The organism is Aquirufa sp. ROCK-SH2, assembly GCF_054558315.1.
Genome location: NZ_JBPXKB010000004.1, coordinates 1 through 115,343 on the forward strand (window position 1 = coordinate 1; position 115,343 = coordinate 115,343).

Genomic DNA, 115,343 nt, shown 5'->3' on the forward strand with positions numbered 1-115,343 from the left:
GGAATGATTTCATCCACTTTTAAGTCGACTACTGATTGGACGACTAAAACCATGAGGTCAGTGTTGGACTTAGTATTGGATAAGATTATTTTAAGTCATGATTCGAAGTCCCTAATTCACCACCTTGATTTACACCTTCGAGTACCACTCGTCTTGACGAGAAATAAAAAAGGTGAGTCGAAAGACTCACCGATAATTTATACTACTAACTCATTGAAGGTTAATGGTGATTTAATTCACTCCCGTTCACTCTATTCCACGGTCACCGACTTAGCTAAATTTCTAGGTTTATCAACATCAAGTCCTCTCAGAACTCCAATATAATAAGAAATTAATTGAGTTGGGATAACACTCACCAAAGGTGCTAGTAATTCATCTGTTTCTGGAACTTCCATGATATGGTCTGCCATAGTTCTGATGATTGTGTCAGATGGATTAATCACGGCAATTACTTTTCCTTTACGCGCTTTAATTTCTTGAATATTACTTACAATTTTTTCATAATAAGCGTCTTTGGTTGCAATGAATAAAACTGGTAAATGTTCATCTACCAAGGCTATTGGGCCATGTTTCATTTCAGCTGCAGGATATCCTTCCGCGTGAATGTAGGAAATCTCTTTTAATTTTAATGCTCCTTCTAAGGCAACAGGGAAATTGTAACCTCTTCCTAGAAATAGGAAATCTCGCGCATCTGAATAATGATCTGCTACTTTTTTGATGGATTCATGCGTCGAAAGCGCTTGTTTAACTTTGTCTGGAATCTGTGCTAATTCCAATAAATAATTTTCGTATTCTTTTTCAGTGATTGTTTTTTTCTCCCAACCAATTTTAATCGCCATCATGGCCAAAACCGTCAATTGTGCAGTGAATGCTTTTGTACTTGCTACCCCAATTTCTGGTCCAGCATGCGTGTAAGCACCTGCATGAGAAATACGAGCAATAGAAGAACCTACGGCATTTACAACTCCAAAAATAAAGGCTCCTTGTTCCTTGGCTTTTTCAATTGCTACTAAAGTATCAGCTGTTTCCCCACTTTGAGAAATGGCAATTATGACATCTCCTGGCCCGATGACAGGATTTCTGTACCTGAACTCAGAAGCATACTCTACTTCCACAGGGATGCGGCAAAGGGTTTCTATCATGTATTCTGCCACCAAGCCAGCATGCCAACTGGTACCGCAAGCCACAATGACGATGCGTTTTGCTTGTGAAAAAGCTGAAAGATGTTGCTCTATTCCTGCTAAAGTCAAGGTTTTGTTTGTGGCATCTAATCTGCCTCTCAAACAATCTTTTAAACTTTCAGGTTGATCAAAAATTTCTTTTAACATAAAGTGGTCAAATCCTCCTTTTTCGATTTGAGCCAATTCTAAATCTAATTGTTGTATATAGGGCGTTATGGGCTCATTTCCAAGATTTTTCAATTGGATTTCATCCTTAGAAATGATGGCTAATTCATAATCATTGACATATATAACTCGTTTGGTATATTCAATAATGGGTGAAGCATCTGATGCCAAAAAATGCTCTCCTTCACCTACGCCAATTACCAATGGACTTCCTTTTCTAGCCGCAATTAATCGATCAGGGAAGCCTTCCTCCATTACGATAATAACATAAGCGCCACTCACCCTTTTTAGAGCAATTCGCATGGCTTCTTCTAGGGTAGAATGATTATTTATTTGGATGTCTTCAATGAAATTTACTAAAACTTCAGTGTCTGTTTGACTTTCAAACTGATAGCCTTTTTGTAATAACTCTTGTTTTAGGGAAGCATAATTTTCGATGATTCCATTATGAACCAAGGTTAGTTTTCCGCTATTCGATTTGTGTGGGTGCGCATTTACATCAGATGGCTCACCGTGTGTTGCCCATCTCGTATGTCCAATTCCTATGGTTGAGGTTTGAACTACATCTTCTTTCCATGTTTCTAATTCGCTTACTCGACCTTTCTTTTTATAGGAAATGATGTTTTTTCCATAAAGTGCAATACCAGAGCTATCGTATCCTCTGTATTCCAATCTTTTTAATCCCTTAAGAATGATTGGGTACGCTGTTTGAGATCCTATATAAGCGACAATTCCACACATATGAAAATATTTTAATTTGAACTTTTTGAATAATGAGAGTTGGAAATTCCTAATCTGTAATTAATGCAAATATCTTTAATTTATGATTTTATACCAAATAAATAGGCAATATATTACTGATATTATACTTGTATTTTATTGTACTTTTTTAATTTATGTTCAATAAGGTAAGAAGAGAAGGATTGATAGAGTTGAAAAGTCAGCGATAACATATTTATAAATTTGTGTAATTTTAATTCAAATCAAAAACTTTATGAAGCAATAATTATTCTTGATTTTCATGAACAAATGATTCGGCCCCCAAGGCATGGACTCTTTAGTTCTTGCCAATCTCGTTTAATTTAAAATGATTGGTCGAGCCCCCTAAAATTATTCGATTTGTTCGATGGCTTTTTCTAAATTTGAAAGTGTTTCCCGGTTAAAATGCATTTTAAGTTGTATAAAAAAATCATTTTTTAAAGCCCCAGTCTAATTTACTGTAAAATTCTAAACTGCTAACATTTTTATTTTTTTCACCTATTGAAGAATAATATTGATGTAATTCATTAAACGTGGTAACTTTTTTGTTGACTAATACTCCAGCTTCCAATATTTGATTCACAACGCGAAAAGATTGATAAGTTCCGTCTTCATAGCCAATCTTGCAAAATAAATATGGTGGTTGAAAGATTAGTCTGGCTAATTTGCCCCAAAAAGAATATTCAATGTGTCCATAAAATCGAATTATTTGCCCTTTAGGTATATTAATTTTGCGATTTAATTGAATTTGAAAATTCATGGTTTGAATGTTTAAATTTTTTATTTCATTTGATTTTTTGAATAAAAGAAAAGAGTCCGATTCTGCAGTAAAATTATCAATCAAATTATATCTTTTCAGGAGTTCTACATTTACTTCGCTATCTGACCAGAATGGGTATTGTTCTCTGAAATTGTCTAAATGATAGAGTACATATGTTGGAGCATTAGTTGATCTGTATTTTTCGCCATTCAAATGAATAAGTTCTGGTGTATAGGCAGAATAGCTTTGAATTATTGGTCTAGGGTTATAATTTAATTTATTAAAATAGATGTAATCTATTCTGCTGTTTAAAATATCTACCGTTTCGTTACCAATTAATTGTTTAACTCGATTTGGTAATGAAAGTTTAGTGTTTTTAAAGTTGTTTTCATAATCATATTCTGATAGCTTTTGAAAGTATTGTTTTGGATTATATTTTATATTTTTTAGAGAATTTAAATAATTTGGGAAGTTGTATTGTGCATCCATCAATCTAAGAAAATGAATGGCAATAGATTGTGTCAGGATGATTATTATGATGTATTTAGATATAGAAGCGCTAAATTCATTAGGTGTGAATAAGTAGATCAATACCGCTAAGAGTGGGATTAATAAAAAGAATCCATATAAATTTAACGATGAAATCGCAGTGTGTGATTGTTTGAAAATGAGAAAGTAGATACTCGCAAAAAATATCCATAATAAAAAAGTTTTTTTTATGGCCTTTCTCGATAAATAAAAGATAATGATGAATAAAATTGCACTAATTATCTCGATGAACAATAATACATTAAATTCATTTTTCTTCAATATAACACAGGCCATATTATCTTGGTATCCATCAATTATGTATAAACTATTTTTAACATACTCCAATAGATTCAAATGAAGGAATTTGCTCAATAATACAATTGAAATTAATATAACAAAATTGTGTGTTGCCATTAATTTCCATGAAATCAACTTTTTGCATAATAGAGTAATTAGGCCAAATTCTATTATCAAAATCCCGACAATCCCTACATTAACTTTAATGAAAAAAGAAATAATACCTATCGCTATACTAATCCATAAACTCCAAACGGATCTGGTATTTTGCGCATGCAGAATCCAGAAAATAGAAAAATATAAATAAGTAAAACTTGTATCTCCAAAAATACCCCAAGGTAAAAAAATATAAAGGCTTAATAGTGCCACCATAATCCAATTATTTCCTGCCTTTTTAAACGCAAATTTGATCAGAAAAATAATGTTAAAAAGGTAAAAGAAATCGATGAAGGTAATCCAATAAATATTGAAATTTTCAGGGAAAAGTCGAGTGTTGATTGAACCTAGCGGGCCATAGGTGAAAATAAAATCTTTGCCTATAGTTAAATGTTGATTTTGAACCATTACTAAAGATTCGATCCAGGATGGGTCTATTCCTATGGAAGCATAGGTATAGGGTGAAAAATAACTAATGGAAAAAATTGAAAGAAGTAAAAGGAATAAATTTTGTTTTTGAGTAGATAAGTTTTTGTCGGTTTTCATTTCGAGATTCTTATTAGGGCCTTACATCATACACTATTAAAATAAAATGTTGTATAAATATCATATGCAAAGTTAAAAACTCCAACGGTTTTTTGTATAACTTCATTCAATCATTGACCATCTCCTTTTAGTTGTGCTTTCCATAAATAGTTGGATTGAATTCTAGTGAATAAATATTCCAGAGTTGAAGCCTAAGCAATGACATATTTATAAATTTGTGTAATTTTAATTCAAATCGAAAAAATTTATGAAGCATTATTTATTCTTGTTCATTTTTATATTCTCCTCCTTCATACCTTCTTTTTCGCAATCATTGCGAGTAGAACCTTTGAATTGGTGGGTAGGAATGAAAAATCCTAAATTACAGATTCTGATTCAAGGCAAAGATTTAAAGGGGTCGGAACTTGTTTCTAGTAATTCTGGATTAAAAATTGTAAAAGTTCATTTTGCAGATAGTCCCAATTATTTATTTGTTGATTGCATCGTCGCTCCTTCTGCAAAAGCAGGGAATTATCCATTGATCATAAAAAAAGGTGGCAATGTCATTCATACAGTGAATTACCGTTTAGAAGCCAGAGAAAATGGATCTGCTCAGCGTGCTAGTTTTAGTCCTAAAGATGTTATTTATTTAATTACTCCCGATCGTTTTGCCAATGGTGATGAAAACAATGATGCCGCACCTAGTTTGCTGGAATCTAAACCCAATCGATCCGAGATGTATGGGCGTCATGGTGGAGATATCAAAGGAATTCAAGATCGTTTGGATTACATTAAAAACATGGGTTTTACGGCAATTTGGAGTATGCCTTTGTTAGAAAACGATGAAAAACGTGAAAGTTATCATGGATATTCCATTACAAACCATTATCAAATTGACCCTCGTTTTGGAACAAATGAACAATTTCGTGCCTTATCTCAACAAGCAAAAGATCGCGGAATAAAAATGATTGTTGATATTGTTTTGAATCATATTGGAGACGGTCATTATTGGATGAAGGATTTGCCATTTAAAGATTGGATTAATTATGGAGGTAAATTCGTTTCTACCACACATCATAGGGAAGTTCAGCAGGATCCACATGCTTCTAAAGCAGATGTGAAATTACAAGTAGAGGGTTGGTTTGTTCCGACAATGCCAGATTTGAACCAAAAAAATCCATTTCTTGCAACTTATTTGATTCAAAATTCCATTTGGTGGGTTGAATATGCGCATTTGGGTGGATTGAGAATAGATACTTATCCATATTCTCTGAAAGAGTTTGCGAATCAATGGTCAACCTCTTTATTAAATGAGTATCCCAATCTAAATATGGTTGGAGAGGAATGGTCAAGTAATCCAATAATAACGTCCTATTGGCAAAAAGGAAAGATCAACGCCAATGGTTTTGTTTCTACTTTGCCTTCTTTGATGGATTTTCCGCTTCAAACCGTTTTGGCGGAATCTTTGAAGGAAAATGACCAAGAATGGGGGAAAGGATTGATGAAATTATACACTGTTTTATCCAATGATTTGGTTTATCCAGATCCTTATAATTTAGTCGTTTTTGGAGATAATCACGATATGAGTCGGTTTTTTACCCAAGTTGGAAATGATATCGATTTATTTAAAATGGGTATGAGCTTTGTATTGACAACACGTGGAATTCCTCAAATTTATTATGGGACAGAATTATTGTTTTCTAATCCCAAAAGTACCGAACATGGAGAAATTCGAGCCGATTTTTATGGAGGCTGGAAAGGGGATGTTAAAGATGCTGTTTCGGGTAAAAATTTGACTTCCGATGAAAAAAATGCCCAAGATTTTATGCGTAAGCTATTGAATTGGCGTAAATCAAATGATGCCATTCATCATGGTAAATTATTGCATTTTGCACCAGAAAATGGGGTTTATACCTATTTTAGGCATTCAGACAAGGCAAAAGTCATGGTTGTGATGAATAAAAATGCTAAAACGGCCTCCATTGATTTAAAACGTTTTGAGGAGATTTTGCCGAAAAGTTCGAAAGTTAAGGATATCCTGAATGATCATACGTTTACCTTGGGAGAAACCTTAGCCATTGGCGCTAAAACAGCATTAATTCTAGAATTAATAAACTAAACCTAATGATATGAGAATGATTAAAATGATTTTGTGTGGGCTTGTTTTAGCTTTACCTACTTTTGCTCAGAAAGCGAATCAAGAAAAATGGGAAACGATTTTTAACGGAAAGAATTTGGAAGGTTGGATACCTAAAATTCGGAATTATCCTGCTGGTGAAAATTTTGGAAATACTTTTCGAGTAAAAGACGGAAAAATTACCGTGGGGTATGAGGCCTATGAATCATTTGATGAGCGTTTTGGTCATTTGTTTTATAAAACTCCATATTCTTATTATAAAATAAGATTGAATTATCGATTTGTTGGGGAGCAAGCTACCAACGGTCCAGGTTGGGCGCTAAGAAATAGTGGCATCATGGTGCATGGCCAATCGCCTGAATCGATGGGATTGAAGCAGGACTTCCCAGTGTCCATTGAAGTGCAATTATTGGGTGGAAATGGTAAGGATAAACGTACAACTTGTAATCTATGTACACCTGGGACAAATGTGGAAATGAATGGTAAATTGTTTACCCCACATTGCATTAATTCGAATTCGGAGACCTATCATGGAGACCAATGGGTACAGGCTGAAGTCGTGGTTTTAGGTGATTCACTGATTCAACATTTTGTGAATGGACAAATGGTTATTTCTTACCAAAAGCCTCAAATCGGTGGCGGTAATGTGAGCGGTCAGGATAAGATTTTTGGTCAATCTGGGGAGTTAATTAAGAAAGGTTATTTTTCTTTGCAAAGTGAAAGTCATCCTGTAGAATTTAAAGATATTCAAGTCTTGAATTTAGAAGGTTGCATGAATCCCAAAGCGAAGAACTATCAATCGTACTACGTATATCCACGAGCGGACCTTTGTAAATTTTAATAGGTATTTTTCCTTTTTTTGATTCCAAAAGTTGTTTTTATCTAGTTGGAAAGATTATTATTTGCACCCTAATTTACATCACTATGTATAAAAAATAAAAAAGCAACCCTTATTGCTGGATTATTATTAGGATCCGCATCCATTTTCGCGTAATCCCCAAGTTTGAAATTTTCTTTAAGAGGATCTTTAGTCATTTCTAATCGGGACTGGTCGCTAGTGCAAAACACAGGGGGAGTCTTGGAATTACAAGCTAATAAATCACTGTCTGATCGCTTTAGTCTTTACGGTTCACTAGGTTATGGTGGCTTTGCTGGAGCAAAGGATATTGGCGTATCTGGATCTTCTATTCTGCCTATATTAGCTGGTTTTAATATTAATTCAAAAATCTTTAATGCTGGTTTAGGATTTGGTTACAAAAGTGCCAATACACCCAATTTTTACATGAATTATGTAGGAATTATACCAACTTATAAATTCTAATTTATTTTGTTTCAATTCGTTGATTGGAAACAATGTTTCCAATTTTACAATTTTCTAGCCTTGTGATACAAGCAAAGGGTAAATTTATATCTTAATTGTGTATTTTTGTTTGAAATTTCAACGCAATGAAGCGCAATTTATTTTTATTATTACATGTTCTATTTTTAATTGCTTGTCAAAAAGAAATCATTCAAAATAGATTAGAACTAGTTTCTAATCCGTTGAATGCGGGAAAATTTACTCCTGAATTAAATCTAATTGAGCAAGGGCAATCCATTGAACTAATTGCAATTCCCAATTCCGATTATCTATTTAAAAACTGGAGTGGTGCATTAAGTGGGACTCAAAACCCTATTAAATTTACCATGGATGGTGATAAAAAAGTAATAGGAAATTTTGAGAAAAAACTATATCCCTTAAATGTAACTATAAATGGTGAAGGGGTAGTCAAAGAGGAGGTTGTCAATATTAGTAGTAATTCCATATATCCATCAGGTACTTTAGTCAAATTGACTGCAAACCCCGCCGAGAATTGGTATTTCTTCAATTGGTCTGGCGATACCATCACAATTGAAAATTCAATTCAATTAATGGTCAGAACCCCCAAACAATTAGTTGCCAATTTTATCCATAGTCCATTTGACCTAAAAGTGAATGTAATAGGGAAAGGCACTTACAAGAAGTCATTATATCGATCTATCCAGGCTAATAAAATACTTTTAGAAGCAGTTCCTGATACTTATTCGGTTTTTGATAGTTGGTCTGGAGATTTGAGTTCCAATGATAAGTCAATTACTGTGCCAATGGATAAGCCTTACACTTTGAATTTAACTTTTTATAAAAAGGTAAAAATTGAAGTGGATACGGCAAAGAGTGTTCCGTTTGTTCAAAGAAACAATTTAGATCTTGGTGTGTTGCCAATTTATTTTAAATCAGATGTTAGTTTTGATGCAGCCAAAATTAAATTCAAACCTTTATTTGGAGGCAAAGAAACTAGTTGGATGTCTTTGTCAAAAACTGATTCGACAAGGTTTGGAGGAAAAGTAACATTGAATGGAGGAGCCTATACCGCGAATTTGGTTCTTGTTCGCGGTAATGCAGTTGTTTTAGACACACTGTTAGTCGATGCATTTAAAGTAGGTGAGATTTTTGGAGTGATTGGAAATTCACTAGCAGAGGGACAAGATCCTTATGATTTGAAAAATTATGATAAAACGAAGAGTACAGTTGTTACTTGGCCTTGGAGTACGAATGTTAGTTTTTGGGGACGATTAGGTGAATTGTTGGCGAGTAAATTAAATGTTCCTGTTCTCATTTATAATACAGGTTTAGGTGGGTCAACCACTGTTCAATGGGGCTTATCCAGTGAAGGATTACCGTTTGAACATGCATTTTATGATTGGAAGAAAAGATATCCATATTCTATTTTTGAGGAAAGTTTCTTTAAATATATTCCTAAAAGTGGTGTTCGAGCTATTTTAGTGATGCATGGTGAAAATGACAGGGATAATACAGAAGATGAGAATGTTTTAAATGCTCAACGATACATCAATTTTACTCGAAAAAAATTGGATTATGCTAAATTACAATTCTCTATTTGTCGCTGTGGCAATGCGAGTGTTTTTTCATGGTATCAAAAGGTATTAAATTCTCAAACTAGAATAGTCAATGAAATTCCCTACACCAGTTGGGGTGGTTTTGTGAACGATTTGCAAGGAGATCAATATCGTTGGGATGGAATTCATTTGAATTATACAGGTTTGGAGGGAGCCGCCAAAAAATGGGATACTGCCCTAGATTTGAATTTTTTCAAAAATTCGACGCCTTTTTTAGTAAATTAAAAATGGGAATTGCCGTGAAGGCAAACGAAAATGAAGTATGAATTTTTCAAATTAGACATACTTCATCATTTCTAAAGTAGCCCCATCAGGAATCGAACCTGAATCTTAGGTACCGGAAACCTACATTCTATCCATTGAACTATGGGGCCAGAAATTAAAATTACGAATATTTTTCCAACTGTTTGACCAAAACATTGAAATCCTTCGGGTAAGGAGCTTCAACGGTGATAGGATTACCATTCATTAAATTAAATGTTAAACTGTGTGCATGTAAAGCCACTCGTTTGATCAATGGTTGTTCTTCTGTGTCTTTTTTGAGATGAAAATTCTTTTTTAAATCGGATAAATATAAATCTTTGGCACCATACATTTCATCTGCGACAATCGGTGCTTTTAAACAACACAAATGTATTCTGATTTGATGCATTCTTCCCGTAATCGGAACGCATTCTACTAGAGTATAATTCTTGTAAACTTGTAAAGTCCTAAACCATGTTTCCGCATGCTTTCCTCCCGCACGATCAATAATTACCTTACCGTCTTTTAGTGGTAGAATGGGTAGATTGACCAAAATGCCATCCCAATCAAACATACCTTCCACTACTGCATGGTATCTTTTGGCCGTTTCTCTATGCTCGAATTGCATGGAAATGTGTCTGTAAGCTTCTGGATTCTTGGCAATTACCAATGCGCCAGTCGTCTCCTTGTCTAGTCGGTGACCTACCTGCGCATCGCTTGAATATTCCTTTGCCATGCGTAAAATACTGCTCGCAAATTCATCTTTTCTTTCATCCAAGGTTGAAATGCCAGAAGGCTTATTGATGACAAAAAAATCGTCATCTTCAAATAGGATATGATCCTGAATTTTCCATTTCATGCCTCAAATTTAATTGGAAAAGCTAATCTTTCCTAAAGTAAGCCATGGAGTATCGCCTAATTTTCTATCCTTTGCAACTGCCTCATCGCTCAATGTCTCATTGGCTAAAATAGCAAATAACAAGGCCTCTTTGGCGGAGGATGGAATTCCTAAAACGTCGCTTTCCATGACTTTAACAGGACTTACTTGTTCAGATAATCTCTGTATAAGGTAAGGGTTTTTGCTTCCTCCACCGCTCACTATGAGTTCGATATTTTCAGATAATTCAATCGGTAAATAGCTTCTTATGGCAGATGCAATGCTTTTGGCAGAAAATTCTGTTAAGGTTCTTATTAAATCAACAGGCGTTAATGAATATTTTTTTTCTTCAATGATAGCTTCAACCATTTCTAAATTAAAATACTCTGGACCTGTACTTTTAGGAAAGGATTCTTCGAAAAATGAAAGAGCTAAAAGATCATTCAGTAATTCTTGATGAAGCACGCCTTGTTTGGCTAAATTTGCGTCTTTGTCAAAATAAAATCCAGAGAAATGCTTTCGTACGGCAGCATCTATCAATGTATTTCCTGGTCCAGTATCCGTTACACGTATTTCATTCGGATTTAAATTTCCTGGCAAATAGGTGTAATTTCCTATACCTCCAATATTCAACAAGATTCGGTCCTGATCTTTTTTTGAGAACAAAAAGTAATCTCCAAAAACCGCCAATGGCGCTCCTTCACCGCCTGCTGCCACATGTTTTTGACGGAAATCTGAAATACACATTATACCTGTTAAATGAGCGATGTGATCCGCATCGCCAATTTGTAGGGTCGAATGAGGTAAAATTCTGTCCCTCATTGGGCAGTGCATCACTGTTTGGCCATGAGAGGCAATGGCATCCACCAACTCAGGCTCTACACCCCAAGATGCTAATGTTTCAAGAATGATTTTTGCATGTAATCTGCCAATCTGTGCATTCAATGTACTCAATGTGGGAAAATGAATGGTCTCTTTGGCAAATATCTCACGAATACTTTCTTTGATCGAGGAAGGGAAATCTACGGTGGTATGTTGTAAAATTTGGTATCGAGTATTCGTGCCATAACCTGAAAACTCACACAAAGCCAAATCTAGGCCATCTAATGAAGTACCCGACATTAATCCAAGAATGATTTTCGATTCTTTTTGGGCAACCTGATACAGCTTTTCTATTTGGGGATTCATACTAGTAAATTAATTTTAAAAAATGGTAATAACAACTCTTCTGTATCGCGTTAATGCTGGTGACCCATTATCAGTACCCTCCAAAATTACATGAAATTTTTCTCCTTTTTTGGCATTCATAGGTAGAGTTACAAGCATATTTTGACCCATCAATTCAACATCAGCTTTCCCATTTCCAGGTTCTGGATAAGCCCAAGCTTTGAACTGAACATCATTTTTGTCGGGGTCTTTTACCGAGCCATGTAAAGTGATTTTTTGCCCAGCTTTGGCTGAAACATACATTCCTTCCAAAACAGTCATTTGAGGGGCATGGTTGGCTTTTTCAAAAGGCTGGATGCACCAATTTGCCCTTGCCGCAAAATCTTTTTGTAAGGCAATTAACCAGCGGGTTTGTGAGTAATTAATGTCCATTTTACCTAATTCAGGATTGAAATCTGCCGAGTTTTGATTGTCTTCAAAACGATAGGGATTTTCTTTGGAAGCGACAAATCGGCCACCCCATCCACCAAATGAAGGGTTGTTTAAGTTGTTTAATCCAACATCTACCAAATGCAAAAATGCAGGAGAATCTCCTTCCGAGATAAAATCATAAGTGGAAAAATCTCCCCATTGGGCATTTTTTAATTTTTGTGGATCTCCATGAATATGCTCTTCGTCCCCTTCTTGCTTTTGACCGTCTCCATAAGAATAGTACATTTTTAATAAAGGTCCATGGCCTAAAATAATATTGTCACCCATGTATTTTCCTTCAAAATAGGCTTGTGCTTCTTTGGGCATGATTCTTTTCCAAGGATATGCAAAACTGGCAAATTGGTTCGCATTGTAAAAAACTTTAATGTTGGGCCAATGGATTCCGATGTAATTTTTATAGGTCGCATCTTGGTCCATGACCGTGTAAATAATGGCCTTTTTTGAGATTTTTTGTTGTATTTCTTCCCAATTAGGTTGCCCAGAATACTTCTCCTCTATGGATTTCAATGCTCTGGCTATGGTATTTGTGCCACCCCATGCTTGTAAATAGATGGGAGTAGGATTATTGTCTAGTAATTTGTTTTTTATCCACTCTGAGCCTTCCGTGACTTTGCTCATTTCTCCTTCAAAATCGATATTTCCTACTTTAACAAGACTTTTTAAATATTCAGGAGTTGGGAAGTTTTTCTGATGTAAAATTAAATTGGGATATACCTGTGTGTAAGCTTGCAATAAATCTTGAATCCAATGGGTGCCAGGCCAACGTAAAGAAGTTTTGGCGCCGTACATTTTTTTGGTCATCTCCATTTCAGAAGTAAACAGAGTTCCTTTATCATCTCCTTTATAATGCCACATGGAACTTGAATAGACTAATCCTTCTACTTTATATTCATTTGAATAAAGCAACATTCGAATGAAGGTGTCCACATCATCTATTTCTCCGTCGGTGGTAACGATGGTCCTCGGAATATGTTCCTCTTTTGCGAATAAATGGGTGCATGAAATACAAATTAGAAATATGAGTAATCGAATTTTCATAAGTAGATAGGATATATTGAATGGATCGTTTTAGGTATTTTTATTTTTACGAATTTCCGAAATTGTTATGACACTTCATAAGAAAAATTTATTATTGTATAAAAATTATACAATAACTAAATATTAAATTTAACAAATGAAAAAATTATTTTTGGTTTGCGCACTCGCCTTTGTTTCGCAAATTTCTCAAGCACAAATAACAACGGGTTCTACTACCGCCGTTGTTTCTACACAATCAGGACAAGTTAGAGGCTATATTCATGGCGGAGTTTATACCTACAAGGGGATTCCCTATGCTGAAGCGGCTCGTTTTGAAGCACCTCATGCACCTAAACCGTGGAAAGATGTCAGAAGTTCTTTGTCATATGGTCCGGTGGCTCATTTGTTGGACCCAATTACACAAGTTCAAGATGAGTCGGAATTTGTCTTCAATCATTCTTGGGGTTATCCCAATGAGGATTGCATGCGCGTAAATGTTTGGACCCCGGGTATCAATGATGGAAAAAAACGCCCTGTTATGTTTTGGATACATGGTGGTGGATTTACTTCTGGTTCTTCTCAAGAATTACCCTCTTATGACGGTGAAAATTTAGCTAAAAAAGGAGATGTAGTAGTTGTTTCTATTAACCATCGTTTGAATATTTTAGGATATTTAGATTTATCCGCTTACGGAGAAAAATTCAAATATTCAGCCAATAATTCTGTCATGGACATGAAAGCTGCACTAGAATGGGTGCAAAAAAATATTGCACAATTTGGCGGTGATCCTTCCAATGTGACCATTTTTGGTCAATCGGGTGGTGGAGCCAAAGTGAATACCTTGATGGCGATGCCTTCTGCCAAAGGGTTATTTCACAAAGCAATTAATCAAAGTGGCGCTTTTAGATCGAATATGTTAGACAAAGCCACTACTCAAAGTATCACAGCTGAAGTAATGAAAGAGTTAAAATTTTCTGCCAATCAGATAGATAGCCTACAAAAAGTGCCTTTTGAAAAATTGGCCGCAGCGGGTAGAAAAGCTTTAGTTACCGTTGCAGCTCAGTTGAAAGAATCTGGTAAACCAGTGATTGGTTTTGGACTTAGTTGGGGTCCGAGCGTAGATGGCGATTTATTGCCTTATCAATTGTTTTCTGATGAAGCATTTCAATTGTCGAAAGAAGTGCCATTAATGATCGGGACTGTGAAAAATGAGTTTATGCCTTCTTTGTTTGGCGGATTGTCTAATGTTACTTCTGAAGAGGTTGAGGCTTATATCAAGAAAAATTACGGTGATAAAGCGGAGGCATTTAAAGCGGCTGTAAGAAAAGCTTATCCGAATGACACCAAACCAAGTGATTTAATAGATGTGGATACTCGTTTTCGCCCAGGAGCAGTGGTTCAGGCTAATTTGAAATCTGCTTTGAACGCAGCACCGGTTTTTATGTACTTGTTTACTTGGCAGTCGCCAGTTATGAATGGAAAATTCAAAGCGGTTCATTGTGTGGAATTACCCTTCTGTTTTAATAATATCGCGCGTTGTGAAGAGATGACAGGTGGCGATAAGGAAGCTTATGTTTTGGCTGATAAAATGAGTCAGGCTTGGATTAATTTCGCTCGATTGGGGAATCCAAATCACAAAGGTTTACCCACTTGGCCAACGTATAATTCTACAAATACAGCAACCATGCATTTAGATAATACTTGTATTGTTAAGCCACAGATGGATAAGGAGTTATTTTCTTTGACGAATTAAGAAAGAGGTAAGAGGAGGTAAGAGGTAAAAGGTAAGAGGTAAAAGGTAAAAGTTCTTCAACCTTGGCTTCCACTCAGCCACTAGTCTCTTACCTCATACCTTTTACCTCATACCTTTTACCTCTTACCTTTTACCTCTTACCTATTACCTCTTACCTCTACATTTTAAAAACTAGGATCGCTCGGAGTACTTGTATTATTATCTCTTTCGTTTTGAGGGTAAGGCAAGAATGATCTAGTTCTTTCAGAACTCGGGCGACCAAATCTACGGCTATCCTCTACTTTTAATCCACTTAAGAATAATTCAATACATCTTTGCTTGTAAATTTCTTGCAAAATTTCGGTCTGAGTTTGTCCACCGGCATATTCTGCCATGTCGGCATTGATATTTAACACATCCGTTTTCTTTGTCAAAATTTTATTGATCTCAGTAACTGCGGCGCTCAAAGAATTTTTTCTTGCCAAAGCTTCCGCTCGAATTAAAGTCATTTCACTAGGGCGATAGATCGGTAATTGAGCTGTATTTGCCGTGAAGAAACTCGCTCTTCCTAAGTTTTGACCCGCTGTTGAATTAAAGAAAAAAGCGATTCTTTTATCACTAGCGTCTGGTTTTAATTCATTCGGTAAACCAAAACTATTGTTGAAGGGTTCCGTTACATTTCGGTTGCTAAATGTGGCATCAAACATCGGATTTCTACTTAAATCATCAAAGATAAAGACCGACTTTTTAGTCAGATTAACTTTGTCAGCTGCTGAAATTGCTTGATCATAATTACCCAACATCAAATTGTATCTTGCAATTAATGCTTGAATCGTATTGGGGTAGTCGATACCTGAAGGGACTTTTGCAACAAAAGCGGCACTAATATTTCCTGCAGAACCCGCTGCCAATTCAAGTTGTTTGATTGCTTCTTTCAATAATTCTTCTCTAGTATTAAAACTTGCATTTGTTCCTACTTGGATGGGTGCTTTTTCCCAATAGGTAGCCAAGTTACCTAAAGCCAATGCTCTAAAGATTGAAGCTGCTGAAATGATTCCAGCTTTAATACCTGGATCCGCCGCTTTATCAATATTTTTTAAAATTAAGTCAGCATTTGCCTTAATTATGTGGTTCTGTGCCCATAATTGAGTCACAACTGTATTCACGCCTTGCACATTTGCTCCGCCTAAACGTAAATATTCCTCATCTGTATTTCCTGCATTCAGTACAGTTAACTCTTTAGACATTAGTCCATTGGCTGTCAAAGAGGTGTAGATTGGTGAAACGCGAGAAATGGTGTACCGATATTGCAAACCGTTGCAAAGGGTGATTAATCCGTTAACATCATTGACTACTTGTTGTTCACTAGCCGCACTAGGATTCAAATACTCTTGTTCACAAGAGCTAAGAGAACAAATCAATGCAAACGAAAAAAGGTATATTAATTTATTTTTCATTTTTTTTGAATTTTAATGGTTGAAATCTAAAATTAGAAGGTAGCTGTTAATTGAATTTGATAACTTCTTGGAATCGGTACGTTACCGAAATCAATTCCTCTGATCAAGTCATTGTTTCCACCTGAGTTGGTTTCTGGGTCAAAGCCGGTGTATTTATCCCATGAAATTAAATTTCTACCTGTGATAGATAAATTCAACTGGCTGATTCCTTTGATGAACTTTGGTAATTCATAATTGAAACTCACTTCTCTAAGTTTTACAAATGAACCATCTTCTACTCTAAATTCTTCAATAGGAACAAGGGCGAAAACGTATCCTCTTGGATATTCACCTTTCATTTCTTTTTCAGCTTCTAGACCAATACCAACATTGTTTCTTGTTCTTTTGTCTGCATTAAATACATCTACACCTTGAACTGCGTCTAACATAAAACGTAATCCCATTTTTTTGTATGTGATCGTATTGACGAATGAACCTGTCCAATTAGGATTTGGATTTCCAATCACCGAACGTACGTAAGCTCCAGTAGGTTGTCCATTAGCATCCCTTGATGGCGTGAAGGTAGAGATCGTATTTTGAACTCCTCGCTCTCTTTGAGGTAAACCTTGTGGAGTTAATAAATAACTTCCATCAGCATTTTTTGCATATGGATTTCCTAAAAATACAGATGCTGGTTGTCCTTCTACCAAGTAAGCCGGTGCTCCTGATACAGTAGTTAATGCTACTGTCGGTGAACCTAGCTTTGTAATGATATTTCTATTTCTATTATAAATGAACGTCATGTCCCAAGCAAAATCTTTGGTTTTAATCGGTGCATAATTCAACATGATTTCCATACCGGAATTTTCCATTTCGCCCACATTGTTTACAATTCCTGTTCCTCCTGTAGTAGAGGCTAACACTCGATTAACCACTAAATCGGTTATTTTTTGCGCATAAGAGGTAATGCCCAAATTGATTTTATTATTCAAGAACGAAATGTCCACGCCTGATTCTATCTCAGTCATTCTTTCAGGTCGGACATTTGGATTAGCCAACGTCGAACTTGAGATAATCGTGTTTTTTCCTAGGTACGGTACGGATGAAAATTGCCAAAAACGGTCATAAGATCCTATTCCGGATAAGTTACCTGCTTGACCATAAGAAAAACGCGCTTTGAATCCATTGATGATTTCATTGAATTCATTGTCTTTCCAAAAATCTAAATCGGAAGGAACAAAACTTGCACTAAATTTAGGGTAGTAATTGTTTTTTTCATTCGGTGAAAATTTCGAAGAAACGTCTTTTCTGATCGCACCTGTTAAATAAGCAATGTTCTTATAACCCAAAGTTGCTTGAGCAAACATTCCACTCAAATAGTATTGATCTAAGCCGTAACCTGCACTTACCGTTGTACTCGATGCCCCACTTACCGTTTCAATGAATGGTGCTAAACTTTCTCCACTTGCACGAGAAAAATCAGCTCTTTGGTATTGATAGTTTGTTCCGGTGATTAAATTCAATTTGAACTTTTCACTCAATTGACGTTCATAACTAATGTTTAAATCACTGTTTAATAGCAAAACAGAATTGTTAACATTGGATGCAAATCCTAATGGATAGCGTTCATTTGGTAAGCCAGCAGCTGCTTGGTATGGATAAGGCTTAATTAAGTTTTTACCCAATTGACTATATGAATCAACTCCAACGATCCAATCTATTGATAATCCTTTGAAAGGAGTTAAGTTTAATTGGAAATCATTGATGACACGATTTACCTCTTGGGTAAATGACATGTCCTCAATAGTAGATAATGGGTTTACCCGAGTTGGTTCCACAGCTTGTAAAAATCCAGATAAATCTCTTGATTTAATATCATAAATATTATTTGTAATGTTAATCGAGTTAATTGGGCTATAAAACACGTTACCATTTGCTTTTTCATTGGCAAATGAATTCGTATAACTCAATCCAACCGTCATTTTTGCCCAATTGGCCAAACGTTGATCAACCCTTGCTCTTAGTCCATAGCGGTTGAAATCTGTCCCTTTTACAATACCTGCATTTTTCATGTAAGAAATAGAAGTGAAATACTGTGTTTTCTCAGTTCCACCACTTACAGAAAGCGCATTGTCTGTTCCTGTTCCTGTTTGAAATATGTCGTCTTGGTAATCATAACGATTAACATCTACCAAATTGGTAGCCAAATTGGTCGCTACACCTTCGCGGATAATTGGAGTAAAAGTAGCTGCTGGATTATTCGCTGCAATGCTAGCAGGAGTAACTGCTCCAATAGTGTGCAAGCGAAGGCCTGTCCATCCATATTGTTTTCCATACGTACTGATGTACACCTTTTTTCTCAGTTCATTTACATTGAAACTTGTTGTGAATGAAACTTTTGGTGTGCCTGTTTTACCGCGCTTTGTTGTAATCAAAACAACACCATTGGAAGCCCTAGAGCCATATTGAGCGGCTGCAGCAGCGCCATTGATGATGTTTATGGATTCGATATCTGCTGGGTTAATGTCAGCCATTCTATTTGTTCCTGGCGAGGTACCTCCAATTTGATTTCCTACAGCAGTTTGAGATACGTTGGTGGAAGAATTACTTACGATAACTCCGTCTATAACATATAAGGGATCGGAATTTCCTTGAATCGATTTCACACCCCTCAAACGAATAGTCATACCTCCAGAAGGATCTCCTGAATTTTGAGTAATTTGAGCACCAGGAACTTTACCTTGCAATGCACCGAATAAATTGTTTGTCCCCGATTTTTTTAATTGATCCGACGATACAGTGTTAATCGCATTTCCTAATTCTCTTCGACTCGATTTAACGGTAGAACCGGTAACGATGACCTCGTCTAAGTTCATTACATCTTCTTTCAAAGTGAAATTTTGTGCGATTTCCGATTGCTTGCCAATCAGTACCGTTTTTCTTTGGCTGGAATAACCAACTGAAGCAGCAATCAAAGTAATGGAGCCAGAGTTTAAATCAGCTCTGAAAGAATAATTACCTTCAGCATCTGAACTTGTTCCAAGTGTTGTTCCATCAATTCGAAGAGAAGCACCTGGAATTCCTCCGTTCGAATCGCTAATTTTTCCTGAAATTAGAAAACTCTGTTTCTGAGCGTTTGCATAAAAGGATATACTTAATAGCGCAATTAAGCATACCATTTTACTGCAATAGCTCAGTAAGTGGTAAAATTTTGATTTCATTTTTTTAAAAATTATGGTTAAAAAATAAATTATTGCAAAAAAACTCAATTATTTTGCTTTTTTCTGCAACAATTATACTGAATATTTAAAAATTTTCTTTGTTTTTTCTTATTTATATTTTCCCAAAGAAATAATTTCTCATTAAAAATGATATTTTTGCCTAAAATCTATTTAATAAAATGTTGAAAGTTGAGCGTCTAAATTATATCTTAAAACAGATAAATCTGCACAATCGTGTATTGTCGACAGACCTAAGTGAGCAATTAAATGTATCAGAAGATACCATTCGAAGAGATCTGGCCGAATTAGCAGACGCGAACAAAATATTGAAGGTGCACGGTGGTGCTGTTTCAAAAACCTTGTACGGCGACGACAAATCAGTGGATATTTTCGCTTATCCCGCAAAACTGCAAATAGCCGAAAAAGCAATTTCTTTGATTAAAGATGGTATGTTTATTTTAGTTGGAGGAGGTACCACCTTGACGACCATTATACGAAATTTGCCTCAAGATATTCGTTTGACATTTATTACGGTTAGCCTTTCGGCTGCCTCAGAATTATTGAATTATCCCAATTGTGAAATAATATTTATTGGAGGTAGAATATCCGATACCACACGATTTTGTTTTGGAGGTGATACCATCAATCGCTTGTCAGAAATCCGCGCAGATTTATGCATTTTAGGAACGAATGCCATTGATGTAGAATTTGGATTAACAGATTCAGATTACGAGTCGGTTCAAGTAAAAAAGGCTATGATTCGTGCAGCAGATGCAATAGCCGTGGTAACCATCTCTGAAAAATTAGGTTCCAAACAACGTATTCGTGTTTGTAATATCGCCGATATCACTTATCTCATCACTGAATTAAATCCTCATGACCCGCTATTGTCGGAATTTGCAAAGAATACAAAGGTGATGTGAGAGGTAATAGGTAATAGTTAAGAGGTAAGACAAAGAGAAAATTCGATTCTCAGTGGCCGAGGTTCTCGAAGCCCCCTTTTACCTTTTACCTCTTACCTCTTACCTCTTACCTCTTACCTCTTACCTCTTACCTCTTACCTCTTACCTCTTACCTCTTACCTCTTACCTCTTACCTCTTACCTCTTACCTCTTACCTCTTACCTCTTACCTCTTCTTTAATTCTTATTTTCCAAGTATATTTGTCATCTTAATATATTCAAATATATGGCTTTAGATATAATTATTGTTGGTGGAGGGATTGTAGGATTGGCAACTGCACATCGACTTTTGGAATCCAGACCTGATTTAAAAATTGCTTTGTTCGAAAAGGAGCACATGGTTTCCATGCATCAAACAGGAAATAATTCAGGAGTTATCCACTCGGGTTTATATTATAAGCCGGGTTCTTTGAAGGCTAAAAATTGCATTGAGGGGTATCATCAATTGATCCAATATTGCCAAGAACAAAATATTCCTTTTGAATTGACAGGTAAAATAGTCGTTGCCATTAACCAAGAACAACGCGTTCAATTAGAAAATTTATACCAAAGAGGACAACAGAATGGTTTAGAGGGCTTGAAAAAATTGTCTGTTGCAGAAATGAAAGAACATGAGCCACATGTGACGGGGGTAGAGGGGATGTGGGTGCCTCAAACAGGTATAGTAGATTATCGAGTGGTAGCAGCAAAATTAGCTGTTGGTATTGAAGCAAAGGGTTGCCAACTGCATTTGGGAGAACAAGTAATCAATATTACCAAGGGTTTAACCTATTCCATTGTTGAAACAAACAAAGGGGTTTACGAAACGAAATTAGTTATTAATTGCGCTGGTCTTTATTCTGATAAAATCGCTCAAATGTCGCAAAAAGAGCCTTTGGATGTTCGCATTGTCCCTTTTAGAGGAGAATATTTCAAATTGAGAGCTGATAAAGAATATTTAGTTAAAAACTTAATTTATCCAGTTCCAGATCCTAATTTCCCATTTTTGGGAGTTCATTTTACCCGCATGATGCGAGGTGGGGTGGAGGCAGGTCCAAACGCCGTTTTGGCCTTCCGGAAAGAAGGATACAAAAAAATGTCTATTGATTTTAAAGAACTTTGGAACACTTTAACTTGGCCAGGGTTTCAAAAAGTCGCTGCCAAATATTGGGAAACAGGTTTAGGTGAAATGTATCGTAGTTTTTCCAAGGAAGCCTTTACCAAAGCTTTACAAGAATTGATCCCTGAAATTCAAGAATCTGATTTAGTGGAAGGTGGTGCTGGCGTCCGTGCCCAAGCATGCGATCGAAATGGTGGTTTATTGGATGATTTTTCGATCATAGAAGATGCAAAAATTATCAATATACTGAATGCACCAAGTCCAGCTGCAACATCCTCTTTATCCATTGGTAAAACAGTTTCAGAAATGGCATTAACTAGATTCAGTTAATCATAAACACATCCTTTATAATTCATAACTCATAATTCAATTGAACATACTCTTTAAGTACCTAAAACATTATCGTTGGCGTGTCATTGGTGCTTTAGCTTTAGCAGCTACCAACCAAATATTTTCTTTGATGGATCCTTATATTTTTAGGGAAATCATTGATGATGTTGCTGGAGTTTACCATGCAGGTACGCATACTTTTGATCAGTTTTTTAATGCTATTTGGCCTTTGGCTTTGGCTTCCGTTGGAGTCGCTTTTGTGAGTCGAGTTGCTAAAAATTTCCAAGATTACGTGATTAATACAGTTACTCAAAAAGTAGGTGCCAACCTGTATTCAGATGGAATTCGCCATTCACTGGAATTGCCTTATGAAACGTTTGAAGATCAACGTTCAGGCGAAACTTTGGGTAAACTTCAAAAAGTTAGAACGGATGTTGAAAAGCTGATTACCATTGGAATCAACATTCTTTTTCAGTCGATCATCGCATTAGTGTTTATCTCAGTATATGCCTTTTCTGTGCATTGGATGGTGATGCCTTTGTTTTTATTGACAGGTCCTTTGATCGCTTATGTTTCTTCTGTGTTAAGTAAAAAGATCAAGGTGATTCAAATTGAAATTGTAAAAGAATCAACAGGTTTAGCAGGATCTACAACAGAAAGTTTACGAAATATTGAATTGGTGAAATCTTTGGGATTGGCTGAACAAGAAATAAGTCAATTGAATGCAACGACTGAAAAGATTTTGTTGCTGGAGTTGAAAAAAGTGCGCTATGTCCGATCGATGGCTTTTGTACAAGGTACTTGTGTGAATCTTTTGAGGATGTTGATGGTGGTCGTTTTGATTTATTTAATCTATGAAGGCAAAATTACCATTGGTCAATTTTATTCCCTGAATATTTATTCTTTCTTCCTATTTAACCCTTTGCAAGAAATTGGTAATGTGGTAAATACGTACAGAGAGGCAGAGGTTTCTTTGCAAAATTTTGAACAAATCTTGCAAATTCCAACAGAGAAGAAACCCGAAAATCCGATTTCAATTCCGCACATTCAAGAATTGAAATTTGATCATGTTTCCTTTAAACATCAATCGGCGAATTTAAATGCATTGAATGATATTAGTTTCGAGGTGAATGGTGGAGAAACCATTGCATTCGTTGGGCCTTCTGGCGCAGGTAAGTCGACACTTGTAAAATTGCTTGTAGGTTTATACCGACCTAAACAAGGGCAAGTTTTTTACAACGGAGAGGCGGGTGATCAAATTGATTTTGATCAGTTGAGAAAGAAAATAGGATTTGTTACCCAGGATACGCAATTATTTTCAGGCTCCATTCGAGAAAATTTATTGTTTGTGAATCCGCAAGCAACTGACGCGGAATGCATGGATGTATTAGAGAAGGCAGCTTGTCAAACTTTATTGGCTAGAGCGGATAAAGGTTTGGATTCATTGATTGGAGAAGGTGGAGTGAAGGTGTCGGGTGGAGAAAAACAACGTTTGAGCATTGCAAGAGCTCTTTTGAGAAATCCCAATTTATTGGTGTTTGACGAGGCAACATCTGCTTTAGATTCATTGACAGAAGAGGAAATTTCTGAAACTATTCGCGCTATTTCACATGAATCAGATCATATTTCCATTTTGATTGCACATCGCTTATCTACTATCATGCATGCCACCCGAATTTATGTACTTGAAAAAGGGAAAATTGTAGAAAAGGGGTCGCACGAACATCTTTTGGAAATGAAAGGATTGTATTATGCTATGTGGAGGCAGCAAGTTGGCGAGAACGCTTAAAAGACTTGTTGGGTAAACTTGGATTTTATTTTGTAAATCCTTGATTTTCCATAGATTATTGGGTTATTCTTTGTATTGAACAAAGAGTATTATGTATATTTGTTGTTTGAAAAAATTTCTACCTTTTTATTATGGCTTTAAATAAGTTTTCTAGAACCTTAACACAAGAAATCACCAATCCAGCTGCTAAAGCGATGCTTTATGGCATTGGCTTAACGACGGAGGATATGCAAAAACCTCAAATCGGTATTGCAAGTACTGGTTACGAGGGAAATCCTTGTAATATGCACTTGAATGGCTTATCTGTTCATGTGAAAAAAGGTATTCAGGACAATGGAATGATTGGTTTGATTTTTCATACGATTGGTGTTTCAGACGGTATGACCAATGGAAATGATGGAATGAGTTATTCTTTGCCTTCTAGAGACATTATTGCTGATTCCATCGAAAATGTAGTAGGTGCGCAATGGTATGATGGGGTAATTGCTGTGGTAGGTTGTGATAAAAATATGCCAGGTGCCATGATGGCATTGGCTCGTTTGAATAGACCGGGGATGTTAGTGTATGGAGGAACGATTCGCAGTGGAGAATATAAAGGTAAAAAATTAGATATTGTTTCTGCATTTGAGGCATTAGGTCAAAAATTTGCAGGTACAATCTCAGATGAAGATTATGATGGTGTCATTCAAAATTCCATTCCTGGGCCAGGTGCTTGTGGTGGAATGTACACTGCCAATACCATGGCTTCTTCGATGGAGGCAATGGGTTTAATTTTACCCAATTCATCTTCTTATCCAGCTACTCACGAGGGCAAAAAAGCCGAGTGTTTAGCCATTGGTGCAGCGATGAAAGTTCTTTTGGAGAAAAATATTTGTCCTAGAGACATTATGACAAGAAAAGCATTTGAAAATGCAATGACAATCGTAATGGCTTTAGGAGGATCAACTAATGCAGTTTTACATTATTTAGCGATTGCTCATTCTGCTGGTGTGGAATTCACCATGAAAGATATTCAAGATATTTCGGATAGAACTCCTTTATTGGCTGATTTGAAACCTTCAGGTAAATATTACATGGAAGATGTGTTAGCTATTGGAGGTATTCAAGCTGTGATGAAGTATTTGTTGCAGGAAGGTTATATGCATGGCGATTGCATGACAGTTACTGGTAAAACCTTGGCTGAGAATTTGGAAGGAACTCCAGATTTGAATTTTGAAACACAAAATATCATTCATCCACTTTCCAATCCAATCAAAGCAACGGGTCACTTGCAAATGCTTTATGGTAATTTAGCTCCAGACGGCGCTGTGGCGAAAATCACGGGGAAAGAAGGTGAGCGTTTTGAAGGAACTGCCAAAATTTGTGAGCGCGAAGAAGATGTGATTGATTTTATTGCCAAAGGTGAAATAAAGCCCGGTCATGTGATTGTTATTCGTAATGAAGGTCCGAAAGGTGGTCCAGGTATGCCAGAAATGTTGAAGCCAACTTCTGCAGTCATGGGAGCAGGTTTAGGAGATAAAGTTGCGATGATAACAGATGGACGTTTTTCAGGAGGTTCTCACGGTTTTGTGGTAGGCCACGTTACGCCAGAGGCTCAAGAGGGTGGGCCTATTGGATTAGTGAAAGACGGGGATAAAATCACGATTGATGCCGTTGAAAATAAATTGATTTTGCATGTATCAGATGAAGAATTAGCAGAAAGACGTAAAAATTGGAAGCCAATTCCTTCTCCGCATACTTCGGGTGTATTGAGAAAATACATCAAAAATGTAGGGCCGGCAAATTTAGGATGTGTAACAGATTTGTAAAAAAATAAGATTTAGATTTTTTTCTACATTAGGATACCTTAAATTAGCCTTTTATTAAAGTTTGAAACAAAAATTTTGATTTTATATGGGACAGACCCAAACCACCTCATCTGAATCTGTACAAACCGAAAAACAATTGTTTTTGTCGGGTGCTCAAGCAATCATGGAATCTCTGGTTGCACAAGGTGTAAGTACGATTTTCGGATATCCGGGTGGTGCAATTATGCCTACTTATGATGCTTTATACGACTATCAAGATCGTTTGAAGCACATCCTTGTTCGTCATGAACAAGGTGCTGGTCATGCTGCTCAAGGATATGCTCGTATGTTAAATAAAGCAGGAGTTTGCATGGTAACTTCAGGTCCTGGAGCTACCAATTTGATTACTCCAATTGCTGATGCCATGTTGGATTCTACCCCTTTGGTATGTATTGTTGGACAAGTGAAAGGTAATCTTTTAGGTACCGATGCTTTCCAAGAGTGTGATGTAATCGGGATGTCGATGCCCGTAACGAAATGGAATTATCAGGTAGTAGATGCCAATGAAATTCCAGAAATTTTAGCGAAAGCATTTTATATTGCTGAAACAGGAAGACCTGGTCCAGTATTGATAGATATTACTCGAACTGCGCAAACGGATTTTATGACGATTCCGTTTTCGTATCAAAAATGTACTTCAATCATTTCTTACAAACCAAGGTTAGAACCGAAAAAAGAACATTTAGAGGCCGCAGCTAAATTGATTAATGGAGCCAAACGACCTTATATTTTAGCAGGACATGGTGTAATCATTTCCAATGCGGAAAAAGAGTTAAACGAGTTAGTAGATAAAGCAGGAATTCCTGTGGCAACTACTTTATTAGGAATGTCTTCCATGGATGCTGATCACCCGATGTTTGTGGGCTGGCCAGGTATGCATGGAAATTATGGAGCGAATGTATTAACCAATTCTTGCGATGTTTTAATTGCTATTGGTATGCGCTTCGATGATCGTATTACTGGCGATTTAGCTACTTATGCAAAACAAGCAAAAGTGGTACATATTGAAGTAGATCCAAGTGAAATTGACAAAAACGTAAAAGCGGATGCTCCTGTGGTGGGTGATGCAAAATTAGCCTTAAAGGCGCTTTTGCCATTAATCAATCAAGCAGATCATTCCGAATGGAGAAATGAGTTCAGAAAATACGATGACGAAGAATTTGAGAAAATAAATAAGAGAGATTTGTTTCACGAAGGTTCCTTCATCAAAATGGGAGAGGCTGTGGCGATGATGTCTGATAAAACGAAAGGGGAGGCTGTGGTCGTAACTGACGTAGGTCAACATCAGATGATTACTAATCGTTATTATCGTTTCAAAAAGAATAATTCCATTGTAACCAGTGGAGGAGCAGGAACCATGGGTTTTGCTTTACCTGCTGCATTTGGAGCAAAAGTAGCCGTTCCTGAAAGAGAAGTAGTTGCTGTGATTGGTGATGGAGGGTTTCAAATGACTTTACAAGAATTAGGAACTATTGCACAGAGTAAATTACCTGTTAAGATCATTATTTTGAACAATAATTTCTTAGGAATGGTACGCCAGTGGCAACAATTGTTCTTTGATAATCGCTACTCCTTTGTAGAATTGCAAAATCCAGATTTCATTACCATTGCAAAAGGTTTTGGTATAAAAGGACATACAGTCAAAGATCGTGCGGAATTAAGTAGCTCTTTGGATACTTTATTAGATTCGAAGGAGCCTTATTTATTGGAAATTATTTGTGAAAAAGAAGAAAATGTTTTCCCAATGGTTCCAGCAGGTGCTTGTGTAACAAAAGTGAGGCTTGAGTAAAATATATATATGTTGACAAATTACACTATATCCATTTTTACTACCAACACGGTAGGTTTATTGAATCGTATTACCATCATATTTACTCGAAGAAGGTTAAATATTGAGTGCCTGACTGTGTCTGAAACTGAACGTAAAGGTGTTTCTCGATTTACGGTGGTAATTAAGAATGAAAACCGTGAATTCGTTGAAAAATTGGTTCGTCAAATCAGAAAAATAACGGACGTATTGGCTGTTTTTGGTTATTTGGATGACGAAATCGTATTTAATGAAATAGCTTTGTTCAAAATTTCAACACCTTTAGGAGGTAGTCCTTTGGATGTTAAAACGATTAATTTAGATTGGAATGCAAAAATTGTGCATTGGGGATTGGATTATGTTGTTTTAGAGAAAAATGGAACAGAAGCCGAAATTTCAGAATTTTATCAATATTTGAAAAAGTGGGATATTTTGGAATACATCAAATCAGGTAGAGTGGCAGTTGGTAAAACGGAAAAAGGTTTGGTGGAGTATTTACCAGAAGGTAATTGGGAGATCGTTTAAACGTATAATACAAAAAATAAAGAATAAGAATAATAAATTAAACAAAAACAGAATATGGCAAAGATTAATTTCGGTGGGGTTGTTGAAGATGTTGTAACCCGCGAAGAGTTTCCATTAGAGAAAGCAAGACAAGTATTAGCAGATCAAACGATTGCTGTAATTGGTTATGGTGTTCAAGGTCCAGGTCAAGCTTTAAACATGAAAGACAATGGATTGAATGTAATTGTTGGACAACGTAAAGGTAAAACTTTTGACAAAGCTATCGCTGATGGTTGGGTTCCAGGTGTTAACTTGTTTGAAATCGAGGAGGCTCTAGAAAAAGGAACAATTATTTGCTATTTGTTATCTGATGCTGCTCAAATCGAAATGTGGCCAACTGTTAAGAAATATTTGACTGCAGGAAAGTCATTGTATTTTTCTCACGGATTTGGAATTACTTATAAAGAAAAAACTGGAATTGTTCCTCCAGCTGATGTAGATGTTTTCTTAGCAGCACCAAAAGGTTCAGGTACTTCTCTTCGTCGTTTATTTGTTGAAGGAAAAGGATTGAATTCTTCTTTCGCTGTTTACCAAGATGCTACTGGAAAAGCACGTGAAAAATGTATCGCGATGGCTATTGGAGTAGGTTCTGGTTATTTATTTGAAACAGATTTCTACAAAGAAGTTACTTCTGATTTAACAGGTGAGCGTGGTACTTTAATGGGTGCTATCCAAGGTATTTTCGCTGCTCAATATGAAGTATTGCGTGAAAATGGTCACTCTCCTTCAGAAGCTTTCAACGAAACAGTAGAGGAATTAACTCAATCGTTAATGCCTTTAGTTGCTGAAAACGGAATGGATTGGATGTATGCAAACTGTTCAACTACAGCTCAACGTGGTGCTTTGGATTGGTGGAGACCTTTCAAAGATGCTACTAAGCCAGTATTTGAAAAATTATATAATTCAGTGAAAACTCAAGCAGAAGCAGCTCGTTCAATCGATTTGAACTCACAAGCTGATTACCGTGTGAAATTAGAAGCTGAATTGACAGAATTACGCGAGTCGGAAATGTGGAGAGCAGGTGCTGCAGTACGTAGCCTTCGTCCAGAAAGAAGCTAATTGTAATTTCTTGAAATTGAAGGGCAGTTGCATATAAGCAACTGCCTTTTTTTTTGTTATTTTGATGTATGGAATTCAATACATTTACTGAAATTCCAAATCTTCATCAAATTAAACAAGTGGCAGAACAGTTGAAAGGGGTTGTTTATCAGACACCTTTGCAGTTTTCCCATTCACTTTCCGAAAGATTTGGAGCGAACATTTATTTGAAACGGGAGGATCTTCAATTGGTTCGTTCGTATAAAATACGTGGCGCTTTCCACAAAATATCGAATTTACCCCAAGAGCTTCGTCAGAAAGGCGTTGTAGCTGCTTCTGCGGGTAACCACGCTCAAGGAGTTGCTTATGCCTGTGCTTCTCTTAAAATCCATGCGACAATTTTTATGCCCCAATCTACTCCTTTGCAAAAAGTAGAGGCAGTGCGTTTTTTTGGCAAAGATTTTGTTCGAATTAAATTGATTGGAGATACTTATGATGAAGCCTTTCGTGCGTCGAAAGGGTATTGTGAGTCAACGGGTGCTGTGTATATTCCCCCTTTTGATGATTATGATATCATTGCGGGTCAGGCTACGCTAGTTCTTGAAATCGTTGATCAAGCGCCAAAGCCCATTGACTATTTAATTGTTCCTGTAGGAGGAGGAGGATTAGCTTCGGGTGCGGCATTGGTAAAAGAGTATTGTTTGAATCAAACTATTTTAGTGGGTGTTGAGCCTTCCGACGCAGCTTCCTTGACATTGAGTTTAGCCAAAGGCAAAGTAACAGAATTAGAAAAAATGGATCCTTTCGTCGATGGAGCTTCGGTTAGAAAAATGGGTGAATTAACATTTTCGATTTGTCAAAAATACATGGACATCATCCTTCGGGTAGAAAAGCAAAAACTTTGCCAAACGATGCTAGATTTATATGACAATGAGTCAATTTTAGCAGAGCCAGCAGGAGCTTTAAGTATAGCATGTTTAGAACAATTGGCCTCTAGCCTCCGTGGAAAAACGGTGGTTTGTGTCGTTTCAGGTGGTAATTTTGATTCAAAACGGTTTCCTGAGATTAAAAAAATAGCTAGCGGAGAATAAAATAGTATTTATTTGATGAAATATTTTTTCTTTCATATTTCTTAATTTAAGATTATTGTTCTTATTATTTATTAATTATTAGTTTGTTAATCTAAATTAGTCCATTAATATTCGTGTTTATGGATTATTAATCTAATTGAGTTAAATCCCATTTTGTTTTTTGGTTGCATAGTAATGTAATAAAAAGTAGATTTGCAAAGAAAAATAGAAAACAAAATCATGAGTAATCGCATTAAAATTTTTGATACCACATTAAGAGATGGGGAACAAGTTCCAGGCTGTCAGTTGAATCGTGAAGAGAAAGTAGAAGTTGCCAAAGAACTAGAAAAGTTAGGTGTTGATATCATTGAGGCAGGTTTTCCAATCTCATCTCCAGGCGATTTTGCTTCTGTAAAAGCGATTTGCGAAGCAGTTACAGAGCCAACAGTTTGTGCTTTGACACGTGCTAAAAAAGAAGATATTGATGCGGCGGCAGAAGCTTTAAAGCCTGCACGTCATCCGAGAATTCATACAGGGATAGGTGCATCTGACGTTCATATTAAACATAAATTTAACTCTACTAGGGAGAAAATTATTGAGCAAGCGATTTGGGCAGTTCAATATGCTAAATCGTATGTAGAAGATGTAGAGTTTTTTGCAGAAGATGCGGGTCGTGCCGATTTGCCATTTTTAGCTCAATTGACAAAAGCGGTGATTTCAGCTGGAGCAACGGTTGTGAATTTACCTGATACTACGGGTTATTTGTTGCCTAATCAGATGTATGACCGTATTTCTTACTTATATGAGAATGTAGATAATATTCACCAAGCGACCATTTCAATGCATAATCACAATGATTTGGGTTTAGCTACTGCCAATACAATTGCAGGTATTCAGGCAGGTGCTCGACAAGTTGAGGTTACGATCAATGGAATTGGTGAAAGAGCTGGTAATACTTCCTTGGAAGAAATTGCTATGATATTAAATGTCCATAAGGATTTGGGTTTTTCAACAGGCATTAATCCTAAATTTTTATATCCAACCAGCGTTTTGGTATCTAATTTAATGGGTATGCCTGTGCAAGCCAATAAAGCGGTTGTGGGTGCAAATGCTTTTGCTCACTCATCAGGAATACATCAAGATGGATTTTTGAAGCATGCTCAAAATTATGAAATCATGAATCCAGAAGACGTGGGTGTTTCTTCTTCCGCGATTGTTTTAACATCAAGATCTGGACGTGCTGCTTTAAGACATCGATTGAATTTATTGGGTTTTGAATTTGAAAAACCTGATTTGGATCGTTTGTATACGCGTTTCTTAATTATGGCAGATGAGCGCAAAATGATTCACGATGAAGATTTGAAAGAATTGGTTGGGTGAGTTAGAAAAGAGAAGAGAGAAAAGAGAGAGAAAAGAGAGAGAAAAGAGAGGAGAGAAAAGAAGAAGAGAGAAAACTCGCTCTGCTGTGTTGAGTGTAACACCGAGCCTTTGTGTTAACACAAAGATTTAAAACATTAAGCCATTAATACGCGCTCAGCTGTGCTGAGTGTGTACTATGATTTGAACTTTTAGTTCAATTATTCCTTGAAGAAAATCAGATTATTGATTGGAAATATAAGTTTCTGGTCATTAAATCTGATTTTCTTTTTTTATGGGGTAATGCGTCCCCTTACCCCCTGCAATTTACGGGTTTAAGAGTTCAGTTGTTTGATAAAATTTTCTGGATATAACATAATTTTAAGAATGCAGAATGTAGCATTCGCCTTACCCATTACCTCTTACCTATTACCTTTTACCTCTTACCTCTTACCTCTTTCCTCTTACCTCTTCTATCCATTTACCGCTGTAGCGCTACTAGCTAAACTCATTTTGTTTTCTTCGATCAATTTCAGAATTCCTAAATTGATTTGTTGTTTGGTGATTTGATATTTAGCGAAATCTGTTGTTTGTACAAAATAGGTGATGGACAAATCGAGAGAGTAAGTCCCAAAACCTTCAAATATTATTTTAGCTGCTTTTTTCTTGCTCAATGGCTCTTGATTGATCAAATTCTCAATGGAAGGAATTAATTTTTCAATTTGCTCCGCTTTTGTGTTTAACGCGAATGTTAAATTGTATTTGGCTCTTCTGTAATTTCTTTCACTGAGATTTTCCAAAGATTGAGAGGTTAAAAGTCGATTAGGTATCAAAATTAAATTGCCATCCAATGCTCGAATTCGAGTGCTTCTGAATCCGATTTTTTCAATATCACCAGTGATTGTCCCAACCTGAATGCTGTCACCAACCACAAAGGGAAGATCAAGAAAGATGGTAAAAGAGGCGAAGAGATTTTCTAAGGTTTCTCGAGCTGCCAAAGCCAAGGCTAAACCACCAAGTCCTAAACCGGTTATCAAAGCAACGACATCCACTTCAAATATTCTTCCCAATAAAACAAATCCCGAGCCCGTAATAATAAAAACCAAAGCCAAGTCGTTAAGAAAAGGAATAAATTGTTGTTTGGATTTTTGTTCTAATCCTTGCCATTTTTCTTGAGCTACCAAAATGATAACCTTCATTATCCGGATAATTAGCCAAGTAATTGTGAGAATTAAAGCAGCCTCAAAGGCTTTTTTGACAAGAAATAAAAGACCAAAATCTTTAACAGAGCTAAAGTGCCATTGTAAAGGAACATGAAGATTCAGAGAAGCTACATACAGGAAAATCCAAAAAAGTAATAGTTCGAAAGGTTTTCTAATTAATTGAATACAATCCTGAATTTGAATGATTTGATCAGGCAGAAAACGATAGATGATTTTGGAAAATGAATTAGAAAAAAATCTTCTAAAAGCAAAACCAACTAAAATAATGGCGAAGAAAAGTAAAATATCTAACGCTGAATTTTCTAAAAGATATAAATTGGACAAGCTATCTTTGAACATAATTGAGGATTTTACTTCCAAATATACTTAATATCTTAGTTGAATGTGAAATAAAATTGCGACCTTTGCAAACTTAATAGTATTCCGAGAAGTATTTTTTATATGATTTATAATCAAAGAGTTTCAAGTTTTTTTGATAAGGTTCTTGCCAAAATAGTATTGTTTTTGATAATTACCTTGGCTTCTATTCATTCAGAGCTAAAAGCTCAAAGCATATTGAATTCTCCTTATTCTTACATTGGTATGGGGGAGTTAGATGCTGGTCATTCAACAAGTAATATCATGATGAGTGGATTGGGAGTTTCTAATTCGAATGGAATATATTCAAGCGTAATAAATCCAGCTTTATTAGCTAGAAATAGATACACTGGTTTTGAAGCGGGTGTCAATACCGAATATAAAACCTTACAAGATTATCGCCAAAAGCAAAGTGTATTTGGAGGTAATTATCAGTCATTGAATTTAACAATACCGGCTTCGGCTCGTTGGACATTTGCAATTGGTATTAGACCCTATTCTTCGGTTCAATATGATACGAAATCTTATCGTAGATTGAATTTACTCGGTGTAGATAGTTTGATTTACAGTTTTTCGGGTGTAGGAAATATCAATAAATTATCTTTTTCTAATGGAGTTCGAATCAGTAAAGAGGTTTATTTGGGCCTAGAAATGGACTATTTGTTTGGAAATATTGTGCGAAATGTTTCAACTCAAAATTTGTCAGATGGGCAATATTATAAAGTTCAGCTTGAAAATAGAAATGATTATTCAGATTTTAGTTTCAAAGCTGGGTTGGCTTATCGCCATGCGATTAAGAAAGATTTGTATTTGAATTTAGGTGCGACTATCGATTTAAATTCTACAATGAAAGCAAGTCAAATTAAGCGATTTGCCATTTTAGATTATACAGGAATTAATACTTTAAACGCTGATACATTAAGTCAAAAGACTCCTTATACGCAAAATTTACCCGTATCAAGGAAGTTCGGAGTAAGTTTGGAGAAAATTGCAAGATGGATGGTAGGAGTTGATTTTATCAGTACCGACTGGACAAAGGTAGAAAACAATTTAGGCCAAGCTAGAGCTTTGCCTGTAAGTAATAAATGGATAGTAGGTGGTGAATTTACCCCAGATTTCGAGTCAGTTTCTAATTATTTAAAACGTACCACTTATCGTGCTGGGTTTAGTTACCAAACCACTCCTTATGCCATGTCTGAATCTAGTCCTTATGCTGTGGATATGAATTTTAGCGTTGGTGCTGCTTTACCCTTGAGAAATCTTTCTTATTTAAATGTTTCATACCAATTTGGTAAAAGAGGGACTTTAAGTCAAAATGGTTTAGAAGAACAATATCATCGAATTTCATTGGGATTAACCTTGAGTGATTTGTGGTTTGTTAAGCAAAAAATTAATTAATATTTCAAATGAGTGATCTTAGGAAATTCCTTTTATTATTCGTTTCGATCCTCTTCTTTTTTTCTTGTCAGGAAGAAAAAAAATCAAGCAATTTGGTCTATGTCGGACCAAAATCTGAATTAACAGGAATAGACATGGTTTTTTCTGATTCTGCGAAATCTGTCGTAAGAATGGTTACAGAAAAACAAATCACACTTTATTCAGAAGATCGGGTTTATCCTAAGGAGATGAAGCTTTGGTTTTTTGATAAATTAGGCAATGTAAGCACCCAAATACGCGGAGATAGTGCACGTTTTTTTCGACAAAAAAACCATTATAAACTAATGGGGCATGTGAAAATTTTCAATATCAAAAAATCTGAAACTTTAACCACGGACGAATTTACTTGGGTACCTGACGAAAAGAGAATTTTTACAGAAAAGCCAGTTCAAATACGAACAAATACTGAAGTCTTTAATGGTGTTGGTTTAGACGCCGCACAGGATTTCTCCACCTATTCGCTCAGAAGAGTCACCAATTCAATGTTGAATGTGGAAAGTTTGCCGAATTAGAAGAGAGGAGAGAGAAATGAGAAGAGAGAAGAGAGAAGAGAGAAAAGACCTCCTACCTTTTACCTACAACCTTTTACCTATTACCTTTTATCTCTCACCTCATTCCACTACTGTTGAATCTCCAGGAGCAATTCCGCTACAGGTGAAATCAAAATGGAAATTTTCTGGTTTTGTGAATGGCATTTTTCGATACCCTTCTGTACCTAATTCTGTGTCGGCATAGACTTTCGTCATGAATTTCGCATAAACAGGCATTGCCATTTTTGCACCTTGTCCAAGTGCCAAAGTTCTAAAGTGGATACTTCTGTCATCTCCACCAACCCAAACGCCCGCAACTAATTTCTGTGTCACTCCCATGAACCAGCCATCCGAAAAGTTGGACGTAGTACCCGTTTTGGCACCAATTTCATTACCTTCTACAATCGGTGTTCTTTTTAGTCCTTCCGCTGTACCCAATGGTTCTTGAATAGCACCTTGTAACATATAGGTCATTAAGTAGGCGGTTTCTGGCTTAATAGCCGCCTTTGCAGTAGGTGAAAATTCTTTTAGTACATTACCTACTTTATCTGTGATTTTTAATATCAGGATAGGTTCTATTTTTTCCCCTCCATTTGCCAAGGTACTGTAAGCGGATACTTGTTCATATACAGAAACTTCAGAGGCGCCTAAGCACAAAGACGGACCTTCGTAAAGTGGACTTGTAATACCAGCTTTGTGGGCAAATTCAGCAATTTTTTGAGCACCTAAGGTTTTCATTAATTTGGCTGAGATGGTATTAATAGACAATGCCATTGCTCTTCTCAATTTTAGTTTTTCATAGCTATATTTTCCATCTGAATTTTGCGGTGTCCAAGTACCTCCTGTTAATCCATCTTCTTCACCAAAAGTTACTGGTTCATCAATGAGTTCATCGCATGGCGTTGCAATTTCATTTTCAATGGCGGCACCATACACAAAAGGCTTGAAAGTGGAGCCTGGTTGTCTTTTGCTTTGAGAAATATGATCAAATTTAAAGTATTTGTAATTGATTCCTCCAATATAAGCTTTAACGTGACCATTGGTAGGATCCATAGCCATGAAGCCACAGTTTAAAATTCTTTTGTAGTATTTCAAAGAATCCATTGGGCTCATCGTTGTGTCGATATCTCCTTGGTAAGAAAAAATGCTCATTTTGATTGGGCGATTCAACTCCTCCCACACTTTGTATTCATCATTGTTATAAGCATTCATCAGGTCTCTATACCTTTGCGTTCTTTTCATCGCATCTTTAATGAATCCTTTGATTTCTTTCATCTCTTCATTCACCCAAGGATTTCTACCTTTCCAGTGACTGTTGAACAAAGATTGCTCCGTTTTCATATGTTCTTGCACAGATTCCTCAGCATATTTTTGCATCCGAGAATCGATAGAAGTATGAATTCTTAATCCACTCGTATACAAATTGATTTGCTGGTCTTCAGGACGATCTTCATTGATTTCTTTAATCACAGCCAATACTTGCTTACGGATGGATTCTCTGAAATAGGGTGCGGCACCTGTATTTTGATTTTCAACTTTGAACTTCAAATTCAGTTCATTGGCTTTGAATTTTTCTGCATCTTCTTCCGTAATGTAATCGTATTTGGCTAATTGACTTAATACCACATTTCTTCTTTCTAAGGTACGATCTGGTCGGATGCGTGGGTCATAAAGGGAAGGATTTTGAAGTAAACCGATTAATGTTGCTGCTTCTACAATATTGATGTCTTTTAATTCTTTTTGGAAATAGGTTTTTCCCGCCACTTGAATTCCATAAGCATTGTTTCCAAAACTTACTTCATTCAAATACATGGCCATTATTTCCTGTTTGGTGTATCTTCTTTCTAATTTGATGGCCAAAATCCATTCTTTCACTTTGGCAATCACCGTTTTTAATCCACCAATTTTCATCAAAATACCCAAGTAAACGGGATCTTCTTCACCAAATTCAATATTCCTTGTGTTGAATAGGTTTTTTGCTAATTGTTGAGATATAGTACTACCTCCACCGGATGTTCCCAAAGTCGCAATAACGCGAATCATTGAACGGAAATCAATGCCAGAGTGTGTTGTAAACCTAGCATCTTCCGTCGCCATTAAGGTGTTCACAACGGTTAATGGAAGTGATTCGAAATCAACAGGATTTCTATTCTCTCTAAAATATTTGCCAATTTCTTGGCCATCTTCAGAGATAATAAGGGAGGCTTCTTGACTGGTTGGATTTTCCAATTCTTGCAAACTGGGCATCCCTCCAAATAGCCATAAAAAGTTGAAATTGACAGCTACGATAAACAAAATAGCCGCTAGCGTTGAACCTATAAAAAATCGATAGGCAAAACGAATAAATTTTTGATATTGACCTTGTTCAAATTCGATCATAATTACCGTTTATTTTTATTTAACGCTTGTAATAATTCTTGAGCATCAGTTTTCAATGTACTTTTTGGAAAAGTTTGAATGAAAATTTTAAGAATTTCCTCGTAGGAAGAAAGATCTTTTAATTCACCTTTGTTCAATGCTTTTAAAAAGAGCACTTTGTCTTCTAAATTACTTCCAGGGAATTGTTGCTCAATACTCAAACATTGATTGAATGACTCTTGAAAATTCCGCGCTTTATAGTTTGTATATGCTTTTTCATAAGCTTTTTGAGCCTCTATTTCTTTTCCTTCGCTCAAGGTTCCATTTTCAATTTTTAAAATCAAGGATTTAAAATGTGATTCTGGATATTTTTCAAATAGTTGTTTTCTAAATTCTTTTTGAATTTTTGATTGATTGGAATTGGATAAATAAAGTAAATAAAGTGTCTCTGCCTCATAGGTAGTGGATGGAAACTCTTTCAATAATCTACCTAAAGTCGTTTGCGTTAGATCATTATCTCCAATTTCAATTTTACTAAATTTTCCAAGTTCAAAAATAGATTTTTCTAACGTTTTTTGAACCACTGATTTTTCAACTTCTGATTTAGGAATACTAGCTAACCAAATCTGTAAGGAATCACCCTTTTCAATGTTTGACGCCAAAGTATTTTTTTCAGAAGTGTTATTCTTTAAAGGAATTTGTGAAGTAGTGGTTTCTGAATTTTCTAAATTATTGGAGGATTGGTTTTTGTTTTTTCTGTTCCAAAAGTCCTCCAAAGTCCGATTAGGCCACTTATTTAAAAATTCTTGCTTTCCTTGAATGCGGATCATATCATTGTAAAAATAAAAACTCTGTTGCTCTGGTGAGCTTGGTCTTCTTGTAAAAACAACTTGATTAATCGCAACAATGGGGGTGACTGTCTTTGTTTGAACGCTATCTTTTTTGATCGATTCTTTCTGTTTCATTTGCTGGTAAATCGATTTCAGTTCTGCTTCACTTTTTTTAGATAGGCTTATTAAGGAGTCCGTATCTAGGATTTTTTTGTTTAAAACAGTGTATTCTTTCCAAGTCTTTTTCAATTTTTGAATGGAGGCGAATTCTGGATGAGAGCTAGTTACGTAGGTGGCAGCACTATCGTAATATTGACTAGCGAGTTCAAAATTTCTTATTTTTTTTGCAAATAAATTTCCTAACTGTAGATATAAAATTCCTTTATCAGGATTATTTTCAGCACCTTTCTCCCAATATTCTTTGGCTTTTTCAAAATCGTTTTTCTCGTAATAAATTTGCCCAATGGCCATGTAAATCATGGCTTTATTGCCTTCGTTTTTGGGTTCTTTTAGCATGGAAAGTAATTTTTCCAATGAGCCAGAAAGTTGATTACTACTTAGCTTAGAATGAAATTGTAGTTCATAACTCGGTTTATTGGAGTCTACTTTTTTGAAATAATCACTTGCTAAGGTATATTTTTTTTCTTCTTGGAAAAGTTGTCCCAAGATATAATACAACCTTGCTTTTTCATTTCCCGATTTCATCAAAGGTAAAGCCTCTTCTATCAAGGCGATGGCTACAAGATTTTCACCTCTTTTTTGATGAAAATAGGCTTTTGATAGGTAAAAATTCTTTTTTTGAGATTTATTGAGGTCTTGTTCTTGAATGAATTCAGCCACTTTTTCGGCGGAAGTGAAATCATTTTGGAAAATATATATTTGGTACAAAGCCATCAATGAAGCTATTTGAGAGGATTCATCATGGTCGATTGAGTTAACGTATTTATATGTTTCAATGGCATTTTTAAAATCATTTTGCAAGACTCTACCATTTCCAATCAGTACATAGGCATTGTCAATGAATCGCGAGTTTTGATGTCTATCAATAACAATGGAGGCTTTTTTAATGATTTTTTCTATTTCGGCCGCATATTTTTTTCCCTGAATGGTATCAATTTCTGCGATGATGGGTAAGGTTTTGTTGTAATTTTCGGTGCTTTCTTCTGCAAGTTTAGTTTGGACCGACTTTTGTAATCTTTCTGCCTGCCAAATAGCATTGTATTTTGCATTGATGTTATGGAACGCTATGGAAAATGGTTTTGTGCTGTATTGCGAGCAAGACCATGTTAAACATACAATGAACAATAAGGCTAGGAAACGAATCATTTAATGAATTTCAAAATTTAGCAAATTTACAATTTATCTTAACGAAAATTGGATAAATTTAGCATACAATTCAAAAATAATATATCCATGAATCAATACCAACGATTTGTCGGTGCGGCATTTCAAATGTTAGTCACCATTTTATTGGGTGTTTGGTTAGGAACCTATTTGGATGGTTATTTTTTGACAGAAAAACCGTGGTTTACCATTGCGCTTTCTTTGACTTCCATTGCATTGGCTATGTTTGCTTTGATTAAGAGTTTGCCGAAAGAATGAGGGGTGAGGTAAGAGGTAATAGGTAAAAGGTAAGAGGTAAAACAACACGCGCTCAGCTGTGCTGAGTGTGTACTATAAATAGAACTTTTAGTTCTGAATTGAGATAGAGAACAGATAACATAGACAAAACTCTGTGTTGGTGTTTCGAACTTGGTGAACCTTGTGTTAAAAAGATTGTTGAACCTGAGTTAATTTCACAATACATGTATGGGTGTCTGAGGTTGTATCATTTTTAATTTGATCATTTCCTCATAGTGTGAGCCACCACCTAAGATTTCAATGTTCTCTAAATTTGGAAAAATCGAGAACAGCATACTTTTGATATCGTACAAATACATTCTGAAATTTTGCGCTTCTTCAAATGTCTTACCTGTGGAACATTTTTTGTCTAAATGCATTCCATCAGAAAAAAATGGATAAACAAACCAATGAAATTTCTCTTTCGTATTTTTAGGAATAAACCAATGACCTTCAGTCGCATAAATATTTTTGATGATTTGATTTCGTACCGTATCTAATAGATTTCCTCTACTCTCCAGACATTCAATTTATTGATTCGAAAAAGGAAAAATTCTACGTCAAAGCGACATTCAACATCATTAGGAATAGGTACATTTTTGGCTAAATCGCTGTTCAAATCATAATAGGAGTGTTGCTTACCTTTCTTGTTTATATCGCTAAAATAGGCATAAGTAGAGATGGCTTTTTTTTCAACATGTTCTACGAATGGAATTAAACAAATACTACGTTTCTTCTGACCAAGCACTTGACTAGCTGTGCATGTAAATAGAAATAAAATGCAAATAAATTTAATTTTGAGAATCGGGATCATTATTGTTGTTAAAAAAATGTTAGTGGTCTTTTGTCAAAATGCCTTAGTCGATTTTTTATACAATTTTCGTTTTTTTTGTGATTAAAAAAAATGTCAAAAACTTTGAGTCTCTTTTTCGTAAAATAGACCTCTAATACCTAATAACTAAAAACTAATAACTAATTTAGTATTTAAATTCTTTTTTCCGTGTTTGAGGGTCGTAAGCACATCATCTTCTTGTTCTTTGTAATCGTTGCCTTGGCATTTTTGGCTAAGTTGTTATACTTACAAGTATTTGACGAAACCTATATGAAGGCGGCGGATAATAATGCAATCCGTAAAATTATTCAAGTCCCTTTTCGGGGAGAAGTGTACGACAGGAATCAGAAATTAATTGTGTATAATACGCCTATTTATGATTTATACGTAACGCCTCGGAAAGCTTTAGTGAAAGATACACTACGTTTTTGTCAGCTTTTTGGTATTACAAAAGGATATTTTGACACAACCATGCGACGTGCAAAGGCCTATTCGAAAGTGAAACCCTATTTGTTTTTAAAACATTTGTCCAAAGAGGATTTTGCTCGTGCTCAAGATGCGATGGTGGACTATCCTGGGTTTTCTTTTACCACCAATGCTTTCAGAACCTATCAATACAAAGCTTTATCCAATGCCTTAGGTTATGTGGCAGAAATCAATCCGGATGCACTTTTAGAGCAAACGGATGATTATTATCATCAAGGTGATTTTGTGGGAGTTTCGGGGCTTGAATCATTTTATGAAGAGTCGCTCAGGGGGCAAAGAGGCATTAAATACCGAATGGTAAATAGCAATGGGGTTGAAAAGGGCGATTTCAAGAATGGTAAATTGGATATTACGCCTATCGCTGGAAGTAATTTATATACAAGCATTGATATAAAAATTCAACAATATGCCGATAGTTTAATGCAAAACAAGGTTGGAAGTGTGGTCGCGATTGAGCCTTCTACTGGGGAGATTTTGACAATGGTTTCTGCACCGTCTTATGACCCTAGTTTATTGGCAGGTCGAAATTTTTCCAAATATTATAGTCAATTGGCCTTGGATCCAATGAAACCCTTGTTAAACAGACCACCTTCGGCGTATTATCGTCCAGGCTCTACGTTTAAATTAATTCAAGCTTTAGTCGGATTGCAATTAGGAGCATTGACACCGGGGTCAGTTTTTACTCATGCTGGTGCGCCAGTTAAATGTCACTCGCACAATACCTCCCACAATGATTTACACAATGCCATTCAATGGTCTTGCAACCCTTATTTTTATCATGCTTTTCGGAAAATTTTGTACGATAAAACAGAAGGAAATACTTTTCAACGTTCAGCCCAAGGATTACAACGTTGGTCTGAATTAGTGGCCAATTTTGGAATTGGACGTAAATTGGGCATTGATTTAAGTAATGAAAAGAAAGGCAATTTGCCCAATGTGGAATATTATAATAAAATTTACAAAGGTGAAAATACTTGGAAATTTTCTAATATTTATTCATTGAGTATTGGTGAAGGTGAATTAGTGGTTAGTCCATTAAAAATGGCCAATGTAGCGGCAATCATTGCCAACAGAGGTTGGTATATTCCTCCACATATTGTAAAAGGGCTCGGCGATAAAAAAACCTTAGATCCTTTTTATCGTACCAAAATTCCGGTAGGGGTAGATGCTAAGCATTTTGGTGTCGTGATAGAAGGGATGAAGGATGCTGTTTTACATGGAACTGTTGGAGGTGATGGACGTATTCCTGATATTGAGATGTGTGGAAAAACGGGAACTTCTCAAAATAAAAAAGGAAAAGACCATTCTATTTTTATTGCCTTTGCACCCAAAAATAATCCCAAAATCGCTATTGCGGTATTTGTCGAAAATGCTGGATTTGGCGGTTTTGCTGCTGCGCCGATTGCGTCTTTAATTATTGAAAAATATTTGAAAGGAAAAGTGGATCGAAAAGATGTGGAAACCAAATTTTTAAATATGAATTACATGGGAAATGTACTCTCAGTCATGGGAAAACCGGTTCCTAAAGTTCACGTAGATTCAACAAAAAAATGAACGAAAATCATCAGATTGTAAGTCGGCTAGATTGGATAAGTGTTGGACTTTATTTCCTATTTGTATTAATGGGTTGGTCCAATATTTATTCAGCGGTTTACAATCCTGAGGCTCCTCTTTGGATTTTTGATGCATCATTTTATGATAGCAATGCAGGTAAGCAATTGATTTGGTTAGGGACAAGTTTAGTCCTTATGATATTTATTTTTGCCATTGATTTTCGGTTTTTTGAGTCATTTGCACCTTTTATTTATGGAGCATTAATTGTTTTATTGATATTAGTGCCTTTTTTGGGTGTAACAGTGAATGGTTCTCATTCATGGTTTAAATTTGGGAGTATTACCATACAACCTGCTGAATTTGCTAAAACAGCAACAGCTTTACTTTTGGCTAAATATTTGGATAATTCCCAAGTGAATTTGACTAAATGGAAAGATCAGAAGAATGTTGCATTGATCATTGGTCTTCCAATGTTATTGATTATTGCTTCCAATGAAACAGGGTCTGCGCTTGTTTTCGGATCATTTTTAATTTTACTTTATCGAGAAGGGTTACCAGGAGAATACCCAGCTCTATTTATTTCTACCATCACCATTTTTATTTTGGCTTTGTTGATTTCACCATTAAGTATCTTAATTATTTTGCTTATTTTAGCCTTAATCATCATTATATTTCTTCCCATTTATTTACAAAGAGCCTATCAAACCTATGTTAAAATTTTGGTCGGAATAGGAATCATCATGTCGATGGTTTTAGTGGTTGACTTTTTGGTGAACAATGTTTTAAAAGAGCATCAAAGAAATAGGATTAAGGTTTTATTAGATCCTAATTTTGATAAAAGAGGTTTAGGCTATCAAGTGACACAATCAAAAATTGCCATTGGTTCGGGTGGATTTTGGGGAAAGGGATATTTACAAGGGACACAAACGAAATTTGATTTTGTTCCTGAACAAAGTACGGATTTTATTTTTTGCACGATCGGGGAGGAGCATGGGTTTTTAGGCGTAACAGTCGTGATAGCATTGTTCATTGCTTTTTTGTGGCGCTTGATGTATTTGGCAGATCAACAGAGAACTCGATTTGCTAGAGCGTATGGATATGGGGTTGTTGGAATTATCTTCTTTCACTTTTTAGTGAATATAGGAATGACCATAGGATTAATGCCCATAATGGGTATTCCACTTCCATTTTTTAGTTATGGCGGTTCCTCTTTGTGGTCATTTACAATTTTATTATTTATATTTCTGAAATTAGATTCGCATCGGTCGGATATGTTATCACGTTAATTGAATGGAAAACGAAAAAATTTCTCAAAAAGGTAAAATGCTTATTGCCGTAGCTGCATTAGGTTATTTTGTGGATGTATATGATTTAATTCTATTTTCAGTGGTTAGGAATCCTAGCTTAAAAAGTTTGGGATTGGTGGGTGATGAATTATTAAATAAGGGCTTAGATCTTATGAATGTTCAAATGGCGGGAATGCTCATTGGGGGGATTCTATGGGGGATTTATGGCGACAAAAAGGGGAGGAAATCCGTTTTGTTTGGATCTATCTTGATGTACTCTTTGGCCAATGCCTTGAATGGTTTGGTGCAAGATTTGAATATGTATTATGTGCTAAGATTTATCGCGGGAGTTGGTTTGGCAGGTGAATTAGGAGCAGGAGTTACTTTAGTGAATGAAAGCTTACCCGCTTCAAAGCGAGGAATCGGAACTTTAATCATTGCCGGAGTTGGTGCTGCAGGTGCCGTATTTGCTCCCATTGTTGCAGGATTTAGTCCAGATCCTGAATGGTGGAGAACTTGCTATTTTATTGGCGGAGGAATGGGCTTGGCTTTGTTATTACTTCGTTTAGGAACTTTTGAATCTGATTTATATTCGGAATTAGATGACAAAATTGAAAAGGGTAATTTTTTCCAATTGTTTAAAGAAAAAGGCATTTTCCTGCGCTATCTGTATTGTATATTAATGGGTTTACCTATTTGGTATGTCATTGGAATATTGGTTTTTTCTAGTCCAGAAATCACCAAAACAATCGGTATTGATGGAACGATTACAGGAGGTGATGCCATCATGTATTGTTATTTAGGTCTGAGTATTGGCGATTTTGCAAGTGGGTATTTGAGCCAATTTTGGAAGAGCAGGAAAAAAGTGATTGTTACGTTTATTTTAGTTGCTGTAGTTTTAATGGTCGTTTATTTATTTGCATTGCAAAATATTTCATTGTTTCAAGGTAAATTATTAATCAGCTTATTGGGTTTCTTTGGTGGTTATTGGGCTGTATTTGTAACTAGTTCTTCCGAACAATTTGGTACAAATTTACGTGCTACAGTAACTACAACTGTGCCGAATTTTGTCAGAGGAGCCTTAATTCCAATCAGTTTACTTTTCAAATATTTAATTCCATCACTTGGATTATTAAATGCGGCTTTTGTCGTTGGAGTCATTTGCTTCGCATTGGCATTGTGGTCCATTTCACAATTGAAAGAGTCATTTGGTAAATCGTTGAATTTTACAGAATAAATGGCATTAATTTCTAAGAAAAAAATCCTTTATCGCATTAATAATCAACTCCGGAAGTATTTACATAAATACAATCGAGAACATCCTATGAACATTAGTTATGTGGATTTGCTTCGATATGACAATGCGATTACCTTATATGATAAAAATGGTAATGATACTTTGTGGGAAACTGTATTTTACAGCCCCATGGATCAAGAGGAAGTACATGAATCTTTGAAGCAAATTTATGCCGATTTGAAGACAGATGGAGATGATGAAGTGATTAAACACTTAGTAATTGATCGTGTGGATTACTGTACGTATGGTAACACACATCCATTTCGAGTAAGAATTGTTAATCGTGTCAATGATAATTTTGATTATTTCTATATCAAAATTGCTGATGCTTCACGCGTGTATGGTTTGGAATTAGAACATATTTTATCTCCGAATCGAATCAATTACGTGACGTATGATAATACTTTAGTGGAGGAACATATCTCTGGAGTTCCAGGAGATGTTTTTTTGAAACAAGATTTAGAAAATGATATTGAGGCTCCCATTCGTTTAGCCAAGGAGTTTGTTAAGTTTAATGAGCGTTGTTTGGTCCAATTATTGGGCGATATGCATAGCGCGAATTACGTAGTTATTACCACTCCCGATTTTGAAGAAATTTATTATCGTATTCGTCCCATCGATTTTGATCAGCAATGTTATGAAGGGAAGAAGTCTGTGTATTTACCTCAATATTTCAAGCAAAATAACCCATTGGTAGAGTTGGGTATGAAATATATGACGCCAGAATCTGTTTGGCAATATCAGATCGAGGAACGTTCTATGATTGCTAGTCGATTAAAATCAGAAAGTCAGCGAGTATATGATTTAATGGATGTATTGTCAAAAGATGATATCGCACCATCCGAAAATGTTGAATCTTTGAAAGTTGATTTAGCCAGGCATTACAAGGACAAGCGTTTTTTAGATTGCAAAACCATGGGTGAAATTGTCTGGAATAGTTTGGATTTAGTAATGAAACATGGAGGGAAGAAGTGACGTATGATGTATGATGTAAGATGTATGTCGTTTGATGTATGATGTAGAGACGCACGGCCGTGCGTCTTTTTTTTTATAAAAACATAGTGCGTCTATACCCCAAAAATTGAATTAGGAATTTAAAACCTATTACCTCTTACCTCTTACCTGACTTGCAATCAACAAAAATCCCGCAATAAAGGCTAAGCCACCAATCGGAGCAATGGCACCCCAGAATTTTTGTTGAGTGAGGCAAATTAGATAAAGCGAACCCGGGAAAATGATACAAGCTGTTATGAATAAATTACCCGCGATTTTTAAAATTTTATTGGATAGTTGATTTTGTAAAATTCCCAAAATCAATAAAGCAAAACCACCATACATTTGATATTTAGTGGCAGTTTCAAACGTATCTAAACGATTGATGGAAATAAGATAGTCTTTCCAAGCATGAGCGCCAAAAGCTCCTAATGCTACAGCTATGGCACAAATAACAGTACCCCAGAAAATATTTTTGTTCGTCATATTGATATGAATAAAAAAAGCCTTGAATTTCAAGGCTTTCAATGTTGTTAAGATGCTAAAGCAACTTTTAAGTCATTGAGTTTTCGACGAATCGAATCATCAATTTGCTTATCTCCAACTCGCAAAACAAAACCACCAATTAGTGACTCATCAATATGCTCGGTCAATTCTACTTCTTTGCCCGTGTATTCTTTGATGATTTTAGTAACTTGAGTTTTTTGCTCTGCTGTTAAAGGTGATGCACTAGTAACTTCTGCTTTTTGTATTCCTTTATAATCCGTATAAAGACTAATAAATTGTTTGGCAATAGCAGGAAGAAACTTTTCTCTATTTTTCTTTGTAATGATTTCAAAAATGGAGAAAGAAACTTCGTGGAAAGTACTTTTGAATAATTTGGACAAAATAGCCAATTTAACATCGTGCTTTACGATAGGACTCTTGAATGCCAAAACAAGATCATAGCTGTTTTCGCAAGTCTCTTGAAAAGTACACATGTCTTTATATACTGCATCTACCACTTTTCTTTCAATGGCTAGATCAATCAATGATTTAGCATAACGATGGGCAACGATTAACTCCGACATTATTTGAAATTTATGGGTGTATGCTTATTTTAATGTAACTTCTGAAATCCACTCGGAAACTAATTTTTCTTGAGCAGCTTTATCCTTCAACTGAGATTTTAATACTTTTTCAGCCAAGTCTAAAGATAATACTGCTGCTTCTTTACGTAAAGAGGCAACTGCAGCATTTTTTTCTTGTTCAAAAGATACTCTTGCTTTATCGATTTCTGCATTAGCTGCTGCTTGAGCATCTAATTTTGCTTGCTGAATCATTGCTTCAGCAGCTTCTTTTGCTTGTTTTAAAACAGCATCACGCTCATTACGAGCAGATTGTAACAATTGCTCATTACCAGCTTTTAATTCAGCCATTTCTTTTCTAGTTGTTTCTGACAACTTGATGGCTTCATCGATGGATGCTTCGCGTTCGTGTAAAGATTGAACAATGGGTTTCCAAGCAAATTTTGATAAAAGGAAAAATAAAATTCCGAATACAATAATTTGCCAAAAAATAAGACCAAATTCAGGGGTGATTAACTCCATGATTATATAATTTGTTTGTGTATTTTTCTTTTAAAAACGCAATTTGGAGCCTATCGCTTCCAAATTGCGTTTCAAATGTTTGAGTCAATTTCTAAAAGCTAATCTTTTAGTTGACTCGCTTGTTGAATTACTTTAAAGTAACCAACAAACAAATAACTGCTGCGAAAAGAGCAACCGCCTCAACGAAAGCTGCAACGATCAACATCGCACCTTGGATTTTTCCAGAAGCTTCAGGTTGACGAGCAATACCTTCCATAGCTGAGCTACCGATGTTACCGATACCAGCACCAGCACCGATTGCTGCTAAACCTGCTCCAATACCTGCAAGACCAGTACCTACAGAAACTTCCAATAAAATTGATAAAAGTGACATACTATTTGGGTTTATAAATAAAAAAATAAAATACAATCTTAATGATGATGCTCCTCAACAGCCGCTCCAATGTAAGTAGAAACCAACATCGTGAAAATAAAGGCCTGAATGAAAGCAACAATCAATTCAATTACGTTCATAAATAAAGAGAATGGCACAACGGCTAATCCCAAGGCAACGTTTTTGAATATAAATATCAATGATAATAAACTCAATAAAATGATGTGTCCAGCTGTAATGTTAGCGAACAAACGAACCATCAATGAAAATGGCTTCATGAAAATTCCAACAATTTCCACAGGTGTTAAAATGACCAACATCCATTTTGGAACACCTGGCATGGCAAAAATATGTAACCAATAATTCGACTTCCCATTTAAATTCGTAATGAAAAATGCGATAACAGCAAGAACCGCTGTGATAGCGATATTACCTGTCAAATTGGCTCCACCTGGAATTAAACCCAACATATTATTGAACCAAATGAAAAAGAAAACAGTCAACAAATAAGGCATAAACCTTCTGTAATGCTTCTCTCCGATGTTATTAATTGCAATTTCGTCTCTCACAAAAATAATAATGGGCTCAAATAATGATTGAATACCTTTAGGTGCTTTGTGTGGATTCGCCTTGTATGAATTACCAATTCCGATGAAAATGGATAATAATAAAATCGCAGAAATAAATAAAGAAGCTACGTTTTTGGTAATCGAGATATCAATCACTTTTTCGCCATTTTCAGCGTGAATTTTACCATGTTCCAATTTTAAACCTTGGTAGGGCACTTCTTCATGATGCTCGTTTTTGAACGCTGAAGACATAAAAACTTGTAAGCCAGTAGACTCGCGATAAACAAGGCAAGGAAGGGGTAAAGTGGCATGAAAATGGCCAATGGTAAAGAAATGCCATTCGTGTTCATCCGCTACGTGATGTAAAATTAATTTACCTGCATCGAATTTTTCTTCTTCTTCTTGTGGAGCTGCTGCAGAAGTTGCATGTTCAGCTGCTGGAGCCGCTGCTTCTTCATTAGCGAAAGTTGTAAAACTGAATAAACTAAATAATAATCCAAGGATTATATTTGAAAAATACATTTTTTGACTAGCGTTCTTTGCAGACATCTCTTTATTATTGCTTTATCTATTGGGTATTCGTGATTTTAGTTAATTCGTTGATTAACTGATTTTTAAAAAGAAATTCAACAACAAAATGCTGAAGGTTTTCCTAAAAACGTCGCAAGTTACGAATCAAACTAATTATTTCAAAATTTGTACTACATAAATAGAGTACAAAAAAATTACCAACGAATAAGTAGATGTTAGGTGTTTTGAAATAAGCAAATACTCCAATGAAGATTAAGCTGGTAATGAATCTAACTGCCTGAGAAGCCATGTGAAATTGAACAAAATTTTCTCGATTATTATTTGAGCCCATTTGGTGCAATAACTGACTTAAATAAGCCTGGAAAAAGAAAAATGCCCAAATGAATTTTAAATCTGCATGCATCCATTCTGCCAATGCAGTAAAATGAAGTCCCCAAAGTACCCCCGCCAAAATAATATAAAAGACAATTAATTTTATCATACTGCAAATATCAGGATTTTTATAGGAATTTAAAATGATGTATGATGTAAGATGTATGATGTAAGAAGTTGAATGATGTAAAAATTTTAATTCATAATTTTTAATTTTTCTAGCAGTAATTAATTAAACAAATCATAGTCTTCTTTCCTCTTACCTCTTACCTCTTACCTCTTACCTCTTACCTCTTACCTCTTACCTCTTACCTCTTACCTCTTACCTCTTACCTCTTACCTCTTTTTGCGTTTTAATAATTCTTTACTACTTTTGCATCCCAAGTCAATCACGCTTTTGTCATTGATTTATAAAGAAGAAGGGAGAGAATAGGCTCTGTGAACTTCTGGCAACCCATCGAAAAGATCGATCCCGGTGCTAATTCCTACCTAAAGAAAATAATTTCTTTGGGAAATATAAACCAATTTGTCCGTATGCAAGTAGCGTTTCATTCTTTTCATTCTTCAAAAGCATTTTCCCTTGAATTAGGGGGTGAATTACCATGTTTGGATATCGCCTATCAAACAATTGGGACATTAAATGCTCAAAAGGATAATGTTATTTGGATATGTCATGCTTTTACCGGTTCGCACGATGTGGCCGATTGGTGGCAAGGATTAGTTGGTACGGGTAAATTGTTCAATCCAGAAAATAATTTCATTGTTTGCGCCAATATTTTGGGCTCACATTATGGTAGTTCAGGCCCACTATCCATCAATGAACAAACAAAAAAACCTTATTTCCATGATTTTCCTGAAATAACCATTCGTGATGTCGTCAATTCTTTTGAAATTTTAAGAAAAGAACTGAAAATTGATAAAATTAAAACCTGCATTGGTGGTTCTTTAGGGGGGCAACAAGCCGTGGAATGGGCAATTATCAATCCAACATTGATTGAAAACTTAATACTTGTAGCTACTAACGCTGTGCATTCTCCTTGGGGAATAGCTTTCAATGAATCCCAAAGGATGGCGATTGAAGTGGACCCAACTTGGAAGGATGCCAATCCTTTAGCTGGTATAAATGGTATGAAAGTGGCGCGCGCGACTGCACTAATTTCTTATCGAAATTATGAAACTTATCAAATCACACAGTCAAGAACAGAAAATGCCATTGGTGATACATTGCGTGCCATTACTTATCAAAGATATCAAGGAGAAAAATTAGCAAGTCGTTTTAATGCCTACTCATATTATTTGTTGTCCAAAATGATGGATTCTCAGGACGTAGGTCGAAATAGGGGAGGTGTAGTTGCTGCATTAAAGTCAATTCAAGCTAAAACATTGGTGATTGGTATAAAATCAGATGCATTGTTCCCCATCGTTGAACAAGAATTTTTAGCAAAACATATCCCTGGAGCTTCTTTTCAAGTAATTGATTCTCTCTACGGCCACGATGGATTTTTAATTGAAAGTGGTTTAATGACCAAAGCAATTCGACTTTGGCAAAAATTAATCCGATTAGAAGTGAACCCAATGGCCGAGTTCTTTAGGGAGCTGGAAGCGGTTTAGGAAGAGAGAAAAGAGAAAAGAGAAAAGAGAAAAGAGAAAAGAGAAAAGAGAAAAGAGAAAAGAAAAAAGAAAAAAGAAAAAAGAGAAAAGAAAAGTCTAATAACTGATAACTAATCACTAATATCTAAATTTTTCTCTCCTCTCTTTTCTCTCTTCTTCACGTGTTTTTAATCTTCCTTATCATATAAAACAGTAACCTCGGAAAAAAGCGTTTCACAAAAAGTCCCAAGGCTTCTAATTTACCTCCCACAAAAAATTCTAATTTACCAGCTGAAATGGCGGAAACAATTTTTTCTGCAGTTAATTGAGGATCGAGACCTTTGGCTTGATTCGGGTCCATTTTGGCATATTTCTCTCCATTTTCATTCATGGCATTTAAAGAAATATCGGTTTTGATATACCCAGGTAAGATGGTCGTTACTTGAATTCCATCATGATATACTTCTGCTCTTACAGAATCAAAAAAGCCAATCAAGGCATGTTTGCTAGCTCCGTACGCTGCTCTTCTTGGTGTGCTAATTTTGCCAGCTACAGAGGCAATGGGGACAAAAATACCCGATTTTTGTGTTTGAAAAATGGGTAAAATATGTTGTGTTAAGGATACGATAGAAAAGAAATTGATTTCAAAAAGTTTTCGATACACCTCAAATTTCGTATCTACAACGAAAGATCTTTGGCTTACACCCGCATTCAGAATAATGATATCTATTCTGCCAAATTGCGCAATTACTACTTTGACCTTTTGTTGATGCAATGATAAATCAGTCATGTCAAAGGGAAGCACCATTGTCTCCGAGCCTAATTTTTGACATTTCTCTGCTACTCTCTTTAACTCTAATTCTCTTCTGGCAGACAAGATGATTTTTGCACCTTCTCGTGCCATTTGAATGGATAAAGCCTCTCCAATTCCTGAAGAGGCTCCTGTTACCCAAACTATTTTATCTTTAAATTTCATGAGTTTCAACCTCGCGTTGTATAGGTTTTAGACCTCTTTAAATTCTGTCTTCTTGTTTTCTTGAAAGAATAAAACAAATAATGCAAGTACTAAAACTGCAATACCTGCTGGAACCATCCAAACCGATTTCCAATCATGTACGCCATCTTTCGTGTACATATCCAATACTATTCCGGATATTTTCGAACCAATACCCATTCCTATTCCATAAGTTGCCAAAGTAATTAATCCTTGTGCTGCATTTTTAATTTTAACACCAGCTTTTTGATCGGTATAAATTTGCCCTGTAACAAAGAAGAAATCATAGCAAACACCATGTAAAATGATACCAATGTATAAAATCCATTCGCTTGAAATTCCATCTCCGTAACCAAAACAGATAAAACGAACGATCCAGGCAATTAATCCGACAATTAGCATCTTTTTAACGCCTAATTTCATGAATGCAATGGGGATCAAAAGCATGAAAATCACTTCTGATGCTTGCCCAAGCGACATTTTATTCTCTACATTGCTCATGTGAGAATCCGTTAAAGATGGATTAGCCATGGCATAATAAAAGGAAAGTGGGATGCAAATCAATATCGATGAAATAAAGAAAATCAAGAAAGATCGATCTTTGAAAAGTTGTAGCGCATCCAATCCAATGATTTGTGAAATAGATGAATTGGCATCTGCTTTTGGAGGTGTATCAGGTAAAAAGAAGGCATAAATTCCTAAGGCAAAAGAACTTAGCATTGCAATTTGGAAAATAGTTACTTGATCACCTAATGCCATAAATCCGATGATATTTGTTACCACAATCCATGCAACTGTTCCTGTTACACGTATGCTTGGGAATTCCTTCTCTGGGTTTTGCATTTGATTCATCGCAATGGAACTAGACAATGCCAAATTGGGAGCAAAACAAAGTGTATAAGCTAAAATATACCAGAAAAAATTCGCTGCATCTGTATTTTGACAAAGGAAATATAGAATAACTCCACCCAATAAATTCAAAACGCCCATCACTTTTTGGGCAGAAAAAAATCGATCTGCAATCAGACCGACAAAAAATGGAGCTGCAATAGAGGCAATAGAGAAAGTTGTATAGGCCATACCCACTTGATCGCCAGTTGCATGTAAAGTTGTTAAAAGGTATTTACTCATCTGACCATACCAAGCTCCCCAAGAGAAGAACATTAGAAACATCATGGTCATTAATTGAAATTTGGTAGTGTTTTTCATATAAAATGGTGTTGTTAAAGCTCAAAAGTACAAATTACAAATAAATTTATCATTTTATAAATATTTTATTTTGGATGAAATGCTATCCTTTTTTAAGCTGTTTTTTTATTAAAATCAAAAAAATAAGATTGTATTCCATATTTTATAACCTAATAAATAAAGAATTGCATAATTTCCTTCATTTTTATTTCATTTTGAATGCTGATTGAAATGTTTTGGAGCTGTCTAAGTATTTGATATTCAAGTATTTTTCTATTTAGTTTGAATAAAATTAGTCAAGCAATTTATACAAGCAATGTTTTTAATCAGTATTTATCTAATTTCAGGTCGTCCTTCAGGTAATTTTCAAGGTTCTACCACATTGTTCCTCACGATTTTCACAATCATTGCATGTACACTCATCGGAGTGGGTATATTATTGTTTCGTAAAAGAAAAGAATGGTTGGCTCATTCTAAAATGACCTATGGAAAAATTGTGGAAATTTCAAAAAGGTATGCCAGAGATGATCATTCTGGCCGCTTCCCAATCTATTTTCCTATCGTTTCCTATCAAGTGAATGGTCATGAATTTAGAAGAGAAGCAGACAAGGGCTTAGGGCAAGATTGCTTCATAGGTCAAGAAATTGAAGTCCGATATTTGGCCCAAAATCCCATGGAAGTCGCTTTGAGTGAAAACAATGTTCCAGTCTTGAGTCCAACAATTTTCTTCATTCTTGGAATTTTGATGATGATTAGCGCTTTGGTGCTTTTGGTTGTTATATAAAAGAGAAGAGAGAAAAGAGAAGAGAGAAAAGAGATGAGAGAAAAGATGTAAGAGAAAAATCTTAATGGATTCTTAATACCTTAATGTTTAAAAAAAGATAAATGAAGTAAGATGTAAGATGTATGAGTTTTAGTCCTGTAAAATTCTCATTCTACATTCTTAATTTTAAATTATAAATTCCCTTACATCTTACATCAACAACTACCAATAAATCGGTCCTTTGCCTAAATACTTTTCAGCAATTGGCATGTAATAAGATTTCAACTCCTCATAGTTAGGGACTACTGGAGATTTGGTATATAAATCATATTGATTAAAATCGTTGATCCAATCCAAATATTGTTCATCTTTTTTAGTCATGAACTGTTTGTAAGATCCACCAGTATGCCAAGGATAAAACGAATGGTAACGAACCATTACCATACCTTCTTCTGGAATTTTGTTGTCTTTATGATTTTTCAAGACTTGGTACAAATATTCATCATGTCCCCAAGCTATTTGCAAATTATCTAGTCCACATCCTTCTGAATAAACCCCTAAATCAGTGTTGTATCGAGGATCTTGCATATCTGGATTCAAAGCATTGAATTCAGGATAAACACAAGTGTCAGGTAATTTGGCACCTACTACAAAAATATCACCCACTAATCCCCATTGTTCAGCTTGACTTGTTCCATCCTCATCTGATCCGAAAAGATACATGGCCTTTCCTAAATCGTGAATTAAACCTACTAGTTGCATCCAATCAGGACGACCTGCCGCACGAATTCCTTCTGCTGATTGTAGTAAATGTATAATATTCGGCAAATTTAAATCAGGATCACTTACATCTACCAACACATTTAAACGCTCCATCATATCCCATAAATCCATCGGATGATCAAAGGTCAAATATTTCTTTTTCATGCGCTGAACATAATCGAATGTCTGACGAGAACGCATCTTGCGATAATGCTCTTTGACAGCTGCAGTGATGTCACCCTGCTCGTAATTTCTAAATTCAGCTTTTTCTTTCGCTACTGTTGATTCCATAGTTTTGATTTTATCAAGCGACTAAATTAAAAAAAATATATAAGTTTTAAAAGGCCTACCATCCATCATCTTTTTTCGATTTAGGAGCTGGAGCTGACGTCTTTTTAGGGCTAGTCCAATCATTGCTTGAATTAGCTTTAGGGGAATTAGCTTTTGAAGTAGTTGTATTCGTTGTATTTCCTTTCAGATTGGTAGTTAAATCTACTCGACTAAATACGCGACAAATAATTTTCCATTCATCGTTTACTTTCAATAGACTTAAAAGATCGATATATTTAAAATCATCAAAACTCAATTCGGTACTAGCTTGAGCTGAAATTCCAGCATAAGAATAGCTTATTAATTTGCTTGTCGCTTTTACACCACCTGTAGGTGTTTTGGAAATAAATGTTTTGACAGGGAAATCCTGAATTTTTCCAGTTGAATTATTGACTGTCCGAAGGACGGCAGCAGGGTGAAATGCTTTGTTGAGCAAGGCTGTGTCACCTTTGGTAATACCATCTAAATAATTGTAAACCGTATTTTTGATCAACTCATCTTCCGATTGAGCGCTCAATAATTGTGGTAAACAAAAGACCAATAATGTTAGTAATATCCCTTTCATAAATGTTTTCATCTTATTTAGTGTTTGTAATGTTAATTTCCTCCATTCGTAAATTCAAGGGGTAAAGGTTCTCCTTTCATAAAGAAAGCAGCTTTTTCCGGGTATAAAATGGATTGTGCTATGTTGATTTTTCCCAAGGAATGATTGGCCATGTTACCCAAGATGATGATAGCAGAATTGTCTTTTGCATTGTGCAAATAGTAATTTTTGAAACCATGCCACCAGCCAGTATGGTAAGTTAGCCATTCTCCATTCTCTAGTTGAGTTAATCTCCAACCAAAACCATAATTTTTGGGTAACATTTTTGGGCTGATGTGTTGCGGAGTAAATGCTTCAGCCAATGTCGTTAATTTAACTAGTTTTTCCTCATTCAAGGCCATATCCCAATGGTGCATGTCTTCTACGGTGGAATAAATTCCTTTGTCGCCAACGACACCATCCAAGTGATCAAAAGCTACTACTGCGGGGCCTCCTCTTCTAGGAGAATAACCAGTGGCTGCATTTTTTAACATTTCAGGATGCATGGGGTCATACACAAAGGTTTCGTGCATATCTGAAGGGTCGAAAATATTTTGCTTGAGATAGGCTCTGAAATTTTGCCCACTTAATTTTTCAACGATGTATGCCAATAAAAGGTAATTTGTGTTGTTATAGCTGAATTTAGCATTTGGTCGATAATCGATTCTAGGTTTAAAGCGAATCATTAATTCAACCACTTTGCTATTAGTTAAAGGGATCTTTTTGTCGTAATATTTATCTAAACAATAGGCGTAATTAGGTAAGCCAGATTTATGAGTCAATAAACTTCTTATCGTAATAGAGCTATCATAAGGAAAATTAGGGATATGTCGATAAACAGGATCGTCATAATTTAAAAGATTTTTCTCTTTTAATTGCATGATGGCTACTGCCGTAAACTGTTTTGAAACAGAAGCTAATTGAAAATGCGTATGTGGCTTTATGGGGTCTTTGGTGAAATAATTTGCGTATCCGAAAGTCTTTTGGTAAATAACTTTTCCGTATTGAGAAATTAAAACTGCACCATTAAAGCCAGAGGTTTTATGTAATTTTTGAAAAAATGTATCCAGCTTGATGGCTTTTTGTTGAGCTACACTTGGATTGTACAATGCTGCAAGGCTATCGTTTTTTCTTTCAGCTTGACTCGAAAATTCGAACAAGTGGCCAGGCTGATGAGAGCACGCCACTAAGCCTATAATGATACAAAAGGAAAAAAGGAATATCGAATGAGTAAATGTTTTCACTGGAATAAAATTGAACTAGACAAAGCAAGATACTTTAAAAGCCTTTTTTTAACAAGTTAATTGAAAGGAAAATTAGTTTATTTTTTATCCTTACATTTGGAGCTTATTTATCATATAGATTGAATGAAGCAATTGTTGGTTCAAATTTTATTGATTCTTTTGAAGGTTTATCAAGGAATGATTTCTCCTTTTTTGCCAAACGCCTGCAGATACCAGCCAACCTGTTCGGAATATACGAAACAGGCATTAATGAAATATGGTTTATTAAAAGGCCTACAATTAGCTATCAAAAGAATTTTCTCTTGCCACCCTTGGGGAAGAAGCGGCCATGATCCGGTACCTTGAGAGAAGAGAGAAAAATAGGTAAAAGGTAAGAGGTAATAGGTAAAAGTGTTTTCTTACCTCTTACCTCTTACCTCTTACCTCTTACCTCTTACCTCTTACCTCTTACCTCTTACCTCTTACATCCTATTCCTCTCTTCTCTTTTCTCTCCTCTCTTTTCTAAGGTGTAACAGAGTAGCACAGTTGGTAAATTTTTAAAATTGGATTATTTTAATAAGCATTTTTATTAAATATGTTTAATTCGGAAATATATTGCAGAAAAAAAATGTAAAAAAATAAAAAAATATTTTGTATTGAAAAAATACAATATCTTGATTCTGTTTATTCGTTGATTTTGATTTTTTTTGGTAAAAAAAGCCATTTAAAATTGAATATTTATAGTTTTTAAATTTTTCTAATAATCAGTACTACACTGTGCTAATTTTCTTACAATTCTATTTTTCGTACAATTTTTAGTCGACAAATTTACTTTCTGTAACGTGGGAGCATTTTTTTATATGAATTTTCTTGTTTTTTTTTGCAACGGTTTTGAAGTAGACTGTTATGTCTTTTGAACAGTTTTCTACGGATGTACTCAATACAAAGTAAATTATGAAACAAAGCTTGCCCTCTACACAAAACCATGAAGTATTTATTCATTCATTTAAACCCTTAATTTTTCACTTATGATTCATTCTTACGAAAGAGTGGATCGCCTTGTGCGATCGGGTGCAAGTAAGCTGAGCTTTTCTAAAGTATTCAGTCTTGCTATTGCGCTTTTAATTTCCTTGGGTGCATTTGCTCAAGATGTGGTTACAGGAAAGGTTACTGATGCTGCTGACGGCTCAGGAATTCCTGGTGTTTCAATTGCGGTTAAAGGTACTACTAAAGGTACTCAAACTGACGTTAACGGAACTTACAAAGTAAACGCTGCTAAAGGTGCTACTTTGGTATTTAGTTTTGTTGGTTATGTTAAAAAAGAAGTAGTAGTTGGTTCTTCAACTATTAACGTGTCATTATCTGCTGATAACAAAGCTTTGGAAGAAGTTGTTGTGGTAGGTTATGGTACTGTTAAGAAAAAGGATTTGACTGGTGCTGTTACAACAATCGGTACAAAGGATTTCCAAAAAGGTATCGTTACTTCTCCAGAGCAATTATTACAAGGTCGTGTAGCTGGTGTTCAGATTACACAATCAAGTGGTGAGCCAGGTGGAGGAATCAACGTACGTATTCGTGGTACATCTTCTGTTTATGGTGGTAACCAACCTTTATTCGTAATCGACGGAGTACCTCTTTCATCTGATGCAACTGCAGGTGGTGTATCTGGTACATCTTTAGGTTCTCAACCTCCAAAAAACCCTTTAAACTTCTTGAATCCTAATGATATCCAAAGCATTGACATCTTAAAAGATGCTTCTGCAACGGCTATTTATGGTTCTCGTGGTGCGAATGGTGTTGTGATTGTAACAACTAAAAAAGGAACAGGAAAAGGATCTTTGAACTATGATGTATCTTTCGGTATTTCTACTATCACGAAGAAATACGATTTGTTAAGTGCTGAGGAGTATGCAAAAGTTGCTTTACCTGCTCAAAACTTAGGATCTAAAACAGATTGGCAAAATGAGTTATTCAGAACAGCTATCACTAAACAACATAATTTATCTTATGGTGGTGGTGATGCAACTGGTAACTACCGTGTTTCTTATGGTATCTTAGATCAAGAGGGTATCATCAAGCGTTCTTCCGTAAAAAGAAATAACTTGTCTTTTTCAGGTGGAAAGAAATTCTTCGGAGATCGTTTGAATTTGAATTCTAACTTAACTGTTTCAAGTTCAGAAGATTCAGGTTTGCCAAATGGTCAAAACTCAGGTTTTGAAGGTGATTTATTAGGTGGTGTTTTGAAATCAAACCCAACTATGCCAGTAAGAAATGGTGATGGAACTTTCTATCAATATTCAACTGCTGAATTAAACCCAATTGCTTTATTGAACTTATCAAAAGATAACACTTACACTTTACGTGCTTTGGGTAACTTCAACGCTGAATTACAAATTGCTAAAGGTTTGAAATTCAAAACGGTTGTTGGTTTTGATCAATCTATGTCTACTCGTAAAGCAGCTTTCTCTAAAGACTTAGTTGTTTCAGGTATCAAAGATAAAGGCCGTGCTTCTATCGCAGATATTTATACAAACAATCAATTATGGGAGAACTATTTCACTTATGACAAAGATTTCTCAGGAATTACTTTAAATGCAATGGCGGGTTATTCTTACCAATCATTTGCTTACGAAGGAAAGAACATTCAAGCAACGAACTTCAGAACGAATGATTTGGACATCATGTTAAACAACATGGCTTCTACTCAATTCGGTTCAGGTAAAGTAGGTGCTTTCGTTTCTAATTCATTTGGAACAAAAGACGAATTACAATCTTATTTCGGACGTGCTAACGTATCAATCAACGACAAGTATTTATTGACTGCTACTTTACGTGTGGATGGTTCTTCTAAATTTGGTGGTTCAAACAAATATGGTTATTTCCCATCATTTGCTGCTAAATGGAAATTATTGAAAGAAGATTTCATGCCGAAAGATATCTTTGATGATTTAGCTTTACGTGTTGGTTATGGTGTAACTGGTAACCAAAATATTCCTCACAACTTATATGATCAACGTGATCGTTATTCTGATTGGGGAACTAACAACGATGCTCAAGAAATTACAGGTGGTGGTTTAAACCCAGTAACTTTCTCTAACCCTAACTTGAAATGGGAAACTACAGCATCTACCAACTTTGGTATTGATTTTGCTATCTTGAAAAACCGTTTAAGCGGTTCAATTGAGTACTACCAGAAGAATACAAAAGATTTGTTATTCCAAGTAATCTCTGCTCAACCAGCTCCAACTCCATTTGCTTGGAAAAACTTGGATACTGATATTGAGAACAAAGGGGTTGAGGTTAACTTAACTGGTATCATCGTTGATAACGCTAACTTTACTTGGGAAGCATTATTAAACGTTGCTCAAAACTCAAACATGGTTAAAAACTTAGGTGGTGTTTACGATACAGGTGAAATTTCAGGTCAAGGTTTGACAGGTGCTTTTGCTCAACGTATTGCTGCTGGTCAACCATTGTTCTCTTTCTTCTTACGTGAGTTTGGTGGATTTGATGCAACTGGTAACTCAATTTACCCATCAGGTGACTTCCAAAAATTCGTTGGAATGTCTGCATTGCCAACTTTAACAGGAGGTTTGACAAATAACTTCAAATACAAAAACTTTGATTTAAGTTTATTCTTCAACGGAGTATTTGGAAATTATATTTATTCAAACACTGCTAATGCTTACTTCACTAAGGGAGCTTTGAACAACGGACGTAACGTTACTCGTAATGTAGTTGGTTTAACGGAAGGTGCTTACAATGCTCCAGAAGTATCAACTCGTTTCATCGAGAAAGGTGATTTCGTTCGTCTTCAAAACTTAACTTTAGGATACAAAGTTCCTACAAAAGGTAAAGTATTGTCAGGTCTTCGCGTGTATGTGTCTGGTCAAAACGTATTGACTTTCACAAACTACTCAGGTCAAGATCCTGAGGTTAGCACAAACAAGTCGATCAATGGTATCTCATCTGCAGGTATCGATTATCAGGCTTACCCTCGTGCAACTACTTGGACAGTTGGTGCTAATTTTTCATTCTAATTTATTAATCAAAAAAAAATGAAAAGATATATTTTATTAAGTGTTTTCGCGGGACTTTCTTTAGCTTCAGTTACGTCTTGTACTGATTTAGAAGTAAAAGAAATTGATTCAATAAAGCGTGTTTCAACTGGTTCAGGTTATACACCAGGTAATGCTACTCAATTGTTAGAGTCGGCATATAAATCTTTGTCTACATTCAACGGACAAGATAATATTTATGCATTAGGTCAACATACTACTGCTGAAATGATTCCTCCTACACGTGGTGTGGATTGGGGTGATAATGGAGTTTGGAGAACCTTGGATCAACATACTTGGGATGCCACTCACTCATGGAACCAAAATGCTTGGAATGGTTTACACTCAAACGTATTTAAGTGTAATGAAATCTTAGCAGCTAGTCCATCTACATTACAAGCTGCTGAAGCTAAATTCATTCGTGCATTATTTATGTACTATGCAATGGATTTCTGGGGACAAGTTCCATTCAGACAAGTAACTGAAGGTGTAAATGATAATCCAAAAGTATTAACTCGTTCTGAGGCTTTTGATTTTATTGTGAAAGATTTGACAGAAGCATTACCTGCTTTGCCAAGTTTCGGTCCTGCTGGAACAACTGGAAAAGCATCTAAAGCAGCTGCTAATTTCTTGTTAGCTAAATTGTATTTGAACAAAGCGGTTTACAAAGGTGCACCAGCATTGTCTTATACGTTTGATAACGCAGATATGGCGAAAGTTGTATCTTATGTAGATGCTATCACTGCTGATGGTTTTACATTTGATTCAGATTATTTCAACATCTTCTCTAAGAATTCTCAATCTGAGATCATCTTGAAGGTAGATGAAGGAGATGCTTCAACTCGTTATTACATGACTTTACACTATGGTCAAGATCCTTCTGGTTGGAATGGTTTTGCAACTTTAGGTGATTTTTACAATACATTTGATGCTTCTGATGCACGTCGTGGAAAAGCTCCAAAATTAGATGGAACTAAGTATGCAGGTATCGGTTGGGGATTCTTAAAAGGACCACAATTCAATGCTAATGGTACTCCATTGATCGATGAACGTTCTAAGAAACAATTGGATTTCTCTGCTGATGTTAAATTAGCTGGAGCTTTGACTCACGAAGGTATTCGTGTTATCAAATGGCACCCAACTGATGCTGGAAAAATGATTTTATTCCGTTATTCTGAAGCTGCTTTGATGAAAGCAGAAGCTTTAGTTCGTTCTGGAAAAGCTGCTGATGCTTTAACTTTAGTTAATGCAATGCGTGCTTCTCACGGTGCAACTGCTTTAGGTTCTATCACTGTTGATGGTATCTTCAAAGAGTGGGGTAACGAAATGTACTGGGAAGGTATGAAGCGTACAGTTGAAGTTCGTCATGGTAAATTTACTTCTGGAACTGGTGTTTTGGATAGCAAAAAATCTGACGTGAATACTTTATTGTACCCAATCCCTGCTTCTGCAGTTGTTTCGAATCCTAATTTGAAACAAAATCCAGGATATTAATAAATATTCATTTTATGAATGTGGGAAATGCTCGAATATTCGGGCATTTCCTTTTTTTACCAATTGTATTCATTGTAATTTTGCTTCATGTTAAAAATGAAATCAAAGGCTATTCTTTGCATTTTTTTATGCTTTTCTCTTTCTGTTTTTTTCTTTGCATGTCAATCCAATGAAATGGATTTGTCAAATGTTGAAAAGGAATTAAAGCAAATGAAAGATCATCAAGCTAAAGTTATAGTCAAAATAGATGGTCAAAAATTTTATTCCGATACAACTATTTTTACAGGTAGTGTTCAATTGCGCTCATCTTCCATTCGTGCAAATCTGTATGACTCCAAAAGAAGTAATGTGATTTTTTCTGTCATGGAAAACGATTGGTTTCGGAAAAAGAAGAAAGTATTTCAAGTTAAAAATGGTGAAACTACTAGTGTTAATGTATTAGTAGGGAAAATAACCGATGCACTTAAAAACAAAGGTTTAGGCTATTTGTTTGTTAATGGGGAATGCGAAATTATCAGCTTTAATAAAGAACAATTAGTGGCTAAATTTGAAGGTTTGACAGCCGAATATATGTCGATGTCAGATCAAAATAAATGGCAAAAAATACAAGGCCTAATCATTATAAAAAAACCAGATTATCAGTTGATGGAATTGACAGAAACTGAAATTTTTCCTTAAAATAATTACTTGGAATGAAATTACTTAACCTGATTTTTGGACTTTCAGTCGTTTTATTTTTTACCCTTTCGTGCAATGGACCTAAAGGGGATGCCTTGTTCGAATTAATGGATGGGAGCGATACGGGTATTGATTTTCAAAATCAAGTTAAAAATAGAGAAGACTTCAATATCTTTAATTACCGTAATTTTTACAATGGTGGTGGTGTAGGTGTTGGAGACCTCAACAATGATGGCCTTGTGGATGTGTTTTTTACCTCCAACATGGGCTCAAACAAATTATACATCAACAAAGGAAATTGGAAGTTTGAAGATATAACTACTCAAGCGGGAATAAGTGGCAAAGGTAAATGGGGTACAGGAGTCGTGATGGTCGACATCAATCAAGATGGATTATTGGATATTTATGTGTGTAATGCGGGGTATCAAAAAGGGATTCCACAAGGGAATGACTTGTACATCAATCAAGGGAATTTGAAATTTGTCGAATCTGCAAAAAAATATGGTTTAGATGATCCTGGATACACAACTCACGCTGCTTTTTTAGATTATGACAAAGATGGTGATCTTGATTGCTACATATTAAACAATAGTTTCATTCCTGTTAATACCCTCAATTATTCCAATAAGCGCGAATTACGTGCGGAAGATTGGCCAGTCAAAGATTTCTTGAAAGGTGGAGGAGATAGATTGTTAAGAAATGATGCTGGAAAATTCGTGGATGTGACCAAAGATGCTGGAATTTATTCTTCCTTAATCGGCTTTGGTTTGGGAGTTTTGGTTGGGGATGTGAACAATGACAATTATCCTGATATTTATGTTTCCAATGATTTTTTTGAAAAGGATTATTTATATATCAATCAAAAAAATGGAAAATTTAAAGAGGAGATCGAGGATCGAATGGATCATTTAAGTATCGCTTCGATGGGTGCGGATATGGCAGACATTAACAATGATGGTAAACAGGAAATTTTTACTACAGAAATGTTACCAAGGGCGGAAGAACGCTTAAAAACAACCACTTCATTTGAGAATCATTATGTGGCTAGATTAAAAAAAGACCTAGGTTTTTATCATCAACTACAACAAAATTGCCTTCAATACAACAATGGTGACGGTTCCTTTAGTGAAATAGCCAACTATGCAGGCGTCAATGCCAGTGACTGGTCTTGGGGTGCTTTGATGTTTGATGCAGACAATGATGGATACAATGATATTTATGTATCCAATGGGATTTATCACGATGTGATCAATCAGGATTTTATTGACTTTTTTGCCAATGATTTAGCCCAAAAGATGGTGATGTCTAAAAATAAAACCAAAATGGACGATATTATTAACAAAATGCCATCCAATCCAATTGCCAATAATTTCTTTCACAATAATAAAAATCTAACTTTCTCTGAATCCGGTTCTGAATTTGGATTTGATACGCCTTCATTTTCCAATGGATCCGCTTATGCCGATTTAGATAATGATGGTGATCTTGACCTTTTAGTGAATAATGTTAATCAACCTTGTTTTGTTTATCAAAATCATTCTGAAAAAAAGAAAGTGGATCATCATTTTGTTCAAATTGTGCTAAAAGGAGATAAATCAAATCAATTTGCTATTGGTTCTCAAATTCAAATTTTCGCGAATAAGCAAATTTTTTCAAGGTATATAGCTCCTTCTAGAGGTTTCCAATCAAGTACTGAATACAAGCAAACCATTGGCTTAGGGAATCATTCTAAAATTGATTCTATCCAAGTTGTTTGGCCCAATGGCTCAATGACTGTGATTCATTCTCCAAAAACAGATAAGCTCCATAAAATTGACATTTCATCTGCTCAAAATCCTAATGCGAAAGTCAAAGAGCAAACTGGAAAATCCATTTTTTCAATGGTTCAAAATACCTTGGATTCACACATTGAAAATCCTTACGAAGATTTTTATAACGAGAGAAATATCCCATACATGATCTCCGCGGAAGGTCCAAGAGCTTGTGCAGGCGATGTCAATAAGGATGGTAAAACAGATGTGTTTATAGGTGGTGCCAAAAATCAAGCGAGTCAATTATACCTTGGTACAAGTACCGGATTTACGTCTAAACCTCAACAAGTTTTTAAGAATTTGGCTTATTTTGAAAACACCTATTCTACTTTTTTTGATGCGGATAAGGATGGCGATTTAGACTTGTATTATGGAGTAGGTGGAAATGAAGCAGATGCCAATTCCCGAGATTATGTTGATCAATTGTTGTTGAATGATGGAAAAGGGAATTTTTCAATTGCATCTGGTAACCTACCATTTAAAAATACCAATTGTGCTTTTGCGAAGCCTTTCGATATCGATAACGATGGCGACTTAGATTTGTTAGTAGGGAGTAGAAGTGTACCCAAACAGTTTGGTTTACCAGCTGATTCCTATTTATGGATCAATAATGGTGCAGGCAAATTCAGCGATGAAACTAGCAAATTAGCGCCAGACCTGAAACAACTAGGAATGGTCAAAGATGCCTGTTTCATTGATTTAAACAAAGACAAAAAAAATGAAATTGTCATCATTGGTGAGTGGATGGCTCCTGCAACTTTTTACATAGAAGGTGGTAAATTGATTAAAAAAGCTAATTCTTTGGATAAGCTAAATGGAATGTGGTCTGCCATAGCTACTGCTGATTTAAATCAAGATGGTCAAGCCGATTTAGTTCTTGGAAATATTGGTCAAAATTCGTCTTGTTTTGCTGCCAATCTATTGCCGGTGAAAGTTTGGAATTATGATTTTGATAACAACGGGACAAATGATAAAATTTTGACCAAATCCATTAATAAAGAAGATGTTCCCTACTTTTTGAAGAGAGAAATTGCAGAGCAATTTCCAGCCTTGAAAAAAGAAAATCTATCGCATGGTGATTATGCAAAAAGAATCTTGAGTGATTTGTTTCCTAAAGGAATCATCGATTTGGCTAAGAAAGTTCAAGTAGATTTTAACCAATCCATCATTGCTTTATCCAAAGGTAATGGGCAATTTGAGATCATTGATTTACCAGCCGAGGCTCAATTTTCAAGTGTTCAAGCACTTTATTGTCGTGATTTTAACAAAGATGGACAGATAGATATTTTGACTGCTGGTAATTCAACACATTTTATTCCGATGTTTGGCCGTTTGGATGCGAATAAAAGTGCTCTATTCCTAAATCAAGGCAAAGGTCAAATGAAATTCTTTCCAAATGCACAATCGGGTATGTATTTAAAAGGGGAAGTAAAACAATTTTTGCCGATTCAAATGAATCAAAAGGATTGTATCATTTCATTGATTAATCATTCGAAACCTGTTATTTTTTCTATCAATTAATTGACTATGATGAGGAAACTGCTTGCTGGATTTTTGCTCTACTTTTTCATAGTTGCTTGTTCCAACAAAAAGGAATCATTACCGCTTTTTCGTTTATTGAATTCCGATCAAACAGGTTTGGATTTCTCCAATGATTTGATTCCCAACAATCAAAAAAACATTTTCACCTACATGTATTTTTACAATGGAGGTGGAATTGGTGCCGGAGATTTAAACAATGATGGTTTAATTGATGTGTGTTACACTTCCAATTTGGGAGAAAATAAATTATTCATCAATAAAGGGAAGTTAAAGTTCAAAGACGTTTCAAAGCAAAGTAATTTCAATCAAAATAAAACTTGGTCCAACGGAGTTTCCATTGTTGATATTAATCAGGATGGTTTATTGGATATTTATGTTTCACAAGCGGCTGGATTTGATTTTTTGAAAGGGCATAATTTACTATATGTGTGTCAAGAAATCACCAAGGACGGTGTTCCAATTTACTCAGAAAAATCGCAGGAATTTGGTTTAGATGTGGCAGCCCTTGGGACGCAGGCAGCTTTTTTTGATCAGGATTTGGATGGAGATTTAGATTGTTTTTTATTGAATCACTCTGTTCATCAAAATGGAACATTCGGTTTTAGATCTAATTTTCAAGGTAAATTCCATCCATTGGCTGGTGATCGATATTTGGAGAATAAAGGAGGAAAATACGTAGATAAAACGGCTGAATCAGGAATTATTAGTGATGTTTTAGGTTATGGATTGGGTCTTGCGGTTTCGGACATCAATTTAGATGGTTATCCAGATATGTATATCGGAAACGATTTTCATGAAAATGATTATTTGTACATCAATAACCAAAAAGGTGGATTCTCTGAAAATTTAGAGAAATCCATGATGCATACGTCCCAGTTTTCTATGGGTATTGATATTGCAGATATTAACTCAGATGCCTATCCAGAGATTATTTCCTTGGACATGTTACCCAATGACCGAGAAATTTTAAAGCGTTCAGAGGGGGAGGATTCTTACAATATTTTTCAATACAAAATACGCCAAGGTTACAACCATCAATTTGCTCGAAATAATTTACAATTCAACCGAGGTAGTAGTGGAAAGTTTTCTGAAATAGGCTTAATGTCAGGCGTTTATGCAACGGATTGGTCATGGTCACCTTTGTTTTTTGATTTTCAAAATGATGGTTTAAGAGATTTATTCATTAGTAATGGAATCCCCAAGAGAATGAATGACATCGATTACATTCAATTTGTCTCCAATGAAGAAGTTCAAAAAAAGATTGAGCAGAAGAAAATAGATGAAAATGATCTTAGTTTGTCTGATTTGCTCCCAGAAATAAAATTACCCAATCGTTTTTTTACCAATCAAGGTGATTTGAAATTTGAAGATGCAGTTGAACAAATTGAAGGAAATGAAAATTCATTTTCAAATGGCGCGATTTATGCCGATTTAGATAATGACGGAGACTTGGATGTGGTTACTAATAATATCAACCAAAAATCTTTTGTGTATGAAAATTTGAGCCCATTTGTCCCTGGTAAATCTGATTATTTACGTATTAGTTTAAAGGGGCCTCAAGGTAATTTGAATGCCATTGGTGCCAAAGTTTGGGTGTTTTCCAAAGATGGTCTGAATGTCCAACAAAAGTTTCCAGTGCGGGGTTTTCAATCAAGTATGGAAATTCCAATGCACATGGGTTTGGGCAATGCTGCGAAAATTGATTCCATCGTTTTGGTTTGGCCAGATAATACATTTCAAAAAATTAATCCTAAATCTGATTTACGAAATCTAAAGATTGTTTACTGTAAAAATCTTCCCACGTTCAATTACAAGCAGTATTTAAAGTCGGTCAACTCTTCTTCCCCTTCTTTAAAGGAAATTACTCAAGAGGTAGGTTTGGATTTTGTTCACCAAGAAAATAATTACAATGAATTTGATCGGGAGGCATTGATTCCACATTTAGCTTCCGCAGAGGGTCCTGCTTTGGCAGTGGGTGATTTAAATGCTGATGGTCTTGAGGATGTGTTTTTAGGAGGAGCGCGTGATCAAATGGCAGGAGTTTTCTTGCAAAATAAATCTGCAAAGTTTGTTAAAAATAAATCTGCAGCCATTGAAAACGATCAATCGATGGAGGATGTTGATGCAATCATCGCAGATTTTACGGGGGATCATCGAAATGATTTATTTGTTTTGTCTGGTGGAAATGAATTTAGTGGTAATTCGGCTATGCTTTCGCCTCGATTGTACCTTAATCAAGTGGCTGGATTACAAAAAAATACCCATGCTTTTCCAGGGATTTTTGTAAATGGTTCAAAGGCCTTGGCTTTTGATTTCAATAAAGATGGATTTTTAGATATTGTAATTGGTGGTCGAGCAATCCCCTTTGAATATGGAAATGCCCCTCGTTCTTATTTCTTGAAAAATGATGGGAAAGGGAATTTTACCGATGTTACTTTCTCCATGGCACCTGAATTTAAAAATGTAGGTATGGTAAGAAATCTTGAACTCGTCGATATCGATAAGGATCATGATTTAGATATCATTGCAGCAGTTGAATGGGAAGGTATTTTGTGCTTTGAAAATAAATCCGGCAAATTCAAAAAGAAGGAAATTGGAACGGAAAAAGGATGGTGGACTGCAACGAAGACTATCGACGTAGATTTGGATGGTGATTTGGATATCATTGCTGGAAATTTAGGTCAAAATGCGCGTTTAAAGCCCAATGCAGAATTCCCCGTTCGTTTATACATAGGCGATTTTGATGCAAATCAAAAAATGGACCAGGTACTTTCCTATTATTTGGGTGGCGAAGAAATACCTTTTGCCAATAAAATGGAAATGGAAAAGCAGTTTCCAATCATTAAAAAAGAGTTTATCTATGCCAGGGATTTTGCTAAAGCGCGTATTAAGGACTTCATGGGTGGTAAATTTTTATCAGGTAAAGTGCTTGAAGCAACAGATTTTTCAAGTAAAATATTGATCAATGATGGGCATGGAAAATTTGAATCTCATCCATTACCTGTGCTCGCACAATTAAGTCCCATTCTGGCTATTCAAGAAATAGATCTCAACCATGATTCACTCCCTGATTTTATTTTGGGTGGAAATTTTTATCCCTGCAATATACAAATGGGAAGATATGATGCCGATTATGGGACAATCATGATTAACAAAGGAAAAGGTAGATTTGAGATCAAAACACAAAGTATGTTGAATATTTCTGGCCAAATTCGTCATATTTCTCCCATTCACATCAAGGATAAAACGGCTTATATTTTCGCAAAAAACAATGAGTCGGTGCAAGTATTAACCTGGCCCCAATAAAATTTTAAATTTCCTTTACATTCAAATAAAAGGTATGCTTGCATAACACTTTTTTTTTCTGCAAATTTGCTTCGACTAAATTTATAGCTATGGCAAAAGAATATGACCGCAGAAATCTCGATTTTATTTTAAAAGAAGTGTTGGATTTTGGACAACTTTGTAATCATTCTTATTACGCTGATTATACGCTTGATATGTTCGATATGGTGTTGGATTCAGCTGAGTCAATTGCTGACAAACACCTCCGCCCAAATTTTGTAGATGCAGATCGAAAGCAAGCTGAATTAATTGATGGAACAGTGCATGTCCATCCATCGGTGGAGGCTTATGTGAAGGAAATGGGCGAATCTGGCATGATTGGTGCTACATTTAGTTATGAAAAAGGGGGGCAGCAATTGCCTTCAATTGTTGGCGGAGCACATGAATTTATCCGCGGTGCCGCCAATAATTCCATTGTAATGTTTACGGGTTTGAGCAATGGAGCCGCTCATTTGATCGCCAGTTTTGGTTCTAAGGAATTACAAGAGCAATTTGTACCCAATATGCTTTCTGGCAGATGGACTGGAACCATGTGTTTAACAGAACCTCAAGCAGGTAGTTCATTGAACGATGTTTCCACGCAAGCGAAGGATTTAGGTAATGGGACATATTCCATCAAAGGTCAAAAAATATTCATTTCAGGAGGGGACAATCATTTTTCTGAAAATATTATTCATTTGGTTTTAGCTCGATTGGAGGGTGCACCCAAAGGTACCAAAGGTATTTCCTTATTTGTTGTTCCAAAAAATATTCAAAAAGAAGGTCAATGGGTGAATAACCAGGTTCTTTCCATGGGTTTATATCACAAAATGGGTCAAAAGGCAACTCCTGCTTTGCACTTGTCTTTTGGCGATAAAGGTGATTCTATTGGTTATTTGGTGGGTGAGCCGAATAAAGGATTGTCCTATATGTTTCAAATGATGAATGAGGCTCGTTTGGGTGTTGGAATGGGAGGGGCTTATATTGCCTCTGCTGCCTATCATTTTTCCAAACAATATGCCAATGAAAGAGCGCAAGGACGTATGTTGAAGAACAAAGATCCTGAAACACCTCCGACTTTAATTAAAAACCATCCTGATGTTCAACGAATGCTTTATTTTCAAAAAGCTATTTTTGAGGGAGCAATGGGACTTTTATTCCAATGTTTCATTTGGGATGATTTGTCAAAATGCTCTGAAGGGGAGGAAAAAGAAAATTATGAATTATTGTTAAATCTAATGACCCCCGTTGCCAAAACCTACCCAGCTGAAATGGGTTTGTTGGCGGTTAATCAAGGTCTTCAGGTCTTAGGTGGTTATGGCTATACAGAGGATTTTCCTTTGGAACAAATGGCCAGAGATTGCAGAATTATGTCCATTTATGAAGGAACAACGGGTATTCATGGATTAACCTTGTTGGGTCGTGAAATTCCTAGTCACCAAGGTAAAGCTTTGAAAATATTGTCAAAAATAATTTTGGAAGATGTCAATAAAGCATCAGGATTGAATCTATTAACCAAATACGCTGGAATTCTTCAAAAAGAATTGGATAATTTAGGTAAAATTACCTTACACAAATTAAGCATTGCAGCTCAAGGAAAAACTGATGAATTTTTGGCAGATTCCACCTTGTACATGGAGTTGTTTGGCTTGGTAATTGTGGCTTGGCAATGGTTGAAGCAAGGGACAATTGCAGCGGCCAAAATAAATGCTGGGGGGCTTTCTGCTGCAGATTTAGCATTTTATGAGGATAAACTTCATACAATGAAATTTTTCTATCATTATGAAGTACCCAAAGCTTTAGGTTTGAGCCAAAGATTGCTCGATTCAGAGATTTTAACCATCTTTGAAGATTAATTCATCAACATTATTTCTATGAAAAAAATTATCTCATGTGTGGCCTTGTTTTTACTGAGTTTAACGACTTTCGCTCAGCAAAAATCCATTTATAATGCCTATGATTTATTCCATCCATTATGGAATTATCAGTCGAATTCCCCTTTTCGTTCTGGTGCAGGTATTCCAGGAGCTGCTTATTGGCAAAATTCCGCGGACTACAAAATCAATGTTTCTTTGGATGAAACTAAAAGTAAGGTTTCAGGAGAAGTGGAGATTACTTACAAGAATAATTCTCCAGATAAATTGTCATTTTTATGGTTACAATTAGACCAAAATTCATTTAATACCAATTCAAGAGGCAGCAAAACAACTCCTCCTTCAGGTGGTCGATTTGGGAATATTGGATTTGACGGTGGTTATCAAATTGAAAGCATTTCAATTGACGGAAAACCAGCCAATTATATCGTAGAGGATACTCGTTTACAAATTCGATTAGCTACTGCTTTGCCAGAAAAGTTGGGTGTAGCTAAAATTAAAATTGTGTATTCTTATACTTCGCCTAAAAATGGTTCGGATAGAACAGGAATTCAAGAAACCAAAAATGGAGCTATTTATCAAATGGCTCAATGGTTTCCCAGAATGTGTGTGTATGATGATATAGAAGGTTGGAATGTATTGCCATATTTAGGCGCTGGCGAGTTTTATTTAGAATATGGAAATTTTGAATATTCCATCAACGCCCCAGCGAGTCATATTGTGGTTGGTTCAGGTGAATTAGTGAATCCAGCAGAGGTTTATACCGCGGAGCAAATGAAGAGATGGAATTCGGCAGCGGCATCTGATAAAACAGTGATTATTCGTGGTGCAGAGGAAGTAACAAATCCCAATTCAAGACCCGCAAAAGAGCGTTTAACTTGGAAATTCAAATGCCAAAATGCTCGCGATGTGGCTTTTTCAAGTTCAAAGGCTTTCATTTTGGACGCAGCTAAAATCAATTTACCGAGTGGTAAAAAGGCTATGGCTGTTTCAGCTTATCCTGTGGAATCAGATGGGACAAATGCTTGGGCAAGATCCACTGAATACGTTAAAGCGTCGATTGAATATTATTCCAATTGGTTGTATGAATATACCTATCCGGTAGCTACCAATGTAGCGGGAGTAGTTTCTGGTATGGAATATCCGGGAATTATTTTTTGTGGATTTGAGGATCAAACGGCTAGTTTATGGGGAGTGACAGATCATGAATTTGGTCACAATTGGTTCCCAATGATTGTTGGAAACAACGAGCGTAAATTTGCTTGGATGGATGAAGGATTTAATACATTTATTAATTTTTATTCGACAGATGCATTCAATAAGGGAGAATACAAAAACCGAAAATTTGATATGCACCAAATTTCCAAATCTCTTTTTAGAGAAAATGCGGATCCAATCATGTCGATACCAGATGTTATTCAAGCAAGAAATTTAGGTTGGGAAGCATATAATAAACCAGGAATGGGGTTGAAGATTTTACGTGAACAGATTTTAGGAAAAGATCGATTTGATTATGCCTTTAAAAATTATATTCAAAAATGGGCTTTCAAGCATCCAACACCTTTAGATTTCTTTAAGGCCATGGAAGATGGTGCTGGTGAGGATTTAGGTTGGTTCTGGAGATCTTGGTTTTATGAACTTTGGAAATTAGATCAATCAGTAAAAGATGTTCAATACATTGATCAAGACCCAACCAAAGGTGCGATTATCACGATTGAAAATTTAGAAAAAATGGCAATGCCAGCCATTGTCGAAATTGAGTTGGCAGGCGGTACAAAACAAAAAGTAGAATTACCTGTAGAAATTTGGCAGCGTGGTGCTACTTGGGAGTTTAGAGTTGACACCAATTTGCCTATCAAATCGGTTGTTATAGATCCTGACCATGTTTTTCCGGATATTAATTCCAAAAACAATACCTGGAAACCTATGAGCTTCCGTGCACCGAAGGGGAATTGATGTATGAGGTAAGAGGTAAAAGGTAAAAGGTAAGAGGTAAGAGGTAAGAGTTTTATCTTGGCTGTGGTAAGTGTGTACTGTTAATTGAACTTTTAGTTCAAGTAATAATTTTATTGGTAAAAATAGAGTACAGGATTTCAACTCTATAAAAATATCATTTCTGAAAAACACAAAAGAAAATCAGATTATTGATTGGAAATATAAGTTTCTGGTCATTTAATCTGATTTTCTTTTTTTATGGGGTAATGCGTCCCCTTACCCCCTGCAATTTACGGGTTTAAGAGTTCAGTTATTTGATAAAATTTTTTAGGTATAAAATAATTTTGAGAATTTAGAATATAATATTCCTCTTATCTTTTACTTCTTACCTCTTACCTCTTACCTCTTACCTCTTACCTCTTACCTCTTACCTCTTACCTCTTACCTCTTACCTCTTACCTCTTACCTCTTACCTCTTACCTCTTACCTCTTACCTCTTACCTCACCCGCTGTGCTATTCTGTTTTCTTATAATAATGCAATTTTTGTAGCTTTTTTGTTTGAAATGATGATTTAAGATTTTCAAAAAAAAACATTCATAGAAAACCTCTTTTTGTGCATTTAAAGTGCGATAGAAATCAATTTGTAATTAATTCATTAAAAAATTGCACTATCCCACCTATCTAAGTATAGGATTATTCAATTTGTTTTTTATCTTAGTTTCCGAACGTCGACGAATGCGGTTATTCGAGCGATGAAATCTAAATAAAATTTAATTATGAAAACAAAATTGTACCAATGCAAATTGTACTTGCTGGCCTTTTTGCTATCCGTATCATGGGTATCATTCGGCCAAAATCAGGTCGTTTCCGGTAAGGTTACAGATGAAAAGGGCGAGGCCTTGATCGGTGTGACTGTTATGGTAAAGGAAACCACCAAAGGAACCAATACCAACATTGATGGTAAATACAGTATTCCTGTATCAGGTAGTGCCGCAAAATTAGTGTATTCATTTGTGGGTTATCAGAAAAAAGAAGTTGCTGTAGGAAATCAAAGTGTGATTAATGTTTCTTTGGTACCTGATGCTCAAAATTTAAACGAAGTAATCGTAGTGGGTTACGGTGTTCAGAAAAAAGCAACTGTTTCTGGATCTGTTGTTTCAGTGAAAGGAGCAGATTTGCAAAAATCACCAACAGTTAACTTAAGTAACTCGATTGCTGGTCGTATGGCTGGTGTGGTTGCAGTTAACCGTTCTGGAGAGCCTGGTTATGATGGTTCATCTATTCGTATTCGTGGTGCAAATACCTTGAATAACAATGATGCATTAATCGTAATTGACGGAATTCCAAACAGAGCTGGAGGTTTAGATCGTATCAATCCTCAAGACATTGAAACTATTTCAGTGTTAAAGGATGCATCAGCAGCTATTTATGGTGCTCGTGCTGCGAATGGTGTAATTTTGATTACAACGAAGAAAGGAAAATCAGGAAAACCTGAATTATCTTATTCATTCAATCAAGGATATTCTCAACCGACTGTTGTTCCTCAATTGGCAAATGCCGCACAATATACAAGCATGTTAAATGACTTGGATATTTATCAATTACCAGCGAATGAGTGGGCTGCTGCAACTGCTGCTTACAAATCAGCAGGTGTTTATAACGGTAGAAAGGCTCCTTATTCTCCAACTGATATTAAATTATATCAAGATGGAACGGATCCTTGGTTACACCCGAATACAGATTGGTATGGTGCGACGTTGAAAAATTGGTCACCACAATCAAAGCATAACGTTCAAATGAGCGGAGGTAGTGAGAATATCAAGTATTTGGCTTCCTTAGGATATCAAAATCAAGATGCATTCTATAAGAATTCAGCTACAGGTTATGAGCAATATGATTTACGTTTAAACTTAGATGCTAAAATTAATGAGAATATTAATTTGAGTATTGGAGTGTTAGGACGTGAGGAATTCCGTCGTTATCCTACAAAACCTGCGAGTGCAATTTTCCGTATGCAAATGCGTGGAAAACCAAATCAGCCAGCATTTTGGCCAGATGGTCGTCCAGGTCCAGATATTGAAAATGGAGAAAACCCAGTGGTTATCACTACTAACCAAACAGGTTATGACAATGACAAGCAAAGTTATTTCCAAACAAATGGACAATTGGATATTAAAATTCCATACATTCCAGGTTTGAAATTTACAGCTACAGCTGCAATTGATAAGCGTTTTAGAGCTCAAAAAAGATGGGAGACGCCTTGGACTTTATATGAAAGAGGTGTTGGTTTTGAAGCAAACGGTACCACTCCAATTTTGAGTCCATCTAAGCGTGGACCTGCTGAGCCTCGTTTGACGTTAGGTGATGAGAATCAGTTGAACATTTTATTAGGAGGAGTTGTGACTTATGAGAAGAAATTCAACAATCACAATTTATTGGTTTTAGCAGGTTCTAACCGTGAGACAATTACTGGAGATAACTTCAATGCTTTTCGTAGATATTTCATTTCTCCAGCATTGGATCAGTTATTTGCAGGAGGTGATTTAGAGAAAAATAATGGTGGTGGTGCTTATGAAAGAGCTCGTTTGAATTATTTTGGTCGTGTGGCTTACAACTTCAAAGAAAAATATTTGGCGGAGTTCTTATGGCGTTATGACGGTTCAGATATTTTCCCTACTGCCACTCGTTATGGATTTTTCCCAGGCGGTATGTTAGGTTGGGTTATGTCTGAAGAAAGTTTTATCAAAGATCAAATTCCTGCGATCAATTATTTGAAATTGAGAGGATCTTGGGGACAAATGGGTAACGACCAAATCGCAACTTACCAGTATTTGTCAACTTATGGATTTAGATCTTATATCATCGGTAATGTTGAAACAAAGACATTATTTGAAACAAAAATCCCAAATAAAGACATTAAGTGGGAGGTTGCAACCAACTCAGATATCGGTTTAGAAGGAACTTTGTTCAACAACAAATTATCTTTTGAGTTTGATTATTTCTATAACAAGCGTACAGATATCTTATGGAACAAAAACGCTTCTGTTCCTCAATCTACAGGTTTAACTTTACCAGCACAAAATATTGGTATTGTAGAAAACAGTGGATATGATTTATCAGTGAACTATAGAAGTGAAATTGGTGAGTTGAAGTACAACTTCGGAGTTAACGGAGGTTATGCTAAGAATAAGATTATCTTCTGGGATGAAGCTCCAGGTGCTCCTGAGTGGCAACGTTCTACTGGAAAACCAATGTACACTTACCAAGCATACATCTATGATGGTGTATTCAAAGACCAAGCTGAAATTGATGCCAACACAATCAATTACAAGGCTGTAGTTAATACATTACGTCCAGGTGATATGAAGTACAAAGATTACAATGGTGATGGAAAAATTACTCCAGATGATCAAGTTCGTAATGATTTTACTCAACTTCCTTTATTCCAAGGTGGTGTAACAATGGGTGCTCAATACAAGAACTTTGATTTAACCGTTTTATTCCAAGGCGCTGCAGGTGCTCAACAATATGTGAGTGCAGGTGAGTCAGGAAATATTGGTAACTATTTGTTAGATATCTACCAAAATCGTTGGACTGTTGAAAATCCAAGCAGTGTTCATCCACGAATTGCAAACAGAAGTGATCAATATTTCTCATCTAATAACACATATTGGTTAAGAAGCTCTGATTACATTAGATTGAAAAACTTGGAAGTTGGTTATAACGTACCATCTACTGTTTTATCTAAAATTGGTTTGAAAAATTGTCGTTTATACGTCAATGGTTTGAACTTAATTACTTGGGATGCTTTGAAAGTATATGATCCAGAGACAGTAAACTCTACGGGTCAGTACTATCCTCAATCTAGGATTGTCAATGTAGGATTAACAGCAACATTTTAAACAATAAAAGAAAAAACAATGAAAAAAATATATTTAATCATTGCGTTATCAGGTGTTGGCTCTGTCTTGACTAGCTGTAATGATAATTTTGTCAACACAGTGCCACTGGATCAATTATCGGAATCGGTAGTTTGGTCTGATCCTAACTTAGCGGAAGCCTTTGTAACCGAATTGTACGGTGGCTTAGGTAATGGTGGATTTGATGAACAAATGTTAGCCTCTTTAACAGATGAAGCATCATTTACTCACCCAGGTAGAGGTATTACTACCATCACAGAATCAAGATCCAATCCTGCTGATATCGGTTGGGTAAATGGAACCTTGAGCTGGCAGAATATGTACACACGTATTCGTGCTTGTAATATAGCTTTAGAAAAGTTAAAAGCTGCCACTTCTTTCAATGCTGCATTGGTAGAGAGATTGAATGGTGAAGCTAAATTTATGCGTGCTTATTACTATCACCAATTGGTTCGCTACTATGGTGGTGTGCCGCTTATCGATAAATCTTTTTCTTTATCTGATACTGATTTCCTTTCAAAGAGAAATACGATGAAAGAAAGTATCGCATTTATCGTAAAAGATTGTGATGATGCAGCAACTTTATTGAATGGTAAATCTTTAGCTGCTGGTCGTGCATCTAAAGCAGCAGCATTGGCTTTAAAATCTAGAATTTTATTGTATGCAGCTTCTGATTTATATGATGCAACTACTGCAAAGGCTAAATCTACAGCAATGGGTGCTATGGCTACTCCAGAAATTTTAGCTTACACTGATGGAGATCGTGCATCTAGATGGAAGGCAGCAAAAGATGCTGCTAAAGCGGTTTTAGATTTAAGTGGATATGGTAACAAATTAAACTTATCAGAGCCAGCTTCTAAAGACGATGGAATTGCTAACTATATGAATAATTCATTAGCAAAAAATGGCGGTGAAAAAGAATTAATTTTCGCTCGTTATTTCATCAATGCTAAGCAAGAAAATGGTGGAAGAATTGGTTTATTCAACGGACCTAATGGTTACCATAACTGGGCTGGAAATGCTCCGATTCAAAATTTAGTGGATGATTATGAAATGATGGATGGTTCTAAGTTCTCTTGGACAAATCCTGATCATTCTACAAAACCGTATGAGAATCGTGACCCTCGTTTCTATGCTACATTATTGTATGATGGTGCTGGTTGGAAACCACGTACTGCTGACGTAGCTTCTAAAGATCCTGCAAATCAAATTCAAACAGGTCAATACGAAGTAACTTCAGGAGGAGCTAAAGTGCCTTATTTTGGTTTAGATACAAGAAAAAGTACAGTAGAGGATTGGAATGGTTCTTACACAGGATATTACTTCCGTAAATTTACTGATCCAAATCCTGCTATCGTAGATCAAAATACTTGGCAACAAATTCCTTGGCCTTTCTTTAGATACACTGAAGCCGTATTAAATTACGTTGAGGCTTGTATCGAGTTGGGTGAGGAAGCTGAAGCTAAAACATGGTTGAACAAAATTCGTTTCCGTTCAGGTATGCCTGCCATCACTGAAAGTGGTACTGCTCTAAGAGATAGATACCGCAATGAAAGAAGAGTTGAAATGGCATTTGAAGAACAAAGATACCATGATGCTCGTCGTTGGATGATTGCACCAACTACCTTAGGTAATAAAGTGAAAATTATCAACGTATATGGTAGCTTAAAAGCTGGAAAATCCGTTTCACTTTATAAGTATGACACGTCTAATTATGACTATACATACAAGGTAATTGACATGGATCCAGGAAAAGAGAATCGCTCTTGGGCTGATAAGATGTATTTCTTACCAATCCACCGCGATGAAATGAACAGAAATAAAAACCTAGTTCAGAATCCAGGATATTAATCCTTTGATTATCTTTAAGGAAATAGTAGAGCTTTCAAACTCTACTATTTCCTTTTTTTTATTTTAGTAAATAATTATTCGTGAAAAATCTTTTTGTTCTCTTTTTTATCGCCTTATTAAGTAGTTGTCAACTATTCACTTCTTCTGATGCTACATCCAAAGAAGATAAAATTTTCTCCTTGTTGGATTCATCTAAAACCCAGGTTTTATTTCAAAACAACATCCAAGAAGGATTAAATACCAACGTTTTGATGTATGAGTATTTCTACAATGGTGGAGGTGTTGCTGCAGGCGATTTAAACGGTGATGGAAAAGATGATTTGTATTTTACGAGTAATATGGAAAATAACCACCTTTATTTGAATTCAGGTGGAATGAAATTTAAAGAAGTAGCTGCAATTGCTGGCGTTACAGGAAGACAAGGACCTTGGAAAACAGGTGTGAGTTTTGTTGACATCAATGCTGACCATAAACTAGATATTTATCTTTGTTATTCAGGCAATTTGCCCCCTGATAAAAAAAGAAATCAATTTTTTATTAATCAAGGAAACGACTCCAATGGCATTCCTATCTTCAAAGATCAAGCAGCTGAATTAGGTTTGGATAGTCCAGCGAATAGTACACATGCGGTATTTTTTGATTACGATAAAGACCAAGATTTGGATATGATTTTGGTCAATCATAATCCCAAATCATTACCTGTTTTGGATGAATCTAGTACCGCAAACATGATTTCAAAAGAGGATTTGAACAGTGGTATTCAGTTTTTTCAAAACGAAGGCGTAAATAAAAAATTCACCAATCAAACGAAGGCTCTTGGTATTCAATCTTCTGCGCTATCTTATGGATTAGCTGTGGGTATATCAGATGTTAACCAGGATGGTTGGTTGGATTTTTATGTGTCAAATGATTATACTATACCTGATTATTTGTACATCAATCAAAAAGGAAAATCTTTTAAAAATACTATTTCAAGCAGTATTGGGCATTTTTCTCATTTTTCCATGGGAAATGATATTGCCGATGTGAATAATGACTTGCTTCCTGATATTTTTACCTTAGATATGTTGCCAGAGGATAATTTGCGTCAAAAATTATTGATGGCTCCTGATAATTTTGAGAAATTTGACTTTAATCTAAAAGTGGGTTGGGGGCATCAATACATGAGAAATATGCTTCAATTGAACGAGGGTGTTGAAGCTAAAAACGGCGAAGTACATTTTGCTGAATCTGGGCAACTCGCGGGAATTTCAAATACCGACTGGAGTTGGAGTGCTTTATTTGCCGATTATGACAATGATGGCTGGAAGGATTTATTTGTGAGTAATGGATATTTGAGAGATTACACCAATCAAGATTTTTTAAAATACATGAGTGATTATGTTCAAAATAATCAATCTGCTATACAACGTGAAAATGTATTGGAATTGGTGCAGAAAATGCCTTCTTCCAATTTGACCAACTACATTTTTCGTAATCAACAAAATGCACAATTTTCCAACGTTACCAAAGACTGGGGTCTCGATTTTCATTCCAATAGCAATGGTTCCACTTATGCCGATTTAGACAATGATGGTGACTTAGATTTAGTGGTCAATAATATCAATCGAGCTGCGTTCATCTTTGAAAATCAAAGTGAAAAAATCAAGAAAAATGCATTTTTGCAAATCCAATTTGAAGGTGAAAAAGGGAATTGCAATGGCTTGGGGGCAAAAGTGAAAGTTTATCAAAATGCTGGAAATCAATACTTTGAACAAAATATGTATCGAGGTTTTCAATCAAGTATTTCTCCTAAATTACATGTAGGTTTGGGACAATCTAAAAAAGTCGACTCGGTTCAAATCATTTGGAATTCAGGAAAATCTCAAATAATCAAAAATGTTCGAGTCAATACTTTATTGAAAGTCAAAGAATCCGATGCGAAATTGACTCAAGCTTCCGTAAATAGTCAATCTGAGGCTTATTTTAAGGCTCAAGCTGATTTAATGAAGGTTGATAATCCTGTCATATACAACGATTTTAAACGCCAAACTCAATTAATTCATCCAGAATCTTACTACGGACCAAGCATGTCGAAAGCGGATGTCAACCAGGATGGATTAGAAGATGTATTTATTGGAGGAACTTCTTTCTCAAGTTCAAGATTGTTATTACAAAACAAGCAAGCTTCTTTTGTGCCTTCTAAATTTCCAGAAACAAATCGTGAAATTACTTCTTCACTCTTCATCGATGTAGATAATGATCATGATGTAGATCTTTATTTGGCTTCGGGTGGATACGATTTGTTAGAACCCAACGATCCTAAGTTATTGGATCAACTCTATTTGAATGATGGGAAAGGGAATTTTTCAGTAAGTTTATCTTTGCCTTCTATAGCTGGTAGTAAATCTTGTGTCAAACAAATTGATTTAAATCAAGATAAATTACCTGATTTATTCGTTGGAAGTCGCTTTATACCTGGATCTTATCCTTTGAGTCCCAAAAATTACATACTTCAAAATATGGGTGGAGGTAAATTCAAAGATGTTTCCGCTCAATATCCTGAAATCTCCGGAATAGGAATGGTTAGTGATGCCGCTTTTCAAGACATCAATGGCGATAAAATGGCTAAATTAATTTTAGTTGGAGATTTTTCAGCTGTTCAAGTATTTCAATTCAAAACCGGGAAAGCGGAAAATGTATCTCAACAATTTTTCGATTCACCTTTGAAAGGATTTTGGAATAAAATCCTCATTCAAGATTTAAATAAAGATGGTAAACAGGAAATCATCATTGGTAATTTAGGTAAAAATGTGCCATGGAAAGTCACCAAAGAGGAATCCATGGAAATGTATGTGAAAGATTTTGATAACAATGGGATCATTGATCCTATCTTGACATCCTATGTGAAACACGAAAAAGTTCCTTTTTTAACGAGAGATGAGCTATTGGATCAGGTCAGTATGATGCGAAATCGTTTTACAGATTACCAAAGTTTTGCGGAGGCAAAATTGAATGATGTTTTTACCGAAGAGGAATTAAAAGAAGCAAAGATTTTAGAGGTTAATGAGTTAGAAACTGTAATGCTGACTCAAAATAAATCAGGAAAATTTGAAAAAGTGACGTTGCCAGTTAAAGTCCAAAATTCAGCTATTTTTACGATTAATACCTTGGATTTTAATCATGATGGTCACGTGGATATTTTGTTGTGTGGAAATATCAATCATGCCAAATTAAGAGTGGGTAAAATGGATGCGAATTACGGTTTATTGCTAGAGGGTGATGGAAAATTAAATTTTAAAGTTGTCCCTCAAGCCAAGGCTGGTTTGTGGTTGAAAGGGGATGTTCGGTCCGTCTTGAATGTTGGAAAAAATTGGTTGATTGGGCGGAATAAATCAGAGGTGCTTCAATTTGAATTGAAATAAAATGAAGAAAATTATAGCGTTTATTTTTCTGTTCTTTACTCTAATCTCTTGTAACCAAAAGGAGGGGAGAGACCTAGAAATAGCTGGCACGGAAATCGATAAAGTTGTTTTGCAAATGACGGAGATGATGATTCACGATGTTTCTAATCCTCCATTGGCCATGCGTTTTTTTTCTTATGCAAGTTTAGCGGCCTACGATTTACAATCTGACTTTGACTCTACTTTACCTCGAATTCAAGATCGTTTATCGGATTTTCCCAAGATTATTAAACCTGATCCTAAAGATGCTAATATATCCTTAGCGGCCTTGATGGCGATGATGGATGTTTCTGCTGCCATGCAGCCCTCTGGACTGAAAATGAAGGATTGGAAGAAAAATTACATCGATTCTTGTGGTCGCTCAGGTTTTAGTTCTCATGTGTTGGAGGCATCGCAAGAACTGGCTAATCATTATTCTTCTCAAATATTGAAATATGCCAAAGCTGACAAATACAATCAAATTAGTCGCTTTCTGAGATATTCTCCGGAGAAAAAACCTGGATTCTGGTACCCCACTCCACCGGGGTATTTTCCTGCAGTAGAACCCTATTTTTCTCGAATTCGTAGCTTTCATTTAAAGGATTCTAGTTTGGTACAATCCCTTTGTCAAATTGAACCTGTAAAATATAGCGATGATAAATCATCTCAATTTTACCAAATGACCAAAGAGGTTTTGGAAAGTGGTAAATCGGAAAGTCAGCAAAAAATTGCTGCATTTTGGGATTGTAATCCTTTTGCTTTGTCTGAAAACGGACATCTTTTGATTGCTATGAAGAAAATATCTCCAGGTGCTCATTGGATGGGGATTGCAGGAATTGCTTGTAAAATGAAAAAAATGCCTTTTGGGAAAAGTCTATTGGTCAGAACTGCTTTATCGGTGAGTTTGATGGATGCGTTTTGGATTTGTTGGAAGCGTAAATATGAAACCAATCGAATTAGACCTGAAACAGCAATTCGTCAATTAATTGACCCTACATGGAAACCTTTTTTACAAACCCCTCCATTTCCTGAGTACCCAAGCGGACATTCAACCATTTCAACCACGGCTGCCATTATTCTAAGCCATTTTTTTGGAGAGAATTTTGCCTATGTTGATACGGTTGAAATGCGTTATGGAATCGATGAACGTCCTTTTAAATCGTTTAAATTAGCGGCAGAAGAAGCTGCCATTTCAAGATTATATGGCGGAATTCATTTTATGGATGGCATCACCGCAGGGCAACAACAAGGAAAATTGTTGGGGGAATATTTGGTTAAAAATTGGTTAAAGTAATTATTTAGGATTAAGAACCCGCTTAATTTCATTCGCCTTCTCCAATTCTTCTTTTAATTTATCATAACTCCCTGCTAAAAGAAGGCCTTTGTATTTCAATAAAGTATTGATGTACTCGTCCAACACATCCAATAAATTCTCTTGGTTTTGGTGAAAAATTTGAATCCAAGTTTCTGGGGAAGATTTGGCTAATCGAACCGTCGACTCAAAACCTGTGGAAGCTAATTCAAAGATGCGTTTCTCATCTTTTTCTTTTTCCAAAACCGTGCTCGCTAGGGCAAATGAACAGATGTGTGAAATATGAGAAATATAGGCTGTATGCACATCATGTGAGATGGAATCCATGTAAATTAGATTCATTCCTAATCCATTTTGGTACATATTTTCCACCAATTGAATGGCCTTTGGATTACTTAATTCTCGGTCGCAAATAACTGCACGTTTATTTTGAAATAGCTTTTCTATCGCCGCCTCAGGTCCTGAAAATTCCGTTCCTGCCATTGGGTGGGTGCTGACAAAAAAGTCTCTTTTGGGATGATTTTTGATCGACTCAAAAACGGGTGTTTTGGTAGAACCTACTTCAATCACAACTTGATTCTCATTTAATTTGTCCAAAATGGAAGGTAATTCAGCAACTAAATTATCCACAGGAACTGCTAGAATTAACAAGCTTATTTCTTTTAATGCTTCTTCCAAAGGAAGTAATTCGTCGATTAATCCTAATTCTAATGCTCTTTTTTGGTTTTTTCTACCTGTGTCAATTCCAATACATTTTTTGGCCCATTGGGAATTTTTCAAATCCAATGCCATGGATCCTCCAATTAATCCGATGCCTAAAATTCCTACCACTTGATTAGATTCCATTTGATTTCTGCTTAATTCGGTCAATTGCTTCTTGAAATATTTCTTCTTTGGCACATAAAGATACACGGATGTAATTATCGCCTTGACTCCCGAAAATACCTCCAGGAGTAATGAATACTGCATTTTCGTTCAAAATCTTGTCGGAAAGTACATATCCGCTGGAAAATTCACTCGGTATTTTGGCCCAAACAAACATTCCACTTTGCTTTGAATCATACACACAATGAAATAGATCCAATAATTCAAATACCTTTTTTTGTCTGGATAAATAAATTTGATTTTGTTTTTCAAACCATGTTGAATCCGCTTTCAATGCTTCCATAGCCGCTTCTTGCAAAGGCAGGAACATACCTGAATCCATGTTTGATTTAAATTTCAAAACGGGTTCTAAAAAGGATGATTTCCCAAAAAGGGCACCAATTCTCCAGCCCGCCATATTGTGCGACTTGGAGAGTGAATTTAATTCGATTGCAACCTCTTTCATTCCATCAATGGCCAACATACTCATAGGCTCATTGTTCAAAATGAAACTATATGGATTATCATTTACAATAAGGATATTATGTTTTTTTGCAAAATCTCTCAATTGTATAAATAGCTCTTTATTGGCTTTAGCACCCGTTGGCATGTGAGGATAATTGACCCACATGATTTTAACTTTGGACAAATCTCTTTTTTCAATTTCCTCCAAATTGGGTAGCCAATGGTTTTTTTCGTCCAATAGATATTCCACCACAGTTGCACCCGCTAGTTTACATGCAGCAGAATAAGTAGGGTAGCCCGGATTGGGAATTAATGTTTCATCGCCCGCTTCCAAATAGGCCATCGCAATGTGCATGATTCCTTCTTTGGAGCCAATCAAAGGAAGCACCTCTGAATTAGGGTCGATCAAAACACCATATTCTCTTTGGTAAAAGTCGGCGAAAGCTTTACGGAAGGCAGGGATGCCTTGATAACTTTGGTAAGCGTGATTATTTGGGTTGGTGGCACTTTGTGCCAAAGCCAAAATAGTCGCATCAGAAGGAGCCAAGTCGGGACTTCCAATACCTAGATTAATCACGGGAATGCCTTCATTTTTCATTTGGGCAATTTGCTTCAGTTTGGAAGAAAAATAATATTCTTCTACAGTGTTCATTCTGGAAGCTGCTTTGATCGATAGACTCATAAAACAAAAAAACCGACATAAGGCCGGTTAAAAATAAGTTAAAAATACAAAACCTATACTAACCGATTAAGCCCCTGGATAATATCCAGTGTAGTAATATGGTGCGTAATAAGTGTTTGTGTTTAAATTCATGGCTCAAATATAGGGATTTTTTTCTTTTCTGTGTCTTTGTGTTATTATTAATTAACACAAAGAACACAAAGAGCTTTAATTTTCAAAATATTACCCCTTCAAAACCTCCCCAATCAAATCACTTTCAAAACCTTTGCTTAAAGCAAATTGATAGCACTTTTGTTGGTTGATCCAAGGATCTTTGGAAGTAAGCTTTTTGGATTTTTGGTTGATTACTTCCTTTAATGTAGATAAATAAGCTTCATCATCTATTTGTTCCAAAGCTTTTTGGATAAAAATAGGTTGGATTTTTCTTTGCTTCAATTCAAATCGGATTTTATTCCGACCCCATTTCTTTTGGTTGAATTTGGAACGCGCATAAATTTCTGCAAAACGCTCTTCATTCAAATAGTTATTTTCTTCTAACCAAACTAGGTAATTGACGTATTGATGATCTTCAATCCCCAAACTTTTCATTTTTTGATTTAATTCCTGAACACAACGTTCCTGATAGGCACAATACCGAGCCAGGATGTTTAAGAATTCGCTATTCATGGGATGTTAAGCTTTGCCTGAATCTTCTATTTCAGCGTATTGCTCTAAATTGAATAAATCATTCAAGGCATCTACCATTGAATCCGATTCACCTCTTTTACAAGCTGCTTTTAGGTGAATGATGGGTTGCTTGATGATTTTTTGTACCAAACTAGCTGTGATTTTTTCTAGCTTGTCGATTTCCTCCTGAGATAATCCTTTAAGATGGCGGTTGATTTCCTCTTTTCGGATTTGTTCCAATGCATTTTTTAATTTATGAATGGTTGGAGAAACTTCCATTTCCTTGGACCAATCATTGAAACTATAAATGCTTTCTTCAATGATTTGATGTACTTGCGGAACAGAAGCTAAACGAGTTTGTAAAGCCTGATCTGCTCTTTCTTTTAAGGTATCAATGTTATACAATAAAACTCCACTGATTTTTTCAATTCCTTCGTCAATACTTCTAGGAACCGATAAATCGATGAAATATTTGAAAGAAAGCAATTGTATTTTCTTTAATTCTTCTTGCGTAATAATCGGCTCGTTGGTTCGAACAGAAGAAATGATGATGTCCGCTTTCGCAATTTCTTCCCAAAGATTTTCATATTTGGCTACACGAAACGATTTGCCCTGAGCCACTTTTTCTGCTTTCTCCAAAGTCCGATTCATGATCGTAATTTCAGCGAAATCTTTGTCTTCCTCCATGTTTTTGCAAACATCAAGACCAATTTCTCCCAAACCCAAAATTAAAATTTTTGGTGCAGCGATGGATTGAGATAATTCTTCTGCCAATGCCACTGTCGCATAAGATACAGATGCTGCGCCATCCCTAAAGGAGGTTTCTTGTGCAACACGTTTGTTGGCATAAAAAATGGTATGCATCAAACGATGTAAATACGGCCCAGCTAAATTTAAATCGGCAGATTGTTGATAAGCCTTTTTAATTTGATTAGGGATTTGCAAATCTCCAACCACTTTCGACTGTAAACCAGTGGCTACTTCAAATAAATGCTGCAATGATTCATTGGTTTCATTTGCCAAATGGAAATGATTGGAATACTCAGTTTGATCTGAAAGCCCTTTTTCTGCTAACAATTGTTTGACTAAATCACTTGAAACATTTTCGTTCGAAGTGTAGTACATTTCCGTTCGGTTGCACGTAGATATAATGAGTAATTCGTTTAAGCCGAATTGCTCTTTACATTTTAACGCGAAGTTTTTGCTTTCTTCTTCATTCAAAGCTACTTGCTCACGAATCGTGAGAGGGGCAGTTCGATGTGAAATACTAACAGACTTTAACGGAATACTCATTCTTTTTTTTTCGACAGAAAATAATGCACAAAAGTACTACGCAATTCTTTATTTTTACACTGTCTTGAAAAGAAAATCGTAATTTAGACCAAGTTTAAATTGAATAGTTATGCAGTTTCAAAATAAAACAATATTTATCAGTGGTGGATCCCGAGGAATTGGGTTGGAAATCGCAAAAAAACTAGCTAGTCAAGGGGCTAATATTGTCATCGCTGCAAAAACCGCAGAACCTCATCCTAAATTACCAGGTACCGTTTTTACTGCTGCTGCTGAGATAGAAGCATTGGGTGGAAAGGCATTGGCTTGTGTGGTGGATATTCGAGATGAAGAGCAGGTTAAAAATGCGGTTCAAATGGCTGTGGAGAAATTTGGAGGAATAGATATTTTGATCAATAATGCTTCAGCAATTCAATTGACGGGCACTTTAGAAACTTCCATGAAAAAATATGATTTGATGAATCAGGTCAATGTGCGTGGAACTTATTTATGTTCGCAGGCTTGTTTGCCCTATTTGTTGAAGGCTGATAATCCGCATGTATTAACACTTTCGCCACCTTTGAATTTTGAAGCAAGATGGTTTAAAAACCACACGGCATATTCCATCGCTAAATTTGGTATGTCATTATGTACCTTAGGAATGTCGGCAGAATTTAAAGGAAAAGTAGCATTCAATTCACTTTGGCCAAAAACAATCATCGCTACTTCTGCGATTGAATTTGCCATTGGTAGTGCTGAAATTTTCAACCAAGCTAGAAATGCGCGTATTATGGCGGATGCTACATTTGAAATTTTGTCGGAAAATCACCGAGAGGTAACGGGTCATTATTTTATAGATGAAGATATTTTGCGTCAAAAAGGATATACGGATTTTGATCAATATAAGATGAATCCACAGACTAAAGATGAAGAATTGATTCCCGACTTTTTTATTTAATATTCGTGCCAAATATTGCAAATTCAGATACTTTTCGCTCGCCATTTTGGTTAAAAGGCGCACATGCCCAAAGTATTTATCCCGCACTTTTTCGAAAAGTCGATTTGATGAATCCTTTGGAAGAACGCTTGGTTTTACCAGATGGAGATTTTTTGGATCTTGATTGGTACACCGAAAAAGTGCCCATTGGTGATCGACCGCTGTTGATTGTTTCTCATGGCTTGGAGGGAAATAGTAAACGTCAATATGTGACAGGTTTAGTAAAGACTTTTATTGCACAAGGTTATCAAGCTTTGGCGTGGAACTATCGAAGTTGTTCAGGTGAGCCCAATAAATCATTGCGTTTTTATCATTCTGGTGCCACAGATGATTTAGAGCTTGTTATTCAGCATGCTATTCAAAAAGGCGCCAATCAAATATATTTGGCAGGTTTTAGTTTGGGTGGGAACCTGACATTAAAATGGCTGGGAGAAAAAGGACAAAATCCTCCTGCTTCTATTCGAAAAGCTGTAGCATTTTCCGTACCTTTGCATCTTTCTAGCAGTAGTCGAACGTTGGCTCGCTGGGATAATGGGATTTACACTTCACGTTTTTTACAAACACTCTTAGAAAAAGTTAAAGAAAAGTCTGCGAGATACCCTCAAGATATCACGCCTGCTATGCTTTCCAACATTCGAAGTTTGTTTGATTTTGATAACGTGATCACAGGTCCTTTACACGGGTTTAAAGATGCAGAAGATTATTATCAGCAATCCAGTTCATTGTATTTTTTAGATAAGATCCATGTGCCAACCCTTATAGTAAACGCAAAAAACGACCCATTTTTGTCGCCAGCATGTTTCCCCAAAGAGCTTGTTGCTCAGTTAGAACATGTATTTCTAGAAATTCCAGAAGAAGGCGGACATTGTGGATTTTATCCAAGTTCTTACCAAGGACAATTGTGGTCTGAAAAGCGTGCTCAAAATTGGTTGATGTAAGTATTGAATATAAAATTATGCCTAATAAACAGACAGAAACTTTGAATATTGTCATTGATTTTGACAGTACCTTCACGAAAGTAGAGGGTTTAGACGAATTAGCTCGTATCGCATTACATGGAAGTCCGAAACAAGCTGAAATTGTAGGGAAAATACATGATATTACTGAAAAAGGAATGACAGGTTCTATTTCTTTTGCAGATTCATTGCGTGAAAGAGTGGCGCTTTTGTCGGCAAATAAAGGTCATGTCGAAGAGTTGGTTGCATTTTTGAAAGGTAAAATTTCAGATTCTTTTAACAGAAATAAAGAGTTTATTGCAGAATATGCCGATCGAATTTTAATTGTTTCTAGTGGTTTCAAAGATTTTATTGTACCTGTTGTTAGTGAATTAGGTATTGCAGAGGAAAACGTTTTTGCCAATACGTTTACTTACGACGGCGAAGGAAATATCACCGGCTATGATCACCATAACCTATTATCTCAAGATAAAGGAAAGGTGAGTTTGTTGCAATCGCTTTCTTTGGAAGGTGAAATTTTTGTGATCGGTGATGGCTATACGGATTATGAATTAAGAGAAGCTGGCTTGGCAAATAAGTTTTTTGCTTTTACGGAAAACGTATCAAGAAAAGCTGTGACTGACAAAGCGGATTTTATCGTACCTTCTTTGGATGAATTTTTATATATCAATGGATTGAGTCGAGCTCAATCATATCCTAAATCAAGAATCAAGGTTTTATTGTTAGAAAATGTTCATCCGAATGCGGTGAATGCATTTAAAAAAGAAGGCTTTCAAGTTGAATTATTGAAAGGAGCTTTGGATGAAGCAGAATTGATTGAGAAAATCAAAGATGTTTCCATTTTAGGATTGCGTTCAAAAACCAATTTGACAAAAAAGGTATTGGAGCACCCGAATGCAGCTAGATTGATGTGTGTAGGGGCATTTTGTATTGGAACCAATCAAGTTGATTTAGCCGAGTGTGAAAAGCGTGGTATCGCTGTCTTTAATGCTCCTTATTCTAATACCCGAAGTGTGGTAGAACTTTCTATCGGATTAATGGTGATGTTGACGCGTGATATTTTTGAGAAATCAAATAAAATGCATGCTGGTGTTTGGGATAAATCTGCTACGAATTCTTTTGAGATCAGAGGTAAAAAATTGGGTTTAGTGGGATATGGAAATATCGGGACTCAAATTTCTGTCATTGCAGAAGCTCTAGGAATGGAGGTTTATTTTTATGATACTGTCGACAAATTGGCTTTGGGTAATGCCAAGAAATGCAATACTATGAAAGAGTTATTGTCTTTGGCTGACTTTGTGAGTTTGCACGTAGATGGTAGAAAATCCAATACGAATATCATAGGTAAAGAGCAATTTTCTTGGATGAAAGACAATGTGATTTTCTTGAATTTATCGAGAGGACATGTCGTAGAAATTCCTGCTTTGGTGGAGGCCTTAAAATCAGGTAAGGTTTGGGGTGCTGCAGTTGACGTATTCCCTTATGAGCCTAAAACAAATGATGAGGAATTTATCAATGAATTGAGAGGATTGCGCAATGTGATTTTAACTCCGCACATTGGAGGTTCTACGGAAGAAGCTCAAGCTAATATTGGGGAATTTGTTCCGTCCAAATTGTTGCAATTCATGAACAATGGAAGCACGTATGGTTCCGTGAATTTCCCTGAATTACAATTGCCTCCTTTGGAAGATGCTCACCGATTATTGCATATCCATCATAATATGCCAGGTATTTTGGCAAAAATCAATAACGTTTTTGCAAAATATCATGTCAATATTATCGGTCAATATTTGAAAACAACGGAAAAAACGGGATACGTGATTACGGATGTTGCTAAGGAATATTCGGAAGAAATTGTCAATGAATTAAAATTGATTGAAAACACAATCAAGTTTAGAATGTTATATTAAAATGAATACACAAAATCCCGTTTTCTTTACACCAGGTCCAGCAGCATTGTTTCCAACAGTTCAAGGACATTATGAAGAAGCATTTCGTCAGAATTTAGGTTCCATTTCTCACCGTTCTGCAGCTTTTAGAAAAATCTATCAGCATACGGATGAGCAGTTACGCCAGTTGTTTCAATTGCCTAAAGAAAACGCGATTTTATTTACAGGTTCTGCGACAGAAGTGTGGGAAAGAGTCATCATGAATACCGTTGAACATGAGAGTTTTCATTTAGTGAATGGTTCATTTTCAACGAAATTTTACAATTTTGCTCAAGAACTTCACAAATTTGCCCATTGCTTGAAAAAACCATTTGGTGAAGGTTTTGATGCATCAGAAATTGAAGTTCCAGAATATGCTGAATTAATTTGTTGCACAACTAACGAAACGAGTTCAGGTGTTCAAATGACGGCAAAGGAAATTCACAAAGTGAAAAAAGCCAATAAAGATAAGTTTGTTGTGGTAGATATGGTTTCTTCTGCACCTTATACCAACTTGGATTTTAATTTAGTAGATTCTGCTTTTTTCTCTGTTCAAAAAGCGTTCGGGATGCCTGCAGGTTTAGGCGTTTGGATTGCCAACGAAGCAATTTTGGAGAAATCGGTAAGAATGAAAAAGCATGAGGGAGTTATTGGAACTTATCATTCATTGCCTAGCCTTTGGGAGAATTACAAGAATTTTGAAACTCCAGAAACACCTAATGTGATGGGAATTTATGTACTTGGAAAAGTTGCAGAAGATTTCAATAAAATAGGAGTGGATGTAATGAGAAAAGAGACGGATAAAAAGGCAAAAGCATTGTATGATTTTGCTCAAAAATCTGCTCAATATGATATTTTTGTTGAAAATGAGTCGCACCGCTCTGCTACCGTGGTGGTGTTGAATTGCAAAGAATCTGCTAGTTCTGTGATCCAAAAAGTAAAAGAAAAATCAGGAATGATTGTTGGTTCAGGATATGGAAAAATGAAAGAAACGCAAATTAGAATTGCGAATTTTCCTGCGGTAAATTTGGAGCAAGTTCAGCAATTGATTGAGACGTTAAACACTATTTAATTATTATAAAACATGGAAATTACATCACCCATTCGTTGGGGTATTTTGGCGTGCGGTGGAATTGCCCGCAAATTTGCAGATGATTTAAGCTTTGTTAAAGACGGATATTTAGCCGCAGTTTCTTCACGAGATTTAGGTCGTGCCAAAGAATTTGCTTCGCATTATGGAGAAAACGTGAAGGCCTATGGTTCATACGAAGAAATGTTGGCTAGTGGTGAAATTGATGTCGTATACATCGCTTCTCCTCACGGTTTACATCATGAACATACTTTATTGTGTTTAGAAGCCGGTATTCCCGTTTTGTGTGAAAAGGCTTTTGCGATTAATTCAAAGCAGGTTCGTGAAATGGTGGAAATGGCGCAAGCCAAAAAAATCTATTTAATGGAAGCTTTGTGGACAAGATTTCATCCTTCGATCGCAAAAGTGTTGGAAATTTTGAAAAGTGGAGCCATTGGAGAAGTTGTTCATTTAGTAGCTGATTTTGGCTTTAAGGCAGATTATATTCCTGAAGCAAGATGGTTTAATCCAGCTTTGACCGGAGGTTCACTGCTAGATATAGGAATTTATCCCTTATTTATTTCCAAATTGATTTTAGGTCTACCTCAAGAGCTGAAAGCAACAGGTACGTTTGCACCAACAGGCGTAGATATGAATTGCTCTATTTCTGCCAAATATGCTTCTGGTGCAACTTCTAGTTTGTTTTCTACTTTCGCAGCGCAAACGGATACGACTTGTACTATTTATGGTACATTAGGTAAAATCTTCATGCATTCTCGCTTCCACGAAACGAAAGGTTTGACTTTAGAAGTATATGGTCAGGAACCTGTAGTGATGGAAACTGAAAGGTTAGGCTGGGGTTATAGTTATGAAGCGGAGGCCGTACAAGCCGATTTAAGAGCTGGAAAATTACAAAACGACTGGATTTCTCATCAATATAGTTTAGAAATGATGGGATTGCTGGATGAAATACGAAGACAAATTGGATTGATTTATCCAAACGAATAAAAACCTATACGCATGAAAAATATTGTCATTTTATTGTTTTTATTCATTGCCCAAAGTGCATTTGGGCAGCATGCATTTGAAAAGGAAATCAACAGCTATGAAAAGCAAGATTCCATTTCGATGCCTAAAAAAAATCAAATTCTGTTTTTAGGTAGTTCAAGTTTTCGTCTTTGGAAAACCTTTGATCAAGATTTGAAAGGATTACCCGTTTTCAATAGAGGATTTGGAGGTTCTACCTTAGAAGATGCTTTGTATTATTTTGACAGAATGGTGGTTAAATACCAACCTTCTTGGATCTTCTTATACGAAGGAGACAACGATTTAGCCAAAGGGCAAAGTCCCGAATTTATCGAGAAAGAATTTGTTGAATTTTCTGATCGAGTAAAAAAACAAATGCCCAAAACCAAAATTGTTTTCGTTGCCGCTCGACCAAGTATTGCTCGTCAAGAAATGGTTGCAAAACAAAAGGATTTGAATGCCCGGATTGAAAATTGGGTAAAAGGGAAAAAGAATTTATTCTATTTGGATATGCATTCTCCTTTCTATTTATCGGATGGTAGTTTGATGCAAGATATTTTTGTCTCCGATAAGCTTCATTTGAATGAAAAGGGCTATGCTATTTTTGCTTCCCAAATAAGAACTTTTATTGAAACGAAGATTCGATAGAAACATGCCGAATACCAATTCATTAAACGCTGTATATTTGCCCTCTATTTCGGTAGATGGAGTTATTTTTGGTTTTCAACAAAATCAATTGAAAGTTCTTTTGTTGAAATTTCAAAATACCAACGTTTGGAGTCTATCTGGAGGTTTTGTGGGTTTAGAAGAAGATTTGGACAAAGCTGCTCAACGTATTTTAAAGGAGCGCACAGGTTTAAATGACCTCTATTTAGAGCAGTTTTATGTATTTGGGGATGTAAAAAGGAATGTCGGTGCACAAGAGGAACACCAACATATTAATCAAGCCCTCGGACGTAGCGAAGTTGACATGGCTTTTTTGTCAAAGCGCTATTTAACAGTAGGTTATTTTGCTTTGGTAGATATTAATAAAGTGAAAGTGACTCCTGGAGAAATGTCTGATCAAGCAAAGTGGTTTGATATTCATGAAATCCCTCCATTGTTTTTGGATCATAATTTAATCGTTCAAAAAGCTTTGGATCGACTACGGACAAATCTTGACGCTCAGTTATTGGCCTTCAATTTACTTCCAGAAACATTTACGATGTCTGATCTTCAGGTCGTTTATGAAACTATTTTGGATAAAAAACTGGTTCGTACCAATTTCCAAAGAAAGATTTTGAGTTTAGATATTTTAGATCGGATTGAAAAGAAATTTACCGGTGGAGCACACAAAGCACCCTATTTGTATCGGTTGAAATAGAAGTAAGAGGTAAGAGGTAATAGGTAATAGGTAAGTGTTATTAATTTTTAATTCTACATTTTTAATTCCTCTTACCTATTACCTCTTACCTCTTACCTCTTACCTCTTACCTCTTACCTCTCACTCTATCCAAGGTTGCTGAATTTTACCAATGTATTTTCCCGATTTTTGAAGAAAAATTAAATCTTGTAGTTCTTCTCCAACATTGGGGTACAAAAGATTTTTTGATATTTCAGCAATTGGCATCCAAATGATTTCTTTGGCAGTGGTTTCTTTTTCTTGTAAAATAGGAATTCCTGAAATGATTTTACCTTGAAAGATGATGTGCAAAGAGGCGGCTCTATTTTTAGAGGCGGGCATTTCCCCCATCAATAATAAGGCACCAACTTCTACTTCAATCGCTAATTCTTCTTGGCATTCTCTAACAATTGTTTCCGGAAATAATTCGCCTTCGTCTGGATTCCCGCCAGGTAAATTGTAAATTTCTTGGGATCCATACACATATTTCATGAGTAAAAGGTGGTCGTTTTCTATTATAACAAGTGCTGGTCTACAACGCATATTTGTAAATTAATTCAATCGAAAATTTATTTTTAATCAAAATGGAAGATGATACATTTAAATATACAATTATTTCAGTTCCATTTGAAAGAATTTTACCTTTGTGTCAAAATTTTATAGATATGACGATCAAAGATGTATGTGACAGCATGGAAAAGTGGGCTCCTTTGCAATGGCAAGAGTCTTACGATAATGCTGGTTTACTTGTAGGTAATAAATCGGAAAAAGTAAATGGGGTGTTGATTAGTTTGGATTGTACTGAAGAAGTAGTGGAAGAGGCAATTCAGGCGGGTTGTAATTTGATTATCGCGCATCATCCAATCGTATTTAAGGGTTTGAAGAGTTTTACAGGCAAAAATTATGTCGAGAGAACGGTCATCAAAGCCATTCAAAATAATGTGGCTATTTATGCTTCACATACAAATTTAGATCATGCCCCAAAAGGAGTTAGTTATCATTTAGCCCAAAAATTGGGTATTCAAAATGGTCGCATACTCAAGCCTTTTCAAGGAGCTTTGAAAAATTTAATCTATTATGTTCCCAAAAGTCACGAAGAGGTCGTAAGAACTGCTTTACATCAGGCGGGTGCAGGTAATATCGGAGAATATTCTTCTTGTAGTTTTCAAAGTGCAGGCTTGGGTCGATTTACCCCTTCGGATTCAGCAAATCCAACATTGGGGAAAGCTAATCAAGAAGAACAGGTGGAGGAATTAAAGGTTGAAATGATATTCCCTCAACATTTGGAAGCGAGTATTTTACAAGCGTTACATCAAGCTCATCCTTATGAGGAAATTGCATATTCCATCATAGGTTTAGATAATACGTGGAAAGAAGTTGGATCAGGATATATTGGTAGCTTGCCAAAGGCATTGCCTACTTCGGATTTTCTTCAATATTTGAAAGAACATTTAGAATTACCCATGGTTCGATTTACTGCTACGAAGAAGGATTTAATAGAAACCGTTGCCGTATGTGGGGGAGCAGGAAGTTTTTTAATTTCAGAGGCAAAAAGACAAAAAGCGGATGCATATATTTCTGCGGATATCAAATATCACGAGTTTTTTGATGCAGAAAATGAATGTTTAATTTGTGATATCGGACATTATGAATCAGAAGTTATGATAAAGGAAGCGATTCATGAATATTTATCAAATATTTTTAGTACTTTTGCAGTTCTGAAAAGCAAAACCCTGACTAATCCAGTCGGTTATGCTTAAGAAAAAGAGAGGTTAAACACTTTCAAAACGTAACAATAATAATGGCTACAGCTACCGAAACTACGATTGCCCAAAAGTTAGAAGCATTATTAAAGCTTCAAACAATAGATTCAGCCTTAGATAATATCAAAAAAGTACGAGGAGATTTACCTGAAGAGGTACGCGATTTGGAAGATGAGATTGCGGGTTTACAAACTCGTTTGGCGAAATTCCAGTCTGAAGTTGATAATTTTGAAACACAAATTTCCAACTATCGTAATTCTAAGAAAGATTCTGAGAAATTAATCGCGAAGTATAAGGAACAACAAATGAATGTTCGCAATAACCGTGAGTTTGAAGCAATTTCTAAAGAAATAGAGCTTCAAGGTCTTGAAATGGAAATTGCTGATAAGAGAATCAAGGAAATTGATTTCAAAATCTTGAATAAGAATGATGAAATCGCTGGAGTTGAATCTAATTTATTTGAGCGTTCTAAAGATTTAGAATTAAAGAAAAAAGAATTAGAAGTAATTATTGCAGAAAGCGAAGAAGATGAGCAAAAGTCTTTGAAAGATAGAGAAAAGGCTTTGAAATCTGTTGATGCAAGATTATTGAAATCTTATGATAAATTACGCGGTAATGCTAGAAATGGTCTTGCTGTAGTAATGGTGAAGCGTGGAGCTTGTGGTGGCTGTTTTAGTTCAGTACCTCCTCAACGCCAAACAGATATCAAGGACAAGAAAAAATTATTAGTTTGCGAGCATTGTGGTCGTATTTTCGCTGGTGTAGAAGATGTTATTCCTCCTCCAGAAAAAGAGAAAAAGACTCGTGTAACAAAGGCTTCTTTAGCCGCTGCTGCAGCTGCTCTTGCTGCTGCTGCTCCAAGCGCAGAGTAATCTAAAGTTTATCGAAATAAAAAAGGCTGATCGAAAGATTAGCCTTTTTTATTTAATTAAAAAATGTAGAATTAAAAATTTAGAATGTAGAATTTAGAATGTAGAATGTAGAATTTATTACCTTTTACCTTTTACCTTTTACCTCTTACCTCTTACCTTTTACCTCTTACCTCTTACCTCATTTCAACATCCCTATCAAGGAAGTTAATTTATCTTTTAAATCTTTTCTGTCTACAATAAAATCAAGGAATCCATGTTCTAAAACGAAATCTGCACTTTGGAATCCTTTGGGAAGATCTTTACCAATGGTTTCACGAATAACGCGTGGTCCAGCAAAACCGATTAAAGCACCAGGCTCAGCAATGTTGAAATCGCCTAACATCGCAAAAGAAGCTGTTACACCTCCAGTGGTTGGATCCGTCAATAATGAAATGTAAGGTATTTTAGCTTCTGCTAACAAGGCTAAACGAGCAGAAGTTTTTGCCATTTGCATCAAGGAAAATCCTGCTTCCATCATACGTGCACCTCCAGAACGAGAAATCATTAAAAAGGGTTGCTTATGTTCCAAAGAATAGTCAATCGCTCTTGAAATTTTTTCTCCAACCACAGAACCCATTGATCCACCAATGAATGAAAAATCCATGGCTGCAATCGTAATCGGATGTCCATTCATTTCACCATGTGCTGAACGAACGGCATCTTTCAGCCCTGTTTTTAATTCAGTAGCCTTGATTCTGTCTGTGTATTTTTTTGTATCAGTAAATTCAAGTGGATCACCTGAACCCATCATTGGGTCAATCTCTGTGTACTTTGTTTGGTCAAATAATAATTCAAAATATTCTTGAGAACCAATTTTCTCGTGATAATTACAATTTGAACATGTATAAGCAAACAATCGATGCTCTCTGGTGTGTAATGCTTTTTTACAAGAGGGACATTGATACCAAAGTCCATCTGGAGCCTCTCTTTTAAATTCAGTAGGGGTTTGAATCCCTTTATCTTTTCTTGTGTACCAAGACATAATCGTATAGTTTTTCCCTTTTAAAAAGAACGGGTTACAAAGATAAGTAAAATCAATTGCTTCAAAAATACTAAATGCAATCTCTTTATTTGACAATAAACATTCTTCGGACATAACTTTGTCCATTTACTTGTACTTCGATAAAATAAATACCATTGCTTAAATGTTGGAAGGAGTAATTTTTCTCAAAATAAGCATTATTAATTTCAACCTGATCTATACTCAACTCTCTTCCTTGTATGTCCCTCACAAATATGAGTGCATTTTTGGATGTAACATCTTTGAATTCTAGTTCTAATCGATATTCACCAGCATTCGGATTGGGAAAAAGGTTGATGCCTATTTCTTTGGGCTCTTCAGCTTTTGCTAAAATGATATCATTTATCGTTTTTTTAGGCCCCTGAATGTTTAAATCTTCAACGCTCCAACCCCAACCATTGGCACCAACATCTGCATGTAAACGGAATCTAAGAATTACCTGGTCACCTGCTTTGAAATAACCACTTTCAAGGATGTCTATTTCATGCGATTTATATAAATCGGGCGTTGCCTTGGCTGTTGAATTGCCCAATTTATCAAATGACTTATTCCAAGTACTTAACCAAATGGATTCTTTTCGAGCATCCCAACCATCGCTTAAATTCACCCATGTTTTACCAAAATCCCTTGAACCTTGTACAATGACATAATCAAAAAAGCTGCGATTAATCGTCCCATCTGAATTTAAAAAGTTTTCACCAGTGTCACCAGGTTCAACCAAGGCAATTTCTTTGAAATAAATTTTGGAAGTATCTGATCTAACAGTGATGGGTTTTAAAAGGACCGCATCGTTGTTGGTAAACTTATCCTCTCCAGCAGTGCCATTTTCAAAATCTTCCGCACCATCTGCATAGGGGTGGGCTGAGTTTAAACTCAATGAGTTTAATCCCGAAGCCTGAGAAATGCTAAATCCCTTCAAATAAAAATCAGAAAAGGGGCCATTGTTGAAGGTCGTACTATATTCTTTTACTGCACTTTGCAAATTGATGACACTGATGTCGTAATTGCCAGTGCTTGGACTGTACACATAATTGGGGATTTTGGCTTTGTCTTTGACGACAATTCGATATTTAATGATATCTCCCGCTTTCAGTTGTCCTTGACTGAATTTAAATGCATTGGTATAAGCAAATTCCTCTGACAATGATTTTTTTAAACCTTGACGAATAACAGAACCATTATTGATGGAATATTCCATGTAAACAGTATCTACTCCAATATTGTCATCTGCATATAAGGTTGGCAAAGGGACGTCCAATTCAATGGGAAATATGTATTTCACTGGATTTGCGTAAACAACCGTGGGCTTTGCTGTATCTTTTTCTACAATATTGACATCATAAAAACTGCCCCATTTTGTTCCTGCTATAATTGGAGCTTCTGCGGGAGTCGTATATTTTTTACCTGCGACATCATTGATGGTCCAATAATAAGAAACGGTTTTAGATGTACTTGTTTTAGGTAAAGTGACTTGATATGTATTAGTAGCTATTTTCTTTGGAGTGTAGGCGACAGCGCTTGTAATAGATGAATTAACAGCTATCATCAATTTGAAACTTGATTCGTCAATCAATGTATCAGAAAAAACCTTAGCTTCAAAAATAAAATCCTTGCCTATTTCTTCCGTATCCTTGTATTGTTGAGTAATGATATTGGTCGATTTCCAACCGAAATCCGCAAAGGCAGATGAAACAATGGGGCCAATAGACCTTGTAATTTCGCCCTGTGCAATAAAGGGTGTCATCAAGGCATTAGGATCTCCAACAGGATAAGTGTATTGGTCCACATGGTAGATGCTTGATCCTGCATTGAAAGTAGTTGGAGAATATAAATAGGCTTTTTTTGGAACGTTTTTATTAATTGTCGGAGAACTTAGTATTAAATTTTGAGAGGTAGTAATTTGTGTTTTTAAAGCTGTGGATGGATTTTTGTACACTGTCGTGTCGGTCAATGAAGTACCTTTGGTATTCGTAATGAATTGATCAAATATTTCAGCCGCACTATACTCCGCACTTGTTCCTGCTGCATCTACATCAATTTGCCCGATGAATCCAAGCCCATGACCCATTTCATGTAAAACGACAGAATACAAATCTATTTCACCATCTGTGGAGCTTGGTTTTGAGGGTAATTTCGGCAAACCTGTACCTATGTACCAAGAGGGATAATCCTGACTAAACGTAGCAACGATATCTGGCGAGTCTCCATTTAAATTAGTATGAGCCATTTTTTCTGCCAATGCGATAGGGTAATAGGTATTTAAACGAGTCGCACCAATAAAATTTCTCACATGTGCGGTAGCTCCAGCTCTACCCAAGATGTTTTTTCCCAAAGAAGCCCATTGCACCAATACATGAATGGGTACATCAGAACTTATTAAATTAGACCAAGTTTCTGCCGCTTTTTCAAAAATAGCTTTGACATTACTTGGAGGTGTTGTTTGAAAAGTAAGTATGATTTGTGCCTTAGCTTCGCTTTGTTGGGTCGAAAATATGGCTTTTTTTGATACTTCGTTCCATTCAGCGATGATTTTCGATTGGTATCCTTCAGGGATTTTCCTTTCTTCACCTTCGTAAAAACTAGGAGCATAATCCACAATCATTTTCCCTGGTATCATATCCATTTTGGCCTTTTTCTGTGCGAAAAGGGTGGGAGCAAATAAGAATACAAAGAAAATAATCGATAAAGATTTCATATCAATTTATGAACGGTTTAAATAGGCTTGTATTTTTTCGAATAAGCCAATGAAATTAGGTGCCTGAATTTGGGTATGAGCAAGTTCCTCTTGTGTATGTGAAGTCGTGATACCAACCACATTCATACCTGCCGATTGACCTGATTTTATGCCTTGAAGAGAATCTTCAATGACCCAGCATTCGCTATATTTAACCCCTAATTTATCAGCAGCTTTTAAATAAATTTCAGGATCTGGCTTGCCTTTTTTTACTTCTCCACCTCCCACAATTACTTGAAAATAATCTCTGATTCCCAATCCATCTACAATAAAATCAATATTTCCTTGTCCAGCAGAAGTCGCTAAAGCGCATAAAATATGTTCCGATTTTAATTGATCTAAAAAAGTGATAAGTCCATCTGCTGCTTTGCGAAAGTCTTTGTAAAAATCTCGGTAAATCTTTTCTTTTTCTTCTTCCAAAAGGTATAATTCCTCTCCAGCCATTTCTCGCTTATAAAAATATTCAAACGTGTCTTTCGAGTTCATCCCGTTTAATTCCTTGTAGAATAAATCACGTGTCAAAGGAATACCTTTTCTTTCACAAAACAATAGCCATGCATCGACGTGATAAGGTAGATTATCTACAATGACACCATCCATGTCAAACAAAATTGCTTTTAAATCATTCATTATAAATTAATTTCTAAACCATCGTATGCTAAATAAACGTTGGCCGGTAATTCCTTTTGAACTTCCGATTGAAGTCCCATTTGATGACTAATGTGTGTAATATATGCCTGCTCAGGTTTGATTTTCTGAATGATTTCCAAGGCCTCTTCCAAAGTAAAATGGCTCACATGGCTTGTTTTTCTTAAGGCATTAATGACCAGAACTTTGGATCCTTTTATTTTTTCTAATTCTGGATCGGAAATAGCATTGGCATCTGTGATATAAGTAAAGTCGTTGATTCGATAACCAAAAACATCCAAGAAAAAATGCTTTACAAGAATGGGTAAAAATGGAATTCCATTTATTTCAAACGCCTGGTTTTCAATTTCAGTTACCTCAATCTCGGGTACACCCGGATATTTATTTTCGTCAAAAGCATAAGCAAATTCACGCTTTAATTGCTCAATGACATTTTTTTGGGCGTATAATGGAATGGAAGATTTTTGTGCATAATTAAAGCCTCTTACATCATCCATTCCAGCGGTATGGTCTTTGTGTTCGTGCGTATAAATGATGGCATCTAGCCGTTTGATGCCTGCTCTTAAAACTTGTTGTCTAAAATCAGGTCCAGTATCGATGATAAAACTTTTGCCGTTTGTTTCGATATGCATAGAAACACGTAGGCGCTTATCACGAGAATCTGTCGATTGGCAAACTTCACATTCACAAGCAATCATCGGAATCCCTTGCGAGGTTCCAGTTCCGAGAAAGGTGACTTTCATCGGATGCATATAATTATTCTGTTAAAGCTTTTACTTGCGTAACTAAGGCGTCAAAATTCAAAGGCTTTGCTAAAAAATCATCAAATCCTGCTGCTTTGAAATCTTCCATTGTGTAATTTCTTGCGTTACCTGTGATTGCAATCATCGGAATTTTAGCTTTTTTGGCATCAGATAATGCTCTTACGGCTCTTGCACATTCCATGCCATCCATCACAGGCATATTTATGTCTAATAAAATAATATCAAAATCAGCCTTAGCTAATTCATCCAAGACTTGTTGACCATTTTTAACTGCATGAATTTCAAAATTTTGAAATTCTAAAATTTTCTTAGCTAAATTTTGAATAACTGAACTATCCTCTGCGATTAATACTTTTTTCATATACCTAAAATTTGAGATTTAACCTTTGGGTTTTTTGCAAAACGAAGTAAAAATAGCCAAAGCATTCAGTATTTCAAACGAATTTTTGACAATAAAAAAAAGCGGCACCTTTCGGCACCGCTTTTAGGAAAGTTTTTCGATTTATTTTACATAAAAAGAAGTAGAAGTTTTGTCCCAAGCAATTTTTACTTGTCCAGAAGGTGAAACACTAATTGTCATCATTTCTGTCGAGGCTGATTCTGAACTAGCTTTTGCACTTACTCGCAAAGCATCTTTTGCAGCAGAATACGTGTAAGCTCCCCACATTTTTGAATCGTTATTGAAAATGATGGTCCAGTCGCTTTCTCCAGGAATTGTTAAAAGAGAGTAAACACCTTTTGCCAAGGTTTTTCCTTGAATAGTGACGTCTTTCGAAAATTCGATGGTAGTAGCTTCGTTAGCACCTGTTCTCCAAACTTCGCCATAGGGAACTAGGGCTTTTTGCTCTTTTGTACCAAATACCAAACGGCCTTTTACTGAGGGCTGAGCGTATTTAATCATCACTTCTACATCACCTACTTTTTGTTTAACAACGGCAGGAGGAGAAGCTACTGGCTTTTGTTGAGCCAAAACAGAGAAACTTAATAATGTTGTAAGAAGGAATAATAACTTTTTCATGGTATGTATTTTTAAATTTAGTTTACAAATTAAGCCAATAATTTAATTTCAACACTATGGCCCGGTTTCTTATTTGAAAATTTTCAGGGAAATAGTTATCCGTATAAACAATAAATAAATCCGAAGCAGGCTTGTATCTCCACTGTAACCTAGAATTTAAGTTAATGTTTTTGGTTTGTTGATTAATTTGAAAAAATGTGGTGAAAAATAATTTATTGGTAAACGTAAAGTCGATCTTTGGACGAATGATCCAAAACTGAGCTTGTGCGATGGTATTTTTGATGGTATTGTCAGATTGAACGATAGGCACCTGAACATCCCGAATGTCATTATAATCCAAAGCAACCGACATACTTACAATAGGTTGAAAGCGGTATCCAAATTCACCGGTAAAGCCAAATCGACTACCATTTCCATAATAACCACCAAAACGAGCTGAACCTGTATAAGTGAAAAGTTTGATAGGGGATGATTGGTACAACACATTCAATGAATTCCAAGAATGTTCAGATCCTTTTTTCAAAGGAGTATTTCCCATCCTTGTTGCATCAAAATCATATAATAATTTGACATAATCATAGGCCAAAAAGGCAGAAAAACTCGAGCGATCTTTCATGTATCCCTCAAAAGCTAAATAGGTTGTATTGTCTGTTCTTCCTCCACTATTGTTCCAATAATTTAAGCTGTTCAAGCGCACTTGCGTATAGAACAAATTGGTTAATTTATTTTTAGGATAGAATATTTTACCCAATTCAGGATTCGCTTGGAAATAATTCATTCGAGGAACATAACCTACCTCTGGATTGTAATTTTCTCCTACCCATTGGTGTTTCCAACTCAAGATCCAATTATTGTCGCGATACGCCAAGGCAGCAGCATGGGCAAAGTCTTTGCTTTTGTCTGCTGGCCCAAAACCATTGTAATAAAATATCTTACCCGTCCAGAAATTATTTGCCGAAGCTAAATTGTATTCAATTCCAATATTTCGATTGTAATCTAAAAAACCATTTTGTTTTTGTAAATCTGTATCAATGAAAGATTGCTTATTAATCATGAAAATCCCTAAATTGGATCTAGCGAATAATTTTCTTTGCAAGGCCATCATGGAATAATTCTGAGTAGGAACTCCTTTGGCATCAATGCGGTCAGATTGTACATTTAATACGCCTATTCTCCAATCATTGGTCAGTTTGCCACTCAAACGTGCCCCATAAGTAATAGGAGTTTGTTCATAAATTCCTGTTTTGGTGTTCAAGGCTAAACCAATTCTGCGTGAGAAAAAAGGTCGTAAGTTTTCCATTCCAAAACCATCAAATAAATCGGAGTTTTCTATGAAAAATTGGCGTTTTTCTGGGTAAAACAACTCAAATCGATCTAAATTCGTTTGTTGGCGATCCACATCTACTTGTGAAAAATCTGGATTGATTGTCATGTCCAAATTCAAACTAGAACTTACGGCCACTTTGATGTCGCCACCAATTCTATTTTGATATCCAACTGGCGAAGTATTTTCGTAATTACTTGAAACACCAGATAATAAGTAAGGAATAATCGAAACATTGGTTTTAGGTGTTGGCGGCGGAGCGTCCCATTGTAATACTCCCGCATAAGCCAAAGAGGCAGTTGGAAATTGTCGCGGCACGGGTGCCCAAGCTGATTTTTCTTTAGCTCGCGTATCTAGGCGACTAAAATTAATTCCCCAGCGAGTTGAATTGCTTTTATATCGGATCGACTTAAAAGGAATGGCAGCTTCAAAGGTCCAAGATGTTTTGTTATAGGTAGTTGCCGATTCCCATTTATTGTCCCAATTTAAATTCATTTTGGCCCCTTCCGACATTTGACCATCCCATTGCGCACCTGCTGCATTGGCTCCAAAAGAAAATCCCGTTGTTTTATCGTCAAACGTATCAATGAAGACCAAGAAATTGTCATTATTCCCAAAATTGAAATCACGTTTTAAGGATTCCACCACAAAGCTTTTTTGGGCTTGTATAAAACATTCTGCAAAAATGTAGATGTATTTGTCGTCATATGTCATTCTGACATCCGTTCGCAAAGGAGAACATAAGGTGTCAAAAGGAGTACACATCGCAAAATCGCTCACTTGCGCCGCTTCTTTCCAAGCATCTTCAGTCAATAAACCATCGATTTTGATTGCGCCATTCAATTTTTTGATGTTCATTTTGAAGTTCTCATTCTTTTTTTGGACTTGAGAATGTAGACTGAAAGTCAAAAGAGAAAAAAGGAGTATAAATAGGTTTCTAATCATATTGTATCATTTGAATACAAAAATAGAAAAGAAAAAAGTGATTCTTATACTTTATTGCCATTATTGAAGCAGGACAGGGGGGAGGTAAGAGGTAAAAGGTAAGAGGTAAAAGGTAATAGGTTTTTTATTTAACAATAATTTTAGCTATTCTTTGTTTACTCATTTTAGATACTTTTGCCTCGTCAGCAAATTGATTCCATTTTTGGATGGAAGATTGGACTTGGTCTAAAAGATGATTGGCATGTTTTATGCCAAAGGTTTGTGCCAATTTTAGCAAATGACTCTTTTCAGGATTTTGAGCTTCACCAGCTATGGAGGTACTATGATATCCGTGAGATGATGTAGAAAAAGTTAAATCATAAGTGGGAGCTAAGGTCCAATTTCCCTCTGCATTCATCAAAAAAGAAACGTTCTTACTGTGATCATCTCTATTATGAGAAAAAACATTAAAAGCAGCTAATTTGAGAATGTTTTCATAAGCGGAAACGTTGCTTTCTAATTTAAAAGCACAATCCATTAAGTGCCCATAATCAATATTGCTCAATCGGAAATTGTCATGGAGTATTCCTGCAGCAGAATGTAGATGGTGTCGTTCGTTTTTATTTCGATCAAAACGTTTTGTTCCGAAATAATAATTTCCAGCAGGTGTTTGAAATAATTTAGAATCATTCATCTTTAAGCCAGCATCAATTGCCATTAAATAGTACGCGTATTCAATATTAGCTATATCCTTTGGGTCGAAGCTTGAAGGGAATTTGACTATCCAATGTTCGAAATTAGTTTGTGAAATTCCTGAATCTGAAAAGGAAAATTTGTCACTTTTAGGATTGTAAAATAAGTTTACTTTGGGTCTTGCCCCCCCACTGCTACCTCCTAATATAAATAATTGATCCAAAATTCTTGTCGATTCATCCTTCAGTAAATATTGAATTTCATCTGAAATTTCATCTAATCCAGAAATTTGGTTCGGATTTAATACTATTTCGTTTTCGATTATCGGTTGATAAATCAATGCACCTGGGCCATTTTTTCCAACTATTGCTAGTCGGTTCAAAGGATTTACATCGTAGGGATTAACTCTTGATTTTTGTAATTTTCTATCAACTAAAAGTCGGCCCCAACCATCTGGTAATGAATCGCCAAAGACTCCATGGAGTCCATCAAAAATAGTTGTTTCACAGCTTTGTATAGAATTATTTAGTTGTAATTTAAAGGGAGAAATGTTAAGTTTCTCGTCTAAAAATTGGTCTAGATATTTGAAATAAACTTTTTTTCTGTCCAAAATCAATTCCCCGAGATCTAAAAATTTAGATCCGAAATCGATGGATACTAGTAATTTTTCGATGGATGAAATCATTTGCTAAATAGTTTTTCTAACCTTTGAATATCCTGATCTACTTTTAAGAGCCTATCAAAATCCTCTAATCTGTGAAGTACATTGACTAACCTCAAAAGTGATTCAAATGAAATTTGACCCGTATTTTCAAAACGCTTTAAACTGCCCAATGAAACCCCACTACGTTCTGCAAATTCCTTTTGCGTGTAATGCGCTTGTTTGCGAAGGCTTTTAACTTTGCCTGCAGTCTCTAATAAAACATCTTTAAATGTTTTTTCAATAGAAAAAGACCTCATAATTAGCTAATATATTAAACAAATATACGAAATATTATTGTATTTAGTTAATATATTAGCTTTTTTGAAAATATATAACCCTCTTACCTCTTACCTTTTACCTCTTACCTTTTACCTCTTACCTCTTACCTCTTACCTCTTACCTCTTATCTCTTACCTCTTATCTCTTACCTCTTACCTCTTACCTCTTACCTCTTACCTCTTATCTCTTACCTCTTACCTCTTACCTTTTACCTCTTACCTTTTACCTCTTATCTTTTACCTCTTAACTCTTACCTCTTACCTCTATACATCATACATCAAAAAACATTTTTTTAGAAATGTCATTTGCTTGTTTTATTTTTGCATTCTAGAAATTTTATCGAATTAAATTATGGGAAGAGCATTTGAATTTAGAAAAGCAAGAAAGTTTAAGCGTTGGGGCCAAATGGCGAAGACATTTACTAAAATTGGAAAAGATATCGTTATTGCGGTGAAAGCTGGTGGTTCGGATCCTGTAGGTAATTCTCGCTTACGTGCCATTATTCAGAATGCTAAGGCTGTTAATATGCCGAAAGAAAACGTAGAAAGAGCCATTAAAAGAGCTGTTTCTAAGGATCAGGAAGACTACAAAGAAATTGTTTACGAAGGATACGCACAACATGGTATCGCTATTTTGGTAGAAACTACAACCGATAATATCAATAGAACGGTGGCTAATATACGCCTTGCTTTTAATAAATGTGGTGGTAGCTTGGGTACACAAGGGATGCTGGATTTTATTTTTACCCGTAAATCGGTATTTAAAATTGCTGCCAAACCAGAAATCGATTTAGAAGAGTTGGAATTTGAATTAATCGATTTAGGAGTAGATGAGGTGTTTTTGGATGAAGAAACGAATCAAATCAATATTTACGGAGAATTTACTGCTTTCGGTGGAATTCAGAAATTTTTGGAAGAAAAAGGATTTGAATTAATGGGTGCAGATTTTGAACGTATTCCAAATGAAACCAAAGAATTAAGCGACGAACAAGTGTCTGATGTTGAAAAATTGATTGAACGTTTGGAAGAAGATGATGACGTTCAAAATGTGTATCATAACATGGGCTAAACCCTTATTTTTGGGAAGAAATTAAATTTCCTATCCATAAGCCTATTACTCCAGCTAAAAGTCCCAAACATACAGCTGGAATTTCAATGGTTTCAAAAAAATGAAAATAAATCCAAACGATTAGGCCAAAAGTCATACTCAAATGACTGCCTAATGGTTTGGATTTTTTCCAAAATAAGCCTGCATTCAATGGGATAAAAAGTGAAACCAAGCTGAAGGCGGAGGCTTCACCAACTAATTCAAAAATATTTTGTCGAGAAATCGCTAAAAAGACGCAAGCTACGGTAACCAAAACGACCGAAAGTCGAATGATGCGTAACACAGCTTTATCATTTGCATTTTTCAATAATGGTTTGATGATGTTTTCCCCCAAGACACTCGAAGGGGCTAAAATGGCGCCACTGGTAGTACTTAGCAGAGCTGAAAGCAAGGCTCCTAAAAACAGGACTTGCATGGCATAAGGGGTGAATTGCATAACCAAATTGGGAATCAATAAACTATCACTTTGTAATAAACTTGGATACAATCGAACTGCCATCAAGCTGATCATAAGTGGTAACATTGCAATGGTTAAATACATGATTCCTGCGTAAATACTCGCTCTTTTGGCAATTCTTACATTTTTGGCAGCCATGACTCTTTGGAAAATATCTTGTCCAGGAATAGAACCTAATCCAATCGTCATCCATGCACCTAAATAGTTGAGCCAATGGGTCCAATGATTCGTTTTTGGGGTAAAACGGAAAAAATCTTTGGGTTGTTGATCAATAAATAATTGCCAATCTGGAATTTGCCTACTCAATAAATAAAACAAAAAGACTAAGCCTAAAATCAATAAAATATTATGAAAAAAATCGGTGACAGTGACGGACCACATACCTCCTAATAGGGTATAAGTCATAACAATCAAGGCACCAATAACGATACCTATTTCTTTCGAAATCGGTAATAATAAATGCAATGTCAAACCAAGAGCTACCAATTGTGCGGCAATCCAACCAAAATAGGAGGGAACCATAATTAGCGCAGACAGTCGCTCTGAAAATACGCCAAATCGTTGTCTGAAAAAATCGGAAAAGGTCAGAACTTCTAAGGGATATAATTTTTTGGCGTAAAAGGTTCCTACAAGAATTAAACTCAATGCTGCCCCGAATGGCTCTTCAATCACTCCTAAGACACCATGTTTGACAAATTCCATAGGAGCACCCAGCATCGTTTCCGATCCAAACCATGTAGCAAATGTCACCATGATAGCCAAACTCATCGGTAAAGTTCTTCCAGCTAGCACAAAATCTTGCGTAGAATGAACTTTTCGACTCGCCCACCAACCTACTGCGAGATTGGAAAAAAGGTATAAGACAACAAAAGCGACCAGCATAGGGATAAAATTGATTCCGAAAATACATAAATTCCAATTAAATTTTACCTTTATGGTTTAAAAGGCTAATTCTAAAAATGACTCCATTTCGATTATTGATTTTATTTTGCTCATTACTATTTTTGGGATCTTGTGCTCAGCAAAAAATGTCTAAAACCTTGACAGAGGTTGGACTTTCAAATGCCTATATGGGAATTTTGATTGAGGATATAAAGACCGGTCAAAAAGTAGTTGATTTGAATTCCAATCAATATTTCATGCCAGCTTCTAATGCGAAATTGTTAACTTTTTTGATGGCAAAACGTATTTTGTCCGACTCCATTCCTTTTGTCCGAGTTCAAGAAACCAAAGATTCCTTGTTTTTTTGGGGTACAGGAGAGCCTACACTTTTAAGAGATGGATTTAAAAATTCTACTTTATTAAGCTATTTGGCACAAAAAAATCAAGTTTTGGTTTATTCAGATCAGGCTAATTGGTCCAAACCTTTGGGTGAAGGATGGTCATGGGATGATTATAATGATTATTATTCTGCAGAGATAAATACTTTACCGATCTATGGAAATTTGATGACCGTTAAAAAAGGGAATAATGCATGGATGATAAGTCCCAATATTTTCACAGAAGGAAGTGCAACAACTTTGCTTCGAAAAGGAGTCGTGAGAGATCGAAATGTAAATCGATTAGAACTGCCTGGTGAAGCAAAAATAGGAGCTAAGCAATGGGTTCCATTTTTAACCTCTACCAAATTAACAGCTCAATTATTACAAGACACCTTACATAGGAAGGTGGTTTATCAGCCGAAAGATTTTGATTCAAAATCTCATCTGATTTATTCGAATCATTTAGATAGTCTCTTGATTCCAATGCTTTATGAAAGCGATAATCACATTGCAGAGCAATTACTTTATGTGATTGCAGCTCAAAAAAATTGGCAGGGGCCCACGGATAAAATTATTGCACAATTAAAAAAAGAGTATTCGGAGGATTTTTTACAATCTGTCAAATGGGTAGATGGCTCAGGTTTATCTAGGTATAATTTATTTCGACCGCAAGATTTGATTCATGTTCTAAAAGCCTTGCACCAAGAAGTGGGAATGGATCATTTACAAGTCTTACTTCCTGAATCAGGTAAAAGTGGAACATTGAAAAATGTCCAATTAATGCATCCTAAAGCTAAAATTTGGGCTAAATCAGGTTCTTTTTCAAATACTTACAATTTGTCAGGATTCTACCAAAATCAAAAAGGCCGAACTTTTGTTTTCAGTATATTAACTAATCTCTCCAATCAGCCAGTCAGCAAAAGCAAAAAATCAGTCATTGCTTTTTTAGAAAAAATGCTGGAAATAAGGTAAAAGGTAAGAGGTAAAAGATAAAAGAGAAAAGAGAAAAGCCTCTTACCTCTTACCTCTTACCTCTTACCTCTTACCTCTTACCTCTTACCTCTTACCTCTTACCTCTTCCCTCTAAAAAGCCCATAACTCACTAAAACAAAAACTCCCACATAAACACCACTTTCAAGGTTCTGTAAAATAGTGCCGATTAGGAATGCGAGGGAAATAATAAATAACAAGATGGGTACGAAAGGGTAGGCCCATACTTTATAAGGCCGAGGTAATTCAGGTTCTTTGCGTCTTAATTGAATCAAAGCGGCAAAGCCAGATAAGTAACTAGCTACAAAGAAAAATGTAGCGATATCGGAAAGTTTTTCATTGATTTCTTTTCCAGCTAATAGCAATAAACAAGCCAATCCGATGGTTAAATGTGTAGCAAAATAGAGACTACCCATTTTGTTAACTTGGCCTGCTTTTTGAAAAAATAATCCATCTCTACTCATCGAATAAATAACACGAGGAGCAAACATTGTTTGAGTATTGAGAATTCCAAAGATACTAAGCATTAAAAAAATAGTAATCCATCTTCCAAAATCAGCTCCCAGAAGGTGAGTGATCGCATCTGCAGCAGCTAATTTGCTATGCCTTAAATCCTCCAAAGAAAGGCTGTACATGATGAATACATTGATCAAAAGATAAATGACACTTACGGTTATTACCCCAATAAACATCGATTTAGGCATTGTTTTAACTGGGTCTTTATTTTCCTCGGTAAAATAGGCGGCAGTGTGCCAACCGTCAAATGCATAGAAAATGGATAATAATGCTGTCATAATTCCAGACCACAAGGGTAAACCTGTTGGACTTGCTGGATGTTCATTCCAAACTCCTCCCGAACCTTTGGTTGCGCAAATCATGATGAAAATAATCAGTGCAAGGGCCTTGATGCCACTTAACCATTCCTGTGATTTGCCAGCTAAAACGACTCCCAATTGATGAAAAAGCCATAATGAAAATAGGATGGCAATAGCGGAAAAACTTAAATGGTTAGCGACCCATGGGAAGAAAATTCCTACATATTCACTGAAAGTATAGGCCCCAAAACCCAATGCGCTTACAGTTCCTAACCAAGAACTGATGCCAACTAAAAATCCGATGTATTTGCCAAATGCTCTTTCCGCATACACATACCAAGCTCCCGCTTTTGGAAGGGAAAGACTAAGTTCCAAAACACAACTGACACCTAACAAAGCATAGATTCCTACAAAGACCCAAAGTGATGAAATCAGTAATGGATTTTGTAATTGGTCAGCAATAGGTCCCGGTTTTCTTAATATTCCTGTTCCGACAGTTCCACCTAAGGTGACAGCGATTCCAAAACCCATACCAAGGACTTTCCAAAGGGGATTTTTTTGTTTTGAATCCATGGTAGATTTTAATGATTAGCTTATTTTTTTAATAGATAATCTGCAACAACTGGAAAGTGGTCAGAATATTTGATGTTTGATAAAGTCTGAAAATTCAAAACTTCCCATTCGTTAGAAAAAAATTGATTATCAATTCTAACTGCATATGGACTGCGATTGAGCGTAAATCCAAACCCATTTCCTGCTTCTTCAAAAGCATTTTTAAGTCGCTCGCGTATGGTACCGTAAGCCCAGCCGTAAGGAGTTTCATTTAAATCGCCTACTACAATGATTGGATAAGGACTTTGTTGAATCAATCGATTGATTTGATCCATTTCTTTTTTGTGATGGATGAACCCTTTTTTCAAGGAGGCTAAAATTCCTCTGCCTTCTTTTTTTGCATCCTCATAATCTTGGTCGCGTATTTTTCCAGTTACTTTACCTACACGGATACCCATGGACCATAATTGTAAATTAATGACTCTTATCGTGTCTTTTTCCAAAGCAATATCTGTCATTAAGTAACCATTCGAAGTATTATTGAATTGTTTGCCTTCTTTATGAATGATCGGATATTTTGAGAAAATAGCAATTCCCATTTTTTCATTTCGATCAAAATTCTCTTCTTTTAAAGGGATAAAAGCGTAATGTGGATATTCAGTTTTTAAATAGTCTATTGTTCTAAAAGCCTTTCTGTCGGAGTTTGAATAGAATTCTTGAAAACATTTTATGTCGGCATTGTAATCCCGAATAAACTTTTTTAATTCATCTAACTTTTCTTTATTGTCTTCATAATCGTTTGAATACATTCCATATACATTGTAATTTAATACTTTGATAGATGCCTCCAAATTAGCTTTTGGCGTATTAAATGCAATGCTTCTTTGAATAAAACTGTATCCTAAAACGAGAACAATCAAAGGCAAAAGTGCTCTTTTTGCTTTTTGAAATATCCAATAGATAAGAGAAATAAAACACAGGATTTGCGCGTAGGGCATAGACATCATAATGAATCCCGCCACCCAATGGTCTATGATTAAAGAATAACTTAGTAAATATGTTAAAAGCGTATACAAGCACAAAGGCAAAGTTCCGAGCCAAATGAGTGATGATATAACTTTTTTAACGATGGATTTTTCAGAATTCTTTTTTGCCATTTTCAAAGATAATATTTTTACTAAAAATAATGTTGATTCGTCGAATGAGATTTCTCATACAAAGGATATTCTCGATTTTTTCATTTCATTTTTAAAATCTTCTTGCATCTTTCCTATAAAAACGCTACTTTTGCAATCCGATTTTGTAACAAATATAATTCAAAGGCTTAACGCCAATTAACTTTAGATATTATGGCAAAGGTTTGTCAATTAACAGGAAGAAAGACACAAGTAGGAAACAATGTTTCTCACGCTAATAACAAAACAAAACGTAAGTTTTATCCAAACTTGCAGACAAAGAAATTTTTCTTAGAGTCTGAAGGTGTTTGGGTTCGTATGAAGGTTTCTGCTAAGGCAATCCGTACGATCAACAAAAATGGTTTTGAAAAAACTTTGATCCAAGCAGCTCGTAAAGGTACTTTATCTGTTTAGATTTTAAATTTTTTACGAAATTAGCCTCTTTGAAATCCAAAGAGGCTTTTTTTGTTTACAATTATGTTGAATTCCGAAGAAAATATTCGCTACCAAAAG

87 protein-coding genes, 1 tRNA gene and 1 riboswitch (1 of these 89 running past the window's edge) are annotated in these 115,343 nt (G+C 35.8%); of the genes, 48 read left to right on the plus strand and 40 right to left on the minus strand.

Translation table 11 applies throughout. The annotated features are described in order from the left end of the window. Positions 1-251: 251 nt before the first annotated feature. Positions 252-2,087, minus strand: coding sequence for a glutamine--fructose-6-phosphate transaminase (isomerizing) (gene glmS, locus V7S79_RS09855; RefSeq protein WP_459490421.1), 1,836 nt, complete (start codon positions 2,085-2,087; stop codon positions 252-254). A gap of 448 nt (positions 2,088-2,535) precedes the next feature. Further along, a complete protein-coding gene (locus tag V7S79_RS09860) occupies positions 2,536-4,257 on the minus strand; it encodes a hypothetical protein (protein ID WP_459490422.1) in 1,722 nt (573 codons plus the stop codon). A gap of 385 nt (positions 4,258-4,642) precedes the next feature. Here V7S79_RS09860 and V7S79_RS09865 point away from each other — a divergent pair, with 385 nt between their 5' ends. The 4 genes from V7S79_RS09865 to V7S79_RS09880 all read left to right on the plus strand — a co-directional run bounded on the left by V7S79_RS09865 (position 4,643) and on the right by V7S79_RS09880 (position 9,673). Beyond that, entirely contained in the window at positions 4,643-6,493 is a 1,851-nt protein-coding gene (locus tag V7S79_RS09865) for a glycoside hydrolase family 13 protein (protein WP_459490423.1), read from the plus strand. A gap of 10 nt (positions 6,494-6,503) precedes the next feature. Beyond that, a complete protein-coding gene (locus tag V7S79_RS09870) occupies positions 6,504-7,352 on the plus strand; it encodes a 3-keto-disaccharide hydrolase (RefSeq protein WP_459490424.1) in 849 nt (282 codons plus the stop codon). 216 nt (positions 7,353-7,568) lie between these two features. Next, positions 7,569-7,832 (plus strand): hypothetical protein, encoded by a 264-nt coding sequence (locus tag V7S79_RS09875; protein WP_459490425.1) that lies wholly within the window; start codon positions 7,569-7,571, stop codon positions 7,830-7,832. A gap of 125 nt (positions 7,833-7,957) precedes the next feature. Continuing rightward, positions 7,958-9,673, plus strand: coding sequence for an InlB B-repeat-containing protein (locus V7S79_RS09880; RefSeq protein WP_459490426.1), 1,716 nt, complete (start codon positions 7,958-7,960; stop codon positions 9,671-9,673). Between the two features lie 77 nt (positions 9,674-9,750). On the opposite strand, the gene V7S79_RS09885 is transcribed toward V7S79_RS09880, so the two are convergent. The 4 genes from V7S79_RS09885 to V7S79_RS09900 form a co-directional block, all read right to left on the minus strand. After that, positions 9,751-9,822, minus strand: a tRNA-Arg gene (locus tag V7S79_RS09885). An 11-nt stretch (positions 9,823-9,833) separates the two neighbouring features. Further along, positions 9,834-10,550 (minus strand): RluA family pseudouridine synthase, encoded by a 717-nt coding sequence (locus V7S79_RS09890; RefSeq protein WP_459490427.1) that lies wholly within the window; start codon positions 10,548-10,550, stop codon positions 9,834-9,836. Positions 10,551-10,559: 9 nt separating this feature from the next. After that, a complete protein-coding gene (locus V7S79_RS09895) occupies positions 10,560-11,756 on the minus strand; it encodes an anhydro-N-acetylmuramic acid kinase (RefSeq protein ID WP_459490428.1) in 1,197 nt (398 codons plus the stop codon). A gap of 15 nt (positions 11,757-11,771) precedes the next feature. Further along, positions 11,772-13,265: a DUF1593 domain-containing protein gene (locus tag V7S79_RS09900; RefSeq protein WP_459490429.1), complete on the minus strand. Its 1,494-nt coding sequence runs from the start codon at positions 13,263-13,265 to the stop codon at positions 11,772-11,774. A 136-nt stretch (positions 13,266-13,401) separates the two neighbouring features. Between V7S79_RS09900 and V7S79_RS09905 the strand changes: the two genes are divergently transcribed. Then, positions 13,402-14,997 carry a carboxylesterase/lipase family protein gene (locus V7S79_RS09905; RefSeq protein WP_459490430.1) on the plus strand — a complete coding sequence of 532 codons (1,596 nt, stop codon included), beginning with the start codon at positions 13,402-13,404 and terminating at the stop codon, positions 14,995-14,997. Between the two features lie 164 nt (positions 14,998-15,161). Here V7S79_RS09905 and V7S79_RS09910 read toward each other — a convergent pair whose 3' ends face one another. Together V7S79_RS09910 and V7S79_RS09915 are read right to left on the minus strand one after the other, a co-directional pair. After that, positions 15,162-16,433 (minus strand): RagB/SusD family nutrient uptake outer membrane protein, encoded by a 1,272-nt coding sequence (locus tag V7S79_RS09910; protein WP_459490431.1) that lies wholly within the window; start codon positions 16,431-16,433, stop codon positions 15,162-15,164. 32 nt (positions 16,434-16,465) lie between these two features. Beyond that, a complete protein-coding gene (locus V7S79_RS09915; protein WP_459490432.1) occupies positions 16,466-19,633 on the minus strand; it encodes a SusC/RagA family TonB-linked outer membrane protein in 3,168 nt (1,055 codons plus the stop codon). Positions 19,634-19,812: 179 nt separating this feature from the next. Here V7S79_RS09915 and V7S79_RS09920 point away from each other — a divergent pair, with 179 nt between their 5' ends. The 9 genes from V7S79_RS09920 (at position 19,813) to V7S79_RS09960 (ending at position 31,518) form a co-directional block, all read left to right on the plus strand. Next, positions 19,813-20,556: a DeoR/GlpR family DNA-binding transcription regulator gene (locus tag V7S79_RS09920; protein ID WP_459490433.1), complete on the plus strand. Its 744-nt coding sequence runs from the start codon at positions 19,813-19,815 to the stop codon at positions 20,554-20,556. A 264-nt stretch (positions 20,557-20,820) separates the two neighbouring features. Beyond that, on the plus strand, positions 20,821-22,023 hold the full coding sequence (lhgO, locus tag V7S79_RS09925; protein WP_459490434.1) for an L-2-hydroxyglutarate oxidase: 1,203 nt from the start codon (positions 20,821-20,823) through the stop codon (positions 22,021-22,023). A gap of 40 nt (positions 22,024-22,063) precedes the next feature. Then, positions 22,064-23,812: an ABC transporter ATP-binding protein gene (locus tag V7S79_RS09930; protein WP_459490435.1), complete on the plus strand. Its 1,749-nt coding sequence runs from the start codon at positions 22,064-22,066 to the stop codon at positions 23,810-23,812. Positions 23,813-23,943: 131 nt separating this feature from the next. Then, entirely contained in the window at positions 23,944-25,620 is a 1,677-nt protein-coding gene (gene ilvD, locus V7S79_RS09935; RefSeq protein WP_459490436.1) for a dihydroxy-acid dehydratase, read from the plus strand. Positions 25,621-25,705: 85 nt separating this feature from the next. Continuing rightward, positions 25,706-27,448: a biosynthetic-type acetolactate synthase large subunit gene (ilvB, locus tag V7S79_RS09940; protein WP_459490437.1), complete on the plus strand. Its 1,743-nt coding sequence runs from the start codon at positions 25,706-25,708 to the stop codon at positions 27,446-27,448. A 12-nt stretch (positions 27,449-27,460) separates the two neighbouring features. Next, complete coding sequence (ilvN, locus tag V7S79_RS09945) at positions 27,461-27,991, plus strand: acetolactate synthase small subunit (RefSeq protein ID WP_459490584.1); 531 nt, start codon at positions 27,461-27,463, stop codon at positions 27,989-27,991. A 54-nt stretch (positions 27,992-28,045) separates the two neighbouring features. After that, positions 28,046-29,089, plus strand: coding sequence for a ketol-acid reductoisomerase (ilvC, locus tag V7S79_RS09950; protein WP_459490438.1), 1,044 nt, complete (start codon positions 28,046-28,048; stop codon positions 29,087-29,089). 68 nt (positions 29,090-29,157) lie between these two features. Beyond that, positions 29,158-30,159: a threonine ammonia-lyase IlvA gene (ilvA, locus tag V7S79_RS09955; RefSeq protein ID WP_459490439.1), complete on the plus strand. Its 1,002-nt coding sequence runs from the start codon at positions 29,158-29,160 to the stop codon at positions 30,157-30,159. Between the two features lie 219 nt (positions 30,160-30,378). Continuing rightward, positions 30,379-31,518: a 2-isopropylmalate synthase gene (locus tag V7S79_RS09960; RefSeq protein WP_459490440.1), complete on the plus strand. Its 1,140-nt coding sequence runs from the start codon at positions 30,379-30,381 to the stop codon at positions 31,516-31,518. Between the two features lie 449 nt (positions 31,519-31,967). Here the strand turns inward: V7S79_RS09960 and V7S79_RS09965 are convergent, their stop codons facing one another. Beyond that, the gene (locus tag V7S79_RS09965) at positions 31,968-33,056 is read right to left on the minus strand and encodes a mechanosensitive ion channel family protein (RefSeq protein ID WP_459490441.1); all 1,089 of its coding nucleotides are present in this window, start codon (positions 33,054-33,056) and stop codon (positions 31,968-31,970) included. 102 nt (positions 33,057-33,158) lie between these two features. Here V7S79_RS09965 and V7S79_RS09970 point away from each other — a divergent pair, with 102 nt between their 5' ends. Both V7S79_RS09970 and lptC read left to right on the plus strand, forming a co-directional pair. Continuing rightward, positions 33,159-34,472 carry a hypothetical protein gene (locus V7S79_RS09970; RefSeq protein ID WP_459490442.1) on the plus strand — a complete coding sequence of 438 codons (1,314 nt, stop codon included), beginning with the start codon at positions 33,159-33,161 and terminating at the stop codon, positions 34,470-34,472. Positions 34,473-34,480: 8 nt separating this feature from the next. Further along, on the plus strand, positions 34,481-35,023 hold the full coding sequence (lptC, locus tag V7S79_RS09975; RefSeq protein ID WP_459490443.1) for an LPS export ABC transporter periplasmic protein LptC: 543 nt from the start codon (positions 34,481-34,483) through the stop codon (positions 35,021-35,023). Between the two features lie 99 nt (positions 35,024-35,122). Here lptC and V7S79_RS09980 read toward each other — a convergent pair whose 3' ends face one another. Continuing rightward, positions 35,123-37,420 carry a penicillin-binding protein 1A gene (locus V7S79_RS09980; protein WP_459490444.1) on the minus strand — a complete coding sequence of 766 codons (2,298 nt, stop codon included), beginning with the start codon at positions 37,418-37,420 and terminating at the stop codon, positions 35,123-35,125. Between the two features lie 2 nt (positions 37,421-37,422). Continuing rightward, positions 37,423-39,555, minus strand: coding sequence for a type IX secretion system periplasmic lipoprotein PorW/SprE (porW, locus tag V7S79_RS09985; RefSeq protein ID WP_459490445.1), 2,133 nt, complete (start codon positions 39,553-39,555; stop codon positions 37,423-37,425). Positions 39,556-39,642: 87 nt separating this feature from the next. Here porW and V7S79_RS09990 point away from each other — a divergent pair, with 87 nt between their 5' ends. Beyond that, on the plus strand, positions 39,643-39,831 hold the full coding sequence (locus tag V7S79_RS09990) for an AtpZ/AtpI family protein (protein WP_459490446.1): 189 nt from the start codon (positions 39,643-39,645) through the stop codon (positions 39,829-39,831). A 514-nt stretch (positions 39,832-40,345) separates the two neighbouring features. Here the strand turns inward: V7S79_RS09990 and V7S79_RS09995 are convergent. Further along, positions 40,346-40,663, minus strand: a complete 318-nt coding sequence (locus V7S79_RS09995; RefSeq protein ID WP_459490447.1) for a hypothetical protein — start codon at positions 40,661-40,663, stop codon at positions 40,346-40,348. 186 nt (positions 40,664-40,849) lie between these two features. On the opposite strand from V7S79_RS09995, the gene V7S79_RS10000 reads away from it, so the two are divergent. The 4 genes from V7S79_RS10000 to V7S79_RS10015 are packed head-to-tail and all read left to right on the plus strand — an operon-like array spanning position 40,850 to position 46,279. Then, positions 40,850-42,721 carry a peptidoglycan D,D-transpeptidase FtsI family protein gene (locus V7S79_RS10000; protein ID WP_459490448.1) on the plus strand — a complete coding sequence of 624 codons (1,872 nt, stop codon included), beginning with the start codon at positions 40,850-40,852 and terminating at the stop codon, positions 42,719-42,721. Then, on the plus strand, positions 42,718-44,007 hold the full coding sequence (gene rodA / locus V7S79_RS10005) for a rod shape-determining protein RodA (RefSeq protein ID WP_459490449.1): 1,290 nt from the start codon (positions 42,718-42,720) through the stop codon (positions 44,005-44,007). Before V7S79_RS10000 ends, rodA begins: the two co-directional genes overlap by 4 nt. A gap of 4 nt (positions 44,008-44,011) precedes the next feature. Beyond that, entirely contained in the window at positions 44,012-45,244 is a 1,233-nt protein-coding gene (locus tag V7S79_RS10010) for an MFS transporter (protein ID WP_459490450.1), read from the plus strand. Next, positions 45,245-46,279 (plus strand): hypothetical protein, encoded by a 1,035-nt coding sequence (locus tag V7S79_RS10015; RefSeq protein ID WP_459490451.1) that lies wholly within the window; start codon positions 45,245-45,247, stop codon positions 46,277-46,279. A gap of 129 nt (positions 46,280-46,408) precedes the next feature. Here V7S79_RS10015 and V7S79_RS10020 read toward each other — a convergent pair whose 3' ends face one another. From V7S79_RS10020 to V7S79_RS10045, 6 genes are all read right to left on the minus strand, one after another. Next, positions 46,409-46,816, minus strand: a complete 408-nt coding sequence (locus tag V7S79_RS10020; RefSeq protein ID WP_459490452.1) for a DUF423 domain-containing protein — start codon at positions 46,814-46,816, stop codon at positions 46,409-46,411. Between the two features lie 14 nt (positions 46,817-46,830). After that, on the minus strand, positions 46,831-47,367 hold the full coding sequence (gene atpH, locus V7S79_RS10025; protein WP_459490453.1) for an ATP synthase F1 subunit delta: 537 nt from the start codon (positions 47,365-47,367) through the stop codon (positions 46,831-46,833). Between the two features lie 24 nt (positions 47,368-47,391). Beyond that, a complete protein-coding gene (gene atpF, locus V7S79_RS10030) occupies positions 47,392-47,886 on the minus strand; it encodes a F0F1 ATP synthase subunit B (protein ID WP_459490454.1) in 495 nt (164 codons plus the stop codon). Between the two features lie 127 nt (positions 47,887-48,013). After that, a complete protein-coding gene (atpE, locus tag V7S79_RS10035) occupies positions 48,014-48,259 on the minus strand; it encodes an ATP synthase F0 subunit C (protein WP_459490455.1) in 246 nt (81 codons plus the stop codon). A gap of 38 nt (positions 48,260-48,297) precedes the next feature. Further along, on the minus strand, positions 48,298-49,377 hold the full coding sequence (gene atpB, locus V7S79_RS10040; RefSeq protein WP_459490456.1) for a F0F1 ATP synthase subunit A: 1,080 nt from the start codon (positions 49,375-49,377) through the stop codon (positions 48,298-48,300). A 103-nt stretch (positions 49,378-49,480) separates the two neighbouring features. Then, the gene (locus V7S79_RS10045; RefSeq protein ID WP_459490457.1) at positions 49,481-49,840 is read right to left on the minus strand and encodes a hypothetical protein; all 360 of its coding nucleotides are present in this window, start codon (positions 49,838-49,840) and stop codon (positions 49,481-49,483) included. Positions 49,841-50,136: 296 nt separating this feature from the next. Further along, positions 50,137-50,254: riboswitch (SAM riboswitch) on the plus strand. 11 nt (positions 50,255-50,265) lie between these two features. Between V7S79_RS10045 and V7S79_RS10050 the strand changes: the two genes are divergently transcribed. After that, complete coding sequence (locus V7S79_RS10050; RefSeq protein WP_459490458.1) at positions 50,266-51,342, plus strand: homoserine O-acetyltransferase family protein; 1,077 nt, start codon at positions 50,266-50,268, stop codon at positions 51,340-51,342. A gap of 157 nt (positions 51,343-51,499) precedes the next feature. Here the strand turns inward: V7S79_RS10050 and V7S79_RS10055 are convergent, their stop codons facing one another. Together V7S79_RS10055 and V7S79_RS10060 are read right to left on the minus strand one after the other, a co-directional pair. Beyond that, positions 51,500-52,297 carry an SDR family oxidoreductase gene (locus V7S79_RS10055; RefSeq protein ID WP_459490459.1) on the minus strand — a complete coding sequence of 266 codons (798 nt, stop codon included), beginning with the start codon at positions 52,295-52,297 and terminating at the stop codon, positions 51,500-51,502. A gap of 27 nt (positions 52,298-52,324) precedes the next feature. Further along, positions 52,325-53,524: a nucleoside permease gene (locus V7S79_RS10060; protein WP_459490460.1), complete on the minus strand. Its 1,200-nt coding sequence runs from the start codon at positions 53,522-53,524 to the stop codon at positions 52,325-52,327. A gap of 295 nt (positions 53,525-53,819) precedes the next feature. Between V7S79_RS10060 and V7S79_RS10065 the strand changes: the two genes are divergently transcribed. Continuing rightward, a complete protein-coding gene (locus V7S79_RS10065) occupies positions 53,820-54,287 on the plus strand; it encodes a DUF3592 domain-containing protein (protein WP_459490461.1) in 468 nt (155 codons plus the stop codon). Between the two features lie 201 nt (positions 54,288-54,488). On the opposite strand, the gene V7S79_RS10070 is transcribed toward V7S79_RS10065, so the two are convergent. From V7S79_RS10070 to V7S79_RS10080, 3 genes are read right to left on the minus strand one after another with little or no spacing between them, the layout of a single operon-like run. Continuing rightward, a complete protein-coding gene (locus V7S79_RS10070) occupies positions 54,489-55,319 on the minus strand; it encodes an inositol oxygenase family protein (RefSeq protein ID WP_459490462.1) in 831 nt (276 codons plus the stop codon). A gap of 55 nt (positions 55,320-55,374) precedes the next feature. Beyond that, the gene (locus V7S79_RS10075) at positions 55,375-55,923 is read right to left on the minus strand and encodes a nuclear transport factor 2 family protein (RefSeq protein ID WP_459490463.1); all 549 of its coding nucleotides are present in this window, start codon (positions 55,921-55,923) and stop codon (positions 55,375-55,377) included. 32 nt (positions 55,924-55,955) lie between these two features. Continuing rightward, positions 55,956-57,185, minus strand: a complete 1,230-nt coding sequence (locus tag V7S79_RS10080; protein WP_459490464.1) for a serine hydrolase domain-containing protein — start codon at positions 57,183-57,185, stop codon at positions 55,956-55,958. Positions 57,186-57,308: 123 nt separating this feature from the next. On the opposite strand from V7S79_RS10080, the gene yidD reads away from it, so the two are divergent. The 12 genes from yidD to V7S79_RS10140 all read left to right on the plus strand — a co-directional run bounded on the left by yidD (position 57,309) and on the right by V7S79_RS10140 (position 84,369). Beyond that, positions 57,309-57,530 carry a membrane protein insertion efficiency factor YidD gene (yidD, locus tag V7S79_RS10085; RefSeq protein ID WP_459490465.1) on the plus strand — a complete coding sequence of 74 codons (222 nt, stop codon included), beginning with the start codon at positions 57,309-57,311 and terminating at the stop codon, positions 57,528-57,530. A 663-nt stretch (positions 57,531-58,193) separates the two neighbouring features. Beyond that, entirely contained in the window at positions 58,194-61,205 is a 3,012-nt protein-coding gene (locus V7S79_RS10090) for a SusC/RagA family TonB-linked outer membrane protein (protein WP_459490466.1), read from the plus strand. Positions 61,206-61,223: 18 nt separating this feature from the next. Further along, on the plus strand, positions 61,224-62,717 hold the full coding sequence (locus tag V7S79_RS10095; protein ID WP_459490467.1) for a RagB/SusD family nutrient uptake outer membrane protein: 1,494 nt from the start codon (positions 61,224-61,226) through the stop codon (positions 62,715-62,717). 96 nt (positions 62,718-62,813) lie between these two features. Continuing rightward, positions 62,814-63,395 carry a hypothetical protein gene (locus V7S79_RS10100; RefSeq protein WP_459490468.1) on the plus strand — a complete coding sequence of 194 codons (582 nt, stop codon included), beginning with the start codon at positions 62,814-62,816 and terminating at the stop codon, positions 63,393-63,395. Positions 63,396-63,409: 14 nt separating this feature from the next. After that, complete coding sequence (locus V7S79_RS10105) at positions 63,410-66,727, plus strand: VCBS repeat-containing protein (RefSeq protein WP_459490469.1); 3,318 nt, start codon at positions 63,410-63,412, stop codon at positions 66,725-66,727. A 6-nt stretch (positions 66,728-66,733) separates the two neighbouring features. After that, entirely contained in the window at positions 66,734-70,054 is a 3,321-nt protein-coding gene (locus V7S79_RS10110) for a VCBS repeat-containing protein (RefSeq protein WP_459490470.1), read from the plus strand. 89 nt (positions 70,055-70,143) lie between these two features. Continuing rightward, positions 70,144-71,928 carry an acyl-CoA dehydrogenase gene (locus V7S79_RS10115; RefSeq protein ID WP_459490471.1) on the plus strand — a complete coding sequence of 595 codons (1,785 nt, stop codon included), beginning with the start codon at positions 70,144-70,146 and terminating at the stop codon, positions 71,926-71,928. Positions 71,929-71,946: 18 nt separating this feature from the next. Beyond that, positions 71,947-73,902: a M1 family metallopeptidase gene (locus tag V7S79_RS10120; protein ID WP_459490472.1), complete on the plus strand. Its 1,956-nt coding sequence runs from the start codon at positions 71,947-71,949 to the stop codon at positions 73,900-73,902. A 756-nt stretch (positions 73,903-74,658) separates the two neighbouring features. Beyond that, complete coding sequence (locus V7S79_RS10125; protein ID WP_459490473.1) at positions 74,659-77,784, plus strand: SusC/RagA family TonB-linked outer membrane protein; 3,126 nt, start codon at positions 74,659-74,661, stop codon at positions 77,782-77,784. 18 nt (positions 77,785-77,802) lie between these two features. After that, a complete protein-coding gene (locus tag V7S79_RS10130) occupies positions 77,803-79,653 on the plus strand; it encodes a RagB/SusD family nutrient uptake outer membrane protein (RefSeq protein WP_459490474.1) in 1,851 nt (616 codons plus the stop codon). 80 nt (positions 79,654-79,733) lie between these two features. Continuing rightward, positions 79,734-83,057 carry a VCBS repeat-containing protein gene (locus tag V7S79_RS10135; protein ID WP_459490475.1) on the plus strand — a complete coding sequence of 1,108 codons (3,324 nt, stop codon included), beginning with the start codon at positions 79,734-79,736 and terminating at the stop codon, positions 83,055-83,057. A 1-nt stretch (position 83,058) separates the two neighbouring features. After that, the gene (locus tag V7S79_RS10140) at positions 83,059-84,369 is read left to right on the plus strand and encodes a vanadium-dependent haloperoxidase (protein WP_459490476.1); all 1,311 of its coding nucleotides are present in this window, start codon (positions 83,059-83,061) and stop codon (positions 84,367-84,369) included. On the opposite strand, the gene V7S79_RS10145 is transcribed toward V7S79_RS10140, so the two are convergent. The 4 genes from V7S79_RS10145 to hemA form a co-directional block, all read right to left on the minus strand. Beyond that, a complete protein-coding gene (locus V7S79_RS10145; RefSeq protein ID WP_459490477.1) occupies positions 84,370-85,233 on the minus strand; it encodes a prephenate dehydrogenase in 864 nt (287 codons plus the stop codon). Continuing rightward, complete coding sequence (locus V7S79_RS10150) at positions 85,223-86,368, minus strand: pyridoxal phosphate-dependent aminotransferase (protein ID WP_459490478.1); 1,146 nt, start codon at positions 86,366-86,368, stop codon at positions 85,223-85,225. The genes V7S79_RS10145 and V7S79_RS10150 overlap by 11 nt, the downstream gene beginning before the upstream one ends. Before the next feature lie 252 nt (positions 86,369-86,620). Next, positions 86,621-87,064 carry a regulatory protein RecX gene (locus V7S79_RS10155; RefSeq protein ID WP_459490479.1) on the minus strand — a complete coding sequence of 148 codons (444 nt, stop codon included), beginning with the start codon at positions 87,062-87,064 and terminating at the stop codon, positions 86,621-86,623. Positions 87,065-87,070: 6 nt separating this feature from the next. Continuing rightward, positions 87,071-88,357 (minus strand): glutamyl-tRNA reductase, encoded by a 1,287-nt coding sequence (gene hemA / locus V7S79_RS10160; protein WP_459490480.1) that lies wholly within the window; start codon positions 88,355-88,357, stop codon positions 87,071-87,073. A gap of 109 nt (positions 88,358-88,466) precedes the next feature. Between hemA and V7S79_RS10165 the strand changes: the two genes are divergently transcribed. Genes V7S79_RS10165 through V7S79_RS10195 form a run of 7 tightly spaced genes read left to right on the plus strand, consistent with a single transcriptional unit; the run spans position 88,467 to position 95,672 of the window. Next, the gene (locus tag V7S79_RS10165; RefSeq protein ID WP_459490481.1) at positions 88,467-89,291 is read left to right on the plus strand and encodes an SDR family oxidoreductase; all 825 of its coding nucleotides are present in this window, start codon (positions 88,467-88,469) and stop codon (positions 89,289-89,291) included. A gap of 5 nt (positions 89,292-89,296) precedes the next feature. Next, positions 89,297-90,268 carry a YheT family hydrolase gene (locus tag V7S79_RS10170; protein ID WP_459490482.1) on the plus strand — a complete coding sequence of 324 codons (972 nt, stop codon included), beginning with the start codon at positions 89,297-89,299 and terminating at the stop codon, positions 90,266-90,268. A 17-nt stretch (positions 90,269-90,285) separates the two neighbouring features. Continuing rightward, complete coding sequence (gene serA, locus V7S79_RS10175) at positions 90,286-92,196, plus strand: phosphoglycerate dehydrogenase (RefSeq protein ID WP_459490483.1); 1,911 nt, start codon at positions 90,286-90,288, stop codon at positions 92,194-92,196. A 1-nt stretch (position 92,197) separates the two neighbouring features. Continuing rightward, positions 92,198-93,286: an aminotransferase class V-fold PLP-dependent enzyme gene (locus V7S79_RS10180; protein WP_459490484.1), complete on the plus strand. Its 1,089-nt coding sequence runs from the start codon at positions 92,198-92,200 to the stop codon at positions 93,284-93,286. 12 nt (positions 93,287-93,298) lie between these two features. Continuing rightward, on the plus strand, positions 93,299-94,291 hold the full coding sequence (locus V7S79_RS10185; RefSeq protein ID WP_459490485.1) for a Gfo/Idh/MocA family protein: 993 nt from the start codon (positions 93,299-93,301) through the stop codon (positions 94,289-94,291). 12 nt (positions 94,292-94,303) lie between these two features. Next, positions 94,304-94,957: a GDSL-type esterase/lipase family protein gene (locus V7S79_RS10190; protein WP_459490486.1), complete on the plus strand. Its 654-nt coding sequence runs from the start codon at positions 94,304-94,306 to the stop codon at positions 94,955-94,957. Then, a complete protein-coding gene (locus tag V7S79_RS10195) occupies positions 94,938-95,672 on the plus strand; it encodes an NUDIX hydrolase (RefSeq protein WP_459490487.1) in 735 nt (244 codons plus the stop codon). The genes V7S79_RS10190 and V7S79_RS10195 overlap by 20 nt, the downstream gene beginning before the upstream one ends. A gap of 120 nt (positions 95,673-95,792) precedes the next feature. Here V7S79_RS10195 and V7S79_RS10200 read toward each other — a convergent pair whose 3' ends face one another. Further along, on the minus strand, positions 95,793-96,233 hold the full coding sequence (locus tag V7S79_RS10200; protein ID WP_459490488.1) for an NUDIX domain-containing protein: 441 nt from the start codon (positions 96,231-96,233) through the stop codon (positions 95,793-95,795). 41 nt (positions 96,234-96,274) lie between these two features. Between V7S79_RS10200 and V7S79_RS10205 the strand changes: the two genes are divergently transcribed. After that, positions 96,275-97,450, plus strand: coding sequence for a Nif3-like dinuclear metal center hexameric protein (locus tag V7S79_RS10205; RefSeq protein ID WP_459490489.1), 1,176 nt, complete (start codon positions 96,275-96,277; stop codon positions 97,448-97,450). A gap of 41 nt (positions 97,451-97,491) precedes the next feature. Further along, positions 97,492-98,325, plus strand: a complete 834-nt coding sequence (locus V7S79_RS10210; RefSeq protein ID WP_459490490.1) for a zinc ribbon domain-containing protein — start codon at positions 97,492-97,494, stop codon at positions 98,323-98,325. A gap of 178 nt (positions 98,326-98,503) precedes the next feature. Here the strand turns inward: V7S79_RS10210 and accD are convergent, their stop codons facing one another. The 9 genes from accD to V7S79_RS10255 all read right to left on the minus strand — a co-directional run bounded on the left by accD (position 98,504) and on the right by V7S79_RS10255 (position 108,450). Further along, positions 98,504-99,346, minus strand: a complete 843-nt coding sequence (gene accD / locus V7S79_RS10215; protein ID WP_459490585.1) for an acetyl-CoA carboxylase, carboxyltransferase subunit beta — start codon at positions 99,344-99,346, stop codon at positions 98,504-98,506. A gap of 85 nt (positions 99,347-99,431) precedes the next feature. Beyond that, positions 99,432-102,080, minus strand: coding sequence for a T9SS type A sorting domain-containing protein (locus tag V7S79_RS10220; RefSeq protein WP_459490491.1), 2,649 nt, complete (start codon positions 102,078-102,080; stop codon positions 99,432-99,434). 6 nt (positions 102,081-102,086) lie between these two features. Further along, positions 102,087-102,749 (minus strand): HAD family hydrolase, encoded by a 663-nt coding sequence (locus V7S79_RS10225; RefSeq protein WP_459490492.1) that lies wholly within the window; start codon positions 102,747-102,749, stop codon positions 102,087-102,089. After that, positions 102,749-103,510, minus strand: a complete 762-nt coding sequence (locus tag V7S79_RS10230) for an MBL fold metallo-hydrolase (RefSeq protein ID WP_459490586.1) — start codon at positions 103,508-103,510, stop codon at positions 102,749-102,751. Before V7S79_RS10230 ends, V7S79_RS10225 begins: the two co-directional genes overlap by 1 nt. A gap of 13 nt (positions 103,511-103,523) precedes the next feature. Next, entirely contained in the window at positions 103,524-103,892 is a 369-nt protein-coding gene (locus V7S79_RS10235; protein ID WP_459490493.1) for a response regulator, read from the minus strand. 141 nt (positions 103,893-104,033) lie between these two features. Continuing rightward, the gene (locus V7S79_RS10240; protein WP_459490494.1) at positions 104,034-104,549 is read right to left on the minus strand and encodes a DUF2911 domain-containing protein; all 516 of its coding nucleotides are present in this window, start codon (positions 104,547-104,549) and stop codon (positions 104,034-104,036) included. Between the two features lie 22 nt (positions 104,550-104,571). Next, positions 104,572-106,731 (minus strand): DUF5916 domain-containing protein, encoded by a 2,160-nt coding sequence (locus tag V7S79_RS10245; protein WP_459490495.1) that lies wholly within the window; start codon positions 106,729-106,731, stop codon positions 104,572-104,574. Positions 106,732-106,942: 211 nt separating this feature from the next. Then, positions 106,943-108,175, minus strand: a complete 1,233-nt coding sequence (locus tag V7S79_RS10250; RefSeq protein WP_459490496.1) for a type II toxin-antitoxin system HipA family toxin — start codon at positions 108,173-108,175, stop codon at positions 106,943-106,945. Further along, positions 108,172-108,450, minus strand: coding sequence for a helix-turn-helix domain-containing protein (locus V7S79_RS10255; protein WP_459490497.1), 279 nt, complete (start codon positions 108,448-108,450; stop codon positions 108,172-108,174). Before V7S79_RS10255 ends, V7S79_RS10250 begins: the two co-directional genes overlap by 4 nt. A gap of 373 nt (positions 108,451-108,823) precedes the next feature. Between V7S79_RS10255 and V7S79_RS10260 the strand changes: the two genes are divergently transcribed. Further along, a complete protein-coding gene (locus V7S79_RS10260; RefSeq protein ID WP_459490498.1) occupies positions 108,824-109,540 on the plus strand; it encodes a YebC/PmpR family DNA-binding transcriptional regulator in 717 nt (238 codons plus the stop codon). 4 nt (positions 109,541-109,544) lie between these two features. Here the strand turns inward: V7S79_RS10260 and V7S79_RS10265 are convergent, their stop codons facing one another. Next, positions 109,545-110,918, minus strand: a complete 1,374-nt coding sequence (locus V7S79_RS10265; RefSeq protein ID WP_459490499.1) for a high affinity choline transporter 1 — start codon at positions 110,916-110,918, stop codon at positions 109,545-109,547. Positions 110,919-110,995: 77 nt separating this feature from the next. Here V7S79_RS10265 and V7S79_RS10270 point away from each other — a divergent pair, with 77 nt between their 5' ends. Beyond that, entirely contained in the window at positions 110,996-112,270 is a 1,275-nt protein-coding gene (locus V7S79_RS10270) for a D-alanyl-D-alanine carboxypeptidase (RefSeq protein WP_459490500.1), read from the plus strand. A 98-nt stretch (positions 112,271-112,368) separates the two neighbouring features. On the opposite strand, the gene V7S79_RS10275 is transcribed toward V7S79_RS10270, so the two are convergent. Then, positions 112,369-113,676: an APC family permease gene (locus V7S79_RS10275; RefSeq protein WP_459490501.1), complete on the minus strand. Its 1,308-nt coding sequence runs from the start codon at positions 113,674-113,676 to the stop codon at positions 112,369-112,371. A gap of 20 nt (positions 113,677-113,696) precedes the next feature. Continuing rightward, positions 113,697-114,812, minus strand: coding sequence for an endonuclease/exonuclease/phosphatase family protein (locus V7S79_RS10280; protein ID WP_459490502.1), 1,116 nt, complete (start codon positions 114,810-114,812; stop codon positions 113,697-113,699). 192 nt (positions 114,813-115,004) lie between these two features. On the opposite strand from V7S79_RS10280, the gene rpmB reads away from it, so the two are divergent. Together rpmB and V7S79_RS10290 are read left to right on the plus strand one after the other, a co-directional pair. Next, positions 115,005-115,244, plus strand: a complete 240-nt coding sequence (gene rpmB / locus V7S79_RS10285; protein WP_459490503.1) for a 50S ribosomal protein L28 — start codon at positions 115,005-115,007, stop codon at positions 115,242-115,244. Between the two features lie 63 nt (positions 115,245-115,307). Further along, a protein-coding gene (locus V7S79_RS10290; RefSeq protein WP_459490504.1) for a HesA/MoeB/ThiF family protein crosses the window boundary here: on the plus strand, positions 115,308-115,343 show its 5' portion. Its footprint extends 1,068 nt past the window's final position; 36 of the gene's 1,104 nt are visible here — the first part of the coding sequence; the start codon lies at positions 115,308-115,310; its stop codon lies beyond the right edge, outside the window.

Excerpts from the sequence above, each read along its gene's own strand:
- glmS (WP_459490421.1), bottom strand. The coding sequence starts at position 2,087 with ATGTGTGGAATTGTCGCTTATATAGGATCTCAAACAGCGTACCCAATC.
- V7S79_RS09860 (WP_459490422.1), bottom strand. The coding sequence starts at position 4,257 with ATGGTTCAAAATCAACATTTAACTATAGGCAAAGATTTTATTTTCACC.
- V7S79_RS09865 (WP_459490423.1), top strand. The coding sequence starts at position 4,643 with ATGAAGCATTATTTATTCTTGTTCATTTTTATATTCTCCTCCTTCATA.
- V7S79_RS09870 (WP_459490424.1), top strand. The coding sequence starts at position 6,504 with ATGAGAATGATTAAAATGATTTTGTGTGGGCTTGTTTTAGCTTTACCT.
- V7S79_RS09880 (WP_459490426.1), top strand. The coding sequence starts at position 7,958 with ATGAAGCGCAATTTATTTTTATTATTACATGTTCTATTTTTAATTGCT.
- V7S79_RS09890 (WP_459490427.1), bottom strand. The coding sequence starts at position 10,550 with ATGAAATGGAAAATTCAGGATCATATCCTATTTGAAGATGACGATTTT.
- V7S79_RS09895 (WP_459490428.1), bottom strand. The coding sequence starts at position 11,756 with ATGAATCCCCAAATAGAAAAGCTGTATCAGGTTGCCCAAAAAGAATCG.
- V7S79_RS09900 (WP_459490429.1), bottom strand. The coding sequence starts at position 13,265 with ATGAAAATTCGATTACTCATATTTCTAATTTGTATTTCATGCACCCAT.
- V7S79_RS09905 (WP_459490430.1), top strand. The coding sequence starts at position 13,402 with ATGAAAAAATTATTTTTGGTTTGCGCACTCGCCTTTGTTTCGCAAATT.
- V7S79_RS09910 (WP_459490431.1), bottom strand. The coding sequence starts at position 16,433 with ATGAAAAATAAATTAATATACCTTTTTTCGTTTGCATTGATTTGTTCT.
- V7S79_RS09915 (WP_459490432.1), bottom strand. The coding sequence starts at position 19,633 with ATGAAATCAAAATTTTACCACTTACTGAGCTATTGCAGTAAAATGGTA.
- V7S79_RS09920 (WP_459490433.1), top strand. The coding sequence starts at position 19,813 with ATGTTGAAAGTTGAGCGTCTAAATTATATCTTAAAACAGATAAATCTG.
- lhgO (WP_459490434.1), top strand. The coding sequence starts at position 20,821 with ATGGCTTTAGATATAATTATTGTTGGTGGAGGGATTGTAGGATTGGCA.
- ilvD (WP_459490436.1), top strand. The coding sequence starts at position 23,944 with ATGGCTTTAAATAAGTTTTCTAGAACCTTAACACAAGAAATCACCAAT.
- ilvB (WP_459490437.1), top strand. The coding sequence starts at position 25,706 with ATGGGACAGACCCAAACCACCTCATCTGAATCTGTACAAACCGAAAAA.
- ilvC (WP_459490438.1), top strand. The coding sequence starts at position 28,046 with ATGGCAAAGATTAATTTCGGTGGGGTTGTTGAAGATGTTGTAACCCGC.
- ilvA (WP_459490439.1), top strand. The coding sequence starts at position 29,158 with ATGGAATTCAATACATTTACTGAAATTCCAAATCTTCATCAAATTAAA.
- V7S79_RS09960 (WP_459490440.1), top strand. The coding sequence starts at position 30,379 with ATGAGTAATCGCATTAAAATTTTTGATACCACATTAAGAGATGGGGAA.
- V7S79_RS09965 (WP_459490441.1), bottom strand. The coding sequence starts at position 33,056 with ATGTTCAAAGATAGCTTGTCCAATTTATATCTTTTAGAAAATTCAGCG.
- V7S79_RS09970 (WP_459490442.1), top strand. The coding sequence starts at position 33,159 with ATGATTTATAATCAAAGAGTTTCAAGTTTTTTTGATAAGGTTCTTGCC.
- lptC (WP_459490443.1), top strand. The coding sequence starts at position 34,481 with ATGAGTGATCTTAGGAAATTCCTTTTATTATTCGTTTCGATCCTCTTC.
- V7S79_RS09980 (WP_459490444.1), bottom strand. The coding sequence starts at position 37,420 with ATGATCGAATTTGAACAAGGTCAATATCAAAAATTTATTCGTTTTGCC.
- porW (WP_459490445.1), bottom strand. The coding sequence starts at position 39,555 with ATGATTCGTTTCCTAGCCTTATTGTTCATTGTATGTTTAACATGGTCT.
- V7S79_RS09990 (WP_459490446.1), top strand. The coding sequence starts at position 39,643 with ATGAATCAATACCAACGATTTGTCGGTGCGGCATTTCAAATGTTAGTC.
- V7S79_RS09995 (WP_459490447.1), bottom strand. The coding sequence starts at position 40,663 with ATGATCCCGATTCTCAAAATTAAATTTATTTGCATTTTATTTCTATTT.
- rodA (WP_459490449.1), top strand. The coding sequence starts at position 42,718 with ATGAACGAAAATCATCAGATTGTAAGTCGGCTAGATTGGATAAGTGTT.
- V7S79_RS10010 (WP_459490450.1), top strand. The coding sequence starts at position 44,012 with ATGGAAAACGAAAAAATTTCTCAAAAAGGTAAAATGCTTATTGCCGTA.
- V7S79_RS10015 (WP_459490451.1), top strand. The coding sequence starts at position 45,245 with ATGGCATTAATTTCTAAGAAAAAAATCCTTTATCGCATTAATAATCAA.
- atpH (WP_459490453.1), bottom strand. The coding sequence starts at position 47,367 with ATGTCGGAGTTAATCGTTGCCCATCGTTATGCTAAATCATTGATTGAT.
- atpF (WP_459490454.1), bottom strand. The coding sequence starts at position 47,886 with ATGGAGTTAATCACCCCTGAATTTGGTCTTATTTTTTGGCAAATTATT.
- atpE (WP_459490455.1), bottom strand. The coding sequence starts at position 48,259 with ATGTCACTTTTATCAATTTTATTGGAAGTTTCTGTAGGTACTGGTCTT.
- atpB (WP_459490456.1), bottom strand. The coding sequence starts at position 49,377 with ATGTCTGCAAAGAACGCTAGTCAAAAAATGTATTTTTCAAATATAATC.
- V7S79_RS10045 (WP_459490457.1), bottom strand. The coding sequence starts at position 49,840 with ATGATAAAATTAATTGTCTTTTATATTATTTTGGCGGGGGTACTTTGG.
- V7S79_RS10050 (WP_459490458.1), top strand. The coding sequence starts at position 50,266 with ATGCAAGTAGCGTTTCATTCTTTTCATTCTTCAAAAGCATTTTCCCTT.
- V7S79_RS10055 (WP_459490459.1), bottom strand. The coding sequence starts at position 52,297 with ATGAAATTTAAAGATAAAATAGTTTGGGTAACAGGAGCCTCTTCAGGA.
- V7S79_RS10060 (WP_459490460.1), bottom strand. The coding sequence starts at position 53,524 with ATGAAAAACACTACCAAATTTCAATTAATGACCATGATGTTTCTAATG.
- V7S79_RS10065 (WP_459490461.1), top strand. The coding sequence starts at position 53,820 with ATGTTTTTAATCAGTATTTATCTAATTTCAGGTCGTCCTTCAGGTAAT.
- V7S79_RS10070 (WP_459490462.1), bottom strand. The coding sequence starts at position 55,319 with ATGGAATCAACAGTAGCGAAAGAAAAAGCTGAATTTAGAAATTACGAG.
- V7S79_RS10075 (WP_459490463.1), bottom strand. The coding sequence starts at position 55,923 with ATGAAAGGGATATTACTAACATTATTGGTCTTTTGTTTACCACAATTA.
- yidD (WP_459490465.1), top strand. The coding sequence starts at position 57,309 with ATGAAGCAATTGTTGGTTCAAATTTTATTGATTCTTTTGAAGGTTTAT.
- V7S79_RS10090 (WP_459490466.1), top strand. The coding sequence starts at position 58,194 with ATGATTCATTCTTACGAAAGAGTGGATCGCCTTGTGCGATCGGGTGCA.
- V7S79_RS10095 (WP_459490467.1), top strand. The coding sequence starts at position 61,224 with ATGAAAAGATATATTTTATTAAGTGTTTTCGCGGGACTTTCTTTAGCT.
- V7S79_RS10100 (WP_459490468.1), top strand. The coding sequence starts at position 62,814 with ATGAAATCAAAGGCTATTCTTTGCATTTTTTTATGCTTTTCTCTTTCT.
- V7S79_RS10105 (WP_459490469.1), top strand. The coding sequence starts at position 63,410 with ATGAAATTACTTAACCTGATTTTTGGACTTTCAGTCGTTTTATTTTTT.
- V7S79_RS10110 (WP_459490470.1), top strand. The coding sequence starts at position 66,734 with ATGATGAGGAAACTGCTTGCTGGATTTTTGCTCTACTTTTTCATAGTT.
- V7S79_RS10115 (WP_459490471.1), top strand. The coding sequence starts at position 70,144 with ATGGCAAAAGAATATGACCGCAGAAATCTCGATTTTATTTTAAAAGAA.
- V7S79_RS10120 (WP_459490472.1), top strand. The coding sequence starts at position 71,947 with ATGAAAAAAATTATCTCATGTGTGGCCTTGTTTTTACTGAGTTTAACG.
- V7S79_RS10125 (WP_459490473.1), top strand. The coding sequence starts at position 74,659 with ATGAAAACAAAATTGTACCAATGCAAATTGTACTTGCTGGCCTTTTTG.
- V7S79_RS10130 (WP_459490474.1), top strand. The coding sequence starts at position 77,803 with ATGAAAAAAATATATTTAATCATTGCGTTATCAGGTGTTGGCTCTGTC.
- V7S79_RS10140 (WP_459490476.1), top strand. The coding sequence starts at position 83,059 with ATGAAGAAAATTATAGCGTTTATTTTTCTGTTCTTTACTCTAATCTCT.
- V7S79_RS10145 (WP_459490477.1), bottom strand. The coding sequence starts at position 85,233 with ATGGAATCTAATCAAGTGGTAGGAATTTTAGGCATCGGATTAATTGGA.
- V7S79_RS10150 (WP_459490478.1), bottom strand. The coding sequence starts at position 86,368 with ATGAACACTGTAGAAGAATATTATTTTTCTTCCAAACTGAAGCAAATT.
- V7S79_RS10155 (WP_459490479.1), bottom strand. The coding sequence starts at position 87,064 with ATGAATAGCGAATTCTTAAACATCCTGGCTCGGTATTGTGCCTATCAG.
- hemA (WP_459490480.1), bottom strand. The coding sequence starts at position 88,357 with ATGAGTATTCCGTTAAAGTCTGTTAGTATTTCACATCGAACTGCCCCT.
- V7S79_RS10165 (WP_459490481.1), top strand. The coding sequence starts at position 88,467 with ATGCAGTTTCAAAATAAAACAATATTTATCAGTGGTGGATCCCGAGGA.
- serA (WP_459490483.1), top strand. The coding sequence starts at position 90,286 with ATGCCTAATAAACAGACAGAAACTTTGAATATTGTCATTGATTTTGAC.
- V7S79_RS10180 (WP_459490484.1), top strand. The coding sequence starts at position 92,198 with ATGAATACACAAAATCCCGTTTTCTTTACACCAGGTCCAGCAGCATTG.
- V7S79_RS10185 (WP_459490485.1), top strand. The coding sequence starts at position 93,299 with ATGGAAATTACATCACCCATTCGTTGGGGTATTTTGGCGTGCGGTGGA.
- V7S79_RS10190 (WP_459490486.1), top strand. The coding sequence starts at position 94,304 with ATGAAAAATATTGTCATTTTATTGTTTTTATTCATTGCCCAAAGTGCA.
- V7S79_RS10200 (WP_459490488.1), bottom strand. The coding sequence starts at position 96,233 with ATGCGTTGTAGACCAGCACTTGTTATAATAGAAAACGACCACCTTTTA.
- V7S79_RS10205 (WP_459490489.1), top strand. The coding sequence starts at position 96,275 with ATGGAAGATGATACATTTAAATATACAATTATTTCAGTTCCATTTGAA.
- V7S79_RS10210 (WP_459490490.1), top strand. The coding sequence starts at position 97,492 with ATGGCTACAGCTACCGAAACTACGATTGCCCAAAAGTTAGAAGCATTA.
- accD (WP_459490585.1), bottom strand. The coding sequence starts at position 99,346 with ATGTCTTGGTACACAAGAAAAGATAAAGGGATTCAAACCCCTACTGAA.
- V7S79_RS10220 (WP_459490491.1), bottom strand. The coding sequence starts at position 102,080 with ATGAAATCTTTATCGATTATTTTCTTTGTATTCTTATTTGCTCCCACC.
- V7S79_RS10225 (WP_459490492.1), bottom strand. The coding sequence starts at position 102,749 with ATGAATGATTTAAAAGCAATTTTGTTTGACATGGATGGTGTCATTGTA.
- V7S79_RS10230 (WP_459490586.1), bottom strand. The coding sequence starts at position 103,510 with ATGAAAGTCACCTTTCTCGGAACTGGAACCTCGCAAGGGATTCCGATG.
- V7S79_RS10235 (WP_459490493.1), bottom strand. The coding sequence starts at position 103,892 with ATGAAAAAAGTATTAATCGCAGAGGATAGTTCAGTTATTCAAAATTTA.
- V7S79_RS10240 (WP_459490494.1), bottom strand. The coding sequence starts at position 104,549 with ATGAAAAAGTTATTATTCCTTCTTACAACATTATTAAGTTTCTCTGTT.
- V7S79_RS10245 (WP_459490495.1), bottom strand. The coding sequence starts at position 106,731 with ATGAACATCAAAAAATTGAATGGCGCAATCAAAATCGATGGTTTATTG.
- V7S79_RS10250 (WP_459490496.1), bottom strand. The coding sequence starts at position 108,175 with ATGATTTCATCCATCGAAAAATTACTAGTATCCATCGATTTCGGATCT.
- V7S79_RS10255 (WP_459490497.1), bottom strand. The coding sequence starts at position 108,450 with ATGAGGTCTTTTTCTATTGAAAAAACATTTAAAGATGTTTTATTAGAG.
- V7S79_RS10260 (WP_459490498.1), top strand. The coding sequence starts at position 108,824 with ATGGGAAGAGCATTTGAATTTAGAAAAGCAAGAAAGTTTAAGCGTTGG.
- V7S79_RS10265 (WP_459490499.1), bottom strand. The coding sequence starts at position 110,918 with ATGCTGGTCGCTTTTGTTGTCTTATACCTTTTTTCCAATCTCGCAGTA.
- V7S79_RS10270 (WP_459490500.1), top strand. The coding sequence starts at position 110,996 with ATGACTCCATTTCGATTATTGATTTTATTTTGCTCATTACTATTTTTG.
- V7S79_RS10275 (WP_459490501.1), bottom strand. The coding sequence starts at position 113,676 with ATGGATTCAAAACAAAAAAATCCCCTTTGGAAAGTCCTTGGTATGGGT.
- V7S79_RS10280 (WP_459490502.1), bottom strand. The coding sequence starts at position 114,812 with ATGGCAAAAAAGAATTCTGAAAAATCCATCGTTAAAAAAGTTATATCA.
- rpmB (WP_459490503.1), top strand. The coding sequence starts at position 115,005 with ATGGCAAAGGTTTGTCAATTAACAGGAAGAAAGACACAAGTAGGAAAC.